A 115,343-nucleotide genomic window follows, 5' to 3' on the forward strand; every position below is an offset into this window, starting at 1 on the left:
GACCTACCCGACTCTGGTTGCGGCGGTACAGATGGATGACACCGGTACAACCCGTATCGGTAAATTCGTCTTTAACCACCCGTTCTTCATCCCAGGCACCCTGGGCGTCGTTCTGGCTGTCTGCTTCGGCTTCCTGCTGGGCAGCTTTATGCTGTAAGTGTTTCACCCGCGGGGCGTATCACGCCCCGCATTCTCCCGCCCTTTGACTAACATCCTGCCCTCGTCCGTTGTATAGTGACCGTTCACTTGCGGGTCTTTTTGTTCTTTCGAGGTGTTTATGCTTGATGTTAAGAGTCAGGATATTTCCATCCCCGAGGCCGTTGTGGTGCTTTGTACCGCCCCGGATGAAGCTACCGCCCAGGATCTGGCCGCCAAAGTGCTGGCGGAAAAACTGGCCGCCTGCGCCACCCTCCTCCCCGGCGCGACATCGCTGTACTACTGGGAAGGCAAACTGGAGCAGGAGTATGAAGTTCAAATGATCTTAAAAACCACCGTTTCACATCAGCAAGCGCTTATCGACTGCCTGAAGTCTCATCACCCGTATCAAACGCCTGAACTTCTGGTTTTACCTGTTACTCACGGAGATACTGATTACCTCTCATGGCTCAACGCATCTTTACGCTGATCCTGCTGCTGTGCAGCACATCCGCCTTCGCCGGATTATTCGACGCGCCGGGTCGCTCGCAGTTCGTCCCTGCCGACCGGGCGTTTGTTTTTGATTTTCAGCAAAATCAACACGATCTTACCCTCTCCTGGCAGGTAAAAGAGGGTTACTACCTTTACCGTAAACAAATCAGTATCACGCCGACGAAAGCGGATATCGCCGCAGTCCAACTCCCGGCAGGCGTCTGGCATGAAGATGAATTCTACGGAAAAAGCGAAATCTACCGTAAGCGGCTAAACGTTCCGGTAACGGTTAACCAGGCGGCGGCTGGCGCGACATTAACGATAACGTACCAGGGGTGCGCCGATGCGGGATTCTGTTATCCGCCGGAAACGAAAACGGTGCCGCTAAGTGAAGTCGCCGCGGCAATAGACGCCACGCCGACGCCTGCTGTCACCCAGACGAGTGAGACGTCAAAACCCGCCGCCCAGCTACCTTTTTCCGCGCTCTGGGCACTGCTGATCGGCATAGGCATCGCCTTTACGCCCTGCGTTTTACCCATGTATCCGCTGATTTCCGGTATTGTCCTGGGGGGAAGGCAACGTTTGTCGACAGGGCGCGCACTGCTGCTGGCCTTTATCTATGTACAAGGGATGGCGCTGACCTATACCGCACTGGGTCTGGTCGTCGCCGCGGCGGGATTACAGTTTCAGGCGGCGCTGCAGCACCCTTATGTGTTAATCGGCCTTGCCATCGTGTTCACCCTGCTTGCGTTGTCGATGTTTGGCCTGTTCACACTACAGCTCCCCTCATCACTGCAAACCCGGCTGACATTAATGAGTAATCGTCAGCAAGGCGGCTCGCCCGGCGGTGTTTTTGTTATGGGGGCGATTGCCGGATTAATTTGCTCTCCCTGTACTACAGCGCCGTTAAGCGCGATCCTGCTTTATATCGCTCAGAGCGGCAACATGTGGCTGGGCGGCGGTACGCTGTATTTGTATGCATTAGGTATGGGTCTGCCGCTAATGCTGGTCACCGTGTTTGGCAACCGTCTGCTACCGAAAAGCGGCCCGTGGATGGCGCATGTTAAAACCGCTTTTGGTTTCGTGATCCTCGCGTTACCGGTCTTTTTACTGGAGCGGATTATTGGCGAGGCTTGGGGTTTACGTCTGTGGTCGCTGCTGGGCGTCGCTTTCTTTGGTTGGGCCTTTATCACCAGCCTTCAGGCCAGACGAGCGTGGATGCGTATCGTACAGATTATCCTGCTGGCGGCAGCGCTCATTAGCGTGCGGCCTCTACAGGATTGGGCGTTCGGATCGCCATCCGCGCAAGCTCCAGCGCACCTCAATTTCACGGCTATTTCTACCGTGGACGAACTCAATCAGGCGCTGGCGCAGGCCAAAGGCAAACCCGTTATGCTGGATTTCTACGCCGACTGGTGCGTGGCCTGTAAAGAGTTTGAAAAGTATACCTTCAGCGATCCGCGGGTCCAGCAGGCGCTCGGCGACACGGTGCTCTTACAGGCTAACGTCACCGCTAACAATGCGCAGGACGTCGCGCTGTTAAAGCATCTGCAAGTTCTCGGGCTGCCCACCATTCTGTTCTTTGATGCCCAAGGCCAGGAACAGCCGCAAGCGCGAGTCACCGGCTTTATGGACGCCGCCACCTTTAGCGCGCATTTGCACGATCGCCAACCGTGAGCGACACTTGCAAAAGCAAAGACGGAGGAGAATACCGTGCAACGTGAAGATATTCTGGGAGAAGCCCTGAAATTACTGGAGACGCAAGGGATAGCCGATACTACGCTGGAAATGGTGGCGGAGCGCGTAAATCGCCCACTCGACACATTACAGCGTTTCTGGCCAGATAAAGAAGCCATTTTATATGACGCGCTACGTTATCTGAGTCAGCAGGTAGATATCTGGCGACGCCAGCTTCTTCTTGATGAGACGCTTTCTGCTGAACAAAAGCTACTGGCACGCTACAGCGCGCTTTCGGAATGTGTAAGTAATAACCGTTATCCTGGTTGCTTGTTCATTGCCGCCTGTACGTTTTATCCCGACCCAACCCATCCTATTCACCAACTGGCCAATCAACAAAAACGCGCGGCACATGATTTTACCCATGAGCTACTGACCACGCTGGAAATTGACGATCCGGCGATGGTTGCAAGGCAGATGGAGCTGGTGCTGGAAGGTTGTCTCAGCCGAATGCTGGTCAACCGCAGTCAGGCTGATGTAGATACCGCTCAGCGGTTGGCGGAAGATATTCTGCGTTTTGCACAGTGCCGTCAGGGTGGAGCGCTCACCTGACGGGTACTGATTTTATGCATTTTGCCTGAAAAGCAGGCAGTCAGCGCGCTTTTATCACTTTTTTCGTGTAAAGCCGTTGACGACCGCGCCCCTTTACGGTTTAATGCGCCCCGTTGCCCGGATAGCTCAGTCGGTAGAGCAGGGGATTGAAAATCCCCGTGTCCTTGGTTCGATTCCGAGTCCGGGCACCACTTATTCAGAAAACCCAGCCTATGGCTGGGTTTTTGCTTTTCTGGGAATGGAAATCCGTAGCCCCCATCTCTGGCCTGACTAGCTATAACGAGAAGGCCAGATTTTCTCTGGCGCAACGCCCAGCGCTTCGTCGATCAGCCGCTCACCTTTGGGCCAGGGTCAAAAGCTTACTTAGCTACAGGGAGATTATTACCAGTAATAACGCCTATCACTTCATCTGACGGTTCGCTAACCCCGACAAGTGAGTCCAATATCTCCGCCATGAACTTTTTCATCACTGAAAACAATAATCCCTTCGCCAGTTTTGGCATTTTTTCTTTGTCGGCTTCTTTATTCTTAAATACTGTTTCCGACTCTTGTTCATAATCATAAATTAATACTCAGCACATCATGACTGATGGTAGTTACCGGGGTAACAGAGCACATACTTTAAAATACTTATTCATAGTTTGTTATTACGGAAAGATTTTAACCTAATGCGTGTCAGTCAGGCACGCAGATAAAAAACAACCGGGGAGAAAATTTAAACAAAATGCTGTTAGCCGGAAGTACCGGTATTGTTCTGTTGTCCGCTACAGTCAGTCCGGTATGGACAGACAATAATACCAGTGCAGCGTCCTGCTTTTTTACCTGTATGTTGAATAACCATTGCAATAAATCATTATAGGATTACATCTGTTTATTATTGCCTGATCCGGAGTGAGTCTTTATGAAAAGTCGTTATTTAGTATTTTTTCTACCACTGATCGTAGCTAAATATACATCAGCAGAAACAGTGCAACCCTTTCATTCTCCTGAAGAATCAGTGAACAGTCAGTTCTACTTACCACCACCGCCAGGTAATGATGATCCGGCTTTCCGCTATGATAAGGAGGCTTATTTTAAGGGCTATGCGATAAAGGGTTCCCCACGATGGAAACAAGCTGCTGAGGATGCAGATATAAGCGTGGAAAATATAGCCAGAATATTCTCGCCAGTAGTGGGCGCTAAAATTAATCCCAAAGATACGCCAGAAACCTGGAATATGTTACAGAATCTTCTGAAAATGGGCGGCTACTACGCTACTGCTTCGGCAAAAAAATATTATATGCGTACCCGCCCCTTTGTCTTATTTAATCATTCCACCTGCCGTCCTGAAGATGAGAATACTTTGAGAAAAGATGGCTCTTACCCTTCCGGGCATACTGCTTATGGTACACTTCTGGCATTAGTATTATCCGAGGCCAGACCGGAACGCGCACAGGAGCTCGCCAGACGCGGATGGGAGTTCGGGCAAAGCAGAGTGATATGCGGTGCTCACTGGCAAAGCGATGTTGATGCTGGCCGTTATGTGGGAGCAGTAGAGTTTGCAAGACTGCAAACAATCCCGGCATTTCAGAAGTCACTGGCAAAAGTCCGTGAGGAGCTGAACGACAAAAATAATTTATTGAGTAAAGAAGATCACCCCAAACTTAATTACTGAAGGTGAAAGTCTTCCCGCAAACTGGCCACAGCAAATGAAAGGAAGTGCAACTGCGTAGGGGTGACCGGGCGTGAGACTGTAATTAAAATTGTGTAAGTGCCTGTTTTTGATATGTTCACTCCAACAACAGAGACAGGCAATTATGGACGAAAAGAAACTTAAAGCCCTTGCGGCTGAAGTGGCTGAAGGCCTTAAAACCGAAGCCGATCTCCATGCTTTTTCCCGCATGTTGACGAAGCTTACCGTCGAAACAGCGCTCAATACGGAGCTGGCTGACCACCCCGGGTATGAGAAAAATGCGCCCAAAACAGGCTCAAACACCCACAATGGCTACTCGTCAAAAACGGTGTTATGCAATAACAACGAGATCGAACTGAACACGCCGCGTGACCGTGAAAATACCTTCGAACCACAGCTGATTAAGAAGCACCAGACGCGCATTACGCAGATGGACAGACAGATTTTATCCCTCTGCGCCAAAGGCATGACTACCCGCGAAATCGTTGCCACCTTCAAAGAAATGTACGACTCCGATGTGTCGCCCACGCTGATATCTAAAGTCACCGACGCCGTAAAAGAGCAGGTCATTGAGTGGCAAAACCGACAAATGGATACGCTGTATCCCTTTGTTTATATGGACTGTATGTTGTCAAAGTTCATCAGAATGGCAGTGTGATAAACAAAGCAGTTTTCCCTGCGCTGGGGATCAATACCGAAGGTCAGAAAGCGTTGCCGGCATGTGGCTGTCCGGAAATGAAGGCACAAAGTTCTGGCTAAGCGTGCTGACGGAGCTGAAAAAGCGGGGCCTTCAGGACATCCTGATTGCCTGTGTGGACGGTCTGAAGGGCTTCCCGGATGCGATAAACAGCGTCTTCCCGAAATATCCGCAAATCAGCAAAAGCTGGCGTGCGCACTGGGAAAACCTCAATACGCTCTTCAGTTATCCGCCGGATATCCGCAAGACCATCTACCATCTACACTACAAACGCAGTCGAATCCCTGAACAGCGTGATCCGTGCCGCGATTAAGAAACGCAAAGTGTTCCCGACGGATGACTCGGTACGAAAGGTTATTTATCTGGCAATCAAGGATGCATCAAAAAAATGGAGTATGCCGATCCAGAACTGGCGGCTGGCGATGAGTCGCTTTATTATCGAGTTCGGTGACCGCCTGAGCAATCACCTTTAATATATTAGCAGTTACATAGAATTACTGACAGGCTCAAAAAAAGAGACCAGATTTCAGTCTCTTTTTTATCACTCATAATAATAGTCAGTTATTTTCTTTTATTTAGCTCTTCCATAAAATTTACCCAATTTTTATATTGATAATCAAGATTGCGAATCTCGTCTGAGATGGTTGATTGCTGCTGTATGAGACCACGTTTCTTTGCTATCAACTCTTGTAAACCATCATCGAGCACCTTCATTTTCGCTTTTATCTTCTCATTAATTTCATTATATTTTACGGAGTATTCTTCTTTATGTTTTTCTAATACAGCACGTTTCTCCGCCCTTATGTCATCAAAATCACTCAACCTGTAATTCTTTAATTTTTCCCGGCGAGCCTTCATTGCTGGGTCGAAAACTTCAGCATTGTACTTCTTCTCAAAATAATAAGGAGCATTTTCTTTATTAAAGAGTTCCAGCTCTTTATTCAAATCACGCTGAACAAAATAACGGCTTTGTGTTTTTCCATCTTCCCCTTTCCCCCAATACTCATCGATTTCTTTATTAATAACTAATATATTAGTTTTAACTTTTGCGATATCATTATTTAATTCGTTTAGTTTTGATTTCTTCCTGGCATATTCATCTTTAATTGCATTTATTTTATCATCAAAACCTGCTCCATCCATGATGATATATTTACCGTCAGTTTCAACATTAGGAATTGGATTGCCTTTTGGTGTTTCTGACATTTGTAATGAAGAAAATATTGTTTTCCATCCAGTATCTTTATTACCAAGACTGTTCAAAGTTGCTGAGAATTTAATATCTTTGCCTTTATCCCACGATTTTTGAACAACAATATAATCAGTTAACGAGGCAACTGGCGTATACAGATCGTAGCCAGTAGAAAGTAAGCCATCAGCAGCATATGTTCTCTTATTTCCATCAACCGATGTTTCCTTGATATCAATTGAATCAAGGATAAGACGCCCATGAAATTGATTACTAAATTGTTCTTTCAAGACTTTCTCTGTAGGGGTGTTATCGTCACCGCATCCGCTAATTAATAGCGAAACCAATAAACCACACAAAAATTTTCCTTTCATAACATTCATCCCAGAAATTAATAATATGCAATAAAATCATTTCAGCATCACACAACGAGTTAGCAAATTCAATATTTAATGATGTGTTATTTTCATTATAATACTGTGTCTTTATTTTTAAACCACCAGGACTCGCTATCTTAATGAAAGACAATACCTCTAATAAATCAGATAGTTGGAAAGTAATTTTTTAATGGGCTGGCTGAAGCCATTAAAATGATTTTTTCAATCATCCTTACTGTAGCCGGAGGTAAAGCTGTTACTTCAACTGACGATGAAGAACAACAGGCAGACTACAGAAATGGACTGATCCTACCCGCGTAATATGGACACAACCCTAAGCAAGGTTCTGGTTTTCAAATTGTTCCGGACTGAGACTGCCACAGGCACTGTGACGACGCCGTTGATTGTAATCACACTCGATATCATTAAACACTGCTGTCTGCATTATTTCCCAGCTGGCAAAGCCCTCTCCGTGGATACATTCCACCTTCAGCGTGTGAAAGAAGCTTTCTGCACAGGCATTGTCATAACAACAGCCTCTGGTGCTCATACTCCCCCGCAGATTATGTCGTTTCAGTAAGCTCTGCTAATCCGTTGAATAGTACTGACCACCTCTGTCTGTATGCACGCTGACTTTCCCAGTCGTTTACGCCGTCATTGCACCATCTGTAACGCATCGCAAGCTGGCCGCCACGGTTTTTATGTTATACATCCGTCAGGCGTGGCGCACCATAGCGCTGTTTGCGTCACTGAATGCCTCCCGGGCGACGTTATCACAGATAAGGCGGAACTGCTGACGCTGGTTTATCTGATGACGACGCTGATGCCAGACGTACCAGCCACTACGGGCAACCTGAAGTACACGGCACATGGCTTTGGTACTGAATTCAGCCTGATGTTTTTCGATGAAGACATACTTCATTTCAGGCGCCTCGCGAAGTATGCCGCGGCCTTCTGGAGAATGGCCAGTTCCTCATCCCCTTCTGCCAGCGGACGCTTCAGATGGGCGATCTCTGCGGGCATCGCCTGTTCGCGGTCAGAAGAAGAGAGCTGATTTTGCTGTTTGCTTCGCCAGTTGTAGAGCTGTGATTCATACAGGTTAAGCTCGCGGGCGGCAGCGGCCCCCCAATGCGTTCAGCCAGTTTCAGGGCTTCCTGCGAAATTCAGGCGTGTGCTGCTTGCGTGGCTTTTTGGTGGTTGATGCTGGTTTTTTCATATGAGTCACCTCTTGCTTGAGAGTTTACTCACTTAGTCACGTGACCACTATTGCTGGGTAAGATCAAAGAACCTCAATAACGTGTTACACCGTTTTTCATAAAGCCAACCATACGATTGAATGCTTCCCCTCCCCTCAAACTTCCGGATATCGCTACACCGTCTACCCGCCGCAGTATATATTTACCGCGTTGTATGCCTTTCCTGGCCGAGAGCGTTAATATTTACATCCAGGATAAACCTTATCACAAATTAACATCAGATCTTATACCTCATGCTAACTACCTCCATGAAATTAAAGAGCTATTCTCTAAAAGATTAAAGGCAATTATTACTTAATTCAAATTTTAAAGAGATAAATTGATAATAACATGAGCCAATTCTTGTAAATTTCCATCTTTTTTTTATACGCGACATAGTTTTTTAACGATACTATAATATGTAGAAATGCAATATAAAATAGCATTTTCCATAGAAAATGAAAAGATCGCCACCTGATACCTTAAGTTCGCAAATAATTATATAGCTATATATTAGTTTTCTTTTGAAATATTTTTCAGAATAATTTTGATTTACACGCACATTTAATAAAAGGAAATTATCATGCTAAAAGTATTTAATCCCTCACCTGCCCAGGTGGGGAGCATTGAATGTTTACAATCAGCGCAAAACTGGCAGAGGAAATCCTTATCACTTCAGGGATTAAATTTACTGCAGTCCGTACTCATCAAGCTCACCACGGGTAAAATTTCAATTACGACATCGTCCGGGGAGTATATTACGGCATCAGGGCCAATGTTAATATTTTTAGCTAAAGATCAAACTATTCATATCACTATGGAAGAGACTCATGAACAGTTAAATTATAATTTAATTGAATTAGATTCTGCGTCAATAAAAAATGCTTATAATTTTTTTCTGTATGAACATGCAGACTTTTCGGCCCCATTAACAAAACCGACGACAAAACATCTGTTAGCGCCAATAGAAACAGGCGTAGCAAGAGTATTCAACCTTTTACACTCTTCAAATAAAAGCCAGAAATTATCCCAAGATAAAAAGGAATATTTAATAAGATTTCTACTTTCAGAGTTCATCTATGAACCTGAAGCATTTGCCCTCTTTAGAGAACTATCGCAAAATACATTAGCCGAAAATATCTATAATATTATTATAAGCGACATAAGTCGAAAATGGGCGCTCAAGGATATTTCTGACTCACTCTATATGAGTTGTTCCACATTAAAAAGGAAATTGAAACAAGAGAACACCTCATTCAGCGAAGTTTACCTTAATGCGCGAATGAATAAAGCGACAAAACTTCTACGCAATAGTGAATATAATATTACTCGAGTGGCTTATATGTGTGGTTATGATAGTGCTTCTTATTTTACATGCGTTTTTAAAAAACATTTCAAAACTACACCATCGGAATTTTTAGCGTTTTTATCTTCCTCTCGTCATCAATATGTTAATTGAGATATCTGACAATGCAGTATAAGAACAAAGCAAAACATATTAATATAAAAGACGGGATTCTGTTGCTCGCTAAAAAATTCGATCTAACGTTGAGCGAGAAAAAAGTTATTTATTACGTGGCAGCAGGATTATCTGTTAAAAGTTGCTCAAATTTATTAGATCGAAATATAAAAACGATTTCAACACAAAAGAGATCAGCCTATAAAAAAATGGATATTACTACTGATGTTGAATTAATCCATTTGATGCTGAATGAGTTTTATATATCAGTCGATATTACGTAATTTTTCCTAAAATGTTGGTAGAGTGGTAGGCAAGGCAACTCTGGATACCATCTTCAGAGATCGTTCCGCAAACGCTATGGATAATTCTTCGCTGTCTATCGGCTGGCTGACGATAGACTCAACACCGCCAGTACGTTCCATGGAGGATAATAGTGATATCGGCTCCGGAGGCGATAATATCACTAACATCAATACATCAACCTTTATCGGCTCCTCAGAAGCTCACGCAACAATTAAGCTGACTATTGATACACAACCGTCCGCCGAACCAACGTTGGGATCGACTGTTAACAGTCTGGATAACACCGTCACCCTTAAGGGAGTCGTGGAGGCGCATCAGGATATTCAGGTGAAGGTCACGGTCAACGATACGGACTACACCGCCAGTATCGATAACGATATCAGTAACTGACATGTTTCTGTTCCGCAACCCGCTATTCTGTCGGGGGCAAATCAGTACACCATAACGGCCACCGATCCCGCTGGTAATAGCGCCGCCGCCAGTGGAACATTTACAGGCACATCGCCGACGAAAAACCCGGTTAACAAGAGTTCCGGCGTAGATGAAATGATTTCGCTTAGCGAGGCGACATGGCATTCGGTAAGTGTTGATGAAGAATATTATGCCTGATAACTAAACATCACCATGCGAGGTCTCTTCGGAGGCCTGCTGAAAAAACAGAATAATATTCATTGTCTGTTAATTATTACAGAGAGAGTTAATTTATAAAAAAAAAGCGGCAGACTACGCTGCCGCAAATATGAGGAGGACAATTACCGTTACGCTACACCACAAAGTAATCCGTTACTGAGGTAAGTAAAACATAAATATCCCCAACAATGAATCAACGAATCAAACAATCGTCAAATCATGGTATTAATAACCTTGTTCTGTTTTAGCATACTGTGACAGTAAAAATAGATTTTAGTCATTCTGTATATCACACGAAAATTTATAAAACAGATTTGGTTCACTCACAATATACAAATTATTTTCATTATCCATGGCAATCCCTTCTGGCTGGGGGATATCGTCTCTGAGCCCTGACCACTCCGCCGTCAGGAACAATCGATCGCGCACCCGCCACTCGGAACTGACCTCCAGAATCATTTTTGACTCGTCCGACAACACCAGCAGCGAATCCGTTGGGGCATGGTATTCAAGTCCGGAGACATCGCTCACACTCGCAGTGATGGCAGAAGGCAACGCTCTGGTGATACCATTTTTGCTCATCTCTACTTCTTTGATCATAATGGGTTTTCTTTCTTTTGCGGCATATAATCTCTCATTTTTCGCATCCCATGCCGTACCTTCCAGCCCTTTATTTTTTGCTTTGTCATAGCCCTCAAGCTTCACCATGGAGATTATCTGCATGGCGCCGCGCTGAATATCCACCTGTGTTTTATAGACCGCGCCATCTTTCTCACTGCCTATCTGGAACTGGTTGCCCCCACTCCATGCAATAGACTCCGGGTCGTGGATACCCTGCAGCGGCATCCGCCCTACCAGCTGCCCTTCTGTCGTTAACCAGACCAGTTCAGGGGGATTATTAATAACGGCGAAAAGCATCCTGTCTTCGGCGGAGTAGGTCAAACCTGAAAGGTTACTCTTAACTCCTGCGACTGGTTTTTGCTGAATAACCGCTTTATAGCTACTCAGTGCCAGCGCCGAGGGTTTATCACCATATTTGAGGATCAGTTGATAAACATAGCGTATATCGTCCCTGACCATAAATAAAATCACGCCCAAGAGTACAACCACAATAACGCGTTTTAGTAATCTCATAAAAAATCCATAGCAGATCGCGTCACGACTGATGTCGTAACGCATTTCTTAAAAATAAAGCCGATGTCCGATAGAATCGTTATTCGGTTATGGCGAGCGCCATTAGCATAGGCAAAATGAAATAGTGAGGGTTATCACAAAAAGCCCGATTTTAATCACTAACGTACCCTTTTTGTAAATTGACATAATCAAGAGGAGGGTAGTTTCGGCTAATTATTTAAATAGTACGTCTGCAAACTCGTCTCTGTATGCAGGGCAAATGACAAAAAGTGATAATTAATGAGATGTAACACCGCAATTTGATCTGCTATTGCTGCTCCCACTTCTATTCAACCGGGCAGCAAAAAAATGAAACTCAACCTTATTACCGTCAGCCTGGCTACGCTCGTTGCCGCTGGCGCATTCCCGGCCCATGCCGGTCCTCAGGCGCATGTCGTGTGCGGCTATCACCACACGCTGGGCGATGACGCGATTATGATGTTTGGTAAAGCGAATCAGGCGATGTGGCATGACTTTTTTGGCAACACCCACACCGATGCGGTCTCTACCTACCAGACGTTGCGCGCGCAACCCGATACCACCTGTGATAATAAAGCCGACAGCTCCGCTTACTGGGCGCCGTCCATGAAATTACCTGATGGTGAAATCGTAAATCCGGCCTACCAAAAGACCTATTATCAATCCACAAATGTAGCGCAATATCCGCTCCATCCATTCCCGGCCGGGCTGGAGTTACTGGCCGGCGACCATCACGGTACTGGCCCCAGTACCGCAATCACCTTTTTATGTGCCAACGGCAAAGGTTACACCAACAAGGTAGGCGAAATATGCGGCCTGCGTAAAGCGGGCGATGCCGTCCAGTTTAATATCGGGATCGCTTTCCCCAACTGTTGGGATGGCGTCAACCTGAAACCAACCCATAGCCACAATAACGCTATCTATGCCGACCACGGGAAATGTTCCGCAGATTATCCGGTCAAAATCCCAACGGTGAATATGAACATCGCCTGGGTACTCCCGCAGATCTCCTCGCTGGATACGTCCAAAGTGGAATTGTCGATGGACCCGGTAATGCATGGCGAAACCCGGGAAGAGCGCTGGGGAAGTCTTTATACCGCCCATGCCGATTTTATGAATGGCTGGACGGAAGATGGCGCGCAGTTTATGACGGATCTGTGTATGAATCAGGGACTGGATTGCGGCACTACGGTTCCTTACGCCTACAGTAAAGCGGAAGAAAATACCTGGGTAAGCAGCGAAAACGACAAGCCTCATGCCAGCGTCGATACCTTGTACGTACAGGATGACTGGACAAATGGCGGACGCACGCAGCACCCGGAAACGCTCACGCTGGTAAAATTCAAGATCCCGCCCCTGCCTGCCAATATGGACGCTTCGCTATTCAAATACCGTATTCGCCTTTTTGGCGGCAAAACGGAAACGAACGGCGCCGATCAAATTTTCTTTTACCCGACCAGCAGTGACTGGCACGTCAGTACCGTGTCCTGGAACAATAAACCGGCGATCAACTACCGTTCCGATGCCGTGTTATATCTGGACCATTCACATGAGTATCGCATGGTTGATGTCGATAAAGCGGTGCGCAAAGCGCTGGCGGAAGGGAAAACGGAAATATCCTGGTATATCGGCGGCGACCGTCAGGGAAATCACTACGACTTCACGCCAGCGGACTCAAAACAGAGCCTGGTGCTGATGCTGACCGGTTTCAAAAAGACGCCGGAGCTGTAATAGTAAACTGTGCCCGCTGACGCAACAGCGGGCACGATGGCGGCACAAGTATTACGGCACGCCATCAAAACCCGACCAATACCTCAGAAAAACAACCGTTTATTCTCAGGCTGTAGTCCCTGTTGCTGCTGAACATCCTGCAGATAACAGGTCGCTACGACGGCAAGCCGGGCATAGAAGGCGCTAACGGTATTGCGTTGCAGCAATTCCAGATAGCGGAATCCCCAGGGCAGCAGATGCGCCTCCAGTAACCGGTTGGCCGCCACGTTGTCGCCTCGTGCCAGCAGATCGCTACAGGCCAATAGCATCAGGCCAAACTGATCTTCCGGCTCGCGTTCACGGTCAGTGAATACCATTCCCAGCGACTGTAAAAAAGCTCGATAATCGGCGGTGGTTTCCCCCATCAGCAAATTATCTTTTTCCAGATAGACCGATCCCCAGGGCGGGACGGGCATCTTTCCCTGGCCTTCAAACAACACGGAAAATTGCCATGTAAGCGCATCATCATCCGGTAGCAACCATGACGCACACAGTGATTCAATATGTCCGCGATCGCGCCAGGGGTAAAGCTCAGGCAACGTTGGCAAACAATCGAACAACGCTTTCACCTCCGGCCTCTCAGGGGAGTAGTAAAACAGTGCGCCGAGGATACGCGGCAAAACAGCACGGGAAGGCATAGCAATAGCTCCTGAAATATTTCGCCTGATGACGCTACGCTTATCAGGCTTACATGGCATAAACCGGGCAAAAAACTACATTGGCAGCGTCCACAGATTGTAAAACGCAATCCTACCCGCCAACTCCGCCGCGATAACCACCACAGCCGTCATGGCCAGCACCGCAGCGCTCGATTTCAGGCGCGCGCAGACCACCACCCCGACCACGCCCGCCGCCAGCAATATCGCCTGGGCGGTAAACCAGCTATGCTGCGCGGCGGTCAGAGCGCTATCGGCGCTCATCAGCGTCGCCATATAGCCCGGGCGCAGACAAAAGCTCACCAAAATCGCCAACACGCTGACCAGTAGCCCCAGACGGCGCACGCCAAACAATGCCGCCAACGCGCCGCCGCCAATCAACGGCGTCAATATCATCATTGCCGTGGTGTAAGATGAACGCCAGGTCGCCACCGTCGGCAGTTGGTAAATCTGCGGAACGGCGTATAAGAAGACTACTCCGACTATCGCCGCCAACCAGACCAACGCGTTACACAGCGGCGTCGCCCGGTTCAGCAACAAACCGAGCGCCCCCAGCCCGCCGAGCGCCGCAAAAGCCGCCGACAGGACAATCTCGTTACTCATCGGCGAATGTCCGACGCGCAGCAGCATATTCAGCGCACGCAGCGGTTGCCCGACGTGGAAGGTGCCGACAATGACGCCAAGCCCAAACAGGCACATCACCGAGAACAGACCAATAGCCTTGCGCCGCGGCGCGACCAGCCCCATTGCGCCGCCAATCAGCAGCAGAATAAACGCGCCGACCGCGCTCTGGGTAAAGACCGTAAAAAAGACCAGCGGTAACTCATGCATGGCGCACCTCCCGAATGTTCATGATGGCGCCTTCCGTATCGCCCGTGGGTCTCGCTTTCGGATGCGGTTTAATAATGAGGTTAGGATGGGTGAACGACGCCGAAGGCAGCGGCGCGATTTGATTCTCCGTGCCATATTTTGCCCGTAATTCATCGACAGGGCCGAAATCCAGCGCTCGCTGCGGGCAAGAATCCACACAAATAGGGCGCAGATTGTTCTCCAGTCGGTCAAGACAACCGTCGCATTTACGCATCACGTTTGCTTGCGTATCAAACTGCGGCGCGCCGTAGGGGCAGCGCATTTCACAATAGCGACAGCCGACGCATACGCTGTCATCCACCACGACCAGACCATCTTCTTTGCGTTTATGCATCGCCCCGGTCGGACAGCCGGAGACACATACCGGCTCATCGCAATGGTTACAAGCAATAGAGAGGTAGTAGGTAAAGGTGTCGTGATGCCAGCTTTCCCCCTCTTTCACCCAGCTTCCGCCGCCATATTCATAGACGCGGCGCAGTTTCGGACCGACATCCAGATCTTTATTATCCTTGCAGCTTACCTGGCAGGTTTTACAGCCTGAACAGCGCGAGGAGTCAACATAAAAGCCATACTGTTTCATCGTACATCACTCCTTAAGCGCGTTTAATTTCAACCAGATTGGTATGCTGCGGATTGCCTTTCGCCAGCGGCGAAGGATGGTGGCTGGTCAGCGTATTGATACAGCCGCCGACATCAACGCCGTTGCCGTCAAGCCGCGTCCACGCGCCCTGCGGCATCGCCGCCACGCCGGGTAAAATGCGCTGGGTCACTTTACAGGGAAGCTCCACCACGCCGCGGTCATTGAATACATGAACCCGATCGCCGGACTTCAGTTGGCGGGCGCTGGCGTCAATCGGGTTAATCCAGACTTCATCCGGCACCGCCTCATGCAGCATCAGCACATTGCTGTAGGTCGAGTGGGTATGCCCTTTGGTATGGAAGCCGCTTAACTGCAACGGATACTTCGCCGTCAGCGCTTTGTTAAGGTGCGACTCTTTCGCCGGACAAAATTCCGGCAATGCGGGAATTCGCTCGCCTTCTGGCAACGTCCACGCTTGCGCCAGATCCGCCAGCGCCTGGGAGTAAATTTCAATTTTGCCCGACGGCGTGGAGAGTGGATTAGCCTCGGCGTCGGCGCGGAAATCGGCAAACGCAAGGCTCTGCTACTCGGTAGCGATACGCTGGTCAATCACACCCATCTCTTTCGCCACGCTCCACTCCGGCAGGTATGGACGTTTTTCACGGATCTGCTGATAGTGCATCTCCGCCCACTGCGCCTGAGTTCGGCCCTCGGTATATTGCTCGCGCAGTCCAAGATGCCCGGCGATATCCGCGCAGATGTCATACGTGCTGCGCACTTCCCACATCGGTTTAACGGTTTTCTGAATCGCAATCATATAGTTATGCGATCCCGCCGCATAGGAGCTGTCCACCAGGTCTTCCGCCTCAAGATAGCTGGTCTCCGGCAACAGCAGGTCCGCATACATCGCGCTGGGCGTCATATGGTTTTCAATCACGATAATGGTTTCACACAGCGATTCATCCGCGAGAATTTGTCGGGTGCGGTTCGTTTCGCCGTGCTGATTCAGCAAGGTATTACCGGCCTGGTTGAAAAACAGCTTAATCCCGGTTTTTAGCCTGTCCGCGCCTTTCACCCCCATTGTCGTCGCGGTCATTTTCTCCGGATGCTGAATGGCGTCCGTCCACAGATAGCAAGGAATAGAGGTTGTGATCGGATTCTTACCGACAGGCAACAATGGCACGCCATACGGCGTACCGTAAGGCCAGTTGCCATTGTTGGTGCCGGGCCGCCCGAAGTGGCCTGTTAACGCTGGCAGCGTCTGAATAGCACGCACGGTTTGTTCGCCGTTGGCATGACGCTGCGGCCCCCAGCCCTGGCAAATATAGCAGGCGCGCGCCGAGGCGATTTCGCGCGCCAGTTGGCGAATACGCGTTGCCGGAATACCGGTGATATCCGCCGCCCATTCCGGGGTTTTCGCGATACCGTCATCGCCCGTGCCAAGAACATAATCTTTATAGCTGGCGTTAGGCGCAGCCGTGTCCGGCAAGGTGCTACGGTCATAGCCGACGCAATAGCGGTTTACCAGCGCCTCGTCGAGAAGCTGTTCGGTAATCAGCGTATGCGCTATGCCGGCGACTAGCGCGGCGTCCGTGGTTGGGCGAATCGGTAGCCATTCGGCGTGTTCGGTAATCACCGAATCGGTATAGCGCGGATCGATAATAATGACTCGGGCTTTCGAGGTCTCCAGCGCCCGGCGCAGCTCTTCAACCTGACCGCCGCCGGACATCCGCGTTTCTGAGAGATTCAGGCCAAATAGCACCACCAGATCGGAATGCGCGATCTGCGTAAAATGGCTACCGACATAGGTACCATGCATATAGGGCGTTGCCGTCGCGATTTGCGCGGTCGAGTAGGTATTATGGTAATTTAAATAGCCGCCGGTGAGATTTAACAATCGCTTCCAGGCGGGCGATCCCTGCGTATGATAATATGCCCCGGATTGATAATTATAATAAATAGCTTCCCGGCCATATTGTTCGCTAACACGCGTTAATTCCGCCGCAATAAAGGCCGTGGCCTCATCCCATGAAATACGTTTAAATTTTCCTTCGCCGCGTTTTCCCACTCTTTTCATCGGATACTTAATGCGATCCGGGCTATAGACGCGCCAGCGACTGGAACGCCCACGCAGGCAGGGACGAATCTGATGCTCGCCGAATACCGCGTCATCTTTCGCGTCTTCCGGCTCAATACGCACAATGCGATCATTTTTCACGATAACCTTAAGCGGGCATCGACTGCCACAGTTGACCAGACAGGCGCTGTGCCTGACGGTTTCGCCGTTGGCATCCTTCGGTATCGGGGTATCCTACGCCTGGGCAGTGGTAGCAAAAGGCAGCGTAATCGCCTGGCTTAGCGTCACCGCCGCCCCTACTTTTGCAGTAGCGACAATAGCATCACGTCGGGTTATGGTTGTGTTCAGCCATTTTTTTATTTCCATTTTTTATTTCTCACATTGCTTCCATAATTATTAATAATATGTAATGAAAACTAATCATAATAGATTAAATATTTGTGCTGATTGATTGTGATCAAACGCATTCTGAACGTCAGTAAAAATAAAATGTGATACCGCATACGTTATTATAAAAATTAATGAAAAATTATTTTATGTAATTCTGATGAAAATAAATTACCCATCACGGTATCCGGCGATATTAATTAACGACATGACGTTTGCCAGTCGACATGAGCAGGTAGCGCCCCCTGCAAGACTAGACGGGCTTTTCAACACTGGAGCAACATCGCCTATGCCTTTGAATTAGACGCCTCATCAGGGATAATAACCTTACGATTCGTCCGTTCAGGTCCACTATGAAACACTCCCTGCCATGCCGGGCGTTACGCAAACGCCCCATGAAACTCGGCACTACCGTCATTCTGATGGTCAGCGCCGTTTTGTTTTCGGTGCTCGTTGTGGTCCATCTGATCTATTTTTCGCAAATCAGCAGCATGACGCGCGACGCGCTGGCAGATAAAGCGCTGGCGGTGGCTCGCTCGCTGGCGGACTCTCCGGCAATTCGCGAGGGGCTGAAAAAACCGCCTGCGGAAAGCGGCATTCAGCCGCTCGCCGAAGCGGTGAGCCAGCATAATGGCTTTTTGTTTATTGTAGTGACCAATATGCAGGGCATCCGTTATTCACACCCAGAAACGCAGCGAATCGGCCAACCGTTCAAAGGCGATGATATTCTGCTCGCGTTGCAGGGAAAGGAAAACGTTGCCATTAATCGCGGCTTTCTCGCCAAAGCTCTACGCGTTTTCACACCGGTTTATGATGAACGCCACCGGCAGATTGGCGTTGTAGCGATTGGCCTGGAACTCAGTCACGTTACGCAGCAGATCAACAATAGCCGCGGCAGTATTATCTGGTCCATTCTGTTCGGCGCTCTGGTGGGGTTATTAGGCACGTATGCGCTGGTCAAGGTGCTAAAACGTATCCTGTTTGGCCTCGAACCCTATGAGATCTCAACCCTGTTTGAACAACGCCAGGCAATGCTGCAGTCAATCAAAGAGGGCGTTATCGCCGTGGATGATAGCGGCGAAGTCACGTTGATTAACCATGCGGCGCAGGCGCTGCTCGATTATCGAAAAACGCAGGATGACGCCAGATTATCCACCCTGAGTCATGCCTGGTCACAGGTGGTGGACATTAGCGAAGTGTTGCGTGACGGTACGCCGCGCCGCGATGAAGAGATCATCGTCAAAGGCCGCCTGCTGCTGGTGAATACCGTTCCGGTGCGCAGCAACGGCGAAATTATCGGCGCGATATCCACCTTCAGGGATAAAACAGAAGTTCGCCAACTGATGCAGCGGTTGGACGGGATGGTGAACTACGCGGATGCGCTCCGTGAACGATCCCACGAATTCATGAACAAATTACATGTGATTCTGGGATTATTGCACCTGAAGAGTTATAAGCAGCTTGAAGCGTATATTATCAAGACGGCCAATAACTATCAGGAAGAGATCGGTTTGCTGCTAGGTAAAATAAAGTCGCCGATTATCGCTGGCTTTTTGCTCAGTAAGATTACTCGTGCCTCTGATTTCGGGCACAGCCTGGTGATAAGCAGCGACAGCCAGTTACCGGATAATAACAATGAAGATCAGGTTACGGTGCTGATTACGGCGCTGGGTAATTTGATTGAAAACGCTCTGGAAGCGTTGAGCCAGGAATCCGGCGGCGAAATCAGCGTCTCGTTACACTACCGTCATGGCTGGCTGCATTGCGAAGTGAGCGATGACGGTCCGGGTATCGAACCTGAGCGCATCGAGGCGATTTTTGAAAAAGGCGTCTCGTCGAAAGGCGCCGAACGCGGCGTCGGTTTAGCGCTGGTTAAACAGCAGGTTGAAGCACTTGGCGGCGTAATTTCCGTGGAGTCCGAGCCTGGGATCTTCACACAATTTTTTGTACAGTTACCCTGGGATGGAAAAAGGACCAGCCTATGATCAATGTATTAATTGTCGATGACGATGCGATGGTCGCGGAGTTAAATCGCCGCTATGTCGCGCAAATCTCCGGTTTTCATTGTTGTGGAACCGCTTCGACGCTGGAAAAAGCGAAAGAGTTTATCTTCAACAGTGAAAATCACATTGACCTAATCCTGCTGGATATCTATATGCAGCAGGAAAACGGATTGGATCTGCTGCCTGTCCTGCACAGCGCAGGCTGCAAAAGCGACGTTATTGTCATTTCTTCTGCCGCTGACGCCGCCACCATTAAAGATTCGCTTCACTACGGCGTGGTGGATTATCTGATCAAGCCTTTTCAGGCCACGCGCTTTGAAGAAGCGTTGACCGGCTGGCTACGTAAGAAAACGGCGATGGAAAAACGCCAGTATTACGAACAGTCTGAGCTTGACCTGCTCATTCACGGTAATTCATCCAGCGAGCAGGAGCCTCGTCGGCTACCAAAAGGGCTGACGCAGCAAACGCTACGCACCTTATGTCAGTGGATTGATGCGCATCAGGAGCAGGAATTTTCTACCGACGAGTTGGCCAACGAAGTGAATATCTCGCGCGTCTCCTGCCGTAAATATCTCATCTGGCTGGTGAATTGCCATATCTTGTTTACCAGTATTCATTACGGCGTGACCGGCAGGCCGGTTTACCGCTACCGCGTTCAGCCGGAACATTACTCTTTACTGAAACAATATTGTCAGTAAGGATACCGCATAAAGCCGACGCGAAGCGTTATATCCTGGTAACATTTATTATAACAATGCCAATAAAAACGCTATCACATTAATAACAAACCTGGGAAATTGTGTCAGATCAAATATACTCAACCCAGGCCTGTTAACGTTATTTTCTATTATTACAGCGCTCTGCGCTGTTTTTAATTTCAAAACGCTAACAAAAGTTAATTAAGTATTATCCCATGCCGAGAGTGTGTATTTTTATTAAAAAAGGGATTTGTCCGGAATTTTCCTGACACTTAAATAAAATTATGTTTGTAGCAATGGAGCTTGTGCTACGCCTATGGACAATACGTATATTGGTGAGCAGATACGCGTCTCCACACGCCATACTAATAATTTAAAAAAATGGCGTGACAATGATCACATAAGTCACATTCTGTTCGCTTTATCTCGTGATTTACCTGATGGCGAGACACAAAAATTAAAGAATAAACGCCTGTTTTTAAAACAGACAAATCATAATTTACTGCTCTCGCTGACTCCACCTGCCCATCGCCAGAGGGTACTCCCCTCTGAACATCACCATCGCAAGAAAATAATTACTTAAAGCAACTCTGTAAAAAGCTTAATCGTTAATCGTCGCCACTGGCGCATTGAATATTCGCCATTTCCTGATGTTCATTCACACAAATCAGAAGATGGCTGTGATCCATTTATCAAAATTGACTGGGTTTATCGCGAGGATAAATAAAAATGTTATTTAGTATACAGCTTCTCATAATATTAATATGTCTGTTTTATGGTGCCCGAAAGGGCGGGATCGCGCTCGGGTTGTTGGGCGGTATCGGTCTGGTCATTCTGGTGTTTGTTTTCCATCTCCAGCCAGGTAAACCGCCCGTTGACGTAATGCTGGTCATTATCGCGGTAGTCGCCGCGTCGGCAACGTTGCAGGCGTCAGGCGGGCTGGATGTGATGTTGCAGATTGCCGAAAAGCTGCTGCGCCGCAACCCCAAATACGTCTCTATTGTGGCGCCGTTCGTCACCTGTACCCTGACGATTCTGTGTGGGACAGGCCACGTGGTCTACACCATTTTGCCGATTATCTATGACGTGGCGATCAAGAATAATATCCGTCCGGAACGTCCAATGGCGGCCAGTTCTATCGGCGCGCAAATGGGCATCATCGCCAGTCCGGTTTCCGTCGCCGTGGTTTCTCTGGTAGCGATGCTGGGCAACGTGACATTTGACGGAAAACATCTGGAGTTCCTCGATCTGCTGTCGATCACCATCCCGTCTACCCTGCTCGGTATCCTGGCAATCGGTATTTTTAGTTGGTTCCGCGGTAAAGATCTGGATAAAGACGAAGCGTTTCAGAAATTTATTTCCGTACCGGAAAACCGTCAGTACGTGTACGGCGATACCGCGACGCTGCTGGATAAAAAACTGCCGAAAAGCAACTGGCTGGCGATGTGGATCTTCCTGGCGGCGATTGCCGTGGTCGCTCTCCTGGGCGCGGACTCCGACTTACGTCCAACCTTCGGCGGCAAACCGTTGTCGATGGTGCTGGTCATTCAGATGTTCATGCTGCTGACCGGGGCGCTCATTATCATCCTGACCAAAACCAATCCTGCGTCTATCTCAAAAAACGAAGTTTTTCGTTCCGGTATGATTGCGATTGTCGCGGTATACGGGATCGCCTGGATGGCGGAAACCATGTTCGGCGCGCATATGTCGGAAATTCAGGGCGTGCTGGGCGAAATGGTCAAAGAGTATCCGTGGGCCTATGCCATCGTTCTGCTGCTGGTCTCCAAGTTTGTTAACTCCCAGGCCGCGGCGCTGGCGGCGATTGTTCCCGTCGCGCTGGCTATCGGTGTCGATCCGGCGTATATCGTGGCCTCTGCGCCGGCATGTTATGGCTACTATATCCTGCCGACCTACCCAAGCGATCTGGCGGCGATTCAGTTTGACCGTTCCGGCACAACCCGTATTGGCCGCTTCGTCATTAACCACAGCTTCATTCTGCCGGGTTTGATTGGCGTGAGCGTCTCCTGCGTCTTTGGCTGGATCTTTGCCGCAATGTACGGATTCCTGTAATGGCCGCGCGCGCCGCCCGGTTATGCGCGGCGCGCGACTTAGAGCCTGGCCCGTGAGGCTCTTAATACATTTTCTTACTATTAGGCTGGAAGCACATGTCGAAAAAAGAGTTTATCTATCAGGCGCCTTTCCCGATGGGAGAGGACAAAACAGAGTATTATCTGCTCACCTCCGATTATGTCAGCGTCAGTGAATTCAACGGAGAATCTATCCTCAACGTTGAGCCGCAGGCGTTAACGTTGCTGGCTCAGCAGGCCTTCCATGATGCGTCTTTTATGCTCCGTCCTGAACACCAGCAGCAAGTCGCCGCCATTCTCAATGACCCCGAAGCCAGCGAAAACGACAAATATGTGGCGTTGCAATTCCTGAGAAACTCCGAGATCGCCGCCAAAGGCATTCTGCCGACCTGCCAGGATACCGGCACGGCGATTATCATGGGTAAAAAAGGCCAACGCGTCTGGACGGGCGGCGGCGATGAAGCCGCGCTCTCCAAAGGCGTGTTTAATACCTATATCGAAGATAACCTGCGCTACTCGCAGAACGCACCGCTGGATATGTACAAAGAGGTCAATACCGGCAGCAACCTGCCAGCGCAAATCGATCTCTATGCCGTCGATGGCGACGAGTACAAGTTCCTTTGCGTGGCGAAAGGCGGCGGTTCAGCAAACAAAACGTATCTCTATCAGGAAACCAAAGCGCTGCTCACCCCAGGCAAGCTGAAAAACTTCCTCGTTGAGAAAATGCGCACGCTGGGCACCGCGGCCTGTCCGCCATACCATATCGCCTTTGTCATTGGCGGCACCTCGGCGGAAAGCACGCTGAAAACCGTTAAGCTCGCCAGCACCCACTATTACGACGCGCTGCCGACGGAAGGTAACGAGCACGGCCAGGCATTCCGCGATCTCCACCTGGAACAGGAACTGCTGGAAGAAGCGCAAAAACTTGGCCTCGGCGCCCAGTTCGGCGGGAAATATTTCGCCCACGATATTCGCGTCATTCGCCTGCCGCGTCACGGCGCTTCCTGTCCGGTGGGGATGGGCGTCTCCTGCTCGGCCGACCGTAACATCAAAGCGAAAATCAACCGCGAAGGCATCTGGATCGAAAAACTGGAACACAATCCGGGCCAGTATATTCCGCCAGCGCTGCGTCAGGCGGGCGAAGGCGACGCGGTGAAAGTCGATCTCAACCGTCCGATGAAAGAGATCCTCGCCCAGCTATCGCAGTACCCGGTCTCGACTCGTCTGTCGCTGACGGGCACCATTATCGTAGGTCGCGATATCGCCCACGCGAAGCTAAAAGAGCGTATTGAATCCGGCGAAGACCTGCCGCAGTATATTAAAGACCATCCCATCTATTACGCAGGTCCGGCAAAAACCCCGGCAGGTTATCCATCTGGCTCATTAGGCCCCACCACCGCAGGCCGAATGGACTCTTATGTCGATCTACTGCAATCCCACGGCGGCAGTATGATCATGCTGGCGAAAGGCAACCGTAGTCAGCAGGTCACGGATGCCTGTAAAAAACATGGCGGCTTTTATTTGGGCAGTATCGGCGGCCCGGCGGCGGTACTGGCACAGCAGAGCATTAAGCATCTGGAGTGTGTCGAATATCCGGAACTCGGCATGGAAGCTATCTGGAAAATTGAAGTAGAAGATTTCCCGGCCTTTATCCTGGTGGATGACAAAGGCAACGATTTCTTCCAGCAGATTGTCAGCAAACAGTGCGCTAACTGCGCGAAATAACCTGGCAGGCCCGGCGTTCTCCCGGGCCGCGTTATCGGTTAATTGCCGGATGGCGCTACGCTTATCCGGCTTATCCGGCCTGCACGAGAGAACATGCTCACGCTTTTACATCGCTGGTCGCTACCACAGAAATCGCCGGGCTATCCGGCTGTTCGACGAATGGCGGCGTTTTCCGGTATTTATCCAGCAGGTGGATCTGAATCTTGCGCAGCATGTCGCCATTCAAACGGTAGTAGCGGAAGTAGAGAACCAACGTCATCATGAAAAACAGTACCGGCAGGACAATCATAATAAACTGCATCCCCTGCAGGGTTTGCGCAGACTGCGCCACGTTCGGCGTGTAGCCAATCAGCCCCAGCACCAGAGCGATAAAGAACGCCGCAAACGCCGAGCCGCCCTTCACAACCATCGTCTGTACGGAATAAGCGATACTCTCGCAGCGAATATTGAGCTTAAATTCCCCATAATCGACCGTATCCGCCACCATGATTACCTGAAGCACCCAAAAGAGCGCGGTCCCGATATTCAGGAAAATACCCGCCGCCACGATTAAAGCGGCATTATGGACATCCGCCAACGCCATCGCGAAGAGCCCTGCGCAACTCAGAACGGGCATCACGGAGGCGCCCGCCCACAATATCCGCCGCGATAACATTTTCACCAGCCGGGGGAAGACAATCAGCGTCAGCAGATTCGCCGCGCCGGCGTAAGAAAGGTAATAGGGAAAAAGATCGGCATCGCCAATCACATAGGTGAAGTAGTAGATCGCAAAGCCATTGATAATATTGGAGGCAATGTTATACGCCAGCGCCATTCCCAACAGGCAAGAGAGCTGATCGTTTTTGTATATCAATCCAACGATCGTTTTTAACGTCAGATGTGGGCGGCCCGCCGTTACACCGTTGTCGGAGGAGTACACCTCATGGACGTTGCGTAATGTCACGATAGTCGAGGCGATAAAGAACGCAATCAGCACCAGCGTAAACATCTGAAAGCCGAACCCACGATCCGCCCCGCCAACGTAGTTCACAAACGGCAGCGTTATACCGGCAGTGACGAAGCCAGCCAGACTGGCGAAGAAACGCGGGAACGGCACCAGTTGTTCGCGTTCTCGCTTATCAAGCGTAATAGTCGGCACCAGCGACCAAAATGGGATATCCATAATGGTATACGTCATGCCCCACAGGATGTAGGTTACGCAGACAAATACAACCTGCGCGGTTTCCTCAAAAAGATGGGCGCTGAACAGCAGGAAAAGCACCAGCGAATTGGTTAAGGTGCCGATCAATATCCACGGCTTAAATTTCCCCCACCGCGAACGCGTGGCGTTGACAATCCAGCCCATGATGGGATCGTTTATCGCATCCCAGATTCGCGCGACCAGAAAGAGGGTGCCGACGAGGCCGACCGAGAGTCCCACCACATCGGTGTAGTAATACATCAGGTACATATACACAATGCCGATGGCGAAATCCTTACCAAACGCACCGAACCCGTAACTCAGCTTTGTTGTCAGAGAGATGCTCATAGGGTACCGGGTCGCTGTTACCAGCGCCCGCCTTCTGTTAGTAGAGGTTAAACGCCGGATCTGCCGTCCAGCGCGGCTGGAGATTAACGGCGTAACCAGGCCGGAAGCCAGTCGCCATGCGCGGCGATCAGATCGTCAACCAACGCATAGATTTCTTCGATACCCAGCACCGCCGCGGTATGAGGGTCCATCATCGCCGCGTGATACACGCGATCGCGGTTTTCCGTGAGGATGGCTTCGGTCAACAGCGTTTGCACGTTGATGTTGGTCTGCATCATCGCCGCCAGATGAGAAGGGATCGTCCCCACCTTCGTCGGTTGAATGCCGTTGGCATCCACCAGACAAGCCACTTCCACGCAGCTTCCCTGCGGCAGGTTATCAATCAGCCCCTCATTACGCACATTGCCGTAAATCACGCTCGGCTCGCCGGTCCACAGAGCGTTCATAATGGTGCTGGCGTACTCGCGGGACGGTTTGATGTCGATACGCTCGGCGGTTTTATACTCCTCCAGCTCTTTATGCCAGTTCGCCAGTTGTTCTACGCAGCGTTTCGGATATTCATCCAGCGGCACCTTGTAGCGCGCAATCAGATCCTCGCGTCCCGGTTTAATAAACCACGGCGTGTACTCGGCAAAATGCTCTGATGACTCGGTGACGAAGTAGCCCAACTTTTTGAACATCTCATAGCGCACAATGTTCTGGCAGCGTTCATTGCCGTGAATATTGGGCTTCGGCGCCTGTCCGGCGTCATAGGCCGCCAGCAATTCAGGATAGAGATCGACATAAGTCCCGTCAGCCGTTTTGCGCTCCAGTTCGAGGTAAAACGCCATGTGGTTAATGCCGGCGCAGCGGTAGCGCAGCGAGGCGGGATCGATATTCAGGTCGCGCGCCAGTTCTTCCGCCGTTCCCTGTACCGAATGGCACAGGCCGACCTGTTTGATATGCGGATAGCGGGCATACATCGCCCAGGTATTCATCGCCATCGGGTTGACGTAATTGAGCATGGTGGCCTTCGGACAGACTTCCGTCATGTCTTCGCAAATCCGCCACAGATGCGGGATGGTCCGCAGCGCGCGCATAATGCCGCCCGGCCCCAGCGTATCGGCGATCGTCTGTTCCAGGCCATGACGCTTACAAACCTCAAAATCGGTCACGGTGCAGGGTTCATAGCCGCCAATCTGAAAGGCGACCACCACGAAATCCGCATCCTGTAGCGCCGCTTTCTGGTTGGTATGGCAGGTAATCCGGCCAGAAGCGCCCGCTGAGTCCATCAGTTTCCGTACCACAATATGCGACTCTTCCAGCCGGGTTTCGTCAATATCCATCAGGGCGACATGCGCTGACTTTAGCGCCTCGCGGTGAAACACATCGCCGAGGATATTTTTGACGAAAATCGTAGAACCTGCGCCGATAAAGGTAATTTTGGGTGCCGTCATCATGACTCTCCAGAACAGTAGTGAACACCTTCATGGTGGCACGCGTTCCCGGTGAAAACCTCCGTCTTCCCCGATGAGCATTCCCGAAAACTCAGATCGTATGCTGACACGCGGAAGATCTGAGTTTTTGGGACAAAATGGCGTAAAAAGCAGAGTATTCGGCCTGATAGTCAGGCTACGCTCTACAATATCGACGGATTCTGTGTCCGGATTCCCGGTTTCCTCCCGGCTAAAGGGGCATAATTCTGATAATTCAGGAAATGGAGTGACGATGAGTACGCAAGCAATATCCCTCCTCCCGCCCGACCCGCACATGTGCAACGGCGATGAAAAGCAAACCCGTAGCCCGCTGTCGCTCTATTCCGAATATCAACGACTGGACGTTGAACTGAGGCCGCCGCACAGAATGGCCAGCAGTCACTGGCATGGGCAAGTAGAAGTGAATGTTCCGTTTGACGGCGATGTGGAGTATTTAATCAACAATGAAGTCGTGCAGATAAAGCAGGGGCATATCACCCTGTTTTGGGCCTGTACGCCACACCAGCTTACCCGCCCCGGCAACTGCCGCCAGATGGCGATTTTCAGTTTGCCGATGCACCTGTTTCTCTCCTGGCCGCTGGATCGCGATCTTATCAACCATGTCACGCACGGGATGGTGGTTAAATCACTGGCGACCCAGCAGCTTAGCACCTTTGAAGTGTTGCGCTGGCAGCAGGAAACAAGCAGCCCGAATGAGCAAATTCGCCAGTTGGCGATCGATGAAATCGGCCTGATGCTTAAACGCTTTAGCCTTTCCGGCTGGCAGCCCATTTTGCTCAATAAAACATCACGCACCCACAAGAATAGCGTCTCACGCCATGCGCAGTTTTACGTAAGCCAGATGCTGGGATTTATTGCCGATAACTACGATCAGGCGCTCACCATTAACGACGTCGCGGAGCATGTCAAACTCAATGCTAATTACGCGATGGGAATATTCCAGCGGGTTATGCAATTGACGATGAAGCAGTACATCACGGCGATGCGCATCAATCACGTACGTGCCTTATTGAGCGATACTGACAAAACGATCCTCGATGTCGCTCTGACTGCCGGGTTCCGATCCAGCAGCCGTTTTTACAGTACTTTTAGCAAATTTGTCGGTATGTCGCCGCAACAATACCGCAAGCTAAGCCAGCAACGACGCCAGACGATGCCCGGCTAAAGCCGGATACCACTATCAGCCAAAAAAATAATTCACCTGTCGATAAACGGCGGGTGAAATCGCTCGCTATCAATAATTAACCCATTGTTTATTAAACAATAATATCAATAACTGACCATTATTCCATCACTTTACACCCCCTATTTGACGGGGTAATACTTGCCCACGTCACATTCATACGGCGGGTCGGCAAGGCGTAAATTGCACGGCCTCCACAACCGGGTAAAAGATGATGAAAGTATTAATTGTTGAAAGTGAGTTTCTGCATCAGGACACCTGGGTTGGCAACGCGGTTGAGCGTCTGGCGGATGCCTTGAGCCAACAAAATGTTACCGTCATTAAATCGACATCCTTCGATGACGGCTATGCCATCTTGTCCGCGAACGAAGCCATTGACTGTCTGATGTTTAGCTACCAAATGGAACAACCGGATGAGCACCTGAGCGTCAGGCAATTGATCGGTAAGCTTCACGAGCGTCAGCAAAACGTGCCCGTTTTCCTGTTAGGCGACAGGGAAAAAGCGACGGCATCGCTGGACCGCGACCTGCTGGAGCTTGTCGATGAATTCGCCTGGATTCTGGAAGACACCGCTGACTTTATCGCCGGACGCGCCGTTGCCGCCATGACCCGGTATCGCCAGCAACTGTTACCGCCGCTGTTTAACGCGTTGATGAAATACAGCGACATTCATGAATATTCATGGGCGGCGCCGGGACACCAGGGCGGCGTCGGTTTCACTAAAACGCCTGCCGGTCGCTTTTATCACGATTATTATGGCGAAAACCTGTTCCGCAGCGATATGGGGATTGAGCGTACCACGCTCGGTTCACTCCTCGACCATACCGGCGCGTTTGGCGAAAGCGAGAAAAATGCCGCCCGCGTATTCGGTGCTGACCGCTCCTGGTCCGTGGTTGTCGGGACCTCCGGTTCTAACCGTACTATTATGCAGGCCTGTATGACGGATAATGATGTCGTTGTACTGGATCGTAACTGCCATAAATCCATCGAGCAGGGGCTGATCCTCACTGGGGCCAAACCGGTATATATGGTGCCAAGCCGTAACCGTTACGGCATTATCGGGCCAATCTACCCGCAGGAAATGCAGCCTGAAACCTTGCAGAAAAAAATCAGCGCCAGCCCGCTGACCAAAACCAAAGCCGGACAGAAACCGTCTTACAGCGTGGTGACCAACTGTACCTATGACGGCGTATGCTATAACGCCAAAGAGGCGCAGGATCTGCTGGCAAAAACCAGCGATCGCATTCACTTCGACGAAGCATGGTACGGCTATGCGCGCTTCAACCCGATTTATTGCGATCACTACGCGATGCGCGGCGAGCCAGGCGACCATAACGGTCCGACCGTGTTTGCCACCCACTCCACGCACAAACTACTGAATGCGCTTTCACAAGCTTCCTACATTCACGTCCGTGAAGGCCGTGGCGCGGTGAATTTCTCCCGCTTCAACCAGGCCTATATGATGCATGCCACCACCTCTCCGTTATATGCCATCTGCGCATCCAACGATGTGGCGGTATCGATGATGGACGGTAACAGCGGCCTGTCCCTGACTCAAGAGGTGATTGACGAAGCGGTTGATTTCCGTCAGGCGATGGCGCGTCTTTATAAAGAGTTTACCGATGAAGGCGACTGGTTCTTTAAACCGTGGAATAAGGACGTCGTCACCGATCCACAAACCGGTAAAACGTATGACTTCGCCGACGCGCCGGCAAAACTGCTAGCCACTGACCAGAACTGCTGGGTCATGCGCCCCGGGGAAACCTGGCACGGCTTTAAAGACCTGCCGGATAACTGGAGTATGCTGGACCCGATTAAAGTCAGTATTCTGACGCCGGGTATGGGCGACGATGGCGAACTGGAAGCATCCGGCGTACCTGCTGCGCTGGTCACAGCATGGCTTGGCCGCCACGGTATCGTGCCGACCCGCACCACCGACTTTCAGATTATGTTCCTGTTCTCTATGGGGGTAACTCGCGGGAAATGGGGAACGCTGATCAACACGCTGTGCTCCTTCAAACATCATTACGACGCGAATACGCCGCTGGCGCAGGTGATGCCGGAACTGGTGCAGGATTATCCTGACACTTACGCGAACATGGGTATTCATGACCTGGGCGATAAAATGTTTGCCTGGCTACGTGAAAATAACCCGGGCGCCCGTCTCAACGCCGCCTATTCCACCCTGCCGGTTGCGGAGATTACCCCGCGCGACGCCTACAACGCGATCGTGAACGACAATATTGAAATGGTGGCGATTGAAAATCTACCGGGTCGCATTGCGGCGAACTCCGTTATTCCTTACCCGCCAGGCATCCCGATGCTGCTCTCCGGTGAAAACTTTGGCGATGAAAACAGTCCGCAGGTGGGTTACTTACGCTCACTGCAATCCTGGGATCATCACTTCCCTGGCTTTGAGCATGAAACCGAAGGCACGGAAATTATTGATGGCGTATATCACGTTATGTGCGTGAAAGCCTAATCACAAAGAGTCTTTTTTTTGAGGATGGCATGTATTCCCTGAGTATTGCTGCAAAACAATAATACTGTCATACCTTTTTGCGCGGGCCCCATCCCGCGCTTTTTTTATACAAAAATGACAAGTTTCCACTCGCGTACAACTTTTTGTACACCCTAATTCATCGTACAAATATTGTAATATTATTCAGGAAAGTTATTTTAGTGCAGTTTCAATTCATCACACAATTGACTCAGTCCCCGTTATCTCTCCCGTTTGGCGAGATCCGGTCTTTTATGTTCATATTCCAGGAGTTCGGGTATGAGGATTTGCAGCAACGAGCCTTGCATAGTGTTATTAACCGAAAAAGATACATGGTTACGAGTAAATGGTAAGGAGCCAATCAGTTTAAAAGCGAATCATATGGCCATTCTGGCTTGTGAAAATAACGTTATTGACATTTCATCATTAAATAGCGTGCTAGTAATACAAGTGAGTCGCAATAATATTAAAGACTATTTACAATTCCTGAATAAAGATCTCTCACACCTTCCCGTCTGGCAACGCAACGCCGATCCCTTATTGACCGCCACTGTCTGACGCCGGATATCTTCAGGGTCGCCGCCCGCTACAGCGCGATGGAAGCACCGGATGAAATTGTTAGTGAACGTACCCGTGCGCTCCTTTTTACCGTTTTATCCCGCTTTCTTGACCACAAAAAATTTATTTCTTTGTTAATGCACATGCTGCGCAGCCGCATCAGTGACAGCGTTTACCACATCATTCAGAGCGATATTCATAAAGACTGGAATCTGAGCGCCGTTGCCAGCTGCCTGTGCCTGAGTCCAAGCTTGTTAAAGAAAAAGCTCAAAAACGAGAATACCAGTTATAGCCAAATAATCACGACCTGCCGAATGCGTTATGCCGTAAACCAATTATTAATGGACGGAAAGAATATCTCTCAAGTCTCACAGCTGTGTGGGTATAACAGCACATCATACTTTATTTCCGTGTTTAAAGAGTTTTATGGTATGACCCCCCTGCATTATGTTAGCCAACATCGGGAACGATCGGCTGCCTAATTTTTCTACACTCAACGATAAGACACGATAATAACAGCATTGGCGATAACCCGTCTCCGACATAATTCAGCGGCATTCTGAGGGGGTATGATACGACGTAATTTATCGTAACGAAGTCACCTTTTCAGGAGTCCAAATTATGTCTTCGGATGCTGATGCTCACAAAGTGGGCCTAATCCCCGTCACCTTAATGGTATCGGGGAATATTATGGGTTCAGGGGTATTCTTACTCCCTGCCAACCTGGCGGCCACTGGCGGGATTGCAATCTACGGATGGCTGGTCACTATCATCGGCGCCCTGGCGCTGTCGATGGTTTATGCCAAAATGTCGTCCTTAGATCCCAGTCCCGGCGGTTCCTATGCCTACGCACGCCGCTGCTTCGGGCCGTTTTTGGGCTATCAAACGAACGTGCTGTACTGGCTGGCATGCTGGATCGGTAATATCGCGATGGTCGTTATCGGCGTCGGCTATCTGAGCTATTTCTTCCCGATTCTGAAAGATCCGCTGGTATTAACGCTTACCTGCGTCGCGGTGCTGTGGATTTTTGTTCTGCTGAACATCGTCGGGCCGAAAATGATTACCCGCGTACAGGCCGTCGCCACCGTACTGGCGCTGGTGCCTATCGTAGGGATTGCGGTCTTCGGCTGGTTCTGGTTTAAAGGCGAAACCTATATGGCGGCCTGGAACGTGAGCGGCATGAATACCTTCGGGGCGATACAAAGCACGTTGAACGTCACGCTATGGTCATTCATCGGGGTAGAAAGCGCCTCCGTTGCGGCCGGTGTGGTCAAAAACCCGAAACGCAACGTGCCTATCGCCACCATCGGCGGGGTACTGATCGCCGCCGTCTGCTATGTGCTCTCCACAACGGCGATTATGGGGATGATCCCCAACGCGGCGCTGCGTGTGTCGGCATCGCCTTTCGGTGACGCGGCGCGTATGGCGCTGGGCGATACCGCAGGGGCTATTGTTTCCTTCTGTGCGGCAGCAGGTTGCCTGGGCTCTCTCGGCGGCTGGACGCTGCTTGCCGGTCAAACCGCAAAAGCGGCGGCGGACGATGGTCTCTTCCCGCCGATCTTCGCGCGGGTTAATAAAGCCGGTACGCCAGTGGCTGGGTTGCTTATCGTCGGCGTGCTGATGACTATCTTCCAGTTCAGCAGTATGTCGCCGAACGCCGCGAAAGAGTTTGGTCTGGTCTCCTCCGTGTCGGTTATCTTCACCCTGGTGCCTTATCTTTACACCTGTGCCGCGCTGTTGCTGTTGGGCCACGGTCACTTTGGTAAAGCGCGCCCGCTGTATCTGCTGATCACCTTCGTCGCGTTTGTGTATTGCATCTGGGCGGTCATCGGTTCCGGCGCCAAAGAAGTGATGTGGTCGTTCGTCACGTTGATGGTGATCACCGCGCTGTATGCGTTGAACTACAACCGTATTCACAAAAACCCGTATCCGCTGGATGCGCCGGTTAAACAGGATTGACCACGTGTAGTTAATGTTATCGCAACAGGCCGGATAGCGCAGGTTATCCGGCCACCTCCAACATTAAGTTCTTAAGGTTCACTTAATTTTACTTTGTCACGATTAGCGTCACCGAATCGATGGACGCATCAACATGTTAAAGCGCTTTCTTAAAAGACCTGTTCTTGGGCAAATCGCCTGGCTTCTGCTTTTTTCCTTTTATATTGCCGTCTGCCTGAACATTGCGTTCTACAAGCAGGTACTACAAGACCTACCGTTAAACTCGCCGCGCAATGTGCTGGTGTTTATTTCCATGCCGGTCGTCGCGTTTAGCGTGGTCAATAGTGTGCTGACGCTGGCCTCATTTATTTGGCTAAACCGACTGCTGGCCTGCGTTTTTATTCTGGTCGGCGCTGCCGCGCAGTATTTTATTTTGACTTACGGCATCATCATCGATCGCTCCATGATCGCCAATATGATGGATACCACGCCCGCGGAAACCTTTGCGCTGATGACGCCGCAAATGGTGCTGACGCTGGGATTAAGCGGCGTTCTGGCAGCCGTGATTGCCTTCTGGGTCAAAATCCGCCCGGCGACGCCGCGCTTACGTAGCGGGCTTTACCGCCTGGCCAGCGTCCTGATCTCTATTTTATTAGTTATTCTGGTCGCCGCCTTTTTCTATAAAGATTACGCCTCGCTATTTCGAAATAATAAACAGTTGATCAAATCGTTAAGCCCATCGAACAGTATTGTCGCCAGTTGGTCATGGTATTCGCATCAACGGCTGGCGAATTTGCCGCTGGTACGCATTGGCGAGGATGCCCATCGCAATCCATTAATGCTGAAAGGCGATCGCAAAAACCTGACGATTCTCATCGTTGGCGAAACCTCGCGCGGCGATGATTTCTCTCTTGGCGGCTATCCGCGCGACACCAATCCGCGGCTGGCGAAAGACGATGTGATCTATTTCCCGCATACCACCTCTTGCGGTACGGCGACCGCGATCTCCGTTCCCTGCATGTTTTCTGATATGCCGCGCAAACATTATGACGAAGAGCTGGCGCATCACCAGGAAGGGCTACTGGATATTATCCAGCGCGCGGGGATTAACGTACTGTGGAATGATAATGACGGCGGCTGTAAAGGCGCATGCGATCGCGTTCCGCATCAAAATGTCACCGAGCTAAACCTGCCCGGACAATGTATCGACGGCGAGTGCTACGATGAAGTGTTATTTCACGGTCTGGAAGACTATATCGACCATTTGAAAGGCGATGGCGTTATTGTATTACATACCATCGGCAGCCACGGCCCAACCTATTACAACCGTTATCCACCGCAGTTTAAAAAATTTACCCCAACCTGTGACACGAACGAAATTCAGAACTGTTCCCAACAGCAGTTGATCAACACCTATGATAATACCGTGCTGTACGTGGACTATATTGTAGATAAAGCCATTAACCTGCTGAAATCTCATCAGGATAAATTCACCACCAGCCTGGTCTATCTTTCCGATCACGGCGAATCATTGGGTGAAAATGGCGTTTATTTACACGGTCTGCCGTATTCCATTGCGCCGGATACGCAAAAACATGTCCCGATGCTCATTTGGCTTTCTAAAGATTATCAACAGCGTTATCAGGTGGATCAGGCCTGCCTGCAAAAACGGGCGAGCACGCTGGATTATTCACAGGACAATCTTTTCTCAACCATGCTGGGATTAACCGGCGTACAAACGACGTATTACCAGGCCGCAGATGATATTCTGCAACCGTGCAGGAGACTAAGCGAATGAAGATACTGATTGTTGAAGACGACACGCTATTATTACAGGGGTTAATACTCGCCGCGCAAACCGAAGGCTATGCGTGTGATGGCGTTTCGACAGCGCGTGCCGCCGAGCATAGTCTGGAGTCTGGTCATTACAGTCTGATGGTGCTGGATTTAGGGCTGCCCGATGAGGATGGCCTGCATTTCTTGACGCGAATCCGACAGAAAAAATATACCCTGCCGGTACTCATTCTGACCGCCCGCGATACGCTCAATGACCGCATTACCGGGCTGGATGTCGGCGCAGATGATTATCTGGTTAAACCCTTCGCCCTGGAGGAGTTGCACGCCCGCATCCGCGCGCTGCTGCGCCGCCATAATAACCAGGGTGAAAGTGAACTGACGGTTGGCAATCTGACGCTCAATATAGGCCGCCATCAGGCATGGAGGGATGGACAGGAACTGACCCTGACGCCTAAGGAGTACGCGTTGCTCTCACGGTTGATGCTCAAGGCAGGCAGTCCGGTGCACCGGGAAATTCTTTATAACGATATCTACAACTGGGATAACGAACCCTCGACCAACACTCTGGAAGTGCATATACATAATTTGCGCGACAAAGTCGGCAAGTCGCGCATTCGCACGGTTCGCGGGTTTGGCTACATGCTGGTTGCCACTGAGGAAAGCTAAGTGAGCCTGATGCGTTTTCAGCGAAGAGCGATGACCCTTCGCCAGCGTTTAATGCTGACAATTGGTCTTATTCTGCTGGTGTTCCAGTTAATCAGTACCTTCTGGTTATGGCATGAAAGCACTGAGCAAATCCAATTGTTCGAGCAGGCGCTGCGGGATAATCGCAACAACGATCGCCATATCATGCACGAAATTCGCGAGGCGGTCGCCAGCCTGATCGTCCCCGGCGTATTTATGGTTAGCCTGACGCTGCTAATTTGTTACCAGGCGGTACGGCGTATTACCCGTCCGCTCGCCGAACTGCAAAAAGAGCTGGAAGCGCGGACGGCGGATAATCTGGCGCCGATCGCCATTCACAGCTCCACGCTTGAGATTGAGTCCGTCGTCTCGGCGATCAATCAACTGGTTACGCGTTTGACCACCACGCTCGACAATGAACGCCTTTTTACCGCCGATGTGGCCCATGAGCTACGCACGCCGCTGTCGGGGGTGCGTTTGCACCTGGAATTATTGTCAAAAACCCACAATGTTGATGTCGCGCCGCTTATCGCCCGTCTTGACCAGATGATGGATAGCGTCTCCCAGCTTCTGCAACTGGCGCGCGTGGGCCAGTCATTCTCTTCCGGGAATTATCAGGAAGTAAAACTGCTGGAAGATGTGATCCTCCCCTCCTACGATGAGCTGAACACCATGCTGGAAACGCGCCAGCAAACTCTGTTGCTGCCGGAAAGCGCGGCGGACGTGGTGGTGCGCGGTGATGCGACGTTACTGCGTATGCTGTTGCGAAATCTGGTGGAAAACGCGCATCGCTATAGCCCTGAAGGAACCCATATCACTATCCACATTAGCGCCGACCCCGACGCTATTATGGCGGTCGAAGACGAGGGGCCGGGTATTGATGAAAGCAAATGCGGGAAGCTAAGCGAAGCGTTCGTGCGGATGGACAGCCGTTATGGCGGAATTGGCCTGGGGCTGAGTATCGTCAGCCGCATCACCCAGCTACATCAGGGACAGTTTTTCCTGCAAAACCGTACGGAAAGAACAGGCACCCGTGCCTGGGTGCTGTTGAAAAAGGCATAACAGGCGTTTAATACGTCGTGACCCACACATAGATAAAACTGCTGACAATCAGCACACTACACAGGGTCGTCAAACTTTTATAAATATAGCTTTTCATGACGCTCTCCTCCAAAGGTATGGAGGAGAGTATGCCCGCGAGAGATTAAGCGAACCTTAAGCGCGAAATTTATTCATCGATACGCGGATGTTGCTGTACCAGACGCGAACGTTTGACCTGCAGCTCCGCAATTTCCTGATCGATGTCGTCGATTTTCTGCTCAATATTATCGTAATGCTCGCCCAGAATTTCCTTCGCTTCCTGGATGTCCGACGCCGCTGGCGTTGCGCCTTTTAGCGGACGATTGGCCGTTTCTTTCATGGAAATACCGGTAATCAAGCCTATCACCGCGATGACCATCAAATAATACGCCGGCATCATCAGATCCTGCGAGCTTTCCACCAGCCAGGCCGCCAGCGTTGGCGTCAGACCGGCAATCAATACAGAGATATTAAAAGCCGCCGCCAGCGCGCTGTAACGAATATGCGTCGGAAACATCGCCGGCAATGTCGAGGCCATCACCCCGGTAAAGCAGTTCAGAATCACCGCCAGCATCAACAAACCGGCAAAAATCAGGCCAATAACGTTACTGTTAATCAGGATGAAGGCCGGGATCGCCAGCGCAAACAGCGCAATGCTGCCCATAATCACAAACGGACGTCGACCGAAACGGTCGCTCAGCAGCCCCATCACCGGCTGCACAAACAGCATCCCGATCATAATGGCGATGATAATCAACACGCCGTGATCTTCAGAATAGTGCAGGTTATGCGACAGGTAGCTCGGCATGTAGGTGAGCAGCATGTAGTAGGTCACGTTGGTGGCAATCACCAGACCGATACATGACAACAGGCTACGCCAGTGTTTGGTGGCAATCTCTTTAAAGGAGACTTTCGGCCCATCCTGCAACCCTTCGCGGTCGCCCTGCTCCAGTTTATCCACGTGCTGCTGAAACGCTGGCGTCTCTTCCAGCGCATGGCGTAAGTAGAGACCGATAATTCCCAATGGCAAGGCGATAAAGAACGGAATACGCCAGCCCCACTCCAGGAAATTCTCCTCGCCGACAATCGTCGAGATTAAGACCACCACGCCCGCGCCCAGCACGAACCCGGCGATGGAACCAAAATCCAGCCAGCTTCCCATAAATCCGCGTTTACGATCCGGCGAATATTCCGCGACAAAGATCGACGCGCCGGTATATTCCCCGCCAACCGAGAAGCCCTGCGCCATTTTACACAGCAACAACAGTATTGGCGCCCAGATACCGATCGTCGCGTAAGAGGGGATTAACCCGATACAGAAGGTACTGATCGACATAATCACAATCGTGATCGCCAGGATCTTCTGGCGCCCGTATTTATCGCCGAGCATACCAAAGAATAACCCGCCGAGCGGACGAATCAGGAAGGGAACGGAAAACGTGGCCAGCGCGGCAATCATCTGGACGCTGGGATCGGCGCCGGGGAAAAAGACTTTACCCAACGCGTAGGCAACAAATCCATAAACACCAAAATCAAACCACTCCATCGCGTTGCCCAGCGAGGCGGCGGTAATTGCTTTGCGAAGTTTACCATCATCAATGATGGTCACATCGCCCAGTGTAATCGGTTTTATTTTTTTCCTTTTCAGCATAGCTGTCCTCATAGGCTAAGCCCTGTAGCGCTATATACGGCGGGCACTGGCATACCGCGCCAGCGTCGCCGTCGAGCGGAGGGAGGGGCGCGAACGCTATCCCTCATACAAGCGTAGCAGGTTTACTTACACTGTCCGGTTACGGACTGTACAACCGAACCTGTTGACGCCTGAATGGGCAGTTAATGACCTTTTTACCCTAACAGGGTTTAAATATGTGATCAACTTCACACATATATGTCAATTCGGTCAAAAGGTGTAAATAAGGACGCCCTAATGCGCTGTGGTGACAGTAAAAAAGCGGTTATTTGAGTGTAAACCATTGCTGACTGGCGTGGCGCAGACCCTTTTATAAAAGCGGCAATAGTCCCGACAACGCTAAGGATTTTGTGTATAATTGCGGCCTTTTTCGGCGATCTGCCATTTTTGGGCGCGTTTGCCCCCGCTGACTTTTTGAGGATACCAACATGTCATTACCCCACTGCCCGCAATGTAACTCCGAATATACCTACGAAGATAACGGCATGTTCATCTGCCCGGAATGCGCTCACGAATGGAACGATGCGGAACCCGCTCAGGAGAGCGATGAGCTGATTGTCAAAGACGCCAACGGCAACCTGCTGGCAGACGGCGATAGCGTCACCATCGTGAAAGATCTGAAAGTAAAAGGCAGCTCTTCCATGCTGAAAATCGGCACCAAAGTGAAGAACATTCGTCTGGTTGAAGGCGACCATAACATCGACTGCAAAATCGATGGTTTTGGCCCGATGAAACTGAAATCCGAGTTCGTGAAAAAGAACTGATTTACCGTGTCATTGCCCGGTAGCGCCTCGCTTACCGGGCCTGAGCGGCCCTGCCACCGACAATATTGTGCCAATTTCGAACTACACTTAACGAGCATCTCTTACCTGAGGTAACCATCATGCCGTTAAGTCCCTATCTCTCTTTTGCCGGCAACTGTGCCGACGCCATCGCGTATTATCAACAAACGTTAGGCGCAGAACTGCTTTATAAACTCAGCTTCGGTGAAATGCCCCCCTCGGCGGCGGATAACGAAGAGGGCTGCCCGTCAGGAATGCGCTTTCCCGATACTGCTATCGCCCACGCCAACATGCGCATTGCCGGCAGCGATATCATGATGAGTGATGCCAGCCCGTCGGGAACGGCGCATTATTCCGGCTTTACGCTGGTGCTTGATACCCAGGATGTAGCAGAAGGGAAGCGCTGGTTTGATAACCTTGCCGCACAAGGGCAAATCGAAATGGACTGGCAGGAGACCTTCTGGGCGCAGGGTTTCGGCAAGGTCAGCGATCGTTTCGGTGTGCCGTGGATGATTAACGTGGTTAAACATCAGCCTGCCACCTAACTCCCGGGAGGCTCGCCCTCCCCCTTGCCATCAGAGTGATCTTTGGCTGCACGTTATCCGCCGTTTAACTGTCATAGAATAAATCATGACGGTAGTTTGCTACAGTCTGTCGAAAGATGGTTGATCCTGATGAAGCGTCGGGAGGACATTATGTCAGTCTGTGAATTACGCCACGCGACAACAGAGGATACCGATTCTGTTTACGCGCTTATCTGTGAGTTACTTAAAAATGAGCTTGATTATCAGGCTTTCAGGGATGGGTTTGCCGCTAATTTACTGGACCCCAACGTTCATTATCGTTTAGCGCTGCGCAACGGAGAGGTAGTCGGCATGATCAGCCTGCATATGCAGTTTCATCTCCATCATGCCAACTGGATTGGCGAAATTCAGGAGCTGGTGGTATTACCGCCGATGCGGGGACAAAAAATTGGCAGTCAGCTTCTGGCCTGGGCAGAAGAAGAAGCTCGTCAGGCTGGTGCCGAGCTAACGGAGCTTTCCACAAATATTAAACGCCGCGATGCACACCGTTTTTATCTTCGCGAAGGTTACAAGCAAAGTCATTTTCGGTTTACGAAAGCATTGTGATCGGGCAGCCGTCATCAGGAGATAAGGCATAACGTAATCAGCCGTCACCGGGTGAAGTAGCGGAGCCATCTCAATTCTACTGTCGACAAGCCTGGATAAAGGTTAAACGGGCAGACTCGCTTCTTTAGCAAAAATGGCCCTTTTAAGTTGTAGAAATGTAAATTTATTGTCAACGAACTACACTTTTCTCTTTGGCATCACCGGGAGGGTTGCCTGAAAATCCCGGGATGAGGTTTTCTTAGAAGGACAGTGACGTTATGTTCGCAGCAATCATTATCGGTATTTTTATTATCAGCGTCATTTATGCGCATTCACGCGGGGTGGAAAAACAAAAACTTTCCCGTCAGCTCTTTGACCACTCGACGTTTATGGCGCCGATCAATATGTTCATGACTCGCTTCTCAACGTTACCGGCAAAGCAGCCGTACTTTGATACCACGGCATTTCCAGAGCTGCAGAAGCTGACGGAAAACTGGCAGGTGATTCGTGAAGAGGCGCTACGGCTTCAGCATCACATAAAAGCCGCGCAGGCCAATAACGACGCCGGATTCAACACCTTTTTCAAGCGCGGCTGGAAACGGTTTTACCTTAAATGGTATTCCGATGCCCACCCGTCGGCGGAAACGTTATGCCCGATAACGACAAAGCTGGTCAACAGCATCCCCTCTATTAAAGCGGCGATGTTCGCCGAGTTGCCTCCCGGGGCCTATCTGGGAAAACATCGCGACCCCTATGCCGGTTCAGTACGTTACCATCTTGGATTAAGCACACCGAATGACGACCGCTGTTTTATTGAAGTTGATCGACAGCGCCATAGCTGGCGCGACGGCGAAGCCGTCATCTTCGACGAAACCTACGTTCATTGGGCGGAAAATAAAACTGAGCAGACGCGTATTATCCTCTTTTGCGATATTGAGCGTCCAATGAAATGGCGCTGGGCGCAGAGCGTAAACCACTGGGTCGGCGCATCGTTGATGTCCGCCGCCAGTTCGCCAAACGACGAGAACGATCGCACCGGTGCGATTAATCGCATCTTTAAATACGTTCACGCAGCACGCGATGCCGGGCAACGGCTGAAAAAGAAAAACCGCACTCTCTATTACGCGCTGAAATATCTCGTTATTGCCGCTATTTTTGCCGCGATAATCCTTTTCAGCCTCCTCTGAAGCCGGGCCGCGGTATGGAACTGCCTGCCGCGGCCTGTTCTATCCTGGCGTTAGTCTCAAAGCGTTCCCTGGCCTTGAATCTATCCATCCGGATAATTTCCACTTCAGGCAGAGCAGATTGCCGGATGGCGGCTCCGCCTTATCTGGCCTGCGCTCAGCGTTTCTCCCCATAATAAATGTCATGCGGCATTTTCTTTCGACACGTCAAAACTGACGATAGCCTGTTTTTCGTCAGGGTTTTGAGCAAAATTCGCCCGTAATATCAGGGAAAGCCCATACTAAAAAAGTGGCATAAAACATGCATACTGAGGGCGACAGCGCGTATGCGCGATTTGATTAACTGGAGCGAAACCGATGAAAAAAGTCGTCACGGTTTGCCCGTATTGCGCATCAGGTTGCAAAATCAATCTGGTGGTCGATAACGGCAAAATCGTCCGGGCTGAGGCGGCGCAGGGGAAAACCAACCAGGGTACCCTGTGTCTGAAGGGCTACTACGGCTGGGATTTTATTAATGATACCCAGATCCTGACCCCGCGCCTGAAAACCCCAATGATCCGTCGCCAGCGTGGCGGCAAACTGGAATCTGTTTCCTGGGATGAAGCGCTGAATTACGTGGCCGATCGCCTGAGCGCGATCAAAGCGAAGTACGGTCCGGACGCTATCCAGACCACCGGCTCTTCGCGCGGCACAGGTAACGAAACCAACTATGTAATGCAAAAATTCGCGCGCGCCGTTATTGGTACCAATAACGTTGACTGCTGCGCTCGTGTCTGACACGGCCCTTCGGTTGCAGGTCTGCACCAATCGGTCGGTAACGGCGCAATGAGTAATGCTATCAATGAAATTGATAACACCGATTTAGTGTTCGTCTTCGGGTATAACCCGGCGGATTCCCACCCTATCGTGGCGAATCATGTAATTAACGCTAAACGCAACGGGGCGAAAATTATCGTCTGCGATCCGCGCAAAATTGAAACCGCGCGCATCGCTGACATGCATATCGCGTTGAAAAACGGCTCGAATATCGCGCTGCTCAACGCCATGGGGCATGTCATTATTGAAGAAAACCTGTACGACAAAGCGTTTGTCGCCAGCCGTACCGAAGGTTTTGAAGAGTACAGTAAGATTGTCGAAGGCTATACGCCGGAGTCCGTCGAAGAGATCACTGGCGTGAGCGCACAGGAAATTCGTCAGGCGGCGCGGATGTATGCCAGCGCGAAAAGCGCAGCGATCTTGTGGGGTATGGGCGTCACCCAGTTCTATCAGGGTGTGGAAACCGTGCGTTCACTGACCAGCCTCGCGATGCTGACTGGCAACCTCGGCAAGCCAAGCGCGGGCGTTAACCCGGTTCGCGGCCAGAACAACGTTCAGGGCGCGTGCGATATGGGCGCGCTGCCGGATACTTATCCGGGCTACCAGTACGTTAAGTTCCCGGAAAACCGCGAGAAGTTCGCTAAAGCCTGGGGCGTAGAAAGTCTGCCTGCGCATACCGGCTATCGCATCAGCGAGCTGCCGCACCGTGCGGCGCATGGCGAAGTGCGCGCGGCGTACATTATGGGTGAAGATCCGCTGCAAACCGATGCGGAACTCTCTGCAGTACGTAAAGCGTTTGAGGATCTGGAACTGGTCATCGTGCAGGATATCTTCATGACCAAAACCGCGTCGGCGGCGGATGTGATTTTACCCTCCACCTCCTGGGGCGAGCATGAAGGCGTCTTCTCTGCGGCTGACCGTGGCTTCCAGCGCTTCTTTAAAGCCGTTGAGCCGAAGTGGGACCTGAAAACCGACTGGCAGATTATCAGTGAAATCGCCACCCGGATGGGCTATCCGATGCACTACAACAACACCCAGGAGATCTGGGATGAGTTGCGTCATCTGTGCCCGGATTTCTACGGCGCCACTTACGAGAAAATGGGCGAGCTGGGCTATATCCAGTGGCCATGCCGCGACACGTCGGATGCCGATCAGGGAACCTCGTACCTCTTTAAAGAGAAGTTCGATACCCCCAACGGTCTGGCGCAGTTCTTCACCTGCGACTGGGTAGCGCCTATCGATAAACTCACCGAAGAGTACCCGATGGTACTGTCGACGGTGCGCGAAGTCGGCCACTACTCCTGCCGCTCAATGACCGGTAACTGTGCGGCGCTGGCCGCGCTGGCCGATGAACCGGGCTATGCGCAAATCAATACCGCCGACGCCGCGCGTCTGGGCATTGAAGATGAAGCGCTGGTGTGGGTTCATTCGCGCAAAGGCAAAATCATCACCCGCGCGCAGGTCAGCGATCGCCCAAACAAAGGGGCGATTTACATGACCTACCAGTGGTGGATTGGCGCCTGTAACGAGCTGGTGACTGAAAACCTCAGCCCGATTACCAAAACGCCGGAGTACAAATACTGCGCCGTACGCGTTGAGCCGATCGCCGATCAGCGAGCCGCCGAGCAGTATGTGATTGATGAGTACAACAAGCTGAAAACCCGCCTGCGCGAAAGCGCAATGGGTTGATCTGCCGGATGGCGGCATCAGAATGCTTTATTCGGCCTGCGTCTACTGTAGGCCTGATTAGATGCATTAGCATCGCCATCAGGCATTTTCCCTATAACAGCCTCCGCCCGGAGGCTGTTTTTTTATCCATACGATCTCTTTATACTGTCTTTTCCGTACCCTAAATAAAATTCAAAATGAAACTACTTCTTGCATTGATGTTGTTTATGACATTCTTTGCCCATGCCGCAGATCCTGAGCCGGGTAGCCAGTATTTGCAGGCAGCAGAGGCAGGTGACAGACGCGCACAATATTTTCTGGCCGACAGTTGGTTGAGCTATGGCGATTTGAACAAAGCTGAATACTGGGCGCAAAAAGCCGCCGACAGTGGCGACGCCGACGCCTGCGCGCTACTGGCGCAAATCAAAATCACTAATCCGGTAAGCCTGGATTATCCCGACGCGAAAAAGCTGGCTGAAAAGGCGGCTAACGCGGGCAGTAAAGCGGGAGAAATTACGCTGGCGCGGATCCTGGTCAACACCCAGGCCGGGCGCCCGGACTACCCAAAAGCCATCTCGCTGCTGCAAAAGGCCTCTGAAGATCTGGATAACGACTCCGCGGTGGATGCGCAAATGTTGCTTGGCCTGATTTACGCCAACGGCGTGGGCATTGCCGCCGATGATGAAAAAGCCGCCTGGTATTTCAAACGCAGTTCCGCCATTTCCCGTACCGGCTATTCAGAATACTGGGCGGGAATGATGTTTTTAAACGGTGAACCGGGCTTTATTGAAAAGAATAAGCAGAAGGCGTTGCACTGGTTGAATCTAAGCTGTCTGGAAGGGTTTGATACCGGTTGCGAAGAGTTCGAAACGCTAACGAATGGCTGATGTTTATTGCCGGATGAACGTAGTCGTTGTAGGCCTGATAAGCGTAGCGCCATCAGGCAACCCGGAGTAGGTTGCCGGATGGCAGCGTGAACGCCTTATCCGGCCTACATTCTCTTTCGCTGTAGGCCGGATAAGCAAAGCGCCATCCGGCAATCCGTTATTGGGCGGTTTTATCAAATTTGCCCAGCACGTCGCGCTCGTAGGCCAGCGCTTTTTTGCGGTCAAACTTGTGTTCCCACTTGGCGATCACCAGCACCGCCAGCGCATTCCCCACCACATTTAGCGCAGTACGCGCCATGTCGAGGATACGGTCGACACCGGCGATAAACGCCAGCCCTTCCAGCGGAATGCCCACGCTGCCCAGCGTCGCCAGTAACACCACGAAGGAAACGCCAGGCACGCCGGCAATCCCTTTCGACGTCACCATCAGCGTCAGCACCAGTACAATTTCCTGCCACAGCGACAGGTCGATACCGTATAGCTGCGCGATAAAAATGGCGGCGATGCTCTGGTATAACGTGGAGCCGTCGAGGTTAAATGAGTAACCGGTCGGTACCACGAAACTGGTGATAGAGGCTGGTGCGCCGTAAGCTTCCATCTTCTCGATAATGCGCGGCAGCACGCTCTCGGAGCTGGCGGTCGAGTACGCCAGAATCAATTCATCTTTCAGAATGCGAATCAGAATCCAGATACTTAACCCGCACAGGCGCGCCACGATGCCCAGCACTACAAGCGCAAAGAAGATAATGGCAAAGTGTACCAGCAGCACCAGTTTCGCCAGCGGCCACAGCGACGCGAAACCAAAATTCGCCACCGTGACGGCGATCAGCGCAAAAACGCCCACTGGCGCATAGCGCATCACCATATGGGTGACTTTAAACATGGTCTCAGAGATGGAACGAAATACCGTCACCAGCGGTTCGCGGTGCGTTGCCGGCAGGGATGACAACCCCAGCCCAAACAGGACCGAGAAAAAGATAATTGGCAGCATATCCCCTTTGGCCATCGATGCGATGATATTGGTCGGCACCAGCGACAGTATCGTCCCCATCAGCCCATGCGCATGACTTTGTACTTCCGCCGTGGTGTTCTGGTATTTCGAAATATCGACGGTCGCCAGTTGCGACATATCAATGCCTGAGCCTGGCTGAAAGACATTCGCCAGCGTAATGCCGAGGATAATCGCCACCGTGGTGATCAGTTCAAAATAGAGAATGGTTTTGGCGCCGATACGGCCTAGCTGTTTCGCATCGCCAACGCCGGCGATGCCGACAATCAGAGTCGAGATCACGATCGGCACGACGATCATTTTAATCAGATGGATAAAGATATCGCCAGCAGGCGACAGCAGGTTGGCAATCAGCCATTCACGACTGTCACTGTGATAATGCAGATAGCTGCCCAACAGAATGCCCAGCACCATAGCCAGCAAAATTTGCCAGGCCAGGCTGACTTTCAAATTTTTCATAACAACAGACTTCCTCGATGAAGCGTTGCTCTCCGCCGAAAGCATGAGAGCAATACATACTGAAAGGGTATGATTTGTGTTGCGTTGGTTTGTAGAGTTTTTTAACGCGCATAATCAGTATCATTTGCATAGCGTCTTGCGCAACCCTTTCATAACAGGGCTTTTGGCTGTTTTTATGCATAATAACGCGAGTTTATGGCGTTAATGATGAATAACTATTTGTTATGGAAAGTTTTTTACTTCGTCAAAAACGAATAATACACTGAGGTAATTAATTTTTACTTGTGTCTCATTCGCCGTTTTTTTAAACAGCACACATGACAAAAGTCACAAAAAAGAAAAAATTATTTCTGCCGATTTTGTAACAATTTAGCCAAATTAATGGCCTCTACCAGCTGCGCGCGGTTCACTCGCGGTGAGTTAGCATCCAGTAAGGTTTGCCACAGCGACACGGCTTGCGCATAATCCGCCTGCATAAACGCATCCGCCGCCATCAGCATCTGCGCGGTCACTTCTGTCGCATCCAGCGCTAACGCTTTATTAATCATTTCACGCGTCGCAGGCGTCATATGTTGCCCGGCCTGGTAATACAGCACCGTTGCCAGCGCGGCGAAAAGCTGCGCGTTATCGCCTCGCAGACGCAACGCCTGACGATATGCCAGCAGCGCATTGTCATACGCATTGCGATAGAGATAATACTCGCCCAGCCGCGCCCATTGCTCGCTATCCTGCGGATTGGCGCGGATTTTTTCTTGCAGCCTGGAAAGCTGCGCCTCTGGCGTTTGCGGGTTCGTAAAGTCACGTAGCGGATCGGCCAGACGCTGTTGCTCGCTACGCACAGCCTGCCATTTCGGCGTCAACAGATAGCCGCCGACACAGGCAGCCACCATCAACACCGCCGCAGCCGCCAGACGCTTTACGGGCATGGGACGTAACGGCGCAGTGGAGTGTTCAGACTGGCTCATTGTTCCCCCTCTCCTGCGTGCTGACGCTTTCTCACCCGCCAGGCCACCACGCCCACCAGCAATAACAGCAGGTACGGCAGCGCCCACAACAGCAGCGTTTGCTCATTCAACGGCGGGTTGTAGCGTACGAAATCACCATAACGGTCGGTCATCCAGGCGGTGATTTCCGCTTCGCTTTTACCTTCGGCCACCATGCTGTAAACCTGATGGCGCATACTGACCGCCACGGGCGCATTGGATTCCAGCAAATTCTGGTTCTGACACTGCGGACAGCGCAGTTGACCGGCAATAGACAGCGCTTTTTCCTGCTGTTGTGGATTGTCAAAGCGCCAGGTATCCACCACCTGGGCGTGGGTGGCGAAGGTGATTAAAAACAGGACGATCGTTAAGAGTAAAAACTTTCTGCCGGATGGCGCTACGCTTATCCGGCCTACGGTTTGCGCATCCTGTAGGCCGGATAAGGCGTTTACGCCGCCATCCGGCAACGCTGTGAGTAATTTACGCATCACGCTTCCTCCCCCGCCATCCGCTCAGCAGCGCGCCACACACCATCAACAATCCCCCACCCCAGATCCAGCGCACGCCGGTCTGCACGTATAAGCGCATGGCGTAACGATCCGGTCCGGTTTTTTCGCCCATCACTGCGTACCAGTCATGTAGCAGGTTCCAGTGAATCCCCGGCTCCATCATCTGTTGACGACGCGCGGCATAGAAGCGCCTTTCAGGCTGCAGGCTGCCAATGCGTTTTTCATTCCGCCACAACGTGATCCGCGCTTTTTCACTGGTGTAGTTGCCTTTGGCCTCCAGATCCAGGCGCTCAAAGCGGAAAATGTAGCCCGCCAGTACCACCTGCTGACCGGGGCTGAGGTTAAGGCTGATTTCATGCCGACTGCCGCTGGAAACCATAATCCCGGCGGCGAAGATAAATACGCCCGTATGCGCCAGCAATGCCGGAAGCTGACGATGCACAGAGACTTTGCGGCTTCTGATTGTCGCCAGCACGATAACTACCAGCATCAGCAGGCCAAACGGCAGCGTGACGCGATTAAAATAGGGCGCGCCCACCGAAAGCCTTCCCCAGCCCATCAAACCATAAATCATGGGGTAGAGCGTCCCGACCAGCACGATCAACAAGACGGCGCTAAAGAGCAGCAGCGTCGCCAGAATGAGCGTTTCGCGCTTTCCGCCGCCCAAACGCGTCGCCGGATACGGCTCCCGCGCCTGCCAGCCGTACAGAGCAAGCGATGCCAGACTTAACGCGGCAAAAAGGGTAAACAGCGGCACCGCGCGCACGTTATCCAGCGCAAAAGCATGGACGGAAAGCAGAATGCCGGAACGCACAATCAGCGTTCCCAGCAACGAGAGGATCAGCGTCAGTATCGCCAGCAGCAACGACCAGTGACGGAAGCCCCCGCGCTGGCGGCTGACATACAGACTGTGCAGCAACGCGCTGGCGGCAAGCCACGGCAACAATGAGGCATTTTCCACCGGGTCCCAGAACCACCAGCCGCCCCAGCCCAGTTCGCAATACGCCCACCACGATCCGAGAATGATCCCCAGCGTCAGAGCGCACCAGCCGGGTAACGCCCAGCGCCAGCACACCCAGGCGGTTGCCGCGTTAAAGCCGCCGCACAGTAGCGAGGCCAGCGCTACGCTCGCCGCGGTCATCAGGCCGCCATAACCCAGATAGAGCAGCGGCGGATGTAAGATCAGCCCCAGATGTTGCAGCATGGGATTAAGGTCGCGCCCTTCCATGGCGGGAGGGAAAATACGCAGGAACGGATCGGACCACAGCACAATAAATAGCAGCAGCGAAGCCATAATGAGGGACAAGACGCTCAGGGTCAGCGGAAAAAGCGCGTCAGATTCATGCCGGGAGCGCCAGGCGAATAGCGCCGTCCACCCCGAAAGAAGCAGCGCCCACAGCAGGAGCGAGCCTTCATGACCGCCCCATACCGCCGCCAGTTTCAGTCCCCATGACAACTGACTATGGCTATGCTGCGCAACATAAACGACCGAAAAATCGCTGGTCAGAAAACAGCTAACCAGAATCGCAAACGCCAGTAGCAGCAGCGTGAACGCCGTCCACGCGCCGCAGGTCGTCAGGCGCATGACGCCACGCCAATGCTGCGCCATCCCGCACCACGTCGCCAGCGGGGTCAATACGTTGACCCCGAGACTCAACAACAGCGCCAGAAATCCGGCTTCAGGAAGGAAGATGTCCAGATTATGCAACCGTTAGCTGTCCCGCATAAAGAATGAAAAAGCGCAGCAACAGCACGCCGGTCAAACTGGCGACGCAAACGGCCAGCACGCCGTGAAACGTGACGCTACGATTTGCCCAGGGTTTCAGCAGCAGCGGGATAATCAATCCCAGCCCTACGACCCCAAGCCAGAACCACCAGCTCCAGAATCCGCCGCCCAGCGCCGCCGCCAGCGCGCGCATTTTGCCGTCATCGCCCAGCGCCAGCCCGATAAAAAAGGCCGCCAGCAGGAAGATCTCCAGCCATACCACTGGGGTTTCCATGCGATGTACAAAGCGCGCCTCGGTGCTGTGCGGGTTGCTACGATGGCGTAACGCCATAGCGATCAGCGCCACCGCCGCGCCGGAGGAGATGCCGGAGAACAGGAACAGCGCCGGCAGGATCGGGTTATTCAGGAACGGATAGGATTTCAGCGCCGACAGCAGAAAGCCGGTGTACGCTCCGAGCAGAACCGCCAGTACCAGCATTAACGTCTCCAGCGCGCGATGAAACGGCGTTATTAGCGCCAACACTTTCTGCACGATCTCTAACCGCGGCAGCCAACGCTGTTGCAGGGCAATCACCTCTTTTTCAAAGATTTTTGCCAGCCACAGCACTAACACCACCATGTACAACTGGAACAGCATCACCCCCATCGACATCACCGAGGTAAAGCTGTAGTGGAACATCAGCTTCCAGAAGGTCCACGGACGCGTCAGGTGGAAGACCAGAATCAGCAGACCAAGAATAATCGCCCCCGGCCCTAACACCAGCGTAGTGCGCAACAGCGTGCTGTCCGAACCGCCCGCCTCCGGATGGAAGCGGCGCAGCAGAATCGCCAACGTAACCAGTCCGGCGGAGATGCCAATCAGGAACAGATAGATGGCGATGGGCCAGTCCCACACCAGTGATGCAAAATGAAATGCAGAAGCGGATGTCATTGGCTCACCTCCCCATAGTTAAAGGGAACGCGGTAGACCTTCGGTTTTGTGCCCAGCGCCAGCTTGTAGCGGTAGGTGGTTTTCTGCCGCAACAAACGGGAGATATCGCTGTTGGGATCGTCCAGATTACCAAACGTCAGCGCCTTCGTCGGGCATGACTCAACGCAGGCGGGCTGTTTGCCCGCTTTCAGGTTGGTTCTCCGGCAGAAATCGCACTTATCCGCCGTTTTGCTCACCGGATGGATAAAGCGCACGCGGTAGGGACACGCGGCAATGCAGTACTGGCAGCCGACGCAAAGGTCCGGGTTCACGTCGACAATACCGCTGGCGGCATCGCGGAATGATGCGCCGGTCGGGCAGACGTCAACGCAGGGGGCATGGTCGCAATGCTGGCACGAGTGGCGGAAGAAGCGATATTTCACATCAGGAAACGTCCCCTGCGGCTCGCTGCGAATAATCGTCAGGCGCGATACGCCTTCCGGCACGTTGTTGACTTCCCGACAGGCATCCATGCAGGCCGTGCAGCCGATGCATAATGACTCATCGTGTACCATGCCATAACGCACGCCATTAATATTCAACGTGTTCGCTACAACGCGTCCTGCCATCCCACTGATCGCCGCCAGCGCGCCGACGCGGGTAATAAATTGACGTCGGGTGCAACTCATGGCTGCTCCTTAAGCAACGGAACGGACGCCGGGTTAAAGTGCGGGTTAGTACGCTGATCGCTGTGGCAATCCACGCATATTTTGATCCGCCCTTTCTCGCTTAGCGTCTGCATCGTGTCTTGCTGCGGATGCAGGGAATGGCAACTGGCGCAGGTCACTTTAGTAACATGAACATCGTGCGGCCAGAACGCTTTTTGCAGTTGTTCAGGCAAGTGGCAGGACATACAGACGCTGTTCTGTTGCTCTACCGTATACATCGGGTCGTTAAAACGCATCACATCTTTCACCCCTTCACGGTGGTGAAGCGACGGTTGACCGTGGCAGTTGGTACAGGTTATCGGCAATTTATTGTTCGGGTTGATAGCGCCCGTATGTTTACCGTGCATACCTTCGGTGTCCGGCTTGTGACAGTCCAGACAGGCAGCATCCGGATTACGCTGCTGGGTGACCGTCCAGCGTTGATCCGACTCCTGCGGCGTTGGCGTGGCAGTAATTCCACTCAGGCTCCAGAACAGGCCTGACGCCAGCACCCCAGCAGTTAATAACGAACGTAATACGCTCATATTCACTCCATTACATAATGCCTGATGGCGCGCAGCTTTAAGGCCTACAAGACTTCTGTAGGCCGGATAAAGCGCTTGCGCTGTCATCCGGCAAATTTGTCACATGTGAGGTTATTGGCTTAACAGACCGTTTTTACGCGCCTGATCTTCCCACTGCGGTACGACCGTTTTCAGGAAGTCCTGCTTCTCCGCGTTGATTTGTTGCATATTCAAACCAATCGCTTTCTGCGCCTTCTCTTTCGTCGAAATATCCGGCAGCGGAATTTCATGGGTAATGCCTTTGGTCGCCAGCAGTCGCGCCAGTTTAGTACGGGCATCCGCGGCTTTATCCATCGCACTGCCTAACATCCGTAGACCTTCTTCCGGGGCATGCATATGAATACCGTGTGACGCAATCGCCAGATCCCAACGCCACTGCGCGTGGCGAATATCGTTCAGAATCGGTTTCATTTCCGCGTCTGTCGCCCCCGCATCCCATGCGGCTTTCGCTTCGAAGTGCGCATGTACCAGCTGATCTTCAACCTTGATTTTCAGGTCATGAATCGCCTGTTTACGCTCGGCGACCACTTTTTGCAGGGACGCTTTGTCCTGGGTGTGGCAGTTGGCGCAGGTTTGCGCGAAATTGTCGAACGGGTTGCCGATTTTATGGTCGGTGTAGAGCTTGCCTTCGGCGTTCTGTACTTTCGGCATGTGACAGTCGATACAGGTCACGTTGTTCTTACCGTGAATGCCCGCGCTCCAGGTTTCATATTCCGGGTGCTGCGCTTTGAGCATTGGGGTTTTCGACAGCGAGTTAGTCCAGTCGGAGAAGGCGATGGCGTCGTAGTATTGCTCCATATTTTCGACCTTCATGCCCTCATCCCACGGGAACTTAACGGCTTTGTTTTTACCGTCAAAGTAGTACTCCACGTGGCACTGACCGCAGACCATCGATTGCTGATCAAATCGTCCCGCTTTATCAAACGGTTTGCCGATAGCCTCCATCGCCCGTTCGGCATAGGGGCGCGACAACGTTAACGCTGGCTTCCCTTGGGCGAAATCGTCCGACGCGGTGTTATGACAGTCGGCACAGCCCAAATCGTTGACAATTTCCGGGCCGCCGCGCGCCCATTTGCCATGGAAGTAGCCGTCTTCGCCTTCTTGTTGGATAAGGCGCGCGACATCGGGGCTTTTACAACTCCAGCAGGCCATCGGCAGCGGGCCGTCTTCCGCCGTTTTTGGCGCGCCGGTACGCAGTGTTTCGCGCACGTCAGTTACCGCATACGCGTGGCCGCGTGGTTTGTTGTAATCACGGGAGAAGGGATAGCCCGCCCACAGGATCACCAGACGAGGGTCTTCCGCCAGCGCATCTTCACGGGCAGACTGTTCTGACGTCGCTTTCCATGACTGATATTGGTCGGGGTGTTGAGGCGCGAACATTTCATTTTTCGCTTCAACAGTAACGGTTTTTGCGGATTCAGGCGTTTGCTCAGCGTAAACAGAGGTAATGAAGAAAAAAGGAAATATAAGGCTGAAGAAACGGCGTGCGCGTAGTGTTTTCCTTGCCATAGAGGTCTCATCCAGATTGCGCCATTATCTTTAATGGCGATTTTTTATCGTTTTCCATAACAGCAACCGCACAAATACTGTTATTACATTGCTCTCCTCTATGTGTAACAAATAACCACACTTAAAATGTTGTCTTTAATCAATTGTAAGTGTATGTAAAATACCACTTTAGAGTTAGTAACCTGGACAAAACTCCCTCTCTTTTCTGATTTCCGGACACGGATCACTTTTTTTAAAAATTTCATATAACGTCATGTTATCCCGAAAATTTATCTAATTTTGCGGGACACAATCAAAAAATAGATTGCTGCTTATTTGCACAGTTCCCTTTTTGCGTGATCTGTCGCCCAAATACTAAACAAAACTTATTAAGACCCTACATTTAACGTTTATGCGACATATTATTAACATCCTACAAGGAGAACAACAGCATGAGCCAAACACATAAACACGCCATTCCCGCCAACATTGCGGATCGTTGCCTGATAAATCCAGAGCAGTATGAGACTAAATATAAACAGTCTATTAACGACCCCGATACGTTTTGGGGCGAACAGGGAAAAATTCTCGATTGGATCACGCCGTACCAAAAAGTGAAAAACACCTCCTTTGCGCCAGGCAATGTGTCGATTAAATGGTACGAGGACGGCACGCTGAATCTGGCGGCGAACTGTCTTGACCGCCATTTGCAGGAAAATGGCGATCGCACCGCCATTATCTGGGAAGGCGATGACGCGTCGCAGAGTAAACATATCTCTTATCGCGAACTGCATCGCGATGTCTGCCGTTTCGCGAATACACTGCTGGATCTGGGCATTAAAAAAGGCGATGTTGTAGCGATTTATATGCCGATGGTGCCGGAAGCGGCGGTGGCAATGTTGGCCTGCGCCCGCATCGGTGCGGTGCATTCGGTGATCTTCGGGGGCTTCTCGCCGGAAGCCGTCGCCGGACGCATTATCGACTCCAGCTCGCGGCTGGTGATCACCGCTGACGAAGGTGTACGTGCCGGACGCAGTATCCCGCTGAAAAAGAATGTCGATGACGCGCTGAAAAACCCGAATGTCACTAGCGTTGAGCATGTGATCGTCCTGAAGCGCACTGGCAGCGACATTGACTGGCAAGAAGGCCGCGACCTGTGGTGGCGCGATTTGATTGAAAAAGCCAGCCCTGAGCACCAGCCTGAAGCGATGAATGCCGAAGATCCGCTGTTTATCCTTTATACCTCCGGCTCCACCGGCAAGCCGAAAGGCGTGCTGCACACCACCGGCGGCTATCTGGTCTACGCCGCGACCACCTTTAAGTATGTCTTTGATTATCACCCTGGCGATATTTACTGGTGTACCGCCGATGTGGGTTGGGTGACGGGGCACAGCTATCTGTTGTATGGCCCGCTGGCCTGCGGCGCGACCACCTTAATGTTTGAAGGCGTGCCGAATTGGCCAACGCCCGCTCGCATGTGCCAGGTGGTCGACAAACACCAGGTCAACATTCTCTATACCGCCCCGACGGCCATCCGCGCGCTGATGGCGGAAGGCGATAAAGCCATTGAAGGCACCGACCGTTCTTCACTGCGCATTCTGGGTTCCGTCGGCGAGCCGATCAATCCCGAAGCGTGGGAATGGTACTGGAAGAAGATCGGCAAGGAAAAATGTCCGGTCGTCGACACCTGGTGGCAGACTGAAACAGGCGGTTTTATGATCACGCCGCTACCAGGCGCTATCGAACTGAAAGCCGGTTCCGCCACCCGTCCTTTCTTTGGCGTACAACCTGCGCTGGTGGATAACGAAGGCCATCCGCAAGAAGGCGCGACGGAAGGCAATCTGGTCATCACCGATTCCTGGCCGGGCCAGGCGCGCACTCTGTTCGGCGATCATGAACGTTTTGAGCAGACCTATTTCTCTACCTTTAAGAATATGTATTTCAGCGGCGACGGCGCTCGTCGCGATGAAGACGGCTATTACTGGATCACCGGTCGCGTGGATGACGTGTTAAACGTCTCCGGCCACCGTCTGGGTACGGCGGAAATCGAGTCAGCGCTGGTGGCGCATCCGAAGATCGCCGAAGCGGCGGTGGTGGGTATTCCACACGCTATCAAAGGCCAGGCGATTTACGCTTATGTGACGCTCAACCACGGCGAGGAGCCGTCGCCAGAACTGTACGCGGAGGTGCGCAACTGGGTACGTAAAGAGATTGGCCCGCTGGCGACGCCGGACGTGCTGCACTGGACCGACTCACTGCCAAAAACCCGTTCCGGCAAAATTATGCGCCGCATTTTGCGCAAAATCGCGGCGGGCGATACCAGCAATCTGGGCGATACTTCGACTCTCGCCGATCCTGGCGTGGTGGAGAAACTGCTCGAAGAGAAGCAGGCCATCGCGATGCCGTCATAACCAAAACCGTGAAATGCCCGATGGCGCGCTGCTTATCGGGCCTACAAATCCTATCCCTACCCCTCCCCTGAGCGGGAGGGAAATATAAAAACCCTCCCCCAAAGGATTTCGTGTTACAGGAAGGCGGCAAGCGAGCACATCCCCAGCAGCATAGTTCACTATGTGGCTGGGGCGCGCGAGTGCGGCCAACGCGCCTGTAGCGCGAAAGACGCAGGGGGACCTCTGGAGAGCTCTGTGATGAATGACCAAATTTATCAGCGGATAGAAGACAGTGCGCGTTTCAGGGAATTAGTTGAAAAACGGCAACGGTTTGCCACGATTCTGTCGGTTATCATGCTGGCGGTTTATATCAGCTTTATTTTACTGATCGCCTTCGCGCCTGGCTGGCTGGGCACGCCTCTACATGCGGGAACCAGCGTCACCCGAGGAATTCCCATTGGCGTCGGGGTGATTGTGATTTCTTTTGTGTTGACCGGAATTTATATCTGGCGGGCGAACGGCGAATTCGATCGTCTTAATAACGCCGTACTGCATGAGGTGAAAGCATTATGAAGAGAGTTCTGACGGCGCTTGCCGCCGCACTCCCCTTCGCCGCTCATGCGGCGGATACCATTAGCGGCGCGGTTGAACGCCAGCCCACCAACTGGCAGGCGATTATCATGTTTTTGATTTTCGTCGTGTTTACGCTCGGTATTACCTACTGGGCCTCTAAACGCGTACGTTCCCGTAGCGACTACTACACCGCTGGCGGCAATATCACCGGGTTCCAGAACGGGCTGGCGATTGCCGGCGACTATATGTCCGCCGCGTCATTTCTCGGCATTTCCGCTCTGGTGTTTACCTCCGGTTATGACGGGCTGATCTATTCGCTGGGCTTCCTTGTCGGCTGGCCAATCATCCTGTTTTTGATTGCCGAGCGCCTGCGTAATCTGGGACGTTATACTTTTGCTGACGTTGCCTCTTATCGCCTGAAACAGGGGCCAATCCGTATTCTTTCGGCCTGTGGCTCCCTGGTAGTGGTGGCGCTTTATCTCATCGCCCAAATGGTCGGCGCCGGTAAACTGATTGAACTGCTGTTCGGCCTCAACTATCACATCGCCGTGGTGCTGGTCGGCGTGCTGATGATGATGTACGTGCTGTTCGGCGGGATGCTGGCGACAACGTGGGTGCAAATTATCAAAGCCGTCCTGTTGCTGTTTGGCGCCAGTTTTATGGCCTTTATGGTGATGAAACACGTCGGCTTTAGCTTCAATAATCTGTTTACCGAAGCCATGGCGGTACACCCGAAAGGCACGGCGATTATGAGCCCAGGAGGATTGGTGCAAGATCCGATTTCGGCATTGTCGTTGGGTCTGGGACTGATGTTCGGCACCGCCGGCTTGCCGCATATTCTGATGCGTTTCTTTACGGTCAGCGATGCCCGCGAAGCGCGCAAGAGCGTGTTCTATGCCACCGGTTTTATGGGCTATTTCTACATTCTGACCTTTATTATCGGCTTCGGCGCTATCATGCTGGTGGGGGCAAATCCAGCCTATAAAGATGCCGCGGGCGCGCTGATTGGCGGCAATAACATGGCGGCGGTACATCTGGCCAACGCGGTAGGGGGCAACCTGTTCCTCGGCTTTATTTCGGCAGTGGCGTTTGCCACCATTCTGGCAGTGGTCGCCGGTCTGACGCTGGCGGGCGCATCGGCGGTGTCGCATGACTTGTACGCCAACGTGTTCCGCAAAGGCGCAACCGAACGTGAAGAGCTGAAGGTGTCGAAAATCACCGTCCTGGTGCTGGGCGTGATCGCCATTATCCTCGGCGTCCTGTTTGAAAATCAGAACATCGCCTTTATGGTGGGCCTGGCGTTTGCTATCGCCGCGAGCTGCAACTTCCCCATCATTCTGCTTTCCATGTACTGGTCAAAACTGACCACGCGCGGCGCTATGCTGGGCGGCTGGTTAGGTTTACTGACAGCGGTGGTGCTGATGATTCTTGGCCCTACCATTTGGGTGCAGATCCTCGGCCACGAAAAAGCGATCTTCCCGTATGAGTATCCGGCGCTGTTCTCTATCAGCGTGGCGTTCCTGGGGATCTGGTTTTTCTCGGCCACCGATAACTCGGCAGAAGGCAACCGTGAACGTGAGCAGTTCCGCGCTCAGTTTATCCGCTCCCAAACGGGATTCGGCGTACAACAAGGGCGTGCGCATTAATCTTACCGTTTCCTCCGGCCCTGTGGGTCGGAGGAAAATCAGAACATCACCCTCGCCACCAGCGGGGCTGCCAGCACCATCACCACGCCGGACAGCATCATTACCAGACTGGCGACGACGCCCTCCTGCTGACCAAGTTCATAGGAACGCGCCGTGCCCGCCCCATGTGACGCCGCGCCGAATCCTGCCCCTTTTGCCATGCCTTCCCGGATAGAGAGACGCAAAAATAGCGCGTCGCCGACCGCCATGCCAAACACGCCAGTGACGACCACGAACAGCGCCACCAGATCTGGCTGCCCGCCCAGGGGTTCTGCCGCCGCCAGCGCAAATGGCGTGGTAACGGAACGTACCGCCAGACTACGCTGAATCTCATCCGATAACGTGAACAGACGCGCCAGCCAAACGGAACTGGTGACCGCCACCACCGTCGCCGTCACTACGCCCGCGGTGAGCGACATCCAGTGACGTTTGATAATCGCGAGGTTATCGTACACCGGCACCGCAAAGGCAATGGTCGCCGGGCCGAGCAGCCACAATAGCCAGTGCGATTCACCAATGTAGTTTTGCCAGGAGATATGACCGAACACCAGCATTAACACCAGCAGTGCCGGCGTCAACACTAATGGCATCAACGGCAGTTTGCGAAAACGGCGATACAGGCGCTTATTGGCGAAGTAAATTCCCAGCGTAATCACCAGGCACAGTACGCTTAACTGAACGTTATTCACGGTTTAGCCTACTCATCTCATAGCGATACACTTTATCCACCACCCACGCCGTCGCGCCGAGTACCATTAAGGTACTGATCGCTATCACCGAGAAAATGCGCCAGCCGTCCACCAGTAACAGATGGGCATAGTTCACTACCGCCACGACGGCGGGAACAAAGAATAACAGCATCTCCGCCAGCAGCCAGCGTGCGCCTGCGCGTACCCAGCTAAGCGGAATAATCCGGCAAACGATCAGCGCCAACATAAACACCATGCCGACCAGATTCGCGGGCAACGGCAGGTGCAGCCAGGAGACAAGATATTGGGAAAAAATGAATAAACCTGCATAGAGCAGTACCTGAACCGGTACCTGGAGCCGTTGCACAACGGCAGGCGTAACGCGGCTTATCGCCACAGCCATGAGGGAATGTCCTGAAAAATAATACGGAGCGCCAGTATAGAGAACCTCCGTCACGGGCAGAAATGAATTAAAATCATTGCAGGCATAGTCGGAAGGAATAATCATGGATATCAGAACGCTGCGTTATTTTGTCGAGGTGGTGCGCCAGCAAAGTTTCACCCGCGCAGCGGAGAAGTTATTTGTCACCCAGCCCACCATTAGCAAGATGCTGAAAAATCTTGAAGATGAGCTTAACTGTACGCTACTGATCCGCGACGGACGTAAGTTATTGCTGACCGATACCGGACGCGTGGTGTTTGAACGCGGTCTGGCGATCCTCGCTGAGTTTCGCCAGTTAGAGGCCGAGTTGAGCGATATTAACCATCTCAATAAGGGCGTGCTGCGGCTGGGTATTCCCCCGATGGTCGGCATGTTGATGGCCGGGCCAATCAGTTTGTTTCGACAACGCTACCCAGGCGTTGAACTCAAAATTTCGGAGTTTGGCGGCCTGACGGTACAGCAGGCGGTAATGAATGGCGAGCTGGACGTTGCGATGACCGCGCTCCCGGTGGAAGAAGCGAGCGGGCTAACGACATTATCGCTGTTCAGTCATCCGCTGTGCGTGCTGGTTCCCCGTTCAGGTCAGTGGACAACCTGCGACTCCATCGCGCCTGAAGCTCTGGCGGAGCATCCTCTTCTTATCTATAACGAAGACTTTGCCCTGAGCCGCCAGTTGATGACCTTATTTAGCCAGCATGACGTAAAACCACGGATTGCCGTGCGCAGCGGTCAATGGGATTTTCTCGCCGCTATGGTGCAAGCGGGCGTCGGCATCGCCATTTTGCCGGAACCGATTTGTCAGCGTCTGGATAAGGCCACGCTGCGCTGGCTACCGCTGGAAAGCGATCTCCGCTGGCAGTTGGGCATGATTTGGCGGGAGGGCGTGTATCTGTCGCACAGCGCCCGGGCATGGTTAACCTGTTGCGAAGGGTTTTGGCTGAAACAACCGTAAACCATGGGTTAAAACCCTTGCCGGATGGCGGCGCAAGCACCTTATCCGGCCTACTTGTAGGCCCGGTAAGCATGGCGCCACCGGGCCACAAGGACTACTGATTTTCTATCAGTAGCGCTTCCATCAAATCCAGGTCGTGCAGCAGCTTTTGCAATGTTTCATTGCTGATTTCTCGCGTGGCGCGCAGATGATACAACTCGGCGCGTTCGGAACGCAGCGCCGCCAGACGGAAACGTCGCTCCAGGTTTTCTTCCTGTATGGAGCTTTCGACATCGTTTCGCCCATCGGCACGGCGACGCAAGTTACCAATGACACGCGAGCTTACTTCAGTAAGCAACTGATTATCGATGTTTTCTTCGGTATCCGCCGCCAGACGCTCTTCCATTTTCTGAATGGCAACAATCGCCACTTCCGCCGTCGCCGCGCGGGCGATACGCTCCTCTTTCAACTGTTGCGCATGATCGGCGACTTCCAGATGTTGCAACAGCAGCGGCAGCATGATCACGCCGACAAACAACGAGAACAGAATGACGCCAGCCGCCAGGAATACCAGTTCATAACGCGCCGGAAATCCGCTGCCATCCGGCAAAAGTAACGGTATAGAGAGCACACCAGCCAGGGTGATCGCCCCACGAACGCCAGCGAAGGAGGCAATCAGAATTTCACGCGACGTCCAGCTGGCGAACTCCATCGGTTTCTTCTTCAAAAAGCGCAGGCTGAACTTTTTCATGGTCCACAGCCAGCCGAAGCGAACCAGCATCAATGCCGCATAAATCAGCACGATATCGGTAAAGAGCATCCAGGTTTCGACATTCGGGTCAGCTTCCGCCGCCGCCAGCGAAGATTCCAGAATCCCCGGCAGTTGCAGTCCCAACAGCAGAAAGACCATACCGTTAAAGACAAATTCCAGCATCGCCCAGGTACTGTTCGCGCGCAAACGCATTGCCAGCGGCGCGCGGCGCATTACGCCAGAACGGGTGATGGTCATCCCGGCGGCAACCGCGGCCAGGATGCCTGAGACGCCAATATGTTCGGCAATCAGGTAAGACGCGAAGGGCAGCAGAAACAGCAGGACGATTTGCGTCGCGGGTTCATCGCCGCCCCAGCGGCTCAAAAAACGCAGCGAGCGGCCATACAGCCAACTGACCACAAAACCCGCCAGAATACCGCCGATAGCGACCTTAAAAAATTCCAGCGTCGCGCCGCCGACGGTAAAGACCATCGTCCCCATCGCCACCGCGACGGCGAATTTCAGCGATACCAGACCGGAGGCGTCGTTCATTAACGCCTCTCCCTGCAGAATGCCCATGATTTTTTTCGGGATGCGCCCCTCGCCCACAATTCCGGAGAGCGCTACCGCATCGGTCGGCGACAGCACGGCGGCCAGCGCAAAGGCGGGGATCAGCGGAATGCCGGGCACCAGCCAATAAATCAGGAAGCCGATTCCCACAACCGTTACCAGGACCAGCGCCAGCGCCAGCCCGAAAATCTCTCGTCCATGCTCAAGAAATTCACGGGTCGGCGTCTTCCAGCCATCCGCAAACAGCAGCGGCGGAATAAACAGCACCAGGAAGAGTTCCGGGTCGAATTCCACATGCAAACCAAACGTCGGCCACGCCAACAGCGCGCCAACGGCGATCTGCATAAGGGGTAAAGGAAGCTGGAAGGGTAATACACGCGTAAATACCCCCGACAGCGAGACCACAAGGGTCATGATGAGTATTGTGAAGAAAATTTCCATGCGTTCCCTGTTTGCGATGTTTTTTATGATGGAGAAAGGCATCATGCCTCGGTTTCACCTTCTTCAGATTAACGCAAAAGGTAACGTGATGTGTCCTGAAAATGAAAACGGGCGACCAACGCCGCCCGTTTTTCAGAATGAAGGCAGAACTAGATAGCCCAGCCGCCGGCATAAAAAGCGACCAGCGCGACCGCAATGACGACAGTTCCGATATTCAGCTTACGCCATTCACCGGAAACCAGACGCCCGACGACCAGCGTGGCAAAGCCGATCATAATCCCGGTGACAATGTTACAGGTCAGTACAATAAATACAGCCGTTACCAGCCCCGCCATCGCATCGACGAAATCAGCAAAATCGATTTTCGCCACGTTACTCAGCATCAGCAGACCGACATACATGAGCGCCGGGGCGGTTGCGTAGACGGGAACGAGATAAGAGAGCGGCGAAAGAAACAGGATCAGCAAAAACAGCACGCCCACGGTAATCGCCGTCAGGCCCGTTTTACCACCCGCCGCCGTACCGGCCGCAGACTCGATATACACCGCGGCTGGCGCCGCCCCGACCAGGCCGGAGAAAACGCTACTCAGGGAGTCGGTGGTTAGCGCTTTACCGCCATCGATAATTTGTCCGTCTTTGTCCAGCAGATTAGCCTGCCCTGCGACCGCACGGATCGTTCCGGTCGCATCAAACACCGCCGTCATCACCAGCGCCAGTACGCTTGGCAGAACGACAGGGTTTAACGCGCCCATAATATCCAGGCTGCCGATCAGCGAGTTGCCGTTTTCATCGCTCAACGAAGGCATAGCGAAAATGCCGGAAAAATGGACGTTAGGATCGAAGAGCAAACCCACAATAGAAATGCCAATAATGGTCAACAGAATGCCGCCGGGGACTTTCAGCTTTTCCAGACCGAGAATAACAGCCAGCCCTACAAGCGACATAATCACCGGGAAGGTGTCGAAATCGCCCAGCGCGACCGGCAGGCCATCCAGCGGGTTTTTAATGACCAGGCCGACGCCGTTGGCGGCAATCAGCAACAAAAACAGGCCAATACCGATACCGGTTCCGTGGGCCACGCCCTGTGGCAAGTTACGCAAAATCCAGCTACGAATGCCGGTGGCGGAGATAACGGTAAACAGTACGCCCATCAGGAATACGGCGCCAAGCGCGACCGGGACGCTAATATGCTGCCCCAGGACTAGGCTAAACGCGGTAAACGCCGTCAACGAGATAGCGCAACCGATAGCCAGCGGCAGATTCGCCCAAAGCCCCATAACGATAGAGCCGACGCCTGCGACCAGGCAGGTCGCTACAAAGACGGCGGCAGGCGGGAATCCGGCTTTACCCAGCATCCCTGGCACCACGATGACGGAGTAAACCATCGCGAGAAACGTGGTTAAGCCAGCAACGACTTCCTGGCGAACGGTGCTCCCGCGTTGTGAAATTTTAAACCAGGCGTCGAGTGAACCGCCGGTACGCGCTGAAGGCGTAGACATAGAAAACATCCCCTGAGAATTTATTATTCGTCGGTATACGTGGGAGGTAATCCACTAACAGCGCAACGTTATCTCCTTGTGCTACATTTACGACAACCGGGGCGCCGCAAAAAAGCAAACGTTTAGCTCCACGTATACAAAACGGGTGGCAAAAAAAAGCAAACGATTATCCAGCGATCATCAACGCTTTTTCAACTGAACTTTGCCGCTTTTTATGCTTTTCTGCTTAATATGCTCAATAAATCGCCAGACGATGCGCAAACGTTATCGTCCCTGCGCAATCCAGCAACAATTTTTCGCATCGCTGTTAGCAAATACGTTGCGCAATCTGCTCACAAAAACGCCATTATCCGCCGGGAATGGTAAACGGACCGCCCTGCTGAATCGCTCGCTGCCAGGCTGGACGCATTTCTACCCGCGCTTTCCATGCGTTGATATGGTCGAGATGAGCGATTCCGCCTCGGGCAAGCAGCGCAAATAGCGGGAAGCTCATCTGGATATCCGCCATACTTAACTGCTCTCCGGCAAACCAGGGGTGATTTGCCAGATGCCCGTCAATAAAGCGCGCATGGGTTTCCAGTTGCGGATTGAGGTACGCTTTTTGCGCGCCCTTACCGATAACGCCGCCCAACGTTCGCAGGCCCAATGGGACCGGCGGTTTACCCAGAGAGGTAAAGAGCAGTCTCATCAATAGCAAGGGCATGAGCGAACCTTCAGCGTAATGTAGCCAGAATCGATAGTGTTGTTTCCCCTGCGCATCCGCAGGTTTAAAGCGTCCGATACTGTCGTAAGTGTCCTGCAAATATTCCAGGATGGCGCCCGATTCCGCAATAACCATACCGTGATCTTCGATAACCGGAGACTTGCCCAGCGGATGCACTTTTTTCAATGCCGGCGGCGCCAGCATGGTCTTTTCACGCTGGTAACGCACAATCTGGTAAGGCAACGCCAGCTCTTCCAGCGCCCAGAGGATGCGCTGCGAACGAGACTGATTTAAATGGTGCACCGTCAGCATGGCTGTCTCCTGTAAGGTATGCCAACTAACTATAGAAAATTATGGCAGTTGCCGTAAAAATTTCGGCTAAAAAATCAGCATTTCGCTGGCGAACAGGGCGTCGTCGCTTACACTTACAGTATCAACACAAACCGGAACCTCCACCACGTGCTCGATATGAGGGGTGTTGACGTCGGGGGAAACCCTCCTGTAATCAGCGGGATAGAGCGAAAGACAAAGACCGGAAACAAACTAAAGCGCCCTTAGCGGCGCTTTAGTTTTAGGTGAACTCAGCCCGATGGCCGAGTGCATGTTAATCATCTTCAAGCAGCCGGGCACCCGTCCCGTGTTCGCCAAGCCTGTCGCCTGGATTTCGCAGCGGACAGTCGCTACGCGATAAACAGCCGCAGCCGATACAACCGTCCAGCTCATCGCGCAACGCCACCAGCGTATGAATACGTCGGTCTAACTCTTCGCGCCACTGCGAGGAGAGCTGCTTCCACTCTTTCGCGCTTAACGTATGTCCTTCCGGCAAGATACCAAACGCGTCGCCGATAGTTGCCAGCGGGATGCCGATACGCTGGGCGATCTTGATAATCGCGACATAACGCAACACGTCACGCTTGTATCGCCGTTGGTTACCGCTATTACGGATACTGGTAATTAGCCCTTTGCTTTCATAGAAGTGCAGGGCGGACACAGCAACACCGCTACGTTTCGCAACTTCCCCCGGCGTCAGTAAGGCTTTTAAACGGGGAGATTTTTTTTCCATAAATCGCTTTACCTCAAGTTAACTTGAGGAATTATACTCGCCCGCAGACAAAACGACGAATCGAATACTGTTTAAGAGGCAACAATATGTCGCATCAGCAGATAATTCAGACCCTTATCGAATGGATTGATGAACATATCGACCAACCGCTAAACATTGATGTGGTGGCAAAAAAATCGGGCTACTCCAAGTGGTATTTACAGCGGATGTTTCGTACGGTAACGCATCAAACATTAGGCGAGTATATTCGCCAGCGCCGTCTCCTGTTGGCGGCTGTTGAGCTACGAACGACCGAGCGCCCGATTTTTGATATCGCGATGGACCTGGGCTATGTATCGCAGCAAACCTTCTCGCGTGTATTCCGCCGCGAGTTCGATCGCACTCCCAGCGATTACCGTCACCGCCTGTAGGGCGTCTGCCCGCGTATCGTCAGAGGCGCGGGCGTTTGTTGTAGCCAGGCGATGAATTCCTGCGGTGGCAACGCCTTCGCAAAGTGCCATCCCTGACAATACTGAACGCCGCGTTTTAGCAACCAGCTAACCTGTTCAGCCGTTTCAACCCCCTCCGCAATGATTTTTAGCCGCAAACTTTGCGCCATTTCAATAATATGTTCCACAATCAAATGGCTGGCGCTATTAGTGGTTAGCGTGTCGACAAAAGATTTATCAATTTTTAAAAGGTCGACATTTAATGAGTACAGGTTATGCAAGTTCGAATAGCCGGTACCAAAGTCATCAATTGCCACCTCGTATCCCGCCTGGCGAAACGCCTGAATAATCGGCGTCATTTTAGGCACATCAATAAATCCGCGCTCGGTCACTTCAACCTTTATCTGTTGCGCAAGCACTGAATGCTGACGCGTTTTTTCATGAATCATCACAATTAGTCGGGAAGAGAGAAAATCGGCGGCAGAGAGATTGATAGAGACATAAAGATGCGGGTGCGCGGCCAGAAAACCACCTAAATCATTAAATACCTCTTCGACGACATAATCGGTGATCTGCTCAATCATCCCCTCTTTTTCCGCCAGCGGAATAAATTCGCACGGGCTCATCACCGGACCGTGATAGCCCGGCCAACGCAATAGCGCTTCGGCACCTACACATGTCCCGTTTCGGATATCAATGATCGGCTGATAATGAAGGCAAAGCTGGTGCCTGGTAATGGCCCGTTGCAGCAATCGACGCGGTGAGTAATATGCCTGCCGGGATCGTGACCACATAAATAAGACGATAATGCTACAGATGATCCCTAACGGTAGCGTTAACGTAAGCTGATGAAAGAGGTTCTGGTAAAAGCGTTGCTTTGAGGTTGACACAATCGCGGCAACCGGTCGTTTTGCTGATTTAACCAGAGTATAGAAACGCTCACCCTGTTGGAACACAGGTTCACTCCGTCGTACCAAAGGTAATAGCTGATCAGCCTGCGCCTGTTCACTCAGGGAGAAAAAGGTGTTGGTCACCGTATCATACATTCCCCAGGCCAACGCCGGATCGTCTGACATCACCTCGCTATAAGATAAGGGATTGATAACCGCGACGTAGTTTCCCCGCTGCATATATGTCATTTTATAACCGTTGAAAAAAGGCGTATCACGATAGTAATAAATAGCGATGTCAGGCTTTCGTTTATAGTCAGCGCGGGGAATAAAATAAGGACTTGTTGGCGTCATAACCGTAGAGCATAGAAAACGCTGGCCCTTAGCATAAATCAACTCATTAATGTACAAACGACCGCGGATAATATTCAGCATTCGCTGTTGATGGGCTGGCGTACAGGCTTGCCCCTGATATTGTTCAGCGGCATCGCGGGCTAAATCTGCTTGCAGGATAACCCGCTCCGTTTTATCTAATACCAACTGCGCAAATGAATGTAACTGATTTCTGGTTTCAGAGACTGCCCGGATATGAGCAAACCAGATCGCCAGCAATACAGGAAGTAACACCACAATGATCGTTCCGAGAAATCTCAACACCTTGCGTCGTGTGCTTTGACTCATTTTCAGCCTATTTCCCTGCATTATTTGTGACTATTGTTGGCAAAATAAGACGTGAACCAAACGGAGGTTTACGGTGCATGAATTTATCAATATTAGCAACAGACTTTTACCGATCAACATTTACCATTAATAACTACGCGCAATCTCTCTCGCATACCTGGCAGGACGCTAAATATTTTTGACAATATCAGATTTATACTCAAGTAAACGATGGGGTATACATCTTTACTCCTTTCTTTTGATAAATAACTTGATATTTTTATCAGGTCTGAATTTCACGAAAAAAAAATAAAAGAGTAGTAATAATACATCTTTGCTTTCCGGCAGTTTCTCTACGGACGCGTAGAAGTCACACAAAAAACACGGTTATAAAACGCACAAAAAATACATTGCCGATCTGGCGAACAAGCTGGTTTTTGTGATATAGTTCACAAAAACAATGAAATAGAAACAATGTTTCATTCGATGTTGATGTGACGTCCGTCGATAGCCAGAATATCCCATGCTTCCCGGGAGCAACGCCGCGCTGTCCTGGACAAAGGTCTATTCAGAGGAAATGTTTCATGGCTGCCATAACCACTGGTGTCGTTCTTCTCCGTTGGCAACTGCTGAGCGCCGTGCTCATGTTTTTAGCCAGCACGCTCAATATCCGTTTCCGTAAATCAGATTATATTGGTCTGGCGGTGATCAGTAGCGGTCTGGGCGTGGTATCCGCCTGCTGGTTTGCCACCGGCTTACTCGGTATTACCATGATGGATCTCGCTGCGATCTGGCATAACATTGAAGCCGTGATGGCCGAAACGATGAGCCAGACCCCGCCAGAATGGCCGATGGTGCTGACCTGATACGCTATCGCTGCCGCTGAAGCCGCCCACCGGTTATCTCAACGCGGAATCGCGCGCCAGGGGTAGCCTTACGAACCATCACGTCCCTCGCATTGCCGTTGATGAGGGCCGCCAGGTGTGGTTATCCAAAAATGGCAAGTGGAATAGCCCTAACAGAATCGAGCTAAACTTATTGAAGACATTGCCGACTTGTTAAATGACAAAAAAGACCCGTTTGTGCAACGGGTCTTTTTTATTAAGCAGTACCACCTGATAACAGCGACAAGCGCTGCTTATTTTACATTAATAATTTATCCGGAGAACAATCACGGATTATTTTTCCACCTTTCATTACCAGAACCCGGTCAAAATACTTTATCAGATATCGACGATGCGTCACCATGATCAACGTTTTCCCATGAATAAACTCATCTAAGTTATCAAAAATTTGCTTCTCGGTATTCTCATCCAGATTTGATGTTGGTTCATCCCATAAAAAGACGCTGGCGTTACTGCTCAGACTACGTGCTAATAATAACTGCTGCTGCTGTCCGGATGACAGGTTTTTAGCCATAAAATTCACCGGAAACTTCAGCCCCATAGGATGTTGCAAGATAAAACCACAGTTCGCCAGATGAAGCGCCTTGAGTACCCGGCCCCTGTCGTTTTGCGGTTTTAACGCGAAATTACTTTCAATGGTTCCGGTGAATAAAACATCATGTGTCGTCACCACACTTAAATGCTGAGAAAAAAAGTTCTGCGATAAATGTCCTAAGTTATATCCATCATATAAAATGGCACCGTCTGTTGGCGAAAGGTAGCCAGATAGCATTCCCAGTAATGAGCTTTTTCCTGCTCCGCATTCGCCTACCACCGCGACACGTTGCCCCGCAGGTATGTCTATAGACAGTCGGTTAATAATCATCGGAGATTGAGCATCATACTGATAACTCACACCCCGAATAGAAATATCGCCATTGCACTTTGATATTGACTGTAATGCCGGTGTTTTTTCTGCCTGATCTTCATCAAAAAAAGAAAGCAGATCCTTACCGGTTTTTTCTGCTGATAAAATAGAGATTAATGTAGAAGAAAAATTCGAAATGATCCCGGAGATACGACCAGAGACAATGACAGATGAAACAATTGCGCCAGTGGTAACATCCCCCTTAATTACCATAAAAAAGGCTATTACCATAATAGTTATTTGGGTAATAGATGACATACTCCCCAATATAGATTGATAGATAAGATTTAATTTCCTTATCTTCAGGTTAAGATACGACTGTTCATTTGATGTGTTGACCCAATCAAAAAGTAAACCTTGATTATTTAAGGTATGGATCATTTTAATAGATAAGAAAACTTCTGAGATAAAAATATTCCTGTTCTTCTGTCCTTCTTTTTGTTTGTTCATTAACTCATTAGTATAATGGTGGTTAACGAGGGAAATAATAATAGAGACGATAAACATGGTAACAGGTACAATAACGACCAGACCTAAATTTACATATATAACAATGAGAAATATAATAAATATTGGAATATCGGCTATACGTTGAAAGATCGAGTTTAATAAAACGGGTTTAATTTTCTGAAACTCATTCCATAGCACAAATGCTGATGACATGGATCTGCCATTTTTCTTTTTACTATACAGGACCGCTTCAAGAAAGGCGATATCAATATCGACGTCATCCTGCCTTGCTGTGATAGACTGATAAATATCTTTCGAAGTACGAAGGATAAACTCAAAAACAATAAATACAGCAACAATTATAGCCACGCCAAATAAAGATGAAACCGAAGCACTTGGAACAAGCTTATCATAGAACAGATTACTAAATACTGGGATAGTTAACGCAAAAATTGCCATAAAAAGAGATGAAAAGAAGTATTTAGTATAAAAAATCTTGTTCATCGATAAAGAGTTTTTTATGATATTTTTTACTCTTATACTATCAACAACTTTATTTAAAGGTAGTATACTAAATGCAGATAACTCTTTTAAATATTCTTCTTCAATTTCAACATAACAGAGTTCACCGCGCGCGTTTACCAACTTTATTTTTTGCCCGCCACTCACACACACCATCCACTTCATTCCTGGTGTTAATAGTAAAATCGGCATAGGCTCATTTAGTAAATCTTCACCATTATTAAATAATATATCCTGTAGAGAAAGCCCTAACGACAAAAAGAAATTCTTCATTTGTATAGAGTCGTCAGTGTTATTTCTGTCGTACTTTTTAAATCTTAAATTTATATCATCCTCTTTGATGTCAATTTTTATGTTGAATTTTTTAGACACTATAGATAATGCCGTTTCCGCACTTAAATAATAAGGTTCTAGTTTTTTATCCATAAGTAAACCCCCTCACCCAAAGGTGAGGGGTCTCCGTTATTATGCGTGTTCTTCTTGATTATCTACAGGTAGCGTAACTTCATTAACGGCGAAAACATCAATAGCGCCGTTATTGTTGTGCCCTACAGAACTCGTGGAAGGGGAATCATTAATATCATCCTCGGTCTTTCCTCTTGCATTCATTGCGTTCACAATATCCGCCGAGGAGTGATCGACTGAGAATGTTTTCTCCTTAATCAGGAAATCATCGTCCTTATCAATGAATTTCACGTCCATAGTATATTCACCATCTTCCAAAGATAGCGGAACTTCGAATATTGCTTTCTGGTTAGTTATCGGCAGAGTAAACTCTTCTCCTTCAAACATAACACTGACATTAACAATATTCTCAGGTACTGATATTTCAAAAGAAGGTGTCTGACTAATTGAACGATCTATTTCATCCCCAGAGTCAGCGTTTAACAATGTAATACTATAGGCTGTCTCCTTCACCACGCTTTCTTCCGCCGCAGACGGCACTGTACGAAGATGCGTAGCGCTTTCGGCATTCACTGTTTCAGACTCCGGTGGAGTAACCGCTGTTGGCGTGGCGTCATCGATCGCATCGTCATGCTGGCTATCCGCTGTTACCGTCACCGTTGAGTCAACCGTCACCTCCAGCGAAGCAGATTGCAGTGAGTTCCCCGCGCGATCCACCACCGTCACGCTCAGCGTGTAGGTACCATCATTCCAGGCGGCTGGCGGCGTGAATGTCCAGCCATCCGCGTCTTGCGTCGCCTGATAGATGTCTGTCACGCCATTATGCGTCACGTTTACGGTCACCCCGGTCACATCAGCATCAATATGCTGCAGCGTAAACTTAGGCTGGGTGTGATTGTGATTCGTCACGTTATCGCTGTCTGAAGCGCCATTGTCTTCACCTGCTGCCAGCGCAATCTCCGGCACGGTCAGCGTACTGTCGATCGTAACGGTAATGGGTAACGAGTTTTTCTGATTACCCGCGGCATCGCTTGCGATTACCGATATCGTGTAGGAACCATCAGCTAACGGTGTACCTGGCGTAAAGAACCAAACGCCATCGGCATTTTTTTCAGCATTATATACGGTCCCATTGATATCGACCTGAACGACCACAACATCGCTTTCCAGATTCCCGATAATAAAGGTAGGCTGATTATCTCGCGTAATATTATCGCCCACCGTACCACTGTCTGAGTCTGGAGATAATGAAATAACAGGAGTCTCTTTCATGATATCGAGAGGGACATCATCACTCCGGTTACCAATCGCATCCACACTCGTAATGGTAAACTTCCCTTCCGATGGATACGGGATCGCCATACTCCATTTACCATTATCAGGAACGGTTAACGTATAAGTATTCCCATTACTATCGGTTATTATTAGCTGAGATTTGGCTTCCGCCGTCCCCTGCATAATAATTAGATCGTTGACAATATCTGAATAAGTTACGACCGGAGCGTTTGGCGGCGTTCGATCAATAAATATTTCATGTACCTCTTCCTTACGGTTGCCTGCGTTATCCTCAATACTCAAAGTGATATCGTATTTCCCTTCCGGAAGTTGATCGGTCGATAACTCCCACTGCCCATTAGCCGCAACGACAGCGGTTGCCAGCGTGACCCCTGCCACGATTAATGATACCGTAGCGCCAATTTCCCCCATACCTCTCATGGTAATAGTAGAGCTATTACTCCACCAGTCCGTTTTCGATGATGATTTATTGTCATCAAGCTCGCTGGTAAATACCTGGATATGCGTATCGACCCAAATGGAATACTTTTCCTGATTTACGTTACCAGCACGGTCCGTAGATTTAACAGTGATATCCAGCTGGCCTTCTGTGAAATAAAGCGGGTTCACCGGCATCTGCCAGTGGCCTTTGTCATTAACCCAAACTTCCCCCACATTTAAGCCATTAATGATGATTTCTATTTTGCTATTGGGCTCGGCACTGCCACTAAACAATAAGTTACGTGTCGTGTCCGTTATATATATTTTGCCATCACTACCGGTCATCTCTGCTAACGTTTGTCCGCCGATAGAATCAATGGCGACAGGCGTCGTATTAAAGGTATCGATAGTAAAGTTTAGCGTTTTCGAGGTAGCCGTGTTGCCTGCTTTATCGGTGATAACATAATAAATGCTATGGGAACCATCGCCCAACGGTGACTCAGGTCGATAAACTTGATTTCTGTCCGTCACCGTGATCGTATCGACTAGCACTCCATCAATGAAAATCTGAACACTCTGGTTCATTTCTCCAAAAATACTAAACGCAGGCCGGGTTTGACTCGTTATACTATCATTACTGAAAATACCGTTATCAGAACCTGCTATCATAACAGGATTATCGATAAACGTACTGGTATCTACCGTGACGAGTAAGCGAGGCGATTCTGCCGTATTACCTGCCGGGTCTTCGGCAACCACTCGGATAGAATATTCACCATCTTTTAACGCATTATCAAACTGATAGGACCAGGTTCCATCTTCAAGCACAAGCACATTTGCCACGATCTTTTCATCCACATAAATATGGATTGTGGCTCCCGCTTCTGCGGTGCCAACTAACACAGGCTTGTTGTGACTAGTAATCAGATCGTCAAGTGAACCAGAGTTGCTCGCATCTTCAAGGTTGAGCGTTGGGAAGTCGGTTGATGAATCGACATCCACGCTATAATCCTTGCTCACTTCAGTGTTGCCAGCAACGTCAGTAATGCTGAAATGAATATTAAACGTACCATCATCTTGCAGCAGTATCGGCGCGCGCCATGTGCCATCAGCCTCAACCATAACAACGTTGACTAATTTACCATCGACAAAGATGCTGACCTGAGAACCTGCCTCCCCGACACCTGAGACTGACAACGCCCGGTTATTAGAGAGGGCCGGTAATGAATCTTCATCAATGTCAAAGACAGCAATTTGAGAATCGATTGTCACGGTTGTAATCGCAGACTCAACCCGGTTACCAGCAGTATCCGTAGCAACAAATTGCACCTGATACTCGCCGTCGGCGCTATTTGCCGGCATGGTATAGCTAATATTACCTGACGAACTCGCCTCTACTGTGCCTTGTAACACACCATTAATATAAACCTGTACCGTCGCGCCGGGATCGGTCATGGCAACCAGTACCGGAGACTTATTATTGGTAATCAGATCATATTTATCACCGCTATTAGTATCCCGACTTAATGAAATATCGCTGATTTCAATCTGCGTATCATGTTCTATCAGGATATCTTTTTGTTGGCTGTTGCCCGCTTTATCTTCCGATACCACGACAAAGGCATTACTACCTTCACGCAGATCTAATTCTGCGCTCCATCGACCATCATTGCCTACCACCAGGGTAGCAATAACCACCCCCTGCGGATTCCTGATGGTTAAAGTACTTCCGGCTTCGGCAGTACCATCGATGGTGACATGAGATTTATTGGTGATCCAGTCGCCAACTTTGCCACTGTCATCAGCTTCGCGTAATACCACGGTTAACGGCGAAATTACCGTATCCAGTATCACATTCTGCGGACCAAACTCTCTGATATTGCCGGCAACATCTTCAACTTTAAACGTTAATACATAATTACCGTCATTACCCAAAGCAGGTAATACTACGCCCCAGTGTCCTGCGCCTGTCGTATAAGCAATCGCTTTTTCAACGCCATTCACAAAGATAGTGATTTTGCTGTTTGGCTCACTGGTGCCGCCAATCTCCGGCGTCACCGTATTGATATATCCGCCCTCATGCATTCCAGATATATTCCATACCAGTTCAGCAACCTCGGTATCGATAGTGACATCAACGGCGGTGGAACGCAGTTCGCTATTATCGCGAGGGTTGACGATACCCACCTGGACGACATAATGGCCATCTTTCATTTCCGATAACTGGAAAGTATATCGACCCGCTGTATCCGCTGTCGCCTCGCCGACCTTCACGCCATCCACATAAATACTCACAATCGCATTAGGTAACGTGTTCCCAACCAGGGTCGGCGTTTTATTATTCGTGGTAAAGTCTCCTAAGGCACCACTATCGCTCTCCTCGCTGAGCTTTATGGTTGGAGGCGTGACATCAATAACAGGTATTACGACAGGAAAGTCGACCTGCGACGATTCATTACCCGCTTTATCTTTGGCAACAATGCTCACAACATAGGAGCCTGGCGCTAATACTGATGGCGGCGTCCAACTCCATTCGCCATTCGCATTGGCGTTTGCCGAGCCGACCACTTTCCCATCCCACTGAATCATAATCGTCGAGAACGCTTCGGCTAGCCCTTTGAACTCAGGACGCAGGCTGGTTGCTTCATACTGATCATCAATAGATGGATCCGAAAGGCGAATGGTAGGATCGATCGTAACCGTATCGATAGTGAATCTTTCCTGCGTTTGCGCAGTATTTCCCGCGACATCTGTTGCGACGACGTTGATGGTATACATGCCATCCGGCAGTATATTCGGCGTCACACTCCAGTTGCCATCGGCGCCAACCGTAATCGTGTGTTTTAGAACCTCCCGACCTGACTTATCGTCAACAATGGTAATCACCAGTTTCGCATTAGGCTCCGCAGTACCTTCGAATTTGGGATTTTGCTTATTCGTAAGGTTATCGCTATTGGAGCTGCCGGTATCAGACGCTGGCTCCATTCTGACACTGACGCTTGTCGTGGTATCAATGGTAAAGGGCAGCTTAGTTTCAGAAGTATTTCCGGCAATATCTCTGAAGACAACAACGGCTTCATATACGCCATCGTTTAACGCAACGGGAACCTGAAATTCCCAGAGGTTATTGCCATTTGCCGTAACCGGATAAGAAACGCCGTTAATTCTGATTACAACAGTATCAATATCGGCGGGTACATTGCCAATAACGAAACGTGGTTTAGTGACACTCGTAATATTATCAACAGCGCTTTCGCCAGTATCATCCGCATCCAGCAAATCAATACTGGGATCAGAAACAATAGTGTCTATTGTGAATGATACCTCTTTGCTAATTTTATTACCTGCGATATCTTCAGCCACTATTTCTATTTTGTAAGTTCCATCCACTAACGGTGTATCAGGGGTAAACAGCCATTTATTACCTGCCCCCTGAGTCAGTGTGCTGGATTTCCCGTTTAAAATTACCGTCACGCTCTGCAGCGGTTCTCTGGCTGAAATTTCAAAACGTGGAGAGGTAATATTCGTAATACCATCCGTAGAATCCTTTCCGGCGTCGTCCAGCATCACGACGCTCAGGCCGTCAATCTGCGTATCCACGGTGAAGCCCAGCGTGGAATTTGCCGTATTTCCTGCCCGATCCGTCGCCTGGACATGGAGAGTATAATGACCATCAGGCAATGCGCTACCTGCAGTAAATTCCCACTGCCCGGCCGCATTTTTACTGATAGGCGTCCAGTTTACGCCATCGAAAGAAACCAGCACCGATGTCACATCATCAGGCGTTGCAATTTCAAAAGAGGGACGGGTAGCATTGGTGACATTATCGTGATCGTTGACGCCGCTATCTGTTGTTAACGTAACACTGTCAATCTGAACCTGCGTGTCGATTTCAATCTGCAGTTCGGCCGATGTTTTGGTATTACCAGCAATATCCGTTACGGTAACAGAGATCGTATGCTGACCGTCAGACAGCGGTTGATCCGGCGTAAAGGTTAAATTCCCCCCTGTGTTTTCAATGGTGTAATCCCGACCATCAATATGAACCACAATGTGTGATACATCATTATCGACATTACCGATAATAAACACCGGTTTGTTAATCCTGGTAAGATTATCATTAGTATCATCACCAGTATCATGGGTGGGATCGAGTACAATTGTCGGCTCTCGCAGAGTCGTATCAATCGTAAACTGCAGCGTTTCTTGCGCAACGTTGCCGGCGATATCAGTCACATCAACCAAGAGAGTGTGTTTCCCATCAGGTAATGCCGAACCGACATTAAATATCCAGCGGCCATCCCCTCCTTTTGTGAGTTCAATCCAATTAGCGGCGTTATCGATTTTAACGCGCACATGGGTAATATCATCAGCGGTAACAATACTAAACTGCGGCTTGTCGACTTTGGTAATGTTATCTACATCGCTATCACCGCTATCTGTAACCAACGTGACGCTTTCAATTTCAGCCGTCGTATCTATCACAACAGGTAATGGTTTCGATGTCGCGGTATTTCCGGCCTTATCTTCAACCGTAACGGTAATATTATAAGAACCATCCGGAATGGCATTGCCTGGTGTAAATTGCCAACCAGCCCCAACCTTAGTCGCGTTATAATCATGACCATCAATCGTCACCACGACTTTAATAACATCGGGGTCAACATTACCAATCGTAAAGGTGGGTCGTGAAATATTAGTAATATTATCGGCGGTATTCGCTCCGGTATCTTGTCCTGCGTCTAAAGCAATAGTCGGAACCTGTATATTAGTATCGATATTAAATACTAAATCTTTATTCGCAATATTACCTGCCTGATCCGTGGCCTCTACGCGAAGGGTATATGTGCCGTCAACCAGAGTATTCGGGCTGTCAAAAATCCACTGTCCGTCGGCATTTTTGCGTATCACATTCCAGTTAGCGCCACCATCCAGGGTTACGCGTACCTGGATGACATCACCGGGAACGTCAATTCTGAATGACGGTTTGGCAACATTCGTTAATTGATCATTCTGCACGCCAGTATCATTAAGCAATACGATATTGTTAATGGTTGTCGTGGTATCAATACGCACCTCAAACGGCGCAGATTCTTTTACATTCCCCGCCAGATCTTCCACCACAACGGCTAACTGATATGAGCCATCAGCCCAGCTCGCAGAAGGCGTAAAGCGCCATTGACCATTGGTGAATACCGCCGCTTCCTCGTGCGTTTTACCGTTGTAAGTTACTTTGACCATCACGCGCGTAACGTCAGAATCAACCTGGCGTATGTCGAACACAGGCCGATCGTGATTGGTGAGGCGATCGCCAACAGTACCACTATCTTCGCCAGCTGCCAGTTCAATCACCGGCGTAGTCAACGTACCGTCTATCGTCACCTTTAAAGGCGCGGATGTTTGCTGGTTGCCTGCCACATCTGTTACCGTCACGGTGAATGTGTAGCTACCGTCCGCCAAAGCAGAATCTGGTCGATAGCGCCAGCCGTCGGCTGATTCGGTGAGTACCACCGTTTTAAACGTACCGTTATGCTCAATACTCAATTCCACGTGTCGAACATCTTTATCGATACTCCCCAACACAAATATCGGCTGAGTGACGCTGGTCAGATTATCGTTCTTATTCTGTCCGGTATCCTGATCGGGCGCCAGCTCAATGGTTGGCGTCAACAACGTGATGTCGATAGTGAAATCGAGCGTCCCCGTCATCTTATTACCCGCACCGTCAGTCACTTCCACGATCAGGGTATGCTGTCCCTCTGGCATATCCGTCGGCCAGGTGTAATCCCAAATGCCAGCCGTCGAACTCTTGATTGCAGTAACCCAAGTCGTGCCGCCGTCAATACTCAGAAGAACCTTTTCCACATCATCCGGTACCGAGATCTGGAACTGCGGACGCACATGTTTTGTGACATTATCGCCAGGGACGCCGCTATCGTTGACTAATTCAATATGATCAATGGCTATTTGCGTATCCACTGTCACCGTCAGCGGCGTAGACGGACGCGTATTTCCCGCCCGATCCTCCACTGTCACCGTCAGCGTATAATCACCGTCGCCCCACGGCGCTGGCGGTGTAAAGCTCCATCCTCCAGCCCCCTGTGTCGCAGTAAACGAGGTTGTCGTTCCATTATGCGTGACGCTGACTGTAACGTTGATAACATCCGAATCGATATTCTGCAGAATAAAGGTCGGTCGGGTGCGATTGGTCATATCATCGCCAGGCGTACCGGTATCATCCGTACTATCCAGCGCAATGGTCGGCGTCGACAACCGGGTGTCGATGAAAAATTCAAGCGTTTGCGTCGCCGTATTGCCCGCTCTGTCGGTGACCATGACGGTTAGGATGTGTTTTCCATCGCCCATATCCGTTGGCCAGGTATAGCCCCAGACGCCTTCGATACCCTGCGCCGCGCTCACCCAGTTTGCGCCGCCATCAATGCTCAGTTGCACAGAATTCACATCCGCCGGCACCGTGATCTCAAACTGCGGACGGGTGCTGTTAGTTAGATTGTCATCCGGCACGCCATGATCATTGACCAATGTAATATCAGTAATGCTGGTTTGCGTATCTACCGTCACTATCAGCGGCGTGGACTGACGAACGTTTCCTGCGTTATCCGTTACCTCTACCGTCAGTGTATAGCTACCGTCCGCCCAGTCAGCATCTGGCGTAAAGCGCCACTGTCCTCCAACTTGGGTTAGTGTCACTTCCTGGCTATTGCCGCCCTGTGTGATCCGCAAAATGACCGATTGCGCATCGGAGTCAATATTGCCAATGGTAAAGCCCGGTCTTTTGACGCTCGTAATATGATCGCCAATGGCACCTGTATCGTCCCTGCTATCCATAGTGATGGTAGGCGTTGACAGCCGGGTATCAATGGTAAAATCGAGCGTCTGCGTCGTCTTATTTCCCGCCTTATCGGTCGCTTCTACCGTCAGGGTATGTAGCCCGTCGGTCACATCTTTCGGCCAGGTGTAATCCCAGATCCCTGCCGTGCCCTGTGTTGCACGAACCCACGTATTACCGCCGTCGATACTCAGACGTACCTCGTTGACATCCCCTGGCACCGTGACACGGAAGTGTGGACGAACGTCATTGGTCAGGTTGTCGCCGGGAATACCGTTATCATTAACCAGTTCAATAGCATCAATGGTGATTTGGGTATCAACCGTGACCGTCAGCGGCGCCGAGTATTTTACGTTACCCGCTTCATCCTCCACCCTCACCGTCAGCGTATAGTCGCCATCTGCCCATGTGCCGGTCGGTGTCACGCTCCAGATGCCGGTCGCGCCTTTGGTGGCCGTCAGCACTTCTTTCGTGCTGCCATGCTGCACCTCAACCGTGACATACCGCGCGTCTGCGTCAATATTACCCAGTAAAAACGTCGGCTTATTCGCGTTGGTCAGGTTATCGCCTTTTGTTCCGCTGTCGTCCGTGCTGTCCAGCACGATAGTCGGTTCTGACAGTAGGGTATCGATGATGAAGTCCAGTTTCTGCGTCGTCTGGTTTCCCGCCTTGTCGGTCGCCTCCACTGTCAGGGTATGTTTCCCCTCTCCCACATCAGCCAGCCAGGTATAATCCCAGACGCCCGGCGTCGCGCTCTGGGTAGCGTTGAACCATGTCTTGCCGCCGTCAATGCTCAGGCGCACCTCGTTAACATCCGTCGGTACCTTCACCTGGAACTGCGGACGCACGTTATTAGTCAGATTATCGTCGGGAATACCGCTGTCATTGACCAGTTCAATGTTATTAATGGCGATTTGCGTGTCCACCGTCACCGTCAGCGATGCCGAATGGCTGGTGTTCCCCGCTTTATCTTCGACTGACACACTCAGGGTATAATCGCCCGCCCCCCATGATGTCGGCGGCGTAAAGGTCCATCCGCCTACACCTTTCGTGGCGTCAAATGTGGTGGTGACGCCGCCATGCTCCACGCTGACCGTAACGCGAACGGCATCATCATCAATATGTTGCAGGTTAAATGTCGGCTGGGTGCGATTAGTCATGTTATCGCCCTGGATGCCGGTGTCGTCCGCGCTATCCAGTACGATGACCGGCGTCGACAGCGTGGTATCAATAGTGAAGTGGAGTGTCTCCGTTACCGTATTACCCGCATTGTCAGTCGCTTTCACATTCAGCGTATAGTCGCCATCCGGCACGGTGCCCGGCCAGGTATAATTCCAGACGCCCGGCGTCGCGCTCTGTGTCGCCTTAACCCAGGTCACGCCACCGTCAATGCTCAGACTGACTTCGTTAACGTCCCCCGGTACCGTCACGCGGAACTGCGGATGGGCGTCGTTAGTCATATTGTCGCCGGGAATACCGTTATCATTAACCAGTTCAATAGCATCAATGGTGATTTGGGTATCAACAGTGACCGTCAGCGACGCTGAGTGTTTTTCGTTCCCCGCCTCATCTTCCACCCTCACCGTCAGCGTATAGTCGCCATCTGCCCATGTGCCGGTCGGTGTTACGCTCCAGTTGCCGGTCGCGTCTTTGGTGGCCGTCAGCACTTCTTTCGTGCCGCCATGCTGCACCTCAACCGTGACATACCGCGCGTCTGCGTCAATATTGCCCAGTAAAAACGTCGGCTTATTTACGTTGGTCAGGTTATCGCCTTTTGTTCCGCTGTCGTCCGTGTTGTCCAGCACGATAGTCGGTTCTGACAGTAGGGTATCGATGATGAAGTCCAGTTGCTGCGTCGTTTTGTTTCCCGCCTTGTCGGTCGCCTCCACTGTCAGGGTATGCTTACCCTCTCCCACATCAGCCAGCCAGGTATAATCCCAGACGCCCGGCGTCGCGCTCTGGGTAGCGTTGAACCACGTCTTGCCGCCGTCAATGCTCAGGCGCACCACGTTGACATCCGTCGGTACCGTCACCTGGAAGTGCGGGCGCGCTTCATTGGTCAGATTATCGTCGGGAATACCGCTGTCATTGACCAGTTCAATATGGTCAATGGCGATTTGCGTATCGATGGTGACCGTCAACGGCGCTGAGTGGCGAATATTACCCGCCTCATCTTTCACCGTTACCGTCAGCGTATAGTCGCCATCAGTCCACGCGCTGCCGGGTACAAAACGCCACTGCCCGTTAGTCTGCGTCAGCTCCACCTCCTCGCTGTGACCATCGCGCATCACCTGCACGACGACCTGAGTCACGTCAGAATCAATACCTCCGATAATAAAACCCGGCGTTTTAACGTTAGTCTTATTATCGTTGGCGGTGCCGCTATCATCTGCGCTATCCAGCGTGATGGTCGGTGTCGACAATGTGGTATCAATGATAAAATTGAGCGTTTCCGTCGCCGTGTTGCCTGCAACATCGGTTGCTTTCACTGTCAGGGTATACGTATTTTCGACCAGATCTGTCGGCCATATATACTCCCAAACGCCGTCAGACGTCAGCGTTGCGTTAACCCAGTTGATGCCGCCATCAAGACTCAGTTGCACAGAGTTCACGTCCGTCGGTACCGTAATATGAAACTGTGGACGTGCTTCATTGGTCAGGTTATCCCCGACAATACCCGTGTCATTAAGAAGCTCAATGCGATCAATAGACGTTTGCGTATCGATAGTCACCGTCAGCGGCGCAGAATAATTTGTATTACCCGCCTTATCTTCTACCTTTACCGTCAACGTATAGTCGCCATCGGTCCAGGCTGCGCCCGGCGTAAAGCGCCACACACCGCCGTTCTTAATCAACTCTATCTGTTGGTTCTTACCATCATGCGCCACCGTCACCACCACTTTGGTCACGTCGGCGTCGATATTACCGAGGGTAAAGCCTGGCATCTTAACGTTGGTGATGTTATCGCCAGCGGCGCTGTCATCCGCACTGTCCAGGGTAATCGTCGGTTCTGACAGCATGGTATCGATGATGAAGTCCAGTTTCTGCGTCGTTTTGTTTCCCGCCTTGTCGGACGCTTCCACCATCAGGGTGTGAGGGCCGTTAGCCACATTCGTCAGCCAGGTATAATCCCAAACGCCCGGCGTCGCGCTCTGCGTGGCGTCAAACCACGTTTTGCCGCCATCAATACTCAGTCTTACACCGTTAACATCCGCCGGTACTGTCACCTGAAAGTGCGGGCGCGCTTCATTGGTCAGATTATCGCCGGGGATACCGCTGTCGTTAACCAGTTCAATACGGTCAATGGCGATATGCGTGTCCACTGTCACCGTCAACGGCGCGGACTGCTTCACATTTCCGGCCCTATCTTCTACCTTCACCGTCAGGATATAGTCGCCGTCCGCCCAGTCGCTGGTCGGCGCAAAGCGCCACTGTCCGCCGGTCTGAACCAGTGGCACCTCCTGTTTAATGCCATTGTGCATTACCTCCACTGTTACCCGGCTGACATCGGTATCAATATTGTTGAGGGTAAAGCCCGGCGTTTTAACATTGGTGATATTATCGCCCGCGATGCCGCTGTCATCTGCGCTGTCCAGCGAGAGGGTCGGCACAGACAGAGTGGTATCGATGGTGAAATCGAGCGTCTGTGTTGTCTTATTTCCCGCCTCATCGGTCGCTTCTACCGTCAGGGTATAGCCTCCGTCGGCCACATCATCCGGCCAGATATAATCCCAGACGCCCGGCGTCGCGTTCTGGGTAGCGTTGAACCACGTCTTGCCGCCGTCAATGCTCAGGCGCACCACGTTGACATCCGTCGGTACCGTCACCTGGAAGTGCGGACGCACGTTATTAGTCAGATTATCGTTGGGAATACCGCTGTCATTGACCAGTTCAATGTTATTAATGGCGATTTGCGTGTCCACCGTCACCGTCAGCGATGCAGAATGGCTGGTGTTCCCCGCTTTATCTTCGACTGACACACTCAGGGTATAATCACCATCCGCCCATGATGTCGGCGGCGTAAAGGTCCATCCGCCTGTGCCTTTCGTGGCGTCAAATGTGGTGGTGACGCCGCCATGCTCCACGCTGACCGTAACGCGAACGGCATCATCATCAATATGCTGCAGGGCAAATGTCGGCTGGGTGCTATTCGTCATGTTATCGCCCTGGACACCGGTATCGTCCGCGCTATTCAGTACGATGACCGGCACTGACAGCGTGGTATCCACCGCGAAATCGATGGTCTTCGTCACTGTATTGCCTGCTTTATCAGTCGCTTCCACCGTTAGCGTGTATTGACCATCTGCCAGGTCTGTCGGCCAGATATACTCCCAGCTTCCTGCCACGCCCGGAGTTGCCTGAACCCACGAATTACCACCGTCAATGCTCAGACGGACTTCATTGACATCGGTCGGTACCGTCACACGAAAGTGGGGACGGTCGTCGTTGGTCATATTATCGCCTTTCACGCCGCTATCGTTGACCAGTTCCACCCCATCAATGGCGATTTGGGTATCGATAACGACCGTCAGCGGTGCTGAGTAGTTGGTATTTCCTGCCTTATCTTCTACTTTCACCGTTAACGTGTAGCTGCCATCCGCCCACGTATTCCCTGGTGTAAATAACCAACTACCATTGAGGTGAGAAAGTTCGATCTCTTCGCTCACGCCATTGTGCATCACCTGTACGACGACCCGATGCGCATCGGCATCAACACCGGAAATAGCAAAACCTGGCTTATTGATGTTGGTCAGGTTATCGCCTGTAACCCCCGTATCATCCTTAGAAAGCAGGGAAATCACCGGCGTTGATACTGTGGTATCGATAGTAAAATCGAATACCGCGCTGTTCGCTTTATTACCCGCAATGTCCTCAACCTTGACATAAACCTGATGCAAGCCTTCCGTTAAATCTGAAGTAAAGGTATAGGCCCATGAACCATCAGGTTGTTGCGTGGCAACACCGATCTGCGTATCAGACGCGGCATCCCATACCTGAACACTGATAATGTCCGGATCAATATCTTTTAGGTGCAAGGTAGGTTTAACGATATTCGTTAAATTATCATCTGAAATTCCCGAATCTGAATCCGGGCTCAATGAAACTATCGGTATTGAAATAGCAGTATCGACGCTAATTAAGAAAGGATCCGAATGGGCAATGTTGCCAGCGATATCTTCAACTGAAGCGGTTATTCTATGATCGCCATCAACCAAACCTTGATCGGCTTTCAGGGTATACTCCCATCTGCCATCTTTATTTGTTCTGACCTCAGCGATCAGTGCGCCATCAATATAGAGTTTAACCGTTGAATAGGGTGCAGCGGTTCCTGTCAGTGCAGGATTCTTTTCATTAATAATATGGTCTGTATTATCAACCCCCGTATCGTTGACCAACTCTATTGTTGGTTTTTGCGTTTGCGTTACGATTTGGAAATTATACGCTGATGAGGAGGCAGTATTACCGGCAATATCTTCTACTTTTACCGTTACGTCATGCGAGCCATCGGATAACGCTGTGGTAAATTGAAAATTCCATACACCATCATCGCCAGCAATAGCCTCACCACTTAACACACCGTCAACATAGATGGAAACCTTAGCATTAGCTTCAGCCATCCCGGTAAACAACGGCGTATTAATTTTAGTAATCATATCGCCTTTAACGCCAGAATCAGCGCTATCATGCAACATAACAGTAGGGATCGGCGTAAAGCTATCAATGGTAAGCTGATAATCTACAGATGACGTTCTTCCTAAAGGATCGATGGATTCAACCGTAATCTTATAAACATTGTCAGACAGATTTCGGGAAATATCAAAATTCCAGTTACCGTCTGCATCCGCAGTCGTCACGCCTATCGTTTTACCATCAATAAGGATATTTACGGTAGCAAACCTATCCGCTGTTCCCAGTAACGTCAGAGCATTATGTTTATTGGTAATCCAGTCGCCTTTTGCACCGGAATCATCACTGGCATCGAGTTCCGCTTTTGGAGGTACAACTTCAGTTTGAATAGTAAAAGAATATTTAACAGTAGAGGATTTATTACCGGCGGCATCCTGAGAAATGATTTCAATATCATAGGCACCCTGAAGAAATTTATTACTAAACTGATAATTCCAGGTCCCGTTTGAGTCAACCTCAATGCTGTCATATAATTTACCATCTCGCATCAATAAGATGGTAGACTTTGGCTCTGCCGTACCGACTAAAGCCGGTAAATCATTCCCTGATAAAATTATACCATTCGGTAAAACAACAAAATCCTCCAAAGAAACTGTCGGAGGTACAGGGGCAACAGTATCGATAATGTAACTAAAGGAAAAATCCTTTTTGTTGCCAGCGACATCTTCAACAGTGAACGTAAGATTGTTAACCCCTTCCACTGAGTCGGAAGTGAAATTGAACGTCCATTCGCCCTTGTCATTCGCTTTAAAAATAACCTCTTCGCCAGTCTCACTATTTATGACACTGATAATAGCATTTGGCTCAGTTTTACCTGTAAAGGTTGGGCGAGTATTGTTAGTAACGTTATCTCCAACAATACCGCTATCATCAGTAGTTTCAATCTCAGCGCTGAAATAGCTGATACGGGTATCAATAGTAAAAGGCAGATTTGCCGTCGCTGAGGTATGCCCGGCAATATCAGTAGCTGTTGCTGTTATATTGTATTCGCCATCCTTGAGCGGCGTAGTAAGCGTATAGCTCCATGTCCCATCTTTAGCAACAATGACCTCACCAAGATGTTTAAGTCCAAGATAAATAGAGACTGTAGAACCGGGTTCCGCCACACCAATAAATGTTGGCAGGGTGCTATTTGTAATGCTGTCATTTTTAATGCCGGAATCACTACTATCATCCAGCTCAATCGTCGGCTTTTCCGGAGCAATGGTGTCGGTTATGATACTATCCGTCGTTTCGTTTTTATTACCTGCTTTATCTACGGCAACGACTTTTATACTATTTTCGCCCTCAGATAATTCATTATCTTTAAATTCATAACTCCAGTTTCCATCTTTATCGACATCAACGCTGGCAACCAGTTTATTATCTACATAAATGTCAACCTTGGCATTCTCTTCCGCCGTACCAACAATTGAAGGCGTCAAGGTCGGCGTTAAGCCCTTATGACCAGACACACTACTTTCAGGCGAAAGTTCAAATGTTGGCTTATCGGTAACGGAATCGATAGTAATGACAAGTTTGGCGCTACCGCTCCCATCAGCAGTCTTGGCCTCTGCCTCCAGATTGTATGTTCCATCAGTCAATGTTTCAGGCGCAGTGAAGGTGAAGTTACCCAAACTATCCGCTACAGCCTGACCGACAGCAATACCATTAATTTTAATAATGACCGTGGCATTGGGAGCAGTGCTACCTACAAACTGAGGTTTGGTAAAATTAGTTATACTATCATCTTTGCTACCGCTGTTACTCTCGGCCGCAAGCGCTAATGTGACTTTAAGCGGCTCTTTAACAGACTCGGCATCGAGCTTATTTTCCTCATTTTTACTGCTATTACTTTTGCCAGTGCTGGTATTTTTATTAATAGGTTGAGGAAGAACTTTTTCAGCATCGTTCTGTTTAGAAGCCTGCGTTGCTTTAGCCTGTGTATTTTGCTGGGAAGCATCGCTTTGCTGAGCCAGATTGTCTTTTGCTACATTGTCAGCCAAAAAGTTCTGCAGCATTTCTTCAATTTGCTTTGACGAGTTCTGTACTTCAAACGCTTCATTGAGCGCTTTTTCTGCAGCCTCCTTAGCTTTCTCAGCTTCTTCCTTCGCCTTATCAGCTTCTTTCTTTGCGTTTTCAGCCTCGTCAAGCTGCTTTTTTAATTCCTCTTCTTCCTTCTTATTTCGTCGTTTGCCATTACCTTTCTTTTCTACCTGAGCAGAATCAACCAATGAGCTGTCAATTCTCTCTAGTTGAATATCTTTTAAATCTACGCTGCCCAGAATTTTAGCGCCGGTAATAGTCTTATCTTTAAATTTAACAGCGAGGTTATTGCCTTTGATACTTGAATAAAGAGCGCCATTGACAATGATCACTGACCCATGCGGCGTCGTAATGTTCATGTCTGGCCCGGAAAGAGAAACTTTTGCGCCTTTGGCATTACCCAAAGAAGATAAATCAATTACAGAATTTTGATCGGCAAAAAACTTTTGTATGCTTTTATTTCCCATAATATTATATTCACTCTCAAGGTGTATCTAATCGTTTAGTATTAACGGGTTCTGAAAAGGCTTTGTCCACGCCTTTCATCAAGGGAGATAACAGGTATTCCATAATGCTGTGTTTTCCGGTAATTACACTGGCGTCAACAGTCATACCTGGTTTTAACCACCGTAAATCATCTTCATTAACATCGAATGCAATAATTACTTTATAATAACGCTGAATTGTTCCTCCGGTATTTTCCTCATAGGAATCAGGGCTAATATTATCGATAGTCGCATTATACGATTTTATCTTTGGTTGGATAATTGACTGGACATCCAGCTTAACGGCTTCATCTACATATATTTGGTCACGGTATTTGGGTAGTATTTTCACATCGGCCAGCATAGTCCTTACTTTTGGTTTTATTTCAAAAAGTAAGTCCGCCGCCTGAATCACACCACCATGAGTAGTGGCACTTTTATTGATTTTATAAATTACACCGTCAACCGGTGAATAGATATCCTCCTCATTTATCTGCTTCTCTATTACTTTTAATGTAGAGTTAACAACCTCAAGTTCCTGAAGATTTTTAGAAATTATTTTAGATAAAGATAGTCGCAATTCATTATTAAGCGCCTCAATATCATTAACAACCAGCTCAATATCATCTTTTTTTAAAGTGATACTACTTTCAATATCATTAATTTCAGACTTAACTTTTATATACGCCTGTTTCTTGTTAAGAAAATTGGTATATGGGCTAATTCCTTTTTTTACCAGTGGGGAAAGAATATTTATTTCTTCGGCAAGCAATGCGAGTTCTTTTTCTTTCGAACTCAGCTTCTCTTGTAATCCGCTAATCTCAGAATCAAGAGAGGTTTTTTTTAACTCTTTAGCTCTTATCTGACTATGCACTAATTCAATATTCGCTTTTACCTCTTTATTACTTAAAGAACGGGTGCCATCCAGGGTAATCAATCCACTCTCATTTTCTTTATCAAGAATGAAAGATATTTCGTTAACATCTTTATCCAGATACCCTTTTTGAGTTCTATACCTTTGATATTCTTTTTGCAGATCAAGGTTAACGACCTTTGCAAGGAGTTCTCCTTTTTTTACAGTATCACCCTCGGCTACATAAATATCTTGTATCGTCCCTCCTTTAGAAAGAGATATTAACTGAGCATTATCTTTAGTGGTGATAACGCCCTGACCATGAACCACTGAATTAATTTCTATAAAGTAGGTAAGGATAATAATTAAGATCGTCAAAGAAATAATTATCATCATGAGATGATCGCTTTGTCTTCTATTCATTTCATTACATTTAACTCACTTTCAGTATTTCCTTTTAAATAATCCATTAAATGAAAAATCAATGAGAGTTGCTGTAACTTTAAAATATACAGGCTATATTTGCTGTCGATCATGCTTACATATGCCTGAAATGCTTCATTACGGCTTGAAATTAAATCAAGCAAACTTTTTTGCCCTAACTGAAACTCCTGCTCATATAATTCAGTAAGCTGTAACGCGTTTGTATGTGAACGTTCCGCCACTGAGTAAGTCTCTTTTGCAGCGGCGTATCTTGAAAGTTGTGAATCAATGTTATAACGCGTTTTAATCAAAAAATCGTCAATTTGCAGCTTAGCCTGCGAGTAACTTGCCACCATTTTTCTTTCCTGGGCTGAATTTCTGAACCCATTAAAAATGTTGAAACTGACATTGATACCTGTTTTAAATTCATCTTCATAATCACTTTTTTTGGCACTACCGCTTGGATTATTCTGTACATAGCTGGACACGAGATCTACAGTCGGAAAATAGGATGATTTTGCGGCATTAATATCTTCGGTCGCGGCTTTTCGGGTATTGACAAGCATCTTATAGTCATCGTTGTATTTCATCACCATGTCCATAAGTTTTTCAGGACTTTCGACAAAGATATATTTTTTGAAGAGGTTGAATTTTTCATCGCTTTGAATCTGATCTGGTGATAAATTCAGACCAGTCATATTCTGCATTTTATACATTTCATCATCCAACATCGACTGATACATAATGCTTCTGGTATTTAATGCATCGATAGATACTTGTACTTTACGCATATCAGATTGCATAGCTACACCGGAAGATACCAGCAGCGAAAAAGTTTCCAGCATCTTTTTATAAAACTCTTTCTCCAGATTTACGCCATCAATCATTTCACGATATTTACTGATGTTGTAATAGGTTGTCACAACCTCCTGAGACACTATATTCTTTGTTTTCTCATAGTCAGTTTTACTATTATCTCTTTCGTATTCAGACTTCCTGATATTAGCCCCCCTCACTCCAAAATCCGTTATTCGGTATGATAAAGACACCTTATTTTCAACGTTTCTCTCGGTACCTGATGACTCTTTCCTGTTATTATTAAGGCCAGATGTTAGATCCAGAGTAGGATAAAGTGCTGCCCGTGAAAGATCTAAGTCACTGTTTTTCTTTTCAGTCTCATAATATGAAACAGCAACAGAGGGCTGATGCGTTAATGCGGCATTAACTAAATCTCTTAGAGGAATGACCGGAAGCTCGCTAGCGTATGTGCTTTGTGTAATAAAAGCAGTCGTCAGAAAAAACATCTTAATCTTCATTTTTTTCCTCCTTGTTTAACAAACGTTGCTTTACTATTTCCTGATGCATAGATGTTATTTTTTCCATTAATGGCATATAGGTATCACGGTAGCTAACCATTTCAGCACTAATCTCTTTAGTATTGGCAATAATCTTTTTATCAGTAGCCGATAGATCGGATAGCGCTAAATGAACATTATTCATATCCTCATCCATTTCTTTTCTCAGCCCATCGAGAGTATGAGAAATATCGGCACTGCCAGCGGCAATATCGTTTATGGTCTTACCATGTGAAAGAGATTCCTGATAACATTTATCAACTGATGTCATTATTGAATCATTCTTTTTATCTATAATATTTTGTATTGTACTCATTGCCTCCAGTCGTGCATTATTATCAGCAAGCAGGATATTACCTTCAGATAAACGAGAGGTAATTGTTATTACACCGTCAGATAATTTTTTGAGATTTTCGTTACTGCTTACCAGATAACCATCAATCAGCGTAGAAATTTGTTCCAGTTTTGCTGAGTTATCCAATAGTCGGTTTTGCAAAGTGACAAAGCTATCTGATAGCATCTCTCGTTTCTTTTCTTCATCCTGCGTCCGTAAGTTTTCAACTGTCAGGTAGTTATCAAAAAACGCTTTAAACAACTCTTTAAATTCTACAAGCGTCTCTGATTCAACCCGCAGGCTTCGCTGTTTATTATTGGATCTGTTGCTTATGATTTTTAATTTTTTGATTTCCGTAGAAACAAGGGAATAGGAGCTGCGAACAAAAACACTTTGTGAGGTCAGGAGTATGGCGCAAACAACACCATAGATAGAAGATACAAATGCGGTATTCATCCCTTTCAATGGTTCAGAAAGCGACGCTACCATTGTCACGATCATATTGAGTGTATTACTTGCATTATCACCGCCAACATCTGATGGCGAGCTCAATAAGTTCCCGATTGAACCAATCGTAATAGACAGACCCGCAAACGTCCCCAACAGGCCAACAAGCGTCGACACATTGCTACAGCTCATAATAAATGACAATCGTTGATTACGGGCGGTAGACACATTGTCATCTAATTCCATCAGTAAATTGAAATCACACTGTTTGGGCTCCCCGGCAAACAAAACCTGATTGAGGTTAGAAAGAATGCTATTTTTTCTACTGGCGTCCTGAGCTATTAATATGTCTTTTGCTGAAATATTTTTAAGAATAGTGAATAATGCACACAAAGAACCTGTAATATAAATGGCAATAATGACTCCATTGTAAATTGCAGAAACCATGAAGTTATCAAAAACATACTCTCTTATACCGGGAAAAGATAAAGCGAAAAAAGGGAGTATGGCAAGGAAAAAACAGACAAACAAATAGCGGTAATGATTTATATATTTCACTCTGACACCTTTTTATTAATAGTCGTGATAATAGCTTTACTCGTTGTACTTGATGCTGCGGAGTTAACACTCATGTCAATAACTACATCAGGATATATTTTCTTAATCTCTTTCATCAAAATAATTCCCCGTTCATATCCCAGTCGTAGAGAGTCAGAGAAAGAGATGTCTGCCTGAGGAATAACCATTTCTATCAATAAATTACTATTGATTTTGTCTTCTAACCAAGCCTTTATTTTATGGGTGTCCTCTTCTGAAAAGCTTCTCAGCCTGCCATGATACGTAATAACAAGCTCATTTTTTGTAGATGTTATATCAATTTTCTGACCATCGGCGATATCGTATACTCCAACCTCCTTACCTGACATTGTAGTCATTCCGTCCGACACATCTTGAGTATTCACTTCCTTATTAACTATTTCATTAGGATTTGAATTGTCATTGGCTCCGCTATTTTGAGCAGTAGATTTAGTCTTATTCTCTATATTTGCTTTATAAACTTTAATTGAGTTGTCATACATAATAATCATATTATTAAGTGCAAACACCAACATAAGAAATATAAAAATGCACAATACCGTAGAGAATGTATCAACAAAACTAGGCCACGGATTACTTTCGTCTTCCATGTTGTCTCCTGATATTACATTGTGAATAAAATGTTTTTGTGGATTAGAAAGGATAAAGGATGCTCAACTTATTCAGAAAGTGAACGCTACCGCCCTTGGCTTCCTGCTACCAATACGCTTTATAGATTTCAGTTTTCTTACATCTCGTAATCAGAAAAATAAAAACAACGACGCTATTTTTATGCGCCCACAACAAAGATGAGTGCTTTAATTAAAAACACTCTTCATTTTTTTAATTAGGTAGACATCAATTATTGCACTAACTATATCTTCCCCAATAATAGGTATCGCATAAGCTCTCAGCTCATAAATAAAAAATAGTCATCAGCAAATTAAAACCACCCGCCGATAAATAGATTTGTTAGCTAATCATTGAAACTCTAAATCATTTTAAGGACATATTTCTTTTTAATACGCGTTATAACCATACGTATTTAATAAATTTGCCTCCAGAGGATAAAATGAATTTTCACAATTAAAACATAGGGTCATAGGGACTTCAATATAACTTAAATCATTGAAAATATAATAAGTGGGGAGTAAAAAATCAGAATTGCGTAAAAAAACACACAAATAAAACCATTTTTTATATAAAGCCAGCTATAAGTAACAATTTTATCTTCAGCAATTAAAAATAAAGCAAGATACACATATCATATTTGAGCTCATCACAAGCTAAAGCAAACATTTAATTAACTATTGATAATACCGACCCTTCTCTAACGTTATTTTATAATATCTTTTTGTTGTCAAAAAATGGCTATAAATTATATATTTTGCAGATGAGTTTTCTCTTTCATATTTAAGACAATCCGGGTTATTGCAGTACATTTATGAACTTCGGCTGGATAATGATGTGCCGAGGCGAGTCGGCCAGAGGCGATAAGCGACATTTTTCCGTAAGATATGCGCTTCTCTTTTTTGAAAGGGATACAAAGACAATAATACCAGGTAAGAAAATGCCTGGTTTACACCAGGCATTTCAGCAGACGAGAACTATAGCGATAATGCAAATAACGCTTTGAATTTTTTACCAAAAATCAGAACGGAATGTCGTCGTCAAAATCCATTGGCGGTTCGTTAGACGGCGCTGGCGCGGATTGCTGTGGACGCGACTGCGCGCCGCCGCTGAACTGGTTGCCGCCCTGCGGCTGCTGAGGTTGTTGCGGTTGACCCCACCCCCCCTGCTGCTGACCGCCTGCCGGTGCGCCGCCGCCCTGGCGACCACCCAGCATCTGCATTACGCCGCCGATCTGCGGAACGTTAATTTCAGTCGTATAGCGTTCCTGGCCACTCTGATCGGTCCACTTGCGGGTACGCAATTGACCTTCGATATACACCTGAGAACCTTTACGCAGATATTCGCCGGCCACTTCCGCCAGTTTGCCGAACATCACCACCCGGTGCCATTCAGTCTGCTCTTTCATTTCGCCGGTCTGCTTATCGCGCCAGGATTCAGAAGTAGCCAGCGTTAAGTTGGCGACAGCGCCGCCACTCGGCATATAGCGTACTTCCGGGTCCTGGCCCAGATTACCAACGAGAATCACCTTGTTTACGCCTCTGCTGGCCATAATTGAGTCTCCTGAATACGTTTCATAAATAGTGTAAACGCGTGAGTGTACCATTTCCACGTAGCATTTTAATAGCTGCGATGCAGGTTCCAGGTCACTCGCGCGAACCTCATATTGTTGCATACTTTAGCTGAAGATGCATTCCAATACTGTATATTCAAACAGGTTAAATTGTGTCATAATTAGCCGTTTCTGCCGTTTGTCCTTCAAACAAACCAGGCATCCGAGTCTCTACCGGGAAAGGTGAATGGATAAGATCGAAGTTCGGGGCGCCCGCACCCATAATCTCAAAAATATTAACCTCGTCATCCCCCGCGACAAACTGATTGTCGTGACCGGGCTTTCGGGTTCAGGCAAATCCTCACTGGCTTTCGACACTCTGTATGCCGAAGGGCAGCGTCGTTACGTTGAATCGCTCTCCGCTTACGCGCGGCAGTTTTTGTCGCTCATGGAAAAACCGGATGTCGACCATATTGAGGGGCTATCGCCCGCGATCTCAATTGAACAGAAATCGACATCGCACAACCCGCGCTCTACGGTGGGTACTATTACCGAGATCCACGACTACCTGCGCCTGCTGTTTGCCCGCGTAGGCGAGCCGCGTTGTCCGGATCATGACGTGCCGCTGGCGGCGCAAACCGTTAGCCAGATGGTCGATAACGTGCTGTCGCAGCCGGAAGGCAAACGTCTGATGCTGCTGGCGCCGATTATTAAAGAGCGTAAAGGCGAACACACCAAAACGCTGGAAAATCTGGCAAGCCAGGGTTACATTCGCGCCCGTATTGACGGCGAAGTCTGCGATCTCTCCGATCCGCCGAAGCTGGAACTGCAAAAGAAACATACCATTGAGGTGGTGATCGATCGCTTCAAAGTTCGTAACGATCTTTCCCAACGCCTGGCGGAGTCGTTCGAAACGGCGCTGGAATTATCCGGCGGCACGGCGGTTGTTGCCGATATGGACGATGAGAAAGCGGAGGAGCTTCTGTTCTCCGCCAATTTTGCCTGTCCGATTTGCGGCTACAGTATGCGCGAGCTGGAACCGCGTCTGTTCTCATTCAACAACCCGGCAGGCGCCTGCCCGACCTGTGACGGGCTCGGCGTTCAGCAATATTTCGATCCGGACCGCGTGATCCAGAATCCCGACCTGTCGCTGGCAGGCGGCGCGATTCGTGGTTGGGATCGTCGCAATTTTTACTACTTTCAAATGCTCAAGTCGCTGGCGGAACACTATAAGTTCGACGTGGATGCGCCGTGGGCAAGCCTCAGCGCCAACGTACATAAAGTCGTGCTGTACGGTTCCGGCAAAGAGAACATTGAATTTAAATATATGAACGATCGCGGCGATACTTCCGTGCGCCGCCATCCGTTCGAAGGCGTGCTGCATAATATGGAGCGCCGTTATAAAGAGACGGAATCCAGCGCGGTGCGCGAAGAGCTAGCGAAATTCATCAGTAATCGCCCCTGCGCCAGCTGTGAAGGAACGCGACTGAATCGCGAAGCGCGCCATGTATTTGTGGAAAATACGCCGCTGCCTGCTATTTCCGATATGAGCATTGGCCATGCGATGGATTTTTTCACTAATCTCAAGCTTTCCGGGCAACGGGCGAAAATCGCCGAAAAAGTGCTAAAAGAGATCGGCGATCGCCTCAAGTTTCTGGTGAACGTCGGCCTGAACTATCTCACGCTCTCCCGCTCGGCAGAGACGCTTTCCGGCGGCGAAGCCCAGCGTATTCGTCTGGCGAGCCAGATAGGCGCCGGGTTAGTCGGCGTGATGTATGTGCTGGATGAACCGTCCATCGGTCTGCACCAGCGCGATAACGAACGGCTGCTGGGTACGCTGATTCATCTGCGCAATCTTGGCAATACCGTGATTGTGGTGGAACACGATGAAGACGCCATCCGCGCCGCCGACCATGTGATTGATATTGGCCCCGGCGCGGGCGTTCACGGCGGCGAGGTGGTGGCGGAAGGCCCGCTGGAAGCCATTATGGCGGTACCGGAATCGCTGACCGGCCAGTACATGAGCGGTAAACGCAAAATTGAAGTGCCGAAACAACGCGTGCCGGCAAATCCAGAAAAAGTGCTCAAACTCACCGGCGCGCGCGGCAACAACCTGAAAGATGTGACCCTTACGCTACCGGTAGGGCTGTTTACCTGTATCACCGGCGTCTCGGGTTCCGGTAAATCGACGCTGATTAACGACACGCTGTTCCCCATCGCCCAGCGTCAGTTAAACGGGGCGACTATCGCCGAACCGGCGCCGTATCGGGATATTCAGGGGCTAGAACATTTCGATAAAGTGATCGATATCGACCAGAGCCCGATCGGGCGCACCCCGCGTTCCAACCCGGCGACCTATACGGGCGTCTTTACCCCGGTTCGCGAGCTTTTTGCTGGCGTGCCGGAGTCTCGCTCGCGCGGCTACACGCCAGGGCGATTCAGCTTCAACGTGCGCGGCGGTCGCTGCGAAGCGTGCCAGGGCGATGGCGTCATTAAAGTCGAAATGCACTTTCTGCCGGATATTTACGTGCCGTGCGACCAGTGCAAAGGCAAGCGCTATAACCGGGAAACGCTGGAGATTAAGTACAAAGGCAAAACCATCCACGAAGTGCTGGATATGACCATTGAAGAAGCGCGTGAGTTCTTTGATGCGGTTCCGGCGCTGGCGCGTAAGCTGCAGACGCTGATGGACGTGGGGCTGACCTATATCCGTCTTGGTCAGTCGGCGACGACGCTTTCCGGCGGCGAGGCCCAGCGCGTGAAGCTGGCGCGCGAACTGTCGAAGCGCGGCACCGGGCAGACGCTGTATATTCTCGACGAGCCGACCACCGGCCTGCACTTTGCCGATATTCAGCAGTTGCTTGACGTTCTGCATCAGTTGCGCGATCAGGGCAACACCATCGTGGTGATCGAACACAACCTGGACGTCATTAAAACGGCGGACTGGATTGTCGACCTCGGCCCGGAAGGCGGCAGCGGCGGCGGCGAAATTCTCGTCTCCGGTACGCCGGAAACCGTGGCGGAGTGCGAGGCGTCGCATACCGCCCGCTTCCTTAAACCTATGCTCAAATAACCTTCACGCCGCTTTCCGATTCGCCGGGAAGCGGCATCATTTTTCCTCATCCCACCTCATTGTATCCGTGTTGAGCATTTGTGATTTGCGTGCCGCCTCGCTCTGACATGTGATAGCGCAAACGGTCTGTTATGGAAAACACCATGAAGTTGCCCTACGCAATCACACTACTGCTGTGCCTGTTTTTATCCGCCTGTACGCTGCCTGACCGCTTTAGCGCCGTGGCTTTTCAACAACTGACGCTATTACAAGCGCGCTCAACCCGCTTCCTGCAGGATGCGGCGCGAATACCGTGGCAAAAAGAGACACTGCTCAAGGATGACCGCGATATCCGCCAGACATTTTTTCAGGCTGAGCGGGTCGCCTGTCAGGGTGGGGATAAACACCGACTCGATAATCTGGCGCTGCTGAAAAATCACTATTTGCGTCTTTATGCGCGGGTTATACAACGTAAGCAACCACTTACTTACATCCAGGCTGAGAGATACCAACAGCAAAATAATCAGGTCTGGAAATTAGCCATACAGGGTGAGTGCCTGCATTGGGGCGCCCGCTGTACTCAGGGAGAAGAAAATGGCGTCTATTAACGAAATACATTACCTGATGACCACCGCCCGGGCCGAACATCCTGTAGCCTCCTCGGCGATTGCCGAGTTTATCCAGACGTATAAGCAGGCAAGAGAAGACAGCGACGACGGTATCCGCGAGTCCGCCGCGTTTATCGCCCGCGCGCTTCAGGAACATGCTCGCGGCTGGCTGGACGACGACGATATGATTATTCTGCTGGAAGGACAGCGGGACCTCGCCAGGCTACGCGCCAATAATGCGCAAATCGCCCTCGGCAGCCGTATCCGGTCTACGGTCATCCGCCTCATTGATATCGCCCTGGCGTTGTTGGTCGGCGCGCTATAATCAGGACTGCGGCAACTGCTTGCGTTTATCTTCCGGCAGCGCATTTACCGCCTGTTGATAAGAGGCATCGACCAGATAATAGAGTTGTGAATCCGGCAGCGATCCGTCCAGATAGACCGTGCTCCAGTGCGCTTTATTAAGGTGCCGACTCGGTCGTACATCGCTGTGCTGCTGGCGTAACAACTCTGCCAGTTCCGGGCTGGTTTTGAGAGAGGCAGCCGGGCGTCCTTCAACTTCTTTTACCATCGCGAAAAGTACATCTTCCACTTTAATTTGCGTCGCTTTCCAGTCGCTGTGGACGCTCTGCTCTGCGCCAGGTTTTGCCATGCAGTATTGCAGTAATTCCGAAATGGTCATTATCATTCCCCTTGTAGTGTCGCGATGATTTTACGTGGACCGCCGTGAATACGGTGCTCTCCCAACCAGATACCTTGCCATGTTCCTAACTGTAAACGCCCCTGGCGTACAGGCAGCAGCAACGAAACGCCCAATACTGACGACTTAATATGCGAAGGCATGTCATCCGCGCCTTCGTAATCATGTTCATACGCCGCATTATCGGGAACGGTTTTCAGGAAATGGCGCTCCATATCAGCGCGCACGGTGGGATCGCAGTTTTCGTTTAGCGTCAGCGAGGCCGAGGTATGTAGCAACAACAGATGCAGCAAACCCGTTTCGACAGGCGGTAAGCCAGACAATTTATCGATAATTTCATCTGTTATCAGATGAAACCCGCGCGGCTTCTCGCTCAGTGTAATGGTGCGCTGATACCACATAGGCTGCTCCTTCCTAAAAACAAACGTCTCCTGAATAGTGTGCAGCAAGTCTGGAAAAGGTAAAAGCCAGCGGGGCAAGTTTGTGCAAAAATCATGCAAAAAAGGAGAGCCTGACGCTCTCCTGATTTTTAGTACTCCGAGTTGACAATGACTTCCTCGCCAAACGCTCCTGCCTGCGGCAGCGGTTTGTAGGTGGAGTTAGCCGCGCGCAGGATGCGAATACCGCGGATACCACAATCACGAGCCGCGGTAATATCGTTATCCGAATCGCCGTAGAAGATACGCATGTTCTTCTCCTGCAGCCACTGTACTTTCGTATTTTGTTCCGGTTTATCGCCGGCGAAAATCACCGGATTCATATTCGCCGCCGGAATATGGAAGTTATCCGCCAGAGTTTTCGACACGGTTTCCGTTTTCGTCTGACTACGACCAGTGACAAAGTAAATACTGTCGCCACGGCGAACATGCATATCAATGAGCTGTCGGGCCACTTCTTTTGGAATACTGAACTCATCCCAGCCGTTGTTCATTTTTTCCCAAAAGGCCGGATTTTTCAGATAATCGTCGCTGTCCGGGGAGTAGGTTTTCTTTCCGCGCCAGAATCCGGGGCTGGAAAATAACACGGTGTCGTCAATATCAAAGCCGACCGCCATCGGCGGGCGTCCGGTGAGGCTGTTTTCAATCTGGGCGACAGAGACCCAATGGACAGGCGCTTGTTCCGCGAGTTTTGCAACGTTAGTGCCCGGATTGAGCGTCGAAGGGGAAGATACTAACGCATTCGCGGAATGGTTTAGCGTAAACAACAAACAGACGGCACTCAGCGCCAGGGTTATTTTTTTCATGCTTTTCCCTTAAAATTCAAAATATTATAATTATCAAGATGAGTCTTTGCTCAAAAAACTATCTGACCATAACGCCAGTAACGGTCAAAAGGAAGGATTATCTGCGGTTTTGTTACGAAAAAAGAGGATGATCACAACAGCTATTGTCAGGCCGGAAGGCACTGTTATCGCCGTCCGGCCTGAATATTACATAACAGCGGCAAATGCCTTCGCCACGCGGTGTACATTTGAAGTATTAAGCCCGGCGACACACATGCGGCCACTGGCAATCAGGTAAACGCCAAACTCATCGCGCAACCGCTCGACCTGCTCCGCGCTTAACCCGGTATAGCTGAACATACCGCGCTGCTGTAACAAGTAATCAAAGTTGCGGTCAGGCATCTCCGCCTTCAGCTCCTTCACCAGCGTCTGGCGCATCGATATAATGCGGTTACGCATCGCGTCGACTTCCGCCAGCCAGCCCGCTTTTAACGCCTCATCGCCCAGGACCGTAGCGACCACCTGAGCGCCGAAACACGGCGGACTGGAGTAAATTCGGCGCACCGTCGCTTTTAGCTGTCCCAGAACCCGCGCGGCAATTTCAGCATCTTCACACACCACGGACAGGCCGCCGACGCGCTCGCCGTACAGCGAGAAAATCTTCGAAAAAGAATTACTGACTAACGCAGGTAACCCAGCGCTGGCAATGGCGCGAATAGCGTAAGCATCCTCGTCCATGCCTGCGCCAAACCCCTGATAGGCAATATCAAGGAACGGAATCAGATCGCGCGCTTTCACTATTTCAATCACCGCATCCCATTGCGAAGGCGTTAAATCCGCCCCGGTCGGGTTGTGACAACAGGGGTGCAGCAACACGATACTGCGCGCAGGTAACGTATTCAGCGTGGCCAGCAGATCGTTAAAACGGATGCCGTTAGTCGCGTCGTCATACCAGGGGTAAGTACTCACTTCGAATCCTGCCCCGGCAAATATCGCAATATGGTTTTCCCAGGTGGGGTCGCTCACCCATACGCCTGCGTCGGGGAAATAACGCTTCAGGAAATCCGCGCCTACTTTCAGCGCGCCGGAGCCGCCTAATGTCTGGATAGTAGCCACGCGCTGTTGCTGAAGAACCGGGTGATTGGCGCCAAAGAGCAAAGGCGCGATAGTATGGCGATAAGTATTGAGTCCTTCCATCGGCAGGTACAGCGAAGCGCCATGCGGCTGCGCGTTAAGCCGGGCTTCGGCTTCGGCCACCGGTTTAAGCTGTGGGATAATCCCGTCTTCGTTGTAATACAGGCCAATGCTCAGATTTACTTTGTCGTGACGGGAGTCGTCTTTAAAACGCTCCATCAGTGAAAGAATCGGATCGCCGGCGTAGGCGTCAACTTTTTGAAACACGCGATGGTTCTCCAGGTTTACAGAGGGCAGGAAATAACACAATAAACCGGAAGGACGAGAAGATCGAGAGGATGTTGTGGTGGATGCGCATATTACCGGATAGCGGCGTGAACGTCTTATCCGGCCTACAGCCAATGCGCGATACAAGCCGGATAAGCGCAAGCGCCACCCGGCCCGCCGCGTATTTAATCAATATACTTCATCGCCACCCTTGAGGTCAGGCGCGTGATAAGTTCGTAAGCACTTACTTTTGTCATTTCAGCGATACGTTCAACCGGCAGACCTTCACCCCATAAGACCACCGGATCGCCCGCGTTATCCTGCGCGTTTGGCCCCAAATCCACGCAAATCATATCCATCGCCACCCGCCCGACAATCGGAACTTCACGACCATTGACCAGTACTGGCGTACCGGAAGGCGCCGCTCGTGGGTAGCCATCGCCATACCCCATCGCCACCACGCCCAGGCGCGTGTCGCGCTCACTTACCCATGTCCCGCCGTAGCCCACCGGCTCGCCCGCTTTGTGGTCACGCACCGCGATCAAACTGGAGGTTAAGGACATCACCGGCTGAAAACCAAAATCCGGCCCCCAGGGTTTGTGTTCCAGCGGCGATACGCCATACAAAATGATGCCCGGACGCGCCCAGTCAAAGTGAGACTGCGGCCACAGCAGAATACCGCCAGACGCGGCAATAGAGCGCTGCCCGGGTTTACCCCGACAGAAGGCATTAAAAATGTCGAGCTGATGTTCGGTAGCGCCGCATTCCGGCTCATCCGCACGGGCAAAATGGCTGACGATATTCACCGGCTGACGTACATTTTTACAGCGCGTCAGACGCTGGTAGAACGCCTCCGCCTCTTCGGGGCGCACGCCGAGACGATGCATACCGGTATCCAGTTTCATCCAGACCGTTACCGGCTCCGCCAGCTCCACCGCCTCCAGGGCGGCAAGCTGCTCCTGATTATGTACGGCGGTATGCAGACATTGCGCGGAAATGGTCGGCAAATCGGCGGCGTCGAAAAAACCCTCCAGCAGCAGGATAGGCTGCGTGATCCCGCCCGCTCGCAGACGTAGAGCCTCTTCAAGACGCGCCACGCCAAAAGCGTCAGCATCAGGGAGCGTTCGCGCGGTCTCCAGAAGACCGTGTCCATAAGCGTTCGCTTTCACCACCGCAACCAGCTTACTGGCAGGCGCCAGTTCACGCAGACGTTGCAGGTTGTGTCGCAGAGCGCGGCGGTTAATGACGACTGTTGCCGCTTGCATTTGAATTCCTTGTTAACAGAATGACGGAGAGTTACTCATCATCGTATTGCGGTCCCGCATAGTTATCGAAGCGCGACCACTGACCATTGAACGTCAGACGAACCGTACCGATAGGACCGTTACGTTGCTTACCAATAATAATTTCAGCAATGCCTTTTAAGTCGCTGTTCTCGTGATAAACCTCATCACGGTAGATAAACATAATTAAGTCGGCATCCTGTTCAATAGAGCCGGATTCACGCAGGTCGGAGTTCACCGGACGTTTATCCGCGCGTTGTTCCAGGGAGCGGTTAAGCTGCGATAGCGCCACGACCGGCACCTGGAGCTCCTTCGCCAGCGCTTTCAAAGAGCGAGAAATTTCGGCGATTTCCAGAGTACGGTTATCAGAAAGCGACGGCACGCGCATCAATTGCAGGTAGTCGATCATAATCAGACTTAACCCGCCATGTTCGCGGAAAATACGCCGCGCGCGCGAACGGACTTCTGTCGGCGTAAGACCTGAGGAGTCGTCAATATACATATTGCGTTTCTCCAGCAGAATGCCCATCGTGCCGGAGATTCGCGCCCAGTCTTCATCATCAAGTTGACCGGTACGAATACGTGTCTGATCGACGCGGGACAGCGAGGCCAGCATACGCATCATGATCTGTTCGCCGGGCATCTCCAGGCTGAAGATCAGTACCGGTTTATCCTGCAACATCGCCGCATTTTCGCAGAGGTTCATCGCAAAAGTGGTTTTACCCATGGAGGGACGCGCCGCGACGATAATCAAATCCGAACGCTGTAACCCTGCCGTCTTTTTATTGAGATCCTGATAGCCGGTATCCACGCCTGTAACGCCATCGTGCGGTTGCTGGAACAACTGCTCAATACGCGCCACGGTAGCGTCGAGAATCTGGTCGATGCTTTTCGGACCTTCGTCTTTGTTGGCCCGGTTTTCCGCGATCTGGAAGACGCGCGACTCCGCCAGATCCAGCAGTTCGTCGCTATTGCGCCCTTGTGGATCGTAACCGGCGTCCGCAATTTCATGCGCCACCGCGATCATATCGCGGACCACGGCGCGTTCGCGCACAATGTCCGCATAAGCACTGATATTCGCCGCGCTTGGCGTGTTTTTAGACAGCTCCGCCAGATAGGCGAAACCGCCGACGCTGTCCAGTTGGCCCTGCCGCTCCAGCGATTCCGCGAGCGTAATCAGGTCGATAGGACTGCCGCTTTCCTGCAAGCGCCCCATCTCCGTAAAGATATGGCGATGCGGACGGGTATAGAAATCTTCCGCCACCACGCGCTCGGCCACATCGTCCCAGCGCTCGTTATCCAGCATTAAACCGCCCAACACCGACTGTTCCGCTTCAATCGAGTGCGGCGGCACTTTTATCCCGGCAACCTGCGGATCGCGGTCGCGGGCATCAGTCTGTGGTTTGTTGAAGGGTTTATTTCCTGCCATAGTGAATGGAGTTACCGAGATAGTGATTGGGTCGAAAGATTACCACATTTCTTTTGGAGGAAGCATGGCAACGCGTATTGAATTTCACAAGCATGGTGGTCCGGAAGTGCTTCAGACCGTGGAGTTTACGCCAACGGAACCGGCGGAACACGAAATCCAGGTTGAGAACAAAGCCATTGGCATCAACTTCATCGACACCTATATCCGTAGCGGACTCTATCCGCCCCCGTCGTTGCCTGCGGGCCTGGGAACCGAAGCTGCGGGTGTGGTCAGTAAAGTCGGCAACGGCGTGGAGCACATTCGCGTGGGCGATCGCGTCGTCTACGCGCAGTCAACGCTCGGCGCTTACAGTTCCGTCCATAACGTCCCCGCAGATAAAGCCGCGATTTTACCTGACGCCATTTCCTTCGAACAGGCGGCAGCCTCTTTTCTCAAGGGGTTGACCGTTTTTTACCTGTTGCGCAAAACCTATGAAGTGAAACCCGACGAACCCTTCCTGTTTCATGCCGCTGCGGGCGGCGTCGGTCTGATCGCCTGCCAGTGGGCGAAAGCGCTGGGCGCGAAGCTTATCGGTACCGTCGGTAGCGCGCAAAAAGCGCAGCGGGCGCTGGACGCTGGCGCCTGGCAGGTAATTAATTACCGTGAGGAGAGCATTGTCGAACGGGTAAAAGAGATCACCGGCGGCAAAAAAGTCCGCGTGGTCTATGACTCCGTGGGGAAAGATACCTGGGAAGCCTCACTGGACTGCCTGCAACGTCGGGGACTGATGGTCAGTTTCGGCAATGCGTCCGGCCCCGTCACCGGCGTGAATTTAGGTATTCTGAATCAGAAAGGTTCCCTGTATGCCACGCGACCTTCACTACAGGGGTATATTACGACGCGTGAAGAACTGACCGAAGCCAGCAATGAATTGTTCTCATTGATCGCCAGCGGCGTGATTAAAGTCGATGTGGCTGAAAATCAACGCTATGCGTTAAAAGATGCCCGTCGCGCGCATGAAGTGCTGGAAAGCCGGGCCACACAGGGCTCAAGCCTGCTGATTCCGTAATAGCTCTGCAAAGAAATTGGGCTTCCACCCGGGAAGCCCTTTCTTTTTTTGTTCGGCTGTATGTAGGGTACAGCGCGATGAATTCGTTACCTGCGCAATCATGACAGATTTAATAATCGATTCCTATTTGCTTGTGAGGGCAAAGTTCCAGGTTGTGACGAACCGCTCAATACCTTAGTAAAACCGACGGTTATTGCGCTGATACTGTGGGATTTTTGGCGTTTTTACTGCTTTGATCACCCACACCACAGCCACCGCCAGCAGTAGCCACGGTAACAGCTTGATCATCAGGGCGAACATTCCACCCAGGAACATGACGGCAGTCGCTACAACCAGCGCGGCCAGAATGCCCAGCAAGGAGACGCCCGTCACCATTAACATCAGAAAAAAGCCAAGCACAAAAAGTAGTTCCAGCATAGTCGCTCCCCATAAAGATGGCATTACCCGGCGGCACGGCGCTTACCGGGTTTGGTCAGGTAAGCTATTACAAAAATCATGCCAATATTTATGTTTTTGATATATAAAGAAAACGCCCTGCAAGACTGCACAGAGCGTGGTGAGATTGACTAATTTTTGGCGAACTTTTAATGCTTGTCTGCCACCAGTTTTAGCGCCTGCTCCAGTACAGCAACATCCGCGCCAGCTTTATGGGCGTTTTCGCTCAGATAGCGACGCCACTGCCGCGCGCCGGGGATGCCCTGGAACAACCCCAGCATATGGCGAGTGATATGCCCCAGATACGCTCCCTGGCTCAATTCACGCTCAATATAGGGATACATCGCGCGAACCACCGCAACCGGGTCGGCATCGGTGGTATCGGCGCCAAAGATCTCCCGATCCACCGCGGCCAGTATACCCGGATTCTGATAAGCTTCGCGGCCAACCATGACGCCATCCATATGGCGCAGGTGCTCCTTCGCCTCTTCCAGAGATTTGATGCCGCCGTTAATGGACATGGTCAGGTGCGGAAAATCCCGCTTTAGCTGATAGACGCGCGGGTAATCCAGCGGCGGGATCTCACGATTTTCTTTCGGGCTTAAGCCAGAAAGCCAGGCTTTGCGCGCATGGATAATAAACATCTCGCATTCGCCCTGACCGGAAACCGTATCGATGAAATCACACAGAAACGCATAACTGTCCTGATCGTCAATACCAATGCGGGTTTTTACCGTCACCGGAATCGAGACGACATCACGCATGGCTTTAACACAATCGGCGACCAGTTGCGCATTGCCCATCAAACAGGCGCCAAACATACCGTTTTGCACGCGATCGGAAGGGCACCCCACGTTGAGGTTAATTTCATCGTAGCCACGCGCTTCCGCCAGCTTTGCACAATGCGCAAGCTGAGCCGGATCGCTTCCACCAAGCTGTAGAGCGACCGGATGCTCTTCTTCGCTGTAAGCCAGATAGTCACCCTTACCGTGAATAATCGCGCCCGTGGTCACCATTTCGGTGTAGAGCAGCGTCTGGCGAGACAGCAAACGCAGGAAATAGCGGCAATGTCTGTCCGTCCAGTCGAGCATCGGCGCGATGGAGAAGCGATAAGCAGGGAAAGCGGAGGACTGGGTTTCAGGCTGCATGGCGAATAAATAAGCATCCGGTTAAAAAAGGGGCGTTACTATAGCATAACGCTAAACCGGAGGCGTAGCGCCTCCGGTGAAAGCACCTCAGAATGTCATTGTAAGCTGCGCACCTGCCCCCCAGGTTTCATCTTCGCCGTACAGTCCCATTAAATCGAGATGCACGCGGTTAAAGGGCGCAAAGCCAAGACCGCCGGTAACCACATTGCTATCGTTATTTTTCACATCCGCACGATACCCTGCGCGCACCGCCAGCCATGACAATGGTCGAACTTCAGCGCCGACGCCAACGTACTGTGAATTGTCTTCACTCTTAAAGCCTTTCGTTTCCGTCAGATCGCCATCGGCACTTACGGTCAGCAAATCGTTATGCCATGCGATGCCCGCGGTAACCTGGGGGCGGATTTGGTATGTATCTTTGTAGTTGGTGGTTTCTCCCGTCATACCATTAGTGATGTAAATATCTTTCGTATCGATATCGCGAGATACCAGATTTTGCCCGCTCAGCCCCAACGTCCAGTTTTCACCGATATCGGCAGCAAGCCCCGCATCAATGTTAAAACCCGTATCGTCATTGCGATAACGGCTGCTATTCCAGTCGCTACTGTCGTAGTTATAAATTGAGGTGGTGTAGTTATAGAGCCAGGTTTTTTGCAGTTTTGGCGTAACGCCAATGGAAACAGGCACCTCGCCCACCACAAACTGCTTCGCCAGCGCAATACCGTAGTCAGATACAATCGCTACCCGCCCCGACGCGGTAGAGTTTAAATGCTTTGTAATTTCGTCAGACCCCAGCAAAGCAGCGCGTCCTGCTTCACGAATCGCGACACGTTCATCATGCTGGATATCGCGCAGATACTGAATATCGTTCTGATCAATGGACGAACTCACGCGCCCATGCGCATAACCTTTGGCGATAAACGCCACGGAAAGCGTTTGCCCTGGAATACTTACCGCCAACCCGGCGCCGGCATTGGCGCGGGCGGTTTTTCCGTTGAGATATTCCAGCTCATCGGCCAGGTCGCGCGCGGCGCCCTGAAATTGATTCAGCACGCCTCGCGGATTGAGCAGAATTTGCCCCAGCGTAAGGTTATCGACGACCTCATCGTAGTAATCCACTTTATCGCTGATATCGTCAATTTCATCCTGGAGATTGTCTTTATCCGTAATCTGGACGCCGACCGCAGGAAGGACAACAGTGATATTGTCTTCCGGTTTGGCTTTTGCCAGTAACGCCGGATTTAATAGTACTCCGCTGCCATAATTCGCGGACGCGACGCCCGTCCCGCCCATTGCGTCATTACGCGCTTCCGTCCAGGTATTGGCGGCGCTCGCCTGCTTTGCCATAAAAAGCGAGACCGCGATAGCAATCAGTGAAAGTTTGACGTTTTTGTTCACAGTTAGCCCATCTTATTATCAGGTGAAGTAATTCCTCCGCCACGCTTTACCGGACAGAGGCGAACTATTGCTGTGAAATAGTGATGTTAAATCCTGTTGTTATAATATCGACCCTCATTAGGTATAGATGAGAATACTGGCGCGGAAAAGCTTAGCAGGCGATATCTTGTCGCGGGGTAATTTCAGAGTTTTAAGCAGCTCGTGGTAAAGTAGCGGATTAGACTTTCATGCCATTCGAGGTGCTACATGGAAAAGACCACAACGCAAGAGTTACTGGCGCAAGCTGAAAAACTCTGCGCGCAGCGCAACGTGCGCCTGACGCCTCAGCGCCTCGAAGTGCTGCGCCTGATGAGTCTGCAACAGGGTGCCATCAGCGCATACGATTTGCTCGATTTGCTGCGCGAAACGGAACCACAGGCCAAACCGCCCACCATTTACCGCGCGCTGGATTTTTTGCTCGAACAGGGTTTTGTCCATAAAGTGGAATCCACCAATAGTTATGTGGTTTGCCACCTGTTCGACCAGCCGACGCACAGCTCGGCCATGTTTATCTGCGATCGTTGCGGCGTGGTGAAGGAAGAGTGTGCCGAGGGCGTGGAAGACATCATGCATACGCTGGCGGCTAAAATGGGCTTTGCGCTACGACATAACGTTATTGAGGCGCACGGTCTGTGCCCTGCGTGCGTAGAAGTGGAAGCGTGTCGCCATCCGGGAAACTGTGGTCACGATCACTCGGTGCTGGTGAAGAAAAAACCACGTTAGCCTGAACGGAAAAACGGGCGGCAGTAGAGAGGGGCACGCCCGCATTCACAGGCAAACAGGGGGAAGCACATCCATGTACTCCTGGTAGGGGAAAACATATTACCAGCGATAGTTGTTACGGGTTTCCCAGTCAACAACCTCTTTTTCCGCCTGATCTTTCTGGTAACCGTAACGCTCCTGGATTTTACCTACCAGTTGGTCGCGTTTACCTTCGATAACGGTCATATCGTCATCGGTCAGTTTGCCCCATTGTTCTTTCATTTTACCTTTAAACTGTTTCCAGTTACCGCCGGCTTCGTCTTTATTCATCATCTTGTCCTCATCATTCGGTTAGGAATAGCAGGTGTTATTCGCCCAAATGCACTGCAATTTCTGCTGGACGTGATAATAATTGTAGGCAGGAATTCGGCCTTCGGTTTTATATTCAGAATTTTTAACCGTCACGATCTGGCAAACCATGTACCCTCGCGCCAGTGACGACGCCAGATAAGGCTCAACGACAGACCGCGAAGCGCCAGGAACACGGTTAATGCCAGCCATAAACCATGATTTCCTAATACCGGCAGGGCGAAGAGCGTCAGCGCGAATCCTCCCGCGGCGACTGCCATGCTATTGCGCATTTCGGCAGCGCGCGTCGCGCCAATAAACATACCGTCGAGCAGATAGCACCATACGCCCACCAGCGGTAATACCACCTGCCAGATAAGATACCGATCCGCCAGTAGCTGTATTTGCGGCAATGAGGTCAGTAACGCGACAATATGTTCGCCTGCCAGGGCATAGACTGTGGAAAACAACAAGGCCACAATTCCTGACTGACGACACGCCGCTCGCCAGACGTCCAGTAGCTTGCTACCGTCACGCGCGCCGTAAGCCTGACCGGAGTGCGCCTCCACCGCATAAGCAAAACCGTCCAGCGCATAGGCCGTAAAGGTGAGTAAGGTCATCAGGACTGCATTTACCGCGATAATATCGCTGCCCAGCCGCGCGCCTGACACCGTGATTGCGCCAAAACAAAGCTGAAGGAGCAATGAGCGCAGCATGATATCGCGATTGAGCGCCAAAAGGCGGCGCACGTTGCCGCGCCAGGCCTGTTTTAGCATATCCAGCGACACACCGCGGAGATGGAGAACTTTACGTACCATCATGAGGCCGATCAGTAACGTGACATATTCTGCGATGACCGTCGCCAGGGCAGCACCCTGCACGTTCATATGAAGCCCCATCACCAGCCACAGGTCGAGCGCGATATTGAGGATATTGCCCACGACCAACAAGATAACCGGCGCCCGCGCATACTGAACGCCTAACAGCCAACCGAGCAGCACCAGATTCGCCAGTGACGCGGGAGCGCTTAGCCAACGAATTTCAAGGAAGCGTCTCGCTTGCACCAGGACAGCGTCGTTCCCGCCGACAATATGTAAAGCCAGCTCGATAAGCGGCGTGCGAAATAGCACAATCATCACGCCTGCGCCCAGCGCCAGCAATAACGGTTGAATGAGCGCCCGGGCTAACGCCTGTGGATTTTTGGCGCCAAATGCCTGCGCCGTTAGGCCGGTGGTGCTCATACGTAGAAATAGCAGCAGCATGAAAAGAAAGCTGGTGGCAGTCGCGCCCACCGCCACGCCGCCCAGGAAAACCGGGCTGTCCAGATGACCAATCACCGCCGTATCGACCAGCCCCAGCAAGGGGACGGTGATGTTAGAAAAAATCATCGGCAGCGCGAGATGCCAGAGAGCTTTATCAGAGGAGGTAAAAAGCGGCATGGAGAAAAGCCTGACAAGGAGTTAAACGAAACGAGCGCATTGCCGGATGGCGACGTAACGCCTTATCCGGCCTACAAATTAATCATCTCAGGAACTGCATTCCCGTAGGCCTGATAAGCGCAGCGCCATCAGGCTGCACGATTGCCGGATGACGGCTTACAAGGAGATTAAAAAGAGATTACAACCATTCCCCGTTGCGAATGACGCCTACCGCCAACCCTTCAATCGTAAAGCTTTGTTCGCGCAGATCCACCACTATCGGTGTAAACTCGCTGTTTTCCGGCAGCAGCTCCACTTTATTGCCCTGCTTTTTCAGGCGTTTTACTGTCACTTCATCGTCAATGCGAGCGACAACCACCTGGCCATTACGGACGTCCTGCGTTTTATGTACCGCCAGCAAATCCCCATCCATAATACCGATGTCTTTCATCGACATACCGCTCACGCGCAGCAGGAAATCGGCGCTGGGTTTGAACAGTGAAGGATCGACCTGGTAATGGCCTTCAATATGCTGCTGCGCCAGAAGCGGTTCACCCGCCGCGACACGCCCAACAAGCGGTAATCCGTCCTCTTCTTCCTGTAACAGACGGATACCTCGCGATGCGCCGGAAACGATTTCAAGCACCCCTTTGCGCGCCAGCGCTTTAAGGTGTTCTTCCGCCGCGTTTGGGGAACGGAACCCCAAACGCTGCGCGATTTCCGCACGCGTCGGTGGCATACCTGTCTGGCTGATGTGATCCCGGATGAGATCAAACACCTCTTGTTGCCTGGCCGTTAACGCTTTCATTCCGCCCCCTGGGTGTATATACAATCATGCTGTGAGTATATACAGTTAAAGGTGATTTTGGAACCACAAACGGCGCAAAAAACAAGAGATTTATAAAATTTGGAACCTTTATCGAAAATGTGACCATAACAGGATGCCCCAGGTCATCAGGGCAACGAAAATAGACAGTAGCACCGCAGCCGATCCCATATCTTTCGCACGGCCGGAAAGCTCATGGTATTCAGAACCGATGCGGTCCACGACCGCTTCAATAGCGCTGTTGAGGATTTCAACAATCATGATAAGTAAAACGGAACCTATCAATAACACACGGGTAATCGCATCCACATCCAGCCAGCAGGCGATGATGACGCCCAGCAATACCGCGATACTTTCCTGGCGAAACGCCGCTTCGTGAGTCCATGCGGCGCGAAATCCTTTCCAGGAATATCCTGCCGCTTTGATAATTCTGGTGAATCCAGTGGTATTATTGGCCATCAAAAGAACCTTTTTACATTATTAACGTCAATGACATTATACGGTTGCCCTGCACGATTCGGACTGCCGTAACGCAGCGCGAAGTATGACGGGATACAACAGAAATTCGCTAAACTTTCTGATATCCTTGCACCGCATTTGCATTATTAACCAGAGGCTTTACATCGTTTATGTCCGGCTGGCCACGAATTTACTACAAATTACTGAATTTACCATTAAGCATACTGGTAAAAAGCAAGTCTATTCCGGCGGAACCCGCCCAGGAATTGGGGCTCGATACTTCTCGCCCCATTATGTATGTCTTGCCATACAACTCAAAAGCGGACTTACTGACGCTGCGGGCGCAATGTCTGGCGCACGATCTCCCGGATCCGCTGGAGCCGCTGGAGATCGACGGCGCGCTGTTGCCACGCTATGTATTTATTCACGGCGGACCGCGTGTCTTTACCTATTACACGCCAAAAGAAGAGTCGGTGAAACTTTTTCACGATTATCTCGATCTGCATCGGAGTAATCCGGCTTTGGACGTGCAGATGGTGCCCGTTTCCGTGATGTTTGGCCGCGCGCCGGGTCGTGAAAAGGGAGAAGATAACCCGCCTTTACGTATGCTGAACGGCGTACAGAAATTCTTTGCCATCTCCTGGCTGGGTCGCGATAGCTTTGTCCGATTCTCGCCGTCCGTCTCATTGCGTCGCATGGCTGATGAACACGGCACCGATAAAATCATCGCGCAGAAGCTGGCTCGCGTGGCGCGTATGCACTTTGCCCGCCAGCGCCTGGCGGCGGTTGGCCCACGCCTGCCCGCCCGTCAGGATCTGTTTAACAAACTGCTGGCCTCGAAAGCGATCGCCCGCGCGGTAGAAGACGAAGCGCGCAGTAAAAAAATCTCTCATGAAAAAGCGCAGCAAAACGCCATTGCGCTGATGGAAGAGATCGCGGCGAACTTCTCTTACGAGATGATTCGTTTGACCGACAGGATTTTGGGGTTTACCTGGAACCGACTGTACCAGGGGATTAACGTGCATAACGCCGAGCGCGTACGCCAACTGGCGCACGACGGGCATGAAATCGTCTATGTGCCCTGTCACCGCAGCCATATGGACTATTTGCTCCTTTCTTATGTGCTGTACCATCAGGGGCTGGTTCCGCCGCACATTGCCGCCGGTATTAACCTTAATTTCTGGCCCGCTGGCCCGATTTTCCGTCGTCTGGGCGCGTTCTTTATTCGTCGCACCTTTAAGGGGAATAAACTCTATTCCACCGTCTTTCGCGAATACCTGGGCGAGCTGTTCAGCCGCGGTTACTCGGTTGAGTATTTTGTCGAAGGAGGACGTTCGCGTACCGGACGTTTGTTAGATCCGAAAACCGGCACCCTGTCGATGACTATCCAGGCGATGCTGCGCGGCGGTACCCGTCCAATTACGTTAGTGCCTATTTACATCGGCTATGAGCACGTCATGGAAGTGGGCACCTATGCGAAAGAGCTGCGCGGCGCGACAAAAGAGAAAGAGAGTCTGCCGCAGATGCTGAAAGGCTTGAGCAAGCTGCGCAATCTGGGTCAGGGCTACGTTAACTTTGGCGAACCGATGCCGCTCATGACGTACCTGAACCAGCATGTGCCGGAGTGGCGCGAATCTATCGACCCTATAGAGGCCATACGCCCAGCCTGGCTGACGCCGACGGTAAATAGTATCGCCGCCGATCTGATGGTGCGTATTAACAACGCTGGCGCGGCAAACGCGATGAACCTGTGTTGTACCGCGCTGTTAGCGTCGCGTCAGCGCTCGCTCACCCGCGAGCAGCTCACCGAGCAGCTTGATTGCTATCTCGATCTGATGCGCAATGTCCCTTATTCCACAGACTCAACCGTTCCTGCCGCCAGCGCTGGCGAGCTTATCGCTCACGCGCTGCAGATGAATAAGTTTGAGGTCGAGAAAGACACCATTGGCGATATCATCATTCTGCCGCGCGAGCAGGCGGTGTTGATGACCTACTATCGTAACAATATCGCGCATATGTTGATTATGCCTTCGCTGATGGCGGCGATTATCACCCAGCATCGTCGCATTTCGCGTGATGCGTTGCAGCAGCATGTTGAAGCGCTCTATCCGATGTTAAAAGCGGAGCTGTTCCTGCGCTGGGAGCGCGAGGAGTTAGCCTCGGTCATTGACGCGCTGGCCAGTGAAATGCAGCGTCAGGGGCTAATTACCCTGCAGGATGATGAACTGCATATCAACCCGACGCATTCCCGTACGCTGCAACTGCTGGCGGCAGGCGCGCGCGAAACGCTACAGCGTTATGCCATTACGTTCTGGCTGTTGAGCGCCAATCCGTCCATCAACCGCAGTACGCTGGAGAAAGAAAGCCGTACCGTGGCGCAACGTCTGTCTGTCCTGCACGGTATTAACGCGCCGGAGTTTTTCGACAAAGCGGTGTTCAGTTCACTCGTGTTGACGCTACGGGATGAGGGTTATATCAGTGATACGGGCGATGCCGAACCGGCAGAAACGATGAAGATATATCAGATGCTTGCCGATCTGATTACCTCTGATGTCCGTCTGACGATTGAAAGCGCGACGCAGGGCGAGTAAGCCAGTGCCTGAAATGCCCGATGGCGTAAGCTTATCGGGCAACTGATATGACGTATTGAAAATTTTGGCTTTGTAGGCCGGGTCCGCCCGGCATGACATCAGAAGTGCCAGTAACTCATCGCCAGCCCTAAAAATAGCACCAGGCCAACGTAGTTATTGTTCATAAAGGCTTTAAAGCAGGCTTCACGCTCACGGTTCGCAATCAGTTTTTGCTGGTAGACAAACAGCGCGCCCGCCACCAGCACAGCCCAGTAATATCCCCATCCCAGACCATTCAACCAGCCGATCAGCGCCATTAACGCCATGACGCCAAGCTGCAGAATCCCGATAATCAATGTGTCATAACGACCAAACAGGATCGCCGTCGATTTAATGCCTATCTTGATATCATCATCTCTGTCGACCATCGCATATTGCGTATCGTAAGCCACCGCCCAGAGAATATTGGCGAGGAACATCAGCCAGCAGCTCAACGGCAGGGATTCGCTCACCGCGGCGAACGCCATGGGGATTGACCAGCCGAAAGCGGCCCCCAGCACGACCTGCGGCAGGTGGGTGTAGCGTTTCATAAAGGGATAAACCCAGGCCAACGCCAGCGCCGCCACGGAAAGCAGAATCGTCATGGCGTTCAGCGTCAGCACCAACAGAAACGCCAGCAGCACCAGCACCACAAACAGGTTGCGCGCTTCTTTCTCTGTCACGGCGCCGCTGGGTAAAGGCCGGTTGACCGTACGTTTTACATGTCCGTCAAATTTACGATCGGCGTAATCATTCACCACGCAGCCCGCCGCGCGCATTAACCACACGCCAGCGACAAAAACCGCCAAAATCCACAGCTGAGGCATACCCGGCGTCGCCACCCATAGTGCCCAAAGCGTCGGCCAGAGCAGCAGCAACGCGCCAATAGGCTTATCTGTACGCATCAAACGGTGAAACGCCAGCAGCTTACTCTGCGTCAGACTCCACTCCATCTTTATCTTCCTCTCAGTACAGCGGCGATGCAGGTAAAAAAAGCTCGGTAAGCAACAGTGGCTTTCCGCTCAACCGCAGTCGAGAGCGGCGCCCCCACAGCGTTGCATCGCGTCCAATTTCAATAAAATCGCGGGTCAGTGTCGATGATGTAAATAGATAACGTCCAAGCGGGGTTTTACCCAGATGTTGTAAGACCTGTTCAGGTCCGCACAGCGTGGATTCCGGTACCACGGTACGTCCGGCAAGCCAGGGCTCGCCGTCAGCGCAAAGCAGTATCTCACGTAACCAGTAGCGGGATTCTGATGGCAGTAAACCTGATGCTTCCTCGACCTCACTTTGGCCGACAAACGCTTCCCGAATCAGCGTCACGCTTACCCGCTTTCCCTGCTGCTCAAAACGTTTAGTCATAGAATCTTCCAGCAACAGCCAGTCCAGCAAATGGGGTTCAAGCGCAGGAATCGCATCAAAATAGCGCAGCGCACGCAGTTGCGTTAACGCAGGGTGTGACATGCCTTACTCTCCGATTCATAACCTAAAGTCATTGTATCTCAGAAAAGACATTACGGGGGGCGCAATCACAATTAAGTGATCTGTTGCGCAACAAAAAAATAACAATTCGCATGAAATGATAAAAAAAGGTGCGCCAGGAGACGCACCAGTTGCTGCAAAATCAGCACTGTGGGGAA

At 50.6% G+C, this 115,343-nt stretch carries 83 protein-coding genes, 1 tRNA gene and 8 pseudogenes (1 of these 92 cut by a window edge); 43 read left to right on the forward strand and 49 right to left on the reverse strand.

Features of this window, described 5'->3' with window-relative positions; genetic code table 11:
• From dcuA to ACH0VJ_RS07760, 5 genes are all read left to right on the forward strand, one after another.
• Positions 1-157: the 3' portion of an anaerobic C4-dicarboxylate transporter DcuA gene (dcuA, locus tag ACH0VJ_RS07740; protein ID WP_000637595.1), read on the forward strand. The gene continues 1,145 nt to the left of window position 1, outside the view; only the last 157 of its 1,302 coding nucleotides appear in the window; its start codon lies beyond the left edge, outside the window; its stop codon occupies positions 155-157.
• 120 nt (positions 158-277) lie between these two features.
• Complete coding sequence (gene cutA, locus ACH0VJ_RS07745) at positions 278-625, forward strand: divalent cation tolerance protein CutA (protein ID WP_000887832.1); 348 nt, start codon at positions 278-280, stop codon at positions 623-625.
• On the forward strand, positions 601-2,304 hold the full coding sequence (locus ACH0VJ_RS07750; RefSeq protein WP_000068883.1) for a protein-disulfide reductase DsbD: 1,704 nt from the start codon (positions 601-603) through the stop codon (positions 2,302-2,304). The genes cutA and ACH0VJ_RS07750 overlap by 25 nt, the downstream gene beginning before the upstream one ends.
• A gap of 36 nt (positions 2,305-2,340) precedes the next feature.
• Positions 2,341-2,916: a transcriptional regulator gene (locus ACH0VJ_RS07755; RefSeq protein WP_001188509.1), complete on the forward strand. Its 576-nt coding sequence runs from the start codon at positions 2,341-2,343 to the stop codon at positions 2,914-2,916.
• 115 nt (positions 2,917-3,031) lie between these two features.
• Positions 3,032-3,107, forward strand: a tRNA-Phe gene (locus ACH0VJ_RS07760).
• Between the two features lie 79 nt (positions 3,108-3,186).
• Here the strand turns inward: ACH0VJ_RS07760 and ACH0VJ_RS07765 are convergent.
• Positions 3,187-3,264, reverse strand: a pseudogene (locus ACH0VJ_RS07765) (helix-turn-helix domain-containing protein); the annotation flags it as partial.
• A 553-nt stretch (positions 3,265-3,817) separates the two neighbouring features.
• Between ACH0VJ_RS07765 and ACH0VJ_RS07770 the strand changes: the two are divergent.
• Together ACH0VJ_RS07770 and ACH0VJ_RS07775 are read left to right on the forward strand one after the other, a co-directional pair.
• On the forward strand, positions 3,818-4,570 hold the full coding sequence (locus tag ACH0VJ_RS07770) for a non-specific acid phosphatase (RefSeq protein ID WP_000842423.1): 753 nt from the start codon (positions 3,818-3,820) through the stop codon (positions 4,568-4,570).
• Between the two features lie 142 nt (positions 4,571-4,712).
• A pseudogene (locus ACH0VJ_RS07775) lies at positions 4,713-5,758 on the forward strand (IS256 family transposase).
• 88 nt (positions 5,759-5,846) lie between these two features.
• Here ACH0VJ_RS07775 and ACH0VJ_RS07780 read toward each other — a convergent pair.
• Positions 5,847-6,848, reverse strand: coding sequence for a DUF1202 family protein (locus ACH0VJ_RS07780; RefSeq protein WP_000676523.1), 1,002 nt, complete (start codon positions 6,846-6,848; stop codon positions 5,847-5,849).
• 337 nt (positions 6,849-7,185) lie between these two features.
• Positions 7,186-8,067: pseudogene (locus ACH0VJ_RS07785) on the reverse strand (IS3 family transposase).
• A 116-nt stretch (positions 8,068-8,183) separates the two neighbouring features.
• Between ACH0VJ_RS07785 and ACH0VJ_RS07790 the strand changes: the two are divergent.
• The 5 genes and pseudogenes from ACH0VJ_RS07790 to ACH0VJ_RS07810 all read left to right on the forward strand — a co-directional run.
• A complete protein-coding gene (locus tag ACH0VJ_RS07790) occupies positions 8,184-8,405 on the forward strand; it encodes a hypothetical protein (RefSeq protein WP_001576552.1) in 222 nt (73 codons plus the stop codon).
• 264 nt (positions 8,406-8,669) lie between these two features.
• A complete protein-coding gene (locus ACH0VJ_RS07795; RefSeq protein WP_000921665.1) occupies positions 8,670-9,545 on the forward strand; it encodes an AraC family transcriptional regulator in 876 nt (291 codons plus the stop codon).
• Positions 9,542-9,829, forward strand: coding sequence for a transcriptional regulator RtsB (gene rtsB / locus ACH0VJ_RS07800; RefSeq protein ID WP_001541332.1), 288 nt, complete (start codon positions 9,542-9,544; stop codon positions 9,827-9,829). The genes ACH0VJ_RS07795 and rtsB overlap by 4 nt, the downstream gene beginning before the upstream one ends.
• A 139-nt stretch (positions 9,830-9,968) precedes the next feature.
• Positions 9,969-10,211, forward strand: a pseudogene (locus ACH0VJ_RS07805) (hypothetical protein); the annotation flags it as partial.
• A gap of 117 nt (positions 10,212-10,328) precedes the next feature.
• Positions 10,329-10,460, forward strand: a pseudogene (locus ACH0VJ_RS07810) (hypothetical protein); the annotation flags it as partial.
• Positions 10,461-10,754: 294 nt separating this feature from the next.
• On the opposite strand, the gene ACH0VJ_RS07815 reads toward ACH0VJ_RS07810, so the two are convergent.
• The gene (locus ACH0VJ_RS07815) at positions 10,755-11,660 is read right to left on the reverse strand and encodes an SdiA-regulated domain-containing protein (RefSeq protein WP_001268195.1); all 906 of its coding nucleotides are present in this window, start codon (positions 11,658-11,660) and stop codon (positions 10,755-10,757) included.
• A 303-nt stretch (positions 11,661-11,963) separates the two neighbouring features.
• Here ACH0VJ_RS07815 and ACH0VJ_RS07820 point away from each other — a divergent pair, with 303 nt between their 5' ends.
• A complete protein-coding gene (locus ACH0VJ_RS07820; RefSeq protein ID WP_000773792.1) occupies positions 11,964-13,364 on the forward strand; it encodes a DUF1996 domain-containing protein in 1,401 nt (466 codons plus the stop codon).
• Between the two features lie 83 nt (positions 13,365-13,447).
• Here the strand turns inward: ACH0VJ_RS07820 and ACH0VJ_RS07825 are convergent, their stop codons facing one another.
• From ACH0VJ_RS07825 to ACH0VJ_RS07840, 4 genes and pseudogenes are all read right to left on the reverse strand, one after another.
• On the reverse strand, positions 13,448-14,041 hold the full coding sequence (locus tag ACH0VJ_RS07825; RefSeq protein WP_024133365.1) for a molecular chaperone: 594 nt from the start codon (positions 14,039-14,041) through the stop codon (positions 13,448-13,450).
• Positions 14,042-14,116: 75 nt separating this feature from the next.
• Positions 14,117-14,890, reverse strand: a complete 774-nt coding sequence (locus ACH0VJ_RS07830; protein ID WP_000544929.1) for a DmsC/YnfH family molybdoenzyme membrane anchor subunit — start codon at positions 14,888-14,890, stop codon at positions 14,117-14,119.
• Positions 14,883-15,509 (reverse strand): DMSO/selenate family reductase complex B subunit, encoded by a 627-nt coding sequence (locus ACH0VJ_RS07835; protein ID WP_000816143.1) that lies wholly within the window; start codon positions 15,507-15,509, stop codon positions 14,883-14,885. Before ACH0VJ_RS07835 ends, ACH0VJ_RS07830 begins: the two co-directional genes overlap by 8 nt.
• A gap of 13 nt (positions 15,510-15,522) precedes the next feature.
• Positions 15,523-17,952 (reverse strand): annotated as a pseudogene (locus ACH0VJ_RS07840) (DMSO/selenate family reductase complex A subunit).
• A gap of 374 nt (positions 17,953-18,326) precedes the next feature.
• On the opposite strand from ACH0VJ_RS07840, the gene ACH0VJ_RS07845 reads away from it, so the two are divergent.
• From ACH0VJ_RS07845 to fumA, 5 genes are all read left to right on the forward strand, one after another.
• Entirely contained in the window at positions 18,327-19,958 is a 1,632-nt protein-coding gene (locus ACH0VJ_RS07845; protein WP_000682894.1) for a sensor histidine kinase, read from the forward strand.
• On the forward strand, positions 19,955-20,674 hold the full coding sequence (dcuR, locus tag ACH0VJ_RS07850) for a two-component system response regulator DcuR (RefSeq protein WP_000611307.1): 720 nt from the start codon (positions 19,955-19,957) through the stop codon (positions 20,672-20,674). The genes ACH0VJ_RS07845 and dcuR overlap by 4 nt, the downstream gene beginning before the upstream one ends.
• A 316-nt stretch (positions 20,675-20,990) precedes the next feature.
• Complete coding sequence (locus tag ACH0VJ_RS07855) at positions 20,991-21,257, forward strand: hypothetical protein (protein ID WP_001530565.1); 267 nt, start codon at positions 20,991-20,993, stop codon at positions 21,255-21,257.
• 146 nt (positions 21,258-21,403) lie between these two features.
• Positions 21,404-22,744 carry an anaerobic C4-dicarboxylate transporter DcuB gene (gene dcuB / locus ACH0VJ_RS07860; protein WP_000899149.1) on the forward strand — a complete coding sequence of 447 codons (1,341 nt, stop codon included), beginning with the start codon at positions 21,404-21,406 and terminating at the stop codon, positions 22,742-22,744.
• A 95-nt stretch (positions 22,745-22,839) separates the two neighbouring features.
• Positions 22,840-24,486 (forward strand): class I fumarate hydratase FumA, encoded by a 1,647-nt coding sequence (gene fumA / locus ACH0VJ_RS07865; RefSeq protein ID WP_000037205.1) that lies wholly within the window; start codon positions 22,840-22,842, stop codon positions 24,484-24,486.
• A gap of 97 nt (positions 24,487-24,583) precedes the next feature.
• On the opposite strand, the gene melB is transcribed toward fumA, so the two are convergent.
• Together melB and melA are read right to left on the reverse strand one after the other, a co-directional pair.
• A complete protein-coding gene (gene melB, locus ACH0VJ_RS07870) occupies positions 24,584-26,014 on the reverse strand; it encodes a melibiose:sodium transporter MelB (protein WP_000028064.1) in 1,431 nt (476 codons plus the stop codon).
• Between the two features lie 83 nt (positions 26,015-26,097).
• A complete protein-coding gene (gene melA, locus ACH0VJ_RS07875; protein WP_001527488.1) occupies positions 26,098-27,453 on the reverse strand; it encodes an alpha-galactosidase in 1,356 nt (451 codons plus the stop codon).
• Positions 27,454-27,721: 268 nt separating this feature from the next.
• Here melA and melR point away from each other — a divergent pair, with 268 nt between their 5' ends.
• The 7 genes and pseudogenes from melR to pmrB all read left to right on the forward strand — a co-directional run bounded on the left by melR (position 27,722) and on the right by pmrB (position 37,211).
• The gene (gene melR, locus ACH0VJ_RS07880) at positions 27,722-28,654 is read left to right on the forward strand and encodes a transcriptional regulator MelR (RefSeq protein ID WP_000106992.1); all 933 of its coding nucleotides are present in this window, start codon (positions 27,722-27,724) and stop codon (positions 28,652-28,654) included.
• Between the two features lie 232 nt (positions 28,655-28,886).
• Positions 28,887-31,154 (forward strand): arginine decarboxylase, encoded by a 2,268-nt coding sequence (adiA, locus tag ACH0VJ_RS07885; RefSeq protein WP_094301175.1) that lies wholly within the window; start codon positions 28,887-28,889, stop codon positions 31,152-31,154.
• A 297-nt stretch (positions 31,155-31,451) separates the two neighbouring features.
• Positions 31,452-32,212: pseudogene (locus ACH0VJ_RS07890) on the forward strand (AraC family transcriptional regulator).
• A 139-nt stretch (positions 32,213-32,351) separates the two neighbouring features.
• Entirely contained in the window at positions 32,352-33,689 is a 1,338-nt protein-coding gene (adiC, locus tag ACH0VJ_RS07895) for an arginine/agmatine antiporter (protein ID WP_000093130.1), read from the forward strand.
• A 133-nt stretch (positions 33,690-33,822) separates the two neighbouring features.
• Positions 33,823-35,466, forward strand: a complete 1,644-nt coding sequence (eptA, locus tag ACH0VJ_RS07900; RefSeq protein WP_000919309.1) for a phosphoethanolamine transferase EptA — start codon at positions 33,823-33,825, stop codon at positions 35,464-35,466.
• On the forward strand, positions 35,463-36,131 hold the full coding sequence (pmrA, locus tag ACH0VJ_RS07905; protein ID WP_000697899.1) for a two-component system response regulator PmrA: 669 nt from the start codon (positions 35,463-35,465) through the stop codon (positions 36,129-36,131). Before eptA ends, pmrA begins: the two co-directional genes overlap by 4 nt.
• 9 nt (positions 36,132-36,140) lie before the next feature.
• A complete protein-coding gene (gene pmrB / locus ACH0VJ_RS07910; RefSeq protein ID WP_001212189.1) occupies positions 36,141-37,211 on the forward strand; it encodes a two-component system sensor histidine kinase PmrB in 1,071 nt (356 codons plus the stop codon).
• 7 nt (positions 37,212-37,218) lie between these two features.
• Here the strand turns inward: pmrB and pmrR are convergent, their stop codons facing one another.
• Together pmrR and proP are read right to left on the reverse strand one after the other, a co-directional pair.
• On the reverse strand, positions 37,219-37,308 hold the full coding sequence (pmrR, locus tag ACH0VJ_RS07915) for an LpxT activity modulator PmrR (RefSeq protein WP_000844399.1): 90 nt from the start codon (positions 37,306-37,308) through the stop codon (positions 37,219-37,221).
• A 69-nt stretch (positions 37,309-37,377) separates the two neighbouring features.
• The gene (gene proP, locus ACH0VJ_RS07920) at positions 37,378-38,880 is read right to left on the reverse strand and encodes a glycine betaine/L-proline transporter ProP (RefSeq protein WP_000919710.1); all 1,503 of its coding nucleotides are present in this window, start codon (positions 38,878-38,880) and stop codon (positions 37,378-37,380) included.
• Between the two features lie 467 nt (positions 38,881-39,347).
• On the opposite strand from proP, the gene ACH0VJ_RS07925 reads away from it, so the two are divergent.
• The 6 genes from ACH0VJ_RS07925 to yjcO all read left to right on the forward strand — a co-directional run bounded on the left by ACH0VJ_RS07925 (position 39,348) and on the right by yjcO (position 45,365).
• A complete protein-coding gene (locus ACH0VJ_RS07925) occupies positions 39,348-39,683 on the forward strand; it encodes a zinc ribbon domain-containing protein YjdM (RefSeq protein WP_000056482.1) in 336 nt (111 codons plus the stop codon).
• Positions 39,684-39,802: 119 nt separating this feature from the next.
• Entirely contained in the window at positions 39,803-40,246 is a 444-nt protein-coding gene (gene yjdN, locus ACH0VJ_RS07930) for a VOC family metalloprotein YjdN (protein ID WP_001131305.1), read from the forward strand.
• A 150-nt stretch (positions 40,247-40,396) separates the two neighbouring features.
• The gene (gene phnO, locus ACH0VJ_RS07935) at positions 40,397-40,831 is read left to right on the forward strand and encodes an aminoalkylphosphonate N-acetyltransferase (protein WP_001536166.1); all 435 of its coding nucleotides are present in this window, start codon (positions 40,397-40,399) and stop codon (positions 40,829-40,831) included.
• Between the two features lie 257 nt (positions 40,832-41,088).
• Positions 41,089-41,997, forward strand: coding sequence for a lipid A hydroxylase LpxO (lpxO, locus tag ACH0VJ_RS07940; RefSeq protein WP_000457029.1), 909 nt, complete (start codon positions 41,089-41,091; stop codon positions 41,995-41,997).
• Between the two features lie 354 nt (positions 41,998-42,351).
• The gene (gene fdhF, locus ACH0VJ_RS07945; protein WP_077906127.1) at positions 42,352-44,499 is read left to right on the forward strand and encodes a formate dehydrogenase subunit alpha; all 2,148 of its coding nucleotides are present in this window, start codon (positions 42,352-42,354) and stop codon (positions 44,497-44,499) included.
• A gap of 176 nt (positions 44,500-44,675) precedes the next feature.
• Positions 44,676-45,365, forward strand: coding sequence for a Sel1 family TPR-like repeat protein YjcO (gene yjcO, locus ACH0VJ_RS07950; RefSeq protein ID WP_000771454.1), 690 nt, complete (start codon positions 44,676-44,678; stop codon positions 45,363-45,365).
• Between the two features lie 157 nt (positions 45,366-45,522).
• Here yjcO and gltP read toward each other — a convergent pair whose 3' ends face one another.
• The 7 genes and pseudogenes from gltP to nrfA form a co-directional block, all read right to left on the reverse strand.
• The gene (gltP, locus tag ACH0VJ_RS07955) at positions 45,523-46,833 is read right to left on the reverse strand and encodes a glutamate/aspartate:proton symporter GltP (protein ID WP_000793278.1); all 1,311 of its coding nucleotides are present in this window, start codon (positions 46,831-46,833) and stop codon (positions 45,523-45,525) included.
• 344 nt (positions 46,834-47,177) lie between these two features.
• Complete coding sequence (gene nrfG / locus ACH0VJ_RS07960; protein ID WP_000083235.1) at positions 47,178-47,798, reverse strand: heme lyase NrfEFG subunit NrfG; 621 nt, start codon at positions 47,796-47,798, stop codon at positions 47,178-47,180.
• Positions 47,795-50,033: pseudogene (nrfF, locus tag ACH0VJ_RS07965) on the reverse strand (heme lyase NrfEFG subunit NrfF). The gene nrfG and the pseudogene nrfF overlap by 4 nt, the downstream one beginning before the upstream one ends.
• Positions 50,026-50,982 carry a cytochrome c nitrite reductase subunit NrfD gene (gene nrfD / locus ACH0VJ_RS07970; RefSeq protein ID WP_000199634.1) on the reverse strand — a complete coding sequence of 319 codons (957 nt, stop codon included), beginning with the start codon at positions 50,980-50,982 and terminating at the stop codon, positions 50,026-50,028. The pseudogene nrfF and the gene nrfD overlap by 8 nt, the downstream one beginning before the upstream one ends.
• Positions 50,979-51,650, reverse strand: a complete 672-nt coding sequence (gene nrfC / locus ACH0VJ_RS07975; protein WP_001278018.1) for a cytochrome c nitrite reductase Fe-S protein — start codon at positions 51,648-51,650, stop codon at positions 50,979-50,981. Before nrfC ends, nrfD begins: the two co-directional genes overlap by 4 nt.
• Positions 51,647-52,213 carry a cytochrome c nitrite reductase pentaheme subunit gene (gene nrfB / locus ACH0VJ_RS07980; protein ID WP_000115065.1) on the reverse strand — a complete coding sequence of 189 codons (567 nt, stop codon included), beginning with the start codon at positions 52,211-52,213 and terminating at the stop codon, positions 51,647-51,649. Before nrfB ends, nrfC begins: the two co-directional genes overlap by 4 nt.
• A 111-nt stretch (positions 52,214-52,324) precedes the next feature.
• On the reverse strand, positions 52,325-53,761 hold the full coding sequence (nrfA, locus tag ACH0VJ_RS07985; protein WP_000101770.1) for an ammonia-forming nitrite reductase cytochrome c552 subunit: 1,437 nt from the start codon (positions 53,759-53,761) through the stop codon (positions 52,325-52,327).
• Positions 53,762-54,192: 431 nt separating this feature from the next.
• Between nrfA and acs the strand changes: the two genes are divergently transcribed.
• From acs to actP, 3 genes are all read left to right on the forward strand, one after another.
• The gene (gene acs / locus ACH0VJ_RS07990) at positions 54,193-56,151 is read left to right on the forward strand and encodes an acetate--CoA ligase (protein WP_000083877.1); all 1,959 of its coding nucleotides are present in this window, start codon (positions 54,193-54,195) and stop codon (positions 56,149-56,151) included.
• 237 nt (positions 56,152-56,388) lie between these two features.
• Entirely contained in the window at positions 56,389-56,703 is a 315-nt protein-coding gene (locus tag ACH0VJ_RS07995; RefSeq protein ID WP_000999620.1) for a DUF485 domain-containing protein, read from the forward strand.
• Positions 56,700-58,349 (forward strand): cation/acetate symporter ActP, encoded by a 1,650-nt coding sequence (gene actP / locus ACH0VJ_RS08000; protein ID WP_079833528.1) that lies wholly within the window; start codon positions 56,700-56,702, stop codon positions 58,347-58,349. Before ACH0VJ_RS07995 ends, actP begins: the two co-directional genes overlap by 4 nt.
• Before the next feature lie 38 nt (positions 58,350-58,387).
• Here the strand turns inward: actP and ACH0VJ_RS08005 are convergent, their stop codons facing one another.
• On the reverse strand, positions 58,388-59,077 hold the full coding sequence (locus tag ACH0VJ_RS08005) for an LrgB family protein (RefSeq protein WP_001067096.1): 690 nt from the start codon (positions 59,075-59,077) through the stop codon (positions 58,388-58,390).
• Positions 59,070-59,480 carry a CidA/LrgA family protein gene (locus ACH0VJ_RS08010; protein ID WP_024133366.1) on the reverse strand — a complete coding sequence of 137 codons (411 nt, stop codon included), beginning with the start codon at positions 59,478-59,480 and terminating at the stop codon, positions 59,070-59,072. The genes ACH0VJ_RS08005 and ACH0VJ_RS08010 overlap by 8 nt, the downstream gene beginning before the upstream one ends.
• 103 nt (positions 59,481-59,583) lie before the next feature.
• Between ACH0VJ_RS08010 and ACH0VJ_RS08015 the strand changes: the two genes are divergently transcribed.
• A complete protein-coding gene (locus tag ACH0VJ_RS08015; RefSeq protein ID WP_000354962.1) occupies positions 59,584-60,471 on the forward strand; it encodes a LysR family transcriptional regulator in 888 nt (295 codons plus the stop codon).
• Between the two features lie 94 nt (positions 60,472-60,565).
• Here the strand turns inward: ACH0VJ_RS08015 and ACH0VJ_RS08020 are convergent, their stop codons facing one another.
• From ACH0VJ_RS08020 to soxR, 4 genes are all read right to left on the reverse strand, one after another.
• Positions 60,566-62,212: a Na+/H+ antiporter gene (locus ACH0VJ_RS08020; protein WP_001536604.1), complete on the reverse strand. Its 1,647-nt coding sequence runs from the start codon at positions 62,210-62,212 to the stop codon at positions 60,566-60,568.
• Positions 62,213-62,361: 149 nt separating this feature from the next.
• The gene (gene ghxP, locus ACH0VJ_RS08025; protein WP_000106907.1) at positions 62,362-63,711 is read right to left on the reverse strand and encodes a guanine/hypoxanthine transporter GhxP; all 1,350 of its coding nucleotides are present in this window, start codon (positions 63,709-63,711) and stop codon (positions 62,362-62,364) included.
• Between the two features lie 346 nt (positions 63,712-64,057).
• Positions 64,058-64,726, reverse strand: coding sequence for a glutathione S-transferase family protein (locus ACH0VJ_RS08030; protein ID WP_000958575.1), 669 nt, complete (start codon positions 64,724-64,726; stop codon positions 64,058-64,060).
• A 292-nt stretch (positions 64,727-65,018) separates the two neighbouring features.
• The gene (gene soxR, locus ACH0VJ_RS08035; RefSeq protein WP_000412686.1) at positions 65,019-65,477 is read right to left on the reverse strand and encodes a redox-sensitive transcriptional activator SoxR; all 459 of its coding nucleotides are present in this window, start codon (positions 65,475-65,477) and stop codon (positions 65,019-65,021) included.
• Positions 65,478-65,563: 86 nt separating this feature from the next.
• Here soxR and soxS point away from each other — a divergent pair, with 86 nt between their 5' ends.
• A complete protein-coding gene (soxS, locus tag ACH0VJ_RS08040; protein WP_000019483.1) occupies positions 65,564-65,887 on the forward strand; it encodes a superoxide response transcriptional regulator SoxS in 324 nt (107 codons plus the stop codon).
• Here soxS and ACH0VJ_RS08045 read toward each other — a convergent pair.
• Positions 65,875-67,476, reverse strand: a complete 1,602-nt coding sequence (locus tag ACH0VJ_RS08045; RefSeq protein ID WP_000083651.1) for an EAL domain-containing protein — start codon at positions 67,474-67,476, stop codon at positions 65,875-65,877. The genes soxS and ACH0VJ_RS08045 overlap by 13 nt on opposite strands.
• A 563-nt stretch (positions 67,477-68,039) precedes the next feature.
• Here ACH0VJ_RS08045 and ACH0VJ_RS08050 point away from each other — a divergent pair.
• Positions 68,040-68,321: a YjcB family protein gene (locus ACH0VJ_RS08050; RefSeq protein WP_000719056.1), complete on the forward strand. Its 282-nt coding sequence runs from the start codon at positions 68,040-68,042 to the stop codon at positions 68,319-68,321.
• 277 nt (positions 68,322-68,598) lie between these two features.
• Here the strand turns inward: ACH0VJ_RS08050 and siiF are convergent, their stop codons facing one another.
• The 7 genes from siiF to ssb1 form a co-directional block, all read right to left on the reverse strand.
• Positions 68,599-70,665, reverse strand: coding sequence for an SPI-4 type I secretion system protein SiiF (gene siiF, locus ACH0VJ_RS08055; protein WP_000358584.1), 2,067 nt, complete (start codon positions 70,663-70,665; stop codon positions 68,599-68,601).
• A gap of 39 nt (positions 70,666-70,704) precedes the next feature.
• A complete protein-coding gene (gene siiE / locus ACH0VJ_RS08060; protein ID WP_000527184.1) occupies positions 70,705-87,390 on the reverse strand; it encodes a non-fimbrial adhesin SiiE in 16,686 nt (5,561 codons plus the stop codon).
• 16 nt (positions 87,391-87,406) lie between these two features.
• Positions 87,407-88,684 carry an SPI-4 type I secretion system protein SiiD gene (gene siiD, locus ACH0VJ_RS08065; protein ID WP_001081935.1) on the reverse strand — a complete coding sequence of 426 codons (1,278 nt, stop codon included), beginning with the start codon at positions 88,682-88,684 and terminating at the stop codon, positions 87,407-87,409.
• Positions 88,681-90,000 carry an SPI-4 type I secretion system protein SiiC gene (gene siiC, locus ACH0VJ_RS08070; protein WP_001670706.1) on the reverse strand — a complete coding sequence of 440 codons (1,320 nt, stop codon included), beginning with the start codon at positions 89,998-90,000 and terminating at the stop codon, positions 88,681-88,683. Before siiC ends, siiD begins: the two co-directional genes overlap by 4 nt.
• Positions 89,990-91,378, reverse strand: coding sequence for a MotA/TolQ/ExbB proton channel family protein (locus ACH0VJ_RS08075; protein WP_000875182.1), 1,389 nt, complete (start codon positions 91,376-91,378; stop codon positions 89,990-89,992). Before ACH0VJ_RS08075 ends, siiC begins: the two co-directional genes overlap by 11 nt.
• Positions 91,375-92,007: an SPI-4 type I secretion system auxiliary protein SiiA gene (siiA, locus tag ACH0VJ_RS08080; protein WP_000389240.1), complete on the reverse strand. Its 633-nt coding sequence runs from the start codon at positions 92,005-92,007 to the stop codon at positions 91,375-91,377. Before siiA ends, ACH0VJ_RS08075 begins: the two co-directional genes overlap by 4 nt.
• 1,040 nt (positions 92,008-93,047) lie before the next feature.
• Positions 93,048-93,578, reverse strand: coding sequence for a single-stranded DNA-binding protein SSB1 (ssb1, locus tag ACH0VJ_RS08085; RefSeq protein ID WP_000168322.1), 531 nt, complete (start codon positions 93,576-93,578; stop codon positions 93,048-93,050).
• Positions 93,579-93,825: 247 nt separating this feature from the next.
• Here ssb1 and uvrA point away from each other — a divergent pair, with 247 nt between their 5' ends.
• The 3 genes from uvrA (at position 93,826) to ACH0VJ_RS08100 (ending at position 97,563) form a co-directional block, all read left to right on the forward strand.
• Positions 93,826-96,651: an excinuclease ABC subunit UvrA gene (gene uvrA / locus ACH0VJ_RS08090; RefSeq protein WP_000357725.1), complete on the forward strand. Its 2,826-nt coding sequence runs from the start codon at positions 93,826-93,828 to the stop codon at positions 96,649-96,651.
• Positions 96,652-96,782: 131 nt separating this feature from the next.
• The gene (locus tag ACH0VJ_RS08095; RefSeq protein WP_000432209.1) at positions 96,783-97,238 is read left to right on the forward strand and encodes a hypothetical protein; all 456 of its coding nucleotides are present in this window, start codon (positions 96,783-96,785) and stop codon (positions 97,236-97,238) included.
• Positions 97,225-97,563: a hypothetical protein gene (locus ACH0VJ_RS08100; RefSeq protein ID WP_000146600.1), complete on the forward strand. Its 339-nt coding sequence runs from the start codon at positions 97,225-97,227 to the stop codon at positions 97,561-97,563. Before ACH0VJ_RS08095 ends, ACH0VJ_RS08100 begins: the two co-directional genes overlap by 14 nt.
• On the opposite strand, the gene ACH0VJ_RS08105 is transcribed toward ACH0VJ_RS08100, so the two are convergent.
• The 6 genes from ACH0VJ_RS08105 to dnaB form a co-directional block, all read right to left on the reverse strand.
• Complete coding sequence (locus tag ACH0VJ_RS08105; RefSeq protein ID WP_000155665.1) at positions 97,564-97,920, reverse strand: MmcQ/YjbR family DNA-binding protein; 357 nt, start codon at positions 97,918-97,920, stop codon at positions 97,564-97,566. It lies immediately after the preceding gene.
• 2 nt (positions 97,921-97,922) lie between these two features.
• Positions 97,923-98,339: a secondary thiamine-phosphate synthase enzyme YjbQ gene (locus ACH0VJ_RS08110; RefSeq protein WP_000270392.1), complete on the reverse strand. Its 417-nt coding sequence runs from the start codon at positions 98,337-98,339 to the stop codon at positions 97,923-97,925.
• 128 nt (positions 98,340-98,467) lie between these two features.
• Complete coding sequence (gene aphA, locus ACH0VJ_RS08115) at positions 98,468-99,181, reverse strand: acid phosphatase AphA (RefSeq protein WP_000724435.1); 714 nt, start codon at positions 99,179-99,181, stop codon at positions 98,468-98,470.
• Positions 99,182-99,367: 186 nt separating this feature from the next.
• Positions 99,368-100,561: an aromatic amino acid transaminase gene (tyrB, locus tag ACH0VJ_RS08120; protein ID WP_000486898.1), complete on the reverse strand. Its 1,194-nt coding sequence runs from the start codon at positions 100,559-100,561 to the stop codon at positions 99,368-99,370.
• Positions 100,562-100,746: 185 nt separating this feature from the next.
• Complete coding sequence (gene alr / locus ACH0VJ_RS08125) at positions 100,747-101,826, reverse strand: alanine racemase (RefSeq protein WP_001147304.1); 1,080 nt, start codon at positions 101,824-101,826, stop codon at positions 100,747-100,749.
• 31 nt (positions 101,827-101,857) lie between these two features.
• The gene (dnaB, locus tag ACH0VJ_RS08130) at positions 101,858-103,273 is read right to left on the reverse strand and encodes a replicative DNA helicase (RefSeq protein ID WP_000918353.1); all 1,416 of its coding nucleotides are present in this window, start codon (positions 103,271-103,273) and stop codon (positions 101,858-101,860) included.
• Positions 103,274-103,337: 64 nt separating this feature from the next.
• On the opposite strand from dnaB, the gene ACH0VJ_RS08135 reads away from it, so the two are divergent.
• On the forward strand, positions 103,338-104,321 hold the full coding sequence (locus ACH0VJ_RS08135) for a quinone oxidoreductase (RefSeq protein WP_000235555.1): 984 nt from the start codon (positions 103,338-103,340) through the stop codon (positions 104,319-104,321).
• A gap of 174 nt (positions 104,322-104,495) precedes the next feature.
• On the opposite strand, the gene pspG is transcribed toward ACH0VJ_RS08135, so the two are convergent.
• The 3 genes from pspG to ACH0VJ_RS08150 all read right to left on the reverse strand — a co-directional run bounded on the left by pspG (position 104,496) and on the right by ACH0VJ_RS08150 (position 107,302).
• On the reverse strand, positions 104,496-104,738 hold the full coding sequence (gene pspG / locus ACH0VJ_RS08140; protein ID WP_000891414.1) for an envelope stress response protein PspG: 243 nt from the start codon (positions 104,736-104,738) through the stop codon (positions 104,496-104,498).
• Between the two features lie 167 nt (positions 104,739-104,905).
• The gene (dusA, locus tag ACH0VJ_RS08145; protein ID WP_001182223.1) at positions 104,906-105,904 is read right to left on the reverse strand and encodes a tRNA dihydrouridine(20/20a) synthase DusA; all 999 of its coding nucleotides are present in this window, start codon (positions 105,902-105,904) and stop codon (positions 104,906-104,908) included.
• Positions 105,905-105,991: 87 nt separating this feature from the next.
• Positions 105,992-107,302 (reverse strand): conjugal transfer protein TraF, encoded by a 1,311-nt coding sequence (locus ACH0VJ_RS08150; RefSeq protein WP_001039330.1) that lies wholly within the window; start codon positions 107,300-107,302, stop codon positions 105,992-105,994.
• 246 nt (positions 107,303-107,548) lie between these two features.
• Between ACH0VJ_RS08150 and zur the strand changes: the two genes are divergently transcribed.
• Positions 107,549-108,064: a zinc uptake transcriptional repressor Zur gene (zur, locus tag ACH0VJ_RS08155; protein WP_000416272.1), complete on the forward strand. Its 516-nt coding sequence runs from the start codon at positions 107,549-107,551 to the stop codon at positions 108,062-108,064.
• 99 nt (positions 108,065-108,163) lie between these two features.
• Here zur and ACH0VJ_RS08160 read toward each other — a convergent pair whose 3' ends face one another.
• From ACH0VJ_RS08160 to ACH0VJ_RS08180, 5 genes are all read right to left on the reverse strand, one after another.
• Positions 108,164-108,373, reverse strand: a complete 210-nt coding sequence (locus ACH0VJ_RS08160; RefSeq protein ID WP_001030592.1) for a CsbD family protein — start codon at positions 108,371-108,373, stop codon at positions 108,164-108,166.
• A gap of 21 nt (positions 108,374-108,394) precedes the next feature.
• Positions 108,395-108,508 carry a hypothetical protein gene (locus ACH0VJ_RS08165; RefSeq protein ID WP_001575282.1) on the reverse strand — a complete coding sequence of 38 codons (114 nt, stop codon included), beginning with the start codon at positions 108,506-108,508 and terminating at the stop codon, positions 108,395-108,397.
• On the reverse strand, positions 108,505-109,830 hold the full coding sequence (gene dinF / locus ACH0VJ_RS08170; protein WP_001128103.1) for an MATE family efflux transporter DinF: 1,326 nt from the start codon (positions 109,828-109,830) through the stop codon (positions 108,505-108,507). Before dinF ends, ACH0VJ_RS08165 begins: the two co-directional genes overlap by 4 nt.
• Before the next feature lie 178 nt (positions 109,831-110,008).
• A complete protein-coding gene (gene lexA, locus ACH0VJ_RS08175) occupies positions 110,009-110,617 on the reverse strand; it encodes a transcriptional repressor LexA (RefSeq protein WP_000646079.1) in 609 nt (202 codons plus the stop codon).
• A gap of 108 nt (positions 110,618-110,725) precedes the next feature.
• Entirely contained in the window at positions 110,726-111,094 is a 369-nt protein-coding gene (locus tag ACH0VJ_RS08180) for a diacylglycerol kinase (protein WP_000002900.1), read from the reverse strand.
• A gap of 170 nt (positions 111,095-111,264) precedes the next feature.
• On the opposite strand from ACH0VJ_RS08180, the gene plsB reads away from it, so the two are divergent.
• Complete coding sequence (gene plsB / locus ACH0VJ_RS08185) at positions 111,265-113,685, forward strand: glycerol-3-phosphate 1-O-acyltransferase PlsB (RefSeq protein ID WP_000017360.1); 2,421 nt, start codon at positions 111,265-111,267, stop codon at positions 113,683-113,685.
• Positions 113,686-113,783: 98 nt separating this feature from the next.
• Here the strand turns inward: plsB and ubiA are convergent, their stop codons facing one another.
• A complete protein-coding gene (gene ubiA / locus ACH0VJ_RS08190; protein ID WP_000455249.1) occupies positions 113,784-114,656 on the reverse strand; it encodes a 4-hydroxybenzoate octaprenyltransferase in 873 nt (290 codons plus the stop codon).
• A 13-nt stretch (positions 114,657-114,669) separates the two neighbouring features.
• Entirely contained in the window at positions 114,670-115,167 is a 498-nt protein-coding gene (gene ubiC, locus ACH0VJ_RS08195; RefSeq protein WP_000019219.1) for a chorismate lyase, read from the reverse strand.
• Between the last annotated feature and the right edge of the window lie 176 nt (positions 115,168-115,343).

The sequence above is a fragment of the Salmonella sp. 2020_1459 genome, assembly GCF_043847915.1.
GTDB classification, from domain to species: domain Bacteria; phylum Pseudomonadota; class Gammaproteobacteria; order Enterobacterales; family Enterobacteriaceae; genus Salmonella; species Salmonella enterica.

Coding starts and splice junctions, on each gene's coding strand:
- cutA (WP_000887832.1), top strand. CDS start 278: ATGCTTGATGTTAAGAGTCAGGATATTTCCATCCCCGAGGCCGTTGTG.
- ACH0VJ_RS07750 (WP_000068883.1), top strand. CDS start 601: ATGGCTCAACGCATCTTTACGCTGATCCTGCTGCTGTGCAGCACATCC.
- ACH0VJ_RS07770 (WP_000842423.1), top strand. CDS start 3,818: ATGAAAAGTCGTTATTTAGTATTTTTTCTACCACTGATCGTAGCTAAA.
- ACH0VJ_RS07780 (WP_000676523.1), bottom strand. CDS start 6,848: ATGAAAGGAAAATTTTTGTGTGGTTTATTGGTTTCGCTATTAATTAGC.
- ACH0VJ_RS07795 (WP_000921665.1), top strand. CDS start 8,670: ATGCTAAAAGTATTTAATCCCTCACCTGCCCAGGTGGGGAGCATTGAA.
- ACH0VJ_RS07815 (WP_001268195.1), bottom strand. CDS start 11,660: ATGCGTTACGACATCAGTCGTGACGCGATCTGCTATGGATTTTTTATG.
- ACH0VJ_RS07820 (WP_000773792.1), top strand. CDS start 11,964: ATGAAACTCAACCTTATTACCGTCAGCCTGGCTACGCTCGTTGCCGCT.
- ACH0VJ_RS07825 (WP_024133365.1), bottom strand. CDS start 14,041: ATGCCTTCCCGTGCTGTTTTGCCGCGTATCCTCGGCGCACTGTTTTAC.
- ACH0VJ_RS07830 (WP_000544929.1), bottom strand. CDS start 14,890: ATGCATGAGTTACCGCTGGTCTTTTTTACGGTCTTTACCCAGAGCGCG.
- ACH0VJ_RS07835 (WP_000816143.1), bottom strand. CDS start 15,509: ATGAAACAGTATGGCTTTTATGTTGACTCCTCGCGCTGTTCAGGCTGT.
- ACH0VJ_RS07845 (WP_000682894.1), top strand. CDS start 18,327: ATGAAACACTCCCTGCCATGCCGGGCGTTACGCAAACGCCCCATGAAA.
- dcuR (WP_000611307.1), top strand. CDS start 19,955: ATGATCAATGTATTAATTGTCGATGACGATGCGATGGTCGCGGAGTTA.
- ACH0VJ_RS07855 (WP_001530565.1), top strand. CDS start 20,991: ATGGACAATACGTATATTGGTGAGCAGATACGCGTCTCCACACGCCAT.
- dcuB (WP_000899149.1), top strand. CDS start 21,404: ATGTTATTTAGTATACAGCTTCTCATAATATTAATATGTCTGTTTTAT.
- fumA (WP_000037205.1), top strand. CDS start 22,840: ATGTCGAAAAAAGAGTTTATCTATCAGGCGCCTTTCCCGATGGGAGAG.
- melB (WP_000028064.1), bottom strand. CDS start 26,014: ATGAGCATCTCTCTGACAACAAAGCTGAGTTACGGGTTCGGTGCGTTT.
- melA (WP_001527488.1), bottom strand. CDS start 27,453: ATGATGACGGCACCCAAAATTACCTTTATCGGCGCAGGTTCTACGATT.
- melR (WP_000106992.1), top strand. CDS start 27,722: ATGAGTACGCAAGCAATATCCCTCCTCCCGCCCGACCCGCACATGTGC.
- adiA (WP_094301175.1), top strand. CDS start 28,887: ATGAAAGTATTAATTGTTGAAAGTGAGTTTCTGCATCAGGACACCTGG.
- adiC (WP_000093130.1), top strand. CDS start 32,352: ATGTCTTCGGATGCTGATGCTCACAAAGTGGGCCTAATCCCCGTCACC.
- eptA (WP_000919309.1), top strand. CDS start 33,823: ATGTTAAAGCGCTTTCTTAAAAGACCTGTTCTTGGGCAAATCGCCTGG.
- pmrA (WP_000697899.1), top strand. CDS start 35,463: ATGAAGATACTGATTGTTGAAGACGACACGCTATTATTACAGGGGTTA.
- pmrB (WP_001212189.1), top strand. CDS start 36,141: ATGCGTTTTCAGCGAAGAGCGATGACCCTTCGCCAGCGTTTAATGCTG.
- pmrR (WP_000844399.1), bottom strand. CDS start 37,308: ATGAAAAGCTATATTTATAAAAGTTTGACGACCCTGTGTAGTGTGCTG.
- proP (WP_000919710.1), bottom strand. CDS start 38,880: ATGCTGAAAAGGAAAAAAATAAAACCGATTACACTGGGCGATGTGACC.
- ACH0VJ_RS07925 (WP_000056482.1), top strand. CDS start 39,348: ATGTCATTACCCCACTGCCCGCAATGTAACTCCGAATATACCTACGAA.
- yjdN (WP_001131305.1), top strand. CDS start 39,803: ATGCCGTTAAGTCCCTATCTCTCTTTTGCCGGCAACTGTGCCGACGCC.
- phnO (WP_001536166.1), top strand. CDS start 40,397: ATGTCAGTCTGTGAATTACGCCACGCGACAACAGAGGATACCGATTCT.
- lpxO (WP_000457029.1), top strand. CDS start 41,089: ATGTTCGCAGCAATCATTATCGGTATTTTTATTATCAGCGTCATTTAT.
- yjcO (WP_000771454.1), top strand. CDS start 44,676: ATGAAACTACTTCTTGCATTGATGTTGTTTATGACATTCTTTGCCCAT.
- gltP (WP_000793278.1), bottom strand. CDS start 46,833: ATGAAAAATTTGAAAGTCAGCCTGGCCTGGCAAATTTTGCTGGCTATG.
- nrfG (WP_000083235.1), bottom strand. CDS start 47,798: ATGAGCCAGTCTGAACACTCCACTGCGCCGTTACGTCCCATGCCCGTA.
- nrfD (WP_000199634.1), bottom strand. CDS start 50,982: ATGACATCCGCTTCTGCATTTCATTTTGCATCACTGGTGTGGGACTGG.
- nrfC (WP_001278018.1), bottom strand. CDS start 51,650: ATGAGTTGCACCCGACGTCAATTTATTACCCGCGTCGGCGCGCTGGCG.
- nrfB (WP_000115065.1), bottom strand. CDS start 52,213: ATGAGCGTATTACGTTCGTTATTAACTGCTGGGGTGCTGGCGTCAGGC.
- nrfA (WP_000101770.1), bottom strand. CDS start 53,761: ATGGCAAGGAAAACACTACGCGCACGCCGTTTCTTCAGCCTTATATTT.
- acs (WP_000083877.1), top strand. CDS start 54,193: ATGAGCCAAACACATAAACACGCCATTCCCGCCAACATTGCGGATCGT.
- ACH0VJ_RS07995 (WP_000999620.1), top strand. CDS start 56,389: ATGAATGACCAAATTTATCAGCGGATAGAAGACAGTGCGCGTTTCAGG.
- actP (WP_079833528.1), top strand. CDS start 56,700: ATGAAGAGAGTTCTGACGGCGCTTGCCGCCGCACTCCCCTTCGCCGCT.
- ACH0VJ_RS08010 (WP_024133366.1), bottom strand. CDS start 59,480: ATGGCTGTGGCGATAAGCCGCGTTACGCCTGCCGTTGTGCAACGGCTC.
- ACH0VJ_RS08015 (WP_000354962.1), top strand. CDS start 59,584: ATGGATATCAGAACGCTGCGTTATTTTGTCGAGGTGGTGCGCCAGCAA.
- ACH0VJ_RS08020 (WP_001536604.1), bottom strand. CDS start 62,212: ATGGAAATTTTCTTCACAATACTCATCATGACCCTTGTGGTCTCGCTG.
- ghxP (WP_000106907.1), bottom strand. CDS start 63,711: ATGTCTACGCCTTCAGCGCGTACCGGCGGTTCACTCGACGCCTGGTTT.
- ACH0VJ_RS08030 (WP_000958575.1), bottom strand. CDS start 64,726: ATGCTGACGGTGCACCATTTAAATCAGTCTCGTTCGCAGCGCATCCTC.
- soxR (WP_000412686.1), bottom strand. CDS start 65,477: ATGGAAAAAAAATCTCCCCGTTTAAAAGCCTTACTGACGCCGGGGGAA.
- soxS (WP_000019483.1), top strand. CDS start 65,564: ATGTCGCATCAGCAGATAATTCAGACCCTTATCGAATGGATTGATGAA.
- ACH0VJ_RS08045 (WP_000083651.1), bottom strand. CDS start 67,476: ATGAGTCAAAGCACACGACGCAAGGTGTTGAGATTTCTCGGAACGATC.
- ACH0VJ_RS08050 (WP_000719056.1), top strand. CDS start 68,040: ATGGCTGCCATAACCACTGGTGTCGTTCTTCTCCGTTGGCAACTGCTG.
- siiF (WP_000358584.1), bottom strand. CDS start 70,665: ATGGATAAAAAACTAGAACCTTATTATTTAAGTGCGGAAACGGCATTA.
- siiE (WP_000527184.1), bottom strand. CDS start 87,390: ATGGGAAATAAAAGCATACAAAAGTTTTTTGCCGATCAAAATTCTGTA.
- siiD (WP_001081935.1), bottom strand. CDS start 88,684: ATGAATAGAAGACAAAGCGATCATCTCATGATGATAATTATTTCTTTG.
- siiC (WP_001670706.1), bottom strand. CDS start 90,000: ATGAAGATTAAGATGTTTTTTCTGACGACTGCTTTTATTACACAAAGC.
- siiA (WP_000389240.1), bottom strand. CDS start 92,007: ATGGAAGACGAAAGTAATCCGTGGCCTAGTTTTGTTGATACATTCTCT.
- ssb1 (WP_000168322.1), bottom strand. CDS start 93,578: ATGGCCAGCAGAGGCGTAAACAAGGTGATTCTCGTTGGTAATCTGGGC.
- uvrA (WP_000357725.1), top strand. CDS start 93,826: ATGGATAAGATCGAAGTTCGGGGCGCCCGCACCCATAATCTCAAAAAT.
- ACH0VJ_RS08095 (WP_000432209.1), top strand. CDS start 96,783: ATGGAAAACACCATGAAGTTGCCCTACGCAATCACACTACTGCTGTGC.
- ACH0VJ_RS08100 (WP_000146600.1), top strand. CDS start 97,225: ATGGCGTCTATTAACGAAATACATTACCTGATGACCACCGCCCGGGCC.
- ACH0VJ_RS08105 (WP_000155665.1), bottom strand. CDS start 97,920: ATGACCATTTCGGAATTACTGCAATACTGCATGGCAAAACCTGGCGCA.
- ACH0VJ_RS08110 (WP_000270392.1), bottom strand. CDS start 98,339: ATGTGGTATCAGCGCACCATTACACTGAGCGAGAAGCCGCGCGGGTTT.
- aphA (WP_000724435.1), bottom strand. CDS start 99,181: ATGAAAAAAATAACCCTGGCGCTGAGTGCCGTCTGTTTGTTGTTTACG.
- alr (WP_001147304.1), bottom strand. CDS start 101,826: ATGCAAGCGGCAACAGTCGTCATTAACCGCCGCGCTCTGCGACACAAC.
- dnaB (WP_000918353.1), bottom strand. CDS start 103,273: ATGGCAGGAAATAAACCCTTCAACAAACCACAGACTGATGCCCGCGAC.
- ACH0VJ_RS08135 (WP_000235555.1), top strand. CDS start 103,338: ATGGCAACGCGTATTGAATTTCACAAGCATGGTGGTCCGGAAGTGCTT.
- pspG (WP_000891414.1), bottom strand. CDS start 104,738: ATGCTGGAACTACTTTTTGTGCTTGGCTTTTTTCTGATGTTAATGGTG.
- dusA (WP_001182223.1), bottom strand. CDS start 105,904: ATGCAGCCTGAAACCCAGTCCTCCGCTTTCCCTGCTTATCGCTTCTCC.
- zur (WP_000416272.1), top strand. CDS start 107,549: ATGGAAAAGACCACAACGCAAGAGTTACTGGCGCAAGCTGAAAAACTC.
- ACH0VJ_RS08160 (WP_001030592.1), bottom strand. CDS start 108,373: ATGAATAAAGACGAAGCCGGCGGTAACTGGAAACAGTTTAAAGGTAAA.
- dinF (WP_001128103.1), bottom strand. CDS start 109,830: ATGCCGCTTTTTACCTCCTCTGATAAAGCTCTCTGGCATCTCGCGCTG.
- lexA (WP_000646079.1), bottom strand. CDS start 110,617: ATGAAAGCGTTAACGGCCAGGCAACAAGAGGTGTTTGATCTCATCCGG.
- ACH0VJ_RS08180 (WP_000002900.1), bottom strand. CDS start 111,094: ATGGCCAATAATACCACTGGATTCACCAGAATTATCAAAGCGGCAGGA.
- plsB (WP_000017360.1), top strand. CDS start 111,265: ATGTCCGGCTGGCCACGAATTTACTACAAATTACTGAATTTACCATTA.
- ubiA (WP_000455249.1), bottom strand. CDS start 114,656: ATGGAGTGGAGTCTGACGCAGAGTAAGCTGCTGGCGTTTCACCGTTTG.
- ubiC (WP_000019219.1), bottom strand. CDS start 115,167: ATGTCACACCCTGCGTTAACGCAACTGCGTGCGCTGCGCTATTTTGAT.